Source organism: Streptomyces sp. NPDC020379 (genome assembly GCF_044387105.1).
In the GTDB taxonomy this organism is placed as follows: Bacteria; Actinomycetota; Actinomycetes; order Streptomycetales; family Streptomycetaceae; genus Streptomyces.
Genome location: NZ_JBIRVR010000021.1, coordinates 1 through 105,663, shown reverse-complemented (window position 1 = coordinate 105,663; position 105,663 = coordinate 1). Strand labels below are relative to the sequence as shown.

The following is a 105,663-nucleotide window of genomic DNA, read 5'->3' as shown; positions in this document are numbered from 1 at the left end:
CAACGAAATCAGCCCCCGCCGGACGGACCCGGATACGCCGCGGATGGTCGACCACCCCCAACACACCCAGCCCGTCCGGCGCTTGAGGACACACCCGGAGGGCGACCCGCCGCAAGGCACAGACAACGGGACCTAGGAAGCCAGGTCCAGCTGATCCGGGATGACCGACCCGTCCGCGAACAGCACAAGGGCCTCACAGCGCCAAGGACAACGAAATCAGCCCCCGCCGGACGGACCCGGATACGCCGCGGATGGTCGACCACCCCCAACACACCCAGCCCGTCCGGCGCTTGAGGACACACCCGAAGGGCACTCCACCGCAAGGCACAGACAACGGGACCTAGGAAGCCAGATCCAGCTGATCCGGGATGACCGACCCGTCCGCCCGCCGCACAGGCGCATGGCTGCCGTCCTCGTTCGTCGCGCCCACCGTGGCGCACGGGTACGTGCCCGACTTGCGCGGCATCGGGTCGATGAACATCGGGTTGGCGACCCAGCGGCCGTCCGCGTCGTCGAAGGCGCGGCACATCAGCTCGGCCTTGTTGCGGTTGATCGCGACGTGGGCGCCGGTGGCGTCGTTCACGAAGGTCACATCGGTGTCGGCGTCACCCGCGCCGAGGGCGATGCGGTGCGCCGGGTCCTGCTGCTTCCAGGCGGCCGCGCCCTTGATCTTGAAGATCTCCTGGTTGATCATGCAGCGCTTGCCGTCCATGTACGGCAGGGCCCCGCCGGGGCCGTCCGCGACGCCGCCGCAGCCCTTGATGCCGGTGGTGAGACGGCCGTGGCGGTCGAGGATGTTGCGGATGCCGATGGTGTGCTTGCGGTCGAGACCGACGCCGCCCGACCACGCCTCGGCGATCGGCTCGGAGGAGGCGGAGACGATGTAGACGTCGAAGCCCGCGGCCTTGAGCGTGCGGATCAGGTCCTTCTGCTGGTCGTAGTAGCGGATGTAGCCGGCGATGCTGTGCGTGCCCACGGTCTGCTTGCGGCCGATGGGCGCGGCGAGCTGCTCGGCGCGCGCCTGCTTGGCGTACGAGGTGAGGGTGGCGGGCGTCCGGCCGGCGAAGAGCTGGGGTATCCAGGCGTAGGCGGGCACGGTGCGGCGGTGGTTCCACTCGCCCGCGAAGGCGGCCTCGCCGGCCATGGTCTGCGACTTCTCGCGGATCTCGAAGATCTCGTCGGCGCAGGCGGTGTTCTTCGAGGTGGGCAGCGGGCGGCCGGCGGGCACGGCGGTGCCGCACGCCTTGGTCAGGGCGCGGTCGGCGGCCGGGGTCAGCCAGGCGGAGGTGTCGCGCCAGCTCTTGGGCCGCAGGATCTTGTCGTGGTTCAGGGCCCAGGCGAGCGTGGCGTCGGTGATGTCGTTCTTGACGACGGTGTTGTCCCAGTCGAAGGCGGCGACGGGGCGGGGGCCGCCCTTGCCGGAGCAGGTGCCCCGTTCGTCGATCATCTTCTGGAGCTTGGCGCGGTTGTCACCGAACCACGTGAGCTTCGTGGAGAGCTGGGGGCACTTCGCGGCGGGGCGGGCCGCGTGGGCGGGCGCTGCCTGGGCGGGCACCGAGGAGGCGAGGGCCGCGGCGGCCAGGAGGCCGACGACGATGGCGGGCTTCTTGCGCATGCGTTCTCTTACGTACGTGGGGGCAGGACATGCGACGGGACCGGCACGGCGGCCGGTCCCGTCGTTCGATCATGGACCTTACAGCGGCGTTACATAAGCCCCCGCGATGCCACCGTCCACGAGGAACTCGGCGGCGTTCACGAAGGAGGAGTCGTCGCTGGCGAGGAAGGCGACGGCGGCGGCGATCTCCTCGGGCTCGGCGAACCGGCCCACGGGCACGTGCACCAGCCGGCGCGCGGCGCGCTCCGGGTCCTTGGCGAAGAGCTCCTTCAGCAGCGGGGTGTTCACCGGCCCCGGGCAGAGGGCGTTGACGCGGATGCCCTCGCGGGCGAACTGCACGCCCAGCTCGCGGGACATGGACAGCACGCCGCCCTTGGAGGCGGTGTAGCTGATCTGCGAGGTGGCGGCGCCCATCACGGCGACGAAGGAGGCGGTGTTGATGATGGAGCCCTTGCCCTGCCGCTGCATATAGGGCAGCGCGGCCTTGCAGCAGAGGTAGACGGAGGTGAGGTTGACCTCCTGGACGCGCTTCCAGGCGTCGAGGCCGGTGGTGAGGATGGAGTCGTCGTCGGGCGGGGAGATCCCGGCGTTGTTGAAGGCGATGTCGACCGAGCCGTAGGTGTCGTACGCGGTCTTGAACAGCGCCTCCACCTGCTCCTGGTCGGTGACGTCGACCTGCGCGAAGAGCCCGCCGACCTCCTTGGCGGCGGCCTTGCCCGCGTCCTCGGAGATGTCCGCGCAGACGACGTAGGCGCCCTCGGAGGCGAGCCGCCGGGCGGTGGCGAGACCGATGCCGCTGCCGGCTCCGGTGATCACGGCCGTGCGTCCGACGAGGCGGCGGCAGACGGGGTTCTGGTCGGTCACTTGGTCTCCTCGGTGCTGATGAACACGTTCTTGGTCTCGGTGAACGCCGTGAGGGCGCCGGGGCCGAGCTCACGGCCCAGGCCGGACTGCTTGAAGCCCCCGAAGGGGGTCCAGTAGCGCACGCTGCTGTGGGAGTTGACGGAGAGGTTGCCCGCCGCGACGGCGCGGGAGACGCGGATCGCCCGGCCGACGTCGCGCGTCCAGATCGACCCGGAGAGGCCGTAGTCGGTGGCGTTGGCGATCCGTACGGCGTCGGCCTCGTCCTCGAAGGGGATGACGACGGCGACGGGCCCGAAGATCTCCTCCGCGGCGAGCCGGTCCTCCGGCGCGGACTCCAGCACGGTGGCCGGATACCAGAAGCCCTTGCCCGCGGGGGCCTCGCCGCGGATGGCGGCCGGGGCGTCCTCGCGGACGTAGGCCCGTACACGCTCCCGGTGCACGGCGGAGATCAGCGGGCCCATCCGCGTGGCCGGGTCCGTCGGGTCGCCCACGGTGAAGGCGCGCACCGCGGGCTCCAGCAGCTCCATGAAGCGGTCGTAGACGTTCCGCTGGACGAGGACGCGGCTGCGGGCGCAGCAGTCCTGGCCGGTGTTGTCGAGGAAGGAGCCGGGGGCGGCCGCGGCGGCCCGCTCGATGTCGGCGTCGGCGAAGACGATGTTGGGGCTCTTGCCGCCGAGTTCGAGGGTCACGCGCTTCACACCGGCGGCACACTTGGCCATGATCTGCTTGCCGACGGCGGTGGAGCCGGTGAAGACGACCTTGGCGACGCCGGGGTGCTCGACCAGGGCGTTGCCCGCGACGGGCCCGTCGCCGGGGAGCACCTGGAAGAGGCCCTCGGGCAGGCCCGATTCCAGGGCGAGTCCGGCCAGCCGCAGGGCGGTGAGCGGGGTGGTCTCGGCGGGCTTGAGGAGTACGGCGTTGCCCGCCGCGAGCGCGGGGGCGAGGCCCCAGGCGGCGATGGGCATCGGGAAGTTCCACGGGGCGATCACGGCGACGACGCCGAGCGGCTCGTGGAAGGTGACGTTCAGACCCCCGGCGACGGGGATCTGGCTGCCGTTGAGGCGCTCGACGCCGGAGGCGGCGTAGTCGAGCAGGTCGCGGGCGTTGCCCGCTTCCCAGCGGGCGTTGCCGATGGGGTGCCCGGCCTCGCGGACCTCCAGCTGCGCCAGCTCCTCCAGGTGGGAGTCGACCGCGGCGGCGAAGCGGCGCAGGTGGCGGGCGCGGTCGCCGGGGGCGAGGGCCGCCCAGCCGGCCTGCGCCCGCGCGGCCCGCTGGACGGCGGCGTCGACGTCCCGCGGTGTGGCGGCGGGGACGGTGGCGACGATCTCTTCGGTCGCGGGGTTGATGATCTCGTGCAACGCGATGTCCTTACATGCGCTCGAAGGAACGGAACCGCTCCCAGTCCGTGACGGCCGTGTCGTACGCCGTCTGCTCGACGCGTGCCATGTGGAGGTAGTGCTCGACGACCTCGTCGCCGAAGGCCGCCCGCGCTATGGGGCTCGCCTCCCACAGGTCCGCCGCTTCGCGCAGCGTCGTCGGCACGTGGGCGGCGTCCGCCGCGTAGGCGTTGCCCGTACAGGCGTCGGGCAGTTCCAGCTCCTGCTCGACGCCGTGGAGGCCGGCGGCGACCATGCCCGCGACGGCGAGGTAGGGGTTCACATCGCCGCCGGGCAGACGGTTCTCGAAGCGGTGCGAGGGGCCGTGGCCGACGACGCGCAGGGCGCAGGTGCGGTTGTCCGGTCCCCAGGCGACGGCGGTGGGGGCGAAGGAGCCGGGGCGGAAGCGCTTGTAGGAGTTGATGTTCGGCGCGTAGAGCAGGGTGAAGTCCCGCAGCGCGGCGAGCTGTCCGGCGAGGAAGTGCCGCATCGTCTTCGACATGCCGTACGGGCCGTCGGCATCGGCGAGCACGGGCCGTCCGGCCTCGTCGCGCAGCGAGAGGTGGATGTGGCAGGAATTGCCCTCGCGCTCGTCGTACTTGGCCATGAAGGTGAGCGCCATGCCCTCCTGGGCGGCGATCTCCTTGGCGCCCGTCTTGTAGACGGAGTGCTGGTCGCAGGTGGTGAGCGCCTCGTCGTAGACGAACACGATCTCGTGCTGGCCGAGATTGCACTCGCCCTTGGCGGACTCGACGGTGAGCCCGGCGCCGGCCATCTCGTTGCGGATGCGGCGCAGCAGCGGCTCGACGCGGCCGGTGCCGAGGACGGAGTAGTCGCCGTTGTACTGATTGGCGGGGGTCATCCCGCGGTAGGCGCGGCCCCACGCCTCCTCGTAGGTGTCCTTGAAGACCATGAACTCCAGCTCGGTGCCCGCGTACGCGCTCCAGCCGTGCTCGGCGAGCCGGTCGAGCTGGCCGCGCAGGATCTGCCGCGGGGAGGCGAGGACGGGCGAGCCGTCGTGCCAGGCGAGGTCGGCGGTGACCAGCGCGGTGCCGGGGTGCCAGGGGGCGCGGCGCAGGGTGGCGGTGTCGGCGTGCATGGCGAAGTCGCCGTAGCCGCGCTCCCACGACGACATGGCGTAGCCGGGCACGGTGTTGAGGTCGACGTCCACGGCGAGGAGGTAGTTGCAGCCCTCGGTGCCGTGGTCGAGGACCTGGTCGAGGAAGTACGGGGCGGCGAACCGCTTGCCCTGGAGCCTTCCCTGCATGTCGGTGAAGGCGAGGACGACGGTGTCGATCTCCCCGGCGTCCACGAGCCTGCGCAGCTCCTCGACGGCGAGCGGGGGCGTGCGGTCTGCCACGGTGTTGCCTCCTGTCGGTCCGACCGGGAGGTCTTAAGGTAGGCCCGTAGACCATTGATTGGGAAGGGGGCTCGATGGACGGGAGTTCGGCGGACCGGCTGGCGCCGGTGCTGCGACCGGTCCGCGCGGGCAACGGCTTCGAGGAGGCGCTGGAGCAGATACTCCAGATCGTCCGCCTGGGACTGGTGCCGGAGGGCGAACGCCTGCCCTCCGAGCGCGAACTGGCCGAACGGCTGCGGATCAGCCGGGTCACCCTGCGCGAGGTGCTGAAGGTGCTTCAGGAGCAGGGGCTGGTGGAGAGCCGGCGCGGCCGGTACGGAGGGACGTTCGTCCACGCCCGCACGGCAACCCTGCCCCAGGTGGAGGTCGATGTCGAGGACACGCTGCGCTTCCGCGAGGTGCTGGAGGTGGGCGCGGCGGGCCTGTGCGCGACGCACGGCCTGGACGAGACCCAGTCCACCCGCCTGCGAACGGCCCTGGCCGCCACGCACGACGCCCCGCTGACCGATTACCGCCGCCTGGACACGCTCTTCCACCTGACCCTGACGGAGCTGTCGGGATCCCCCACGCTGGCCGCGCAGTACGCGGCGGTGCGGGCGACGGTGAACGGCCTGCTCGACCGGATTCCCCTGCTGGTCCGCAACCTCGAACATTCGCAGCTTCAGCATGCGGCGCTGGTGGAGGCGGTACTCGCGGGTGAGGCGGATGCGGCTCGTGAGGTGATGCGGGAGCATTGCTGCGGGACGGCGGCGTTGTTGCGGGGGTTCTTGTCGTAGGAGGACGCGGCCCGGTTCGCGCCTGCGGCGGGCTTTTTCCCCAGCCCCGCCCCTTCCCGAAACTGGGGGCAAGCCCCCAGACCCCCAGCAACGCGGCTTCGCCGCGTTGTCCTCAAACGCCGGACGGGCTGAATGTGCTGGCTACGGTCCGCACAATCCAGCCCGTCCGGCGTTTGAGGACGCGCCCGCAGGGCGCTCCCGCCGCAGGCGGCAACGAAACCCGCAGCCGGGGGCCTGGGGCACGCGCCCCAGTTTCGGGAAGGGGCGGGGCTGGGGAAAAAGCCCGCCGCAGGCGCACCGCACCCCCACCCGTAACCCCCCTTTTACGCAAGAGGGTTGCCATCCGCCCCACGCGCCAGCAAAGGTATGGCCCAAAACCTTTACCCCCCAGGGCCAGGAGCGCGGCACATGCCAGACCGCACCGAGACACCCGCCCCACCCACCACCGCCCCCCACAGCACCTACCTGGAAAAGCGCACCCTGCGCAGAGGCACCGCAGGCCCCCTCCTCCTCACAGGACTAGGCGTCGCCTACGTCGTCTCCGGCGACTACTCCGGCTGGAACTTCGGCCTCGCCCACGGCGGCTTCGGCGGACTCGCCGTCGCCGCCGCCCTCATGGGGCTCATGTACACCTGCATGGTCTTCGCCCTGGCCGAGCTCGCCTCCGTCCTCCCCACCGCCGGCGGCGGCTACGGCTTCGCGCGCCGCGCGCTCGGTCCCTGGGGCGGCTTCCTCACGGGCACGGCGATCCTCATCGAATACGTCCTCGCACCGGCCGCGATCTCCGTCTTCATCGGCGACTACGTCGAATCGCTGCGCCTCTTCGGGCTCACCTCCTCCTGGCCCGTCTATCTGGCCTGCTTCGTCGTCTTCATCGGCATCCACCTCTACGGCGTGGGCGAGGCGCTGAAGTTCAGCTTCGTGGTGACGGGGATAGCGGTCGCCGCGCTGCTGATCTTCGCGGTGGGGGCGTTCACGGACTTCGACGCGGGGCGGCTGCACGACATCCCCGTGGACCACGGCGCGTTCGGGGCCTCGTCCTGGCTGCCGTTCGGGGTGCTGGGGATCTGGGCGTCGTTCCCGTTCGGCATGTGGTTCTTCCTCGGCGTCGAGGGTGTGCCGCTGGCGGCCGAGGAGACCAAGGACCCGGCGCGCTCGCTGCCGAAGGCGATGGCCACGTCCATGGGCATCCTGCTGGTCCTGGCCCTCGGCACGTTCCTCGCCGCGACCGGCGCGGGCGGCGCCGACGCCATGAAGGACGCGGGCAATCCGCTGGTCGCGGCCCTCCAGAGCGACGGGCACGCGACCGCGCTCGGCCGGATCGTCAACTACGCCGGGCTCGCGGGCCTGGTGGCCTCGTTCTTCTCCCTCATCTACGCGGGCTCGCGGCAGCTCTTCGCGCTCTCCCGGGCCGGCTACCTCCCCCGCCTCCTCTCCCTCACCAGCCGCCGCAAGGCCCCCTACCTCGGCCTCCTGGTCCCCGGCGCGCTCGGCTTCACGCTGGCGGCGGCGACCGGCGACGGGGCGCGCATGCTCAACGTCGCGGTGTTCGGCGCCACCATCTCCTACGCCCTGATGTCCCTCTCCCACGTCGTCCTGCGCCGCCGCGAGCCGGGGCTGGAGCGGCCGTACCGCACGCCGGGCGGCGTGGTGACCTCGGCGGTGGCCTTCGTGCTCGCCTGCGCGGCCCTGGTGGCGACGTTCCTCGTGGACACGGCGGCCGCGCTGATCGCGCTGGGTGTGTACGCGGTCGCCGCCGCGTACTTCGCCCTCTACAGCAGGCACCGCCTGGTCGCGGGCGCGCCGGAGGAGGAGTTCGCGGCGCTCGCCGCGGCGGAGGCGGAGCTCGCCCGAGATTGACCCCACGTCGAAAGGATCGTGAACACATGGACACGCAGCCGTTGATCGGCATCAGCACCTATCACGCACGCGCCCGTTGGGGTGCCGCCTGGGACACGCAGGCGGCCGTGCTGCCGACCACATACGTCGCATACTTCCAGCACGCCGGCGCCCTGGCCGTCCTGCTGCCGCCCGGCGACCCCGCGACCGCCGCCGCGGCGGTCCGGCGCCTGGACGGCCTGGTCCTCGCGGGCGGCGACGACCTCGACCCCGCGCTGTACGGACAGGAGCCGCACCCCCGCGCGGGCACGCCCGTACCGGAGCGCGACCGCTGGGAACTGGCCCTGCTCAACGCCGCGTTGCGGCAGCGCCTGCCGCTGCTCGGCATCTGCCGGGGCATGCAGCTGATGAACGTCCAGGCCGGGGGCACGCTCGATCAGCACACCCCGGACGTGGTCGGCCACGAGGGCCACAACCCCGTGGTGGGCGTCTTCAGCGACCACCTCGTCAAGCCCGTCCTGTCGAGCAGGCTCGGCAGCCTGATGCCCGATCCGTGCGACGTGGCGACCCACCATCACCAGAGCGTCGACCGGCTGGGCGAGGGCCTGACGCCGACGGCGTACGCGGAGGACGGCACGGTGGAGGCGCTGGAGTACGAGGGCGCGGCGTTCGCCCTGGGCGTCCAGTGGCACCCGGAGGTACGGCCGGACTTGCGGCTGGCGAGGGCGCTGGTGGAGGCGGCCCGCACCTGACGGCGGAGGAACCGTCCGCCGCCCGCGACGGGAGCTCCCCCGGATACCGCAGGGAAACGTTGAGGACGAGCGGCGAAGCCGCCCCGGGTGTCAGGGGCTTGCCCCACACGGCACAGCCGCACATCGGACGCGGGCGGGAAGCTGCGGGGTCGGGAACGAGCCCGGCACAGGCGGGAACGCGCGCCGAAGCTCAGTGAGTTCTTCGAGCGGGATGTGGATGCGGCAAGGCTGATAGGGGGTCACATCCGAGGCGACCGGAGGGCAGCCCACGTCATGGTTCAAACTTGTCCAGGACAAGTAAGGCAGGCCGCGGGCGTAACCCAGCGATTCCCCTGCTGCCAGAATGCGCCAGGCCCATCGAAGAGCAGGCCAGAAGAGCAGGCCATTGGAGGAGCGAACCTCGCATGAGCCACCAGGACGAACCCCGTCATCTCCTCGTGCGCGCCCGAGGAGACCGGTCTCCCCTGTATACATCGGATGCGGAATCCTGCACGAACCCCGACAATTTCACCAGCGGTGTTCCGGTCGACGATCCCGACCTGGGTCTTCCCGAGGGCCTGGCTCACGGCCTGGTCGCCTGGTCCACGGCCCGCCCGCCGGAAGGTTTTGCCTCCCGGCCTCCGCTGCGCAAGCACGTCAAGAAGGGGCTGGAACTCGCCCAGGCGCTGGCTAAGCACCTGGGACCCGGGTGGGTCGTGCGCTACTGGGACGAGCGGCACGGCTCGGCGAAGTTCGTGTGCTGGGGATGTCAACGCCTGCACTGGACCCTCGACGCACACGGCAATCCACCGCATCCCCTTCACGTGACCGTCGAGGGCGAGTACAAGTGGGGTCCGCTCAGAGCCGAGGGGTTCGGCGATTTCGGACCGGACGATCCGGCTGCCGCGCTCGGGCTCTCCGACGACCTGGTCGACGACTTGCACAAGTGGTCGGCGGACTTCGACGCGAACATGGAGCTGTATGTGCGGGAGCGTGACAAGGAAAAGGACGATGCCCGCCGCATGGAGCTGTACCGCCGCGGTGAGGAACTGACCGAACGCATCGCCCGCGAGCTGGCCCCGGGCAGGACCGTGAGGTACAGAGGGCTCGCTTAGTAACTCCTGCTGAACGACCCGTCTTTCGGGCCCTCTCCACTTCCCACCGGAGGAGAGGGCCCATGCCGTCGCTGGGGCCCACGCCGCGCGGACAGACGCCTTGCCTTGCCGGACATTTCAGCGCACCAACGCCCGCACCGCGTGAGCCTCGGTGTAGTGGACGACTCGCCTCTCGTTGACGGCCTTCAGCGCGTCGAGATCATCGCCGAGCAGGGCACGCCGCCCTTCGCCCTCCAGGCGGCGGCACTCCCCGCAGCGACGCTCCGGTGGGATATTGCGCGGCCCGCTCGAATGCGGCAGGGAGATGAGGGGGTTCAGCACGGCTGCCCCCCGTCCCGCAGCAGCTCCCGCTGATCGCGAAGTTCCTGCGCCGCCAGGGCCAGCCCCCGGGCGTGATCGAAGGCGGACCGCAGCCCGCTGCCGGGCCCGAGCGCGTTGACCCGGTGCAGCGCTTCCGCCGCGCTCCGCTCGGCGGGCTCTCGACGCGGGTCGCTCGCGGGCAGGGCTCCGGCGGCGGCCTGTACGGCTACGGCCGTCTCCTTGATGTACGCGCGGAGGATGACGGTGGAGGACGAGACGCTGCCGACGGGCGGGGAGATGTGACTGGGGGCGCCGAGGATCGTGCGGATCACTGACCGGATGAGGTCGTCGCCGTCGGGGTGGTGTGAGTCGGGGCGTCCTACGGGGGTGACGGCGGTGCCGGGGCAAACGGGCATGGCGGGGCGCTCCTCGGGAACGTACGTGTGCGGTGGCGCAGGGCGGGCATCACAACGCTGGAGATTCGAACACAGCGTCAAACACCGGGAGTTGGGCTCTCGGTTCCGGTTCCAAGTATCCGCCGGGCCGCCTATGCTCAGGCCGATTGAGGGCTTGCCTCTGCGGAGATTCAAATGGGGGTTGCACGTATGCCCGCGCCTACGCGGCTCGATCCGTCGCGGTCTCACATCGCGCAGCTCGGAGTGGTGATCCGCTCCCTGCGGGAGGCCAAGGGCTGGTCCCAGGCCGATCTCGGCCAGGCCATCAGGCTTTCCAACACCGCCATCTCAAAGTTCGAGAACGGCCACGTCCTTCCGGTCCGAGAGGTCGCAGAAGCACTGGACCGAGCCCTTGAAGCAGACGGCACCTTGTTTGAAGCATGGGATCAACTCAACGACGACCCCTCGGCCAGATGGGTCGAGAAATACTTCGCCCACGAGTCGAAGGCCATCGAAATCCACCACTTGGCCAATCATCTGCCTGCTCTGCTGCAAAACGATGAGTACACCAGGGCGATCCTCCAGGCAGGCATGGCCTACTACGGCGGAAACCTCGACGAGAAGGTCGCCTACCGGCAGCGCAGGCGCGCCCTTCTCGACCGCTCCGACCCGCCACTGTTCAGAGCGCTCATCGCCGAGTCTGCTCTGGACTGCCCCATCGGAGATGCCAAGCTCATGCGGGGCCAGCTTCTCTACATGCTCGACAGGATGACCCGAACCAACGTTGAACTGAGGCTGAGTCCGTTCACCGCCAGCGTGCTGACCCCCGATTTCGGCCTGACTCAGATCATGATCTTCAGGGGCGGCCGCAGGGTCGTCTATCGGACGGGTCTGACTCAGGGCATCTACATCACCAATGCGGCGGATGCTGCCCAATACTCAGCCTTGTACGACCACATTTGGCATGAAGCCCTGCCTCAGAATGAGTCAATCGCAGTGATTCGCAAAGCAATTGAGGAGAAGTATCCGTGTGCACCAGCCGACCCGACCTGCCCATAGCAGCGTGGCGCAAGAGCAGCTACAGCCTCAACGAAAACGCCTGCGTCGAGGTCGCTGTGTGGCGCAAGAGCACCTACAGCGGTCTCAATGACAGCGACTGCGTCGAAGTCGCCACCCACCAATTCCCCGACATCGTCCCCATACGCGACAGCAAGAACCCAGACGGCCCCGTCATAACCCCGCCCACCGCCGCCTGGTCCACCTTCATCACCGCCATCGCGAGCGCTACCGACCTCCAGAGCGTGGTGTAGGCAGGGCTGACGGCCCATGATCCCTGCGGTACGCCGAGCGCATGGGCGCGGCCGCCGTTGATCACCGTAGGTCTCCGCCTGGCTCGTCCATACCGGAGCGCACTCGGGCATGGAGCGCCGGGGCCGTGCTCTCGCGTCACGGCAACGCGCGTGTGAGCCAGACCACTTCACCGTTGTCCTCCATGGAAACGCGATCCCGCTCGAACCCGAGCTTCTCAAGGACACGGAGCGACGGTGTGTTCCACGCACCGACGGTCGACCAGAGCCGTTTCCGCCCTGTCGCGACAGCGGCATCAAGCACCGCGCCGGCCGCCTCGGTGGCGTAGCCATGCCCATGCGCGCGCTGGAACAGCTCATAGGCGATTTCAGGTTCCTCCAGGGTGGAACGGCCGATGATCAGCCCGCAGTAGCCGATGAAGTCGCCTTCGTCACGGCGCTGGATGGGCAACAGGGCGATCCCCGTGGCCGACGTCGCGGTGAGCAGCTCCGCGATGGACGTCCGGATGTGCTCAACCGTGGGGGTTCCCTTGCCGCGTTCGGCGAGGAGGGCGCAGAACTCGGCGGCGTCCGACTCGGCCCACGGCCGCAGTATCAGTCGCTCGGTCTCCAGGTGGAACGGCATCGTCTCGTACGTAGTCATGCCCCCACTTTGCCCCACGGATCACCGCGAACTACGGCTGGAGCGCTCACACGCCACTCGCCCGCGCTGGCGCACCCCTCCCCCTCGTCCGCCAGGTGAGCGAGATCCACCTGTGCGGGCGGGACGACCCCGCGCTGGTCGTCATGCGGTCACGGCACGGCTGCCGTGACGGGGCAGGGTCGGGGATGCGCACCCACCTCCCCTGTCGAGACAGAGCGGTACACGCCGTCACTGCCGCTCGACTTCGCCCTGGGCAAGTTCTTCGAGATCAGGGTTGAGGAGTTGTTTCATGCCAGTGAGGGCCCAGCAGACGACCGGTAGCGCGGCCAGGCGATCCGTCCCCGGCGTCTTCCTCGCCGTCGGAGCCGCGGGCCTCGTGGCCGCGACCGTCGGCGGTCATCTCGCTCTCGGCCTGGTGACGTTCGCGATCCTGGCGGCCCGGCCGCCTGCCCACCGGCCCGTCGCGCTGTCTTGCCCGGCCGCAGCCCCGGCCACGCCTGCGCCACCGGAGCCGACGAGCTTCTCCGGGCGCAAGTGGGCCCTCCCCGCGAAGCGTTCCCGGTGCCCGCACGCTCAGTGGCCCCACCTGTTGCTCTTCACCGGCCGACGGAACACGCCCCTGATGCGCCACCACAGCTTGCGGGCGTACGGGGTCTCGGTGGAGTAGCTGGTGCTGAACCTGATGTTGTCCGCAGTGCGCCCCAGGGGCGTTCCTGCGGGCGAATACCGCGCGGGAGGTTGCTCGGCCATGCGTCTCTCCTACGGATGCGGAGCCCGGGTGGAACCAGCGTGTTGGTCACTGTCGCGCCAGCGCTGCCCGCGCTCAACCCCGAAGGCTCTCTCACGGCTTCCTGACGGCTAAGCAGCCAGGAACCGGCGCCTCCGGCGTAGGCCCGGCGGCACCCTTGCCTCCAGAGACCGCGTGTCCCAGCGGGAACCGCTGCGGCCCTGGCCCCGCTCGACCCGGAGCAGGACGACGCATCCACGTAACGGCGGCATGTCGCCGAGGCTCGCGCGGGCGGGGCTGGACCGCACTGGGTCCCGACCACAGCCGCCCGGGGGCGCTGCGGTCGGGTCTCGGTCGGACGCGGTGGTCAGGCCGCTGTCTGCCGCCAAGTGCCCAGGACTGCCTGGACGGCCCTGGAGACCTGCCCCTGCTGTTCGGAGTCGGCCCACAGATGGGCGTCGTGCTCACTGAGCCGCACCGCATGCCCGGCGACAGTGACGGTGAAGTTGAACTGCCGGGTGCGGCGGCCCGAGCCGGACCGGTAGTCGAAGTGCCCCAGGTAGTTGCCGACCTCGGTCACGGTCAGGCCGGTCTCCTCGGCCACCTCGCGCCTCAGGGCCTCTACGAGCGTCTCGCCGTCCTCGACCCCACCGGAGGGAAGCTCCCACAGTCCTCCGAGGTAGTCGTCAGCTGGCCGGTGCAACAGCAGCACGTGACCGTCCGGGCCGGCGATGACGGCGCCGATGACCATCTTCTCGATGCTGTCGTGTGCGGCGGTGCGGGCGAGGTCGTCGAGAAGGTAAGGGGTGACGGTCGAGAGGATCACAGCAAGTCCTTCGCGTGGATGGCGACCTTGGCGATGGCGGTGGTGTAGGCGTCGGCCAGGTGGACGTCGTCCTCGTGGTGCCACACCGGCAGCTTCAGCGTCGTGGCGTGTATGTGGTCCGCCGCCGGGAAGCTGCCGACGGGCAGGCTCTGCCTGTCAGCGTAGCCAGGCAGCAGGTCCCCGGGGACCTGGAACAGCGGATGGGTGTGCAGCGGGCAGGTCGAGCCCGGCTGGTCGGCTTCCACGGCGCGCTCGGCGCGGAGGGCATCGAGGAAGCGTACAAGCGGCAGCCCGCCCAGTTCAGCCGACTCGTATCGCAGCGGCAGCGCGTACCACGACGGCCGCGCCGCGGCCGACACCTCGGGGACGCGGATGCCGGGCACACCGTCCAGCACCGCGCTCATCCGCGCCGCGACCTCCCGCCGCCCAGCCAGGCGGTCCTCCAGACGAGTGAGCTGAGTGCGGGTGAGCGCGGCGGCCAAGGGGTGGATGCGCAGCTTCAGTCCCATGCCCGTGACCGCGTAGCGCGCGAGCGGGTGGGCCGCGGGGATCTCGCGGCGGCACCGCTTGTTGTACTGGCCGTGCAGCAACACCCGGTAGTACAGCTCGGTGTCGTCGGTAGCGACGAAGCCGCCCTCGCCGGCGGACAACGGCTTGGGCCCGTTGAGGCTGAACGCCGAGGCGGTGCCGAAGGTGCCGACCATCTGACGGTTCCAGGTGGCGCCGTGGGCATGGGAGCCGTCTTCCAGCAGCATCAGCCCATGCTCATGGGCGAAGGACACAAGCGCGTCCATGTCCTCCGGCTGCCCCCAAAGGTGCACTGCCACCACTGCCTTCGTGCGGCTGGTCAGCCGCCGGGCGGCATCCTCCAAGTCCAGCTGGCCGCGGTCGTCGACATCGGCGAGCACGGGATGGGCACCAAGATGGAAGAGCGGGGTGGCGGTGGCGTGGAAGGTGAGCGCTGGGACGATGACCTCGTCGCCGGGCCCGATGCCTGCTGCGGCGTACATCGAATGCAGCGCAGCCGTTCCTGTGCAGGTGGTCACGACGTGCCGGACGCCGAGGTACGAAGCGAGCGCGTCTTCCAGGTCGGCGATGACACCGGAGCGGTCGGGGATCGACACGGCTGTCTCCAACTGGCGGGCCACAGCCTGACGGTCGGCCTCTGTGATCGGCGGCCACACGAAGTGCGGACCCGGGACGGGCACGGCCGGTGCGCCGCCGAGGAGGGCGAGCAGGGAGTCGCTCATGCCAGGAACTCCTTCGGGTTCGCAGGGCGGTTGGTGGCGTCGGAGACGTAGGCGGCGGCCAGGAGCGTGACGTGCGGCAGGTGCTCGGCCGGGCCCGACGGGTTGAGGGCGGTGCCGTCGAGCACGCGGCAGAAGCGGTCGATCAGCCCTGCGGGCGGGCACGGCCAGGCCGGCTCGCGCACCAGCGACTCGACGACTTGTCCGGTCGGATCCAGGAGGCGCACCATGCCGCGCTCGACGACGAGCGTGCCGTGGGGGCCGGTGATGGCCAGGCGTTCGGACTTCGGCCCGGCGGAGCGGGAGACCAGCAGCGAGCCGTACAGCCCGGAGTCGTAGGCGAGATGCACGAGCGCGGTGTCCTCCGCGTCGTACTCGGCCCCTGGCGCGGCGGCGGCAGAGGTATCGGCCAGTACGCGGTCGGGAAGACCCAAGTACCAGATCAACAGGTCGATGAGGTGGTAGCCCATGTCGGCCAGGCACCCGCCGCCTGCGAGCTGCGCGCGGCCGCGCCACCCGGCCGTCGGGTCGGGGCAATGGAAGGTGTACCGGCCTTCCACCAGGTAGGGGGCGCCGATCTGTTCCAGCAGGCCGAGCGCGGCCGGGTAGACGGGGTGAAAGCGGCGCTGGACGGTGACCATCAGCTCGATCCCCGACTTCACGCACAGCGCGGCCAGTTCGTCGGCCTCGTGCGGGTCGATGGCGAACGGCTTCTCCTTCATCACGTGCACCCCCGCCTCCGCGCACGAGGCGATGATCTGCCGCCCCGCGTGGTGCGGCACCGCTACGATGACGAAGTCCGGTCGCACTTCCTTGAGCAGCCGTTCGACTTCGGTGAAGCCCGGAATCCGATGCGCCTCCGATACAGCTGCGACCCGGTCGGCGTCCACGTCGCAGACACCGGCGAGCTCGGCGAGCCGACACTGGGCCAGGCCGGGCAAGTGGTCGCTGGTGGCCTGACCACCCAGACCAACCATGGCGACCCTCTTGCGTACGTTCATCTCACGTCCCCCTTCAGATGCGCCGAGCGCCCCGCTGTCCGAGCCGCTCTCGCTCCGAGAACACCGCGACCGCATCGGCAGCGGCAGCGGCGTTGTCACGGCCCGCAAGGCCGTTTGCATCCGGTGCAAAGTCCCTGTCCCGGCCGGGCGGGCACCGTTACGGTGTGGGGCGGCGCGCCTCTCGGCCACGAGCGGGGACGGTATGGATGCGGTCAGAGCACGGGCGGTGTCCGCGGCGAACATGGTCCCCGGCGAGCTGGTCCGCCGCACCCGCATGGAGCAGCGCCTGACCCTCGCCCAGCTCGGGAAGCTGACCGGGTACTCGGCGGCCCAGGTCTCCCGCTACGAGCGAGGTGTCTCCCCTCTGACGGACGTCACCGTGCTGCGGCGCTTCGCCGACGCGCTCGGCATCCCTCCCCAGGCAGTCGGCCTGACTCCTGCGCCAGACGTTCGACATGGGCACGCGATCGGCCCAACCACCGGCTACCCCCGCCTCCCCGGCCCTAGGCTGACGGGAACGGCTCATAAGGACGGTGAGGATCCCGTGCGGCGCAGGCGGTTGCTGGCGAACCTCGCGGTCACGGCCGCCGCGGCAGCCGGCGCCCCCGTCCTGCCGGGCCGCAGGACGACGGTGGACGAAGCCGCACTCGGCGACGTGCTCATCGGCCGCGTCCGCGACGCGATGCTCGGCCTGCACAGCGACGTCAGCGTCCCCTCGGCCGCAGCCCTGAACGGCGACCTCGCGCGCGCCTTCGCCGACTTCCACACGTGCCGCTACGGCAGCCTCGCCGTACGCCTGCCCCGCCTCATCCAGGCCGGCCACGCACGCGGCGACGACTTGGGGCTGCTGGCCCAGAGCTATCTGCTGGCCACCCGCATGCTGATCAAGCTCGACGAGCAACAGCTCGGCTGGATGGCCGCCGACCGCGCACGCCAGAGCGCCGAGGCTGCTGACGAACCGCTCCTGATCGCCGAGTCCGCCCGCCAACTCGCCGTCCTGGCCCGTAAAGCCGGCTGGCACGAACAAGCGATGTCCATCGCTCTGACGGCCGCCGACCACCCCGGTCTCCGTAACGGCGGTCCGTCCCTCGCGGCCGAGCGCGGCCTGCTGATCCAGTCCGCCGCCTACACCGCCGCCCGCGCCGGTGACACCGCCGGGATGCGGGAGCTGACCGACGAGGCCGCCGCCATCGCCGGGGAACTCGGCACCGCCGTGCTGCTGCGCGACCACGGCGGCGGCTTCAGCCCCACCACCGTCCAGCTCCACCGGATCTCCGCCGAGAACTCAGCCGGCGACCCCTCCACCGCACTCGCCGCAGCCCGGCACGTGGCACCGCAGAACCTGCCCAGCATCGAACGCCGCGCCCGCTACTACACCGACATCGCGGCGGCGTTCGGCCGGTGGGACCGCCGGGACGAGTGCATCCGCGCGCTGCTGGCCGCCGAACACCACGCACCCGAGGAGACCCATGCCCGGCCTGCGGTGAAGTCCCTCGTCTCCGGACTGCTGCTCTCCGGGCGGACCACCACCGAACTCCGCGGCCTCGCCGCGCGCGTCGGCGTCCTCACCTGAGCGCGACCTCATCGCGACTTCGAAGTCCTGAGGACGAGAACCGACCCGTGGACGGCCAGGGCTCACCCCCCGCAGACAGCCGCCAGCTCCGCCGCCTCCTCCACGATCGAGCGGGCCAGCAGGTCCAGGTCCGGCACGGCGACCGCGTCGGCGAGCAGGCCGTAGAAGACGTGGTTCTCGTACGGGGTGACACCCACGGCGAGGGACTGCCCGGGTGCGAGCGGGGCGAGCGGATATGCCTCGCGGACTCGGCTGTCGGCCAGGGTGAGGCCACGCGCACCGCGCATCGGGACGCTGGAGACGAGCAGGTCGTAGAACAGACGGCCCGAGCGGGCGATCACGCGGCCGCCGAAGCGGTGGCCGAGGGGCGGGATGAAGTCGGCGAGCAGTGCGACGGCGCCCGCGCCGCCGGCGGGCCCGGCCTGCTTGTTGCGTTCCATGGCCTCGCGTACCGCGCGCACGCGGGCAAAGGGGTCGGGCTCGTCGACGGGGAGCCGGGTCAGATACCCGGAGAGCCGGTTGCCCGAGGCGGTCGGGTCGCTCGGGTCGCGCAGCGACACGGGGACGAGGGCGCGGGGGCGTACGCCGGTGCTGCCGTCGCCGCGCTTGTCGAGCCAGCGCCGCATGCCGCCCGCGACCACGGCGAGGAGGACGTCGTTGGTGGTACCGCCGGTGGTCTCGCGGACGCGCTTCACATCGCGCAGGTCGACGATGGCACCTTCGGCGCGCCGGGCGCCGGTGGCGCGGGAGGCGAGGGCGGGCGAGGAGTTCACATCCAGGGCGGCGCCGACCATGGCGGAGGCGATGGAAAGGCCACGTCCGGCGTCGGTGACGGCGCCGCGCACCAGACCGGGCAGCTCGCGCAGTCCGGGCAGGCGCAGTCCGGAGCCGCTCTTCGGCGGCCGGGCGGCATGGGCGGGAACGGGTGCCCCGTCGAAGAGGGACATGACGTACGAGGCCGCGCGTATGCCGTCCGCGTGGGCGTGGTGGAAGGTGAACAGGACGGCGAAGGACGTACCGTCCGCGCCGGGCAGCACATGCGCGGCCCACGGCGGCCGCTCCCGGTCCAGGGGCTGCTGCATCAGGATCCCGGCGGCCGTGAGGAAGTCCCGTACGGGAGCGGTGAGATGTACGTGGTTCAACGGGTCGAAGCCGGGGTCCACATCACGGGCGGCTCCGCCGACGGGGAACAAGACCGAGCGTATGCGGGTGTTCAGGCCCGGCGTACGGGACGCCCGGGCGGCGATCAGCCCGGCGGCCCGCTGGGCGGCGTCCGGGCTGTCGGCGTCGAAGACGAAGAGCCCGCCCATGTGCAGGGGGTGGCCGGCGGACTCGATGTTCCAGAAGGAGAGGTCGAGCGGGGAGAGCGGTTCGGGTGTCACGCCAGAGGTCACGGGGGTCTCCGAGTTCACAGGGGCATGGGCACGCTCGCGCGTCGAGCCGGTCCGGGGGCGACGCCGCTGGACGCAAACGACCAGAAGTCAAACGCCGTCTGTCGACTACGGTAAAGTGCGCACATGCCACGCTGTGTTAACGACATGTGAAGACGGGTGGGTCTTCGGCCACTCCGGTGGACGGCCCGCAGCTCGCTCCCCACCGAGCGACGAGGCCGCCCCCAGCACCCCGGTATCCGAGTGGCGCCGGCGACACGGGATTCAGACACTCCGCAATCGGTCCGAAAATCCGGGCCCTCCCCGCGCGGCGTTCCCGCAGAGAAGGCCCAGTCGTGCCCGGTGCTCGCATGCTCAGTGGTACTACCTGCCGTTCTTCACCGGTCGGCGGAGCACGTCCCTGATGCGCCACCACAGCTTGTGGGCATGCGGGGTCTCAGTGGAGTAGCTGGTGCTGAACCTGATGCTGTCCGCGGTACGCCCCAGGGGCGTGCCCTCGGACGAGTACCGCGTGGGAGGTTGTTCGACCATGCGTCTCTCCTACGGGTTCGGAGCCCTGGTCCCGCATCCCTCGCGCAGATCGTTGTTGGAACGGGTCTTCGGGCCCCAGCCGATACCGCTGGCGTAGCCCTGCATCACAGGGTAGTAGGTGTAAGTGCCGCCACCGTCGTGACAATCCGTCGACCACCCGAAGTCGATGAACTGGTTCGACGTCAGACCTGTGCCGTGCCAGTTGTTGTATCCACGCGGCCCGCTCCACGAGCTGCGCCACATCTGCGTCTGCAGTTTCTGCGCGCCGAACGACCCGCTGCACGTCTGCGAGGTCTCCCACTGGAAGTACGAACTGGCTCCGGCGCCATGGAAGGAGACATCGGATATGTACAACGAGCAGCTCGCCGCCGCCGGAGCCGCGGGACCGGAGGGCTTGGTCTCGCCGGCCTTGTAGGTGAAGGAATACCGCTCCCCCTTCGTCGTCTTGCCCCACTCCCCGATGGTGGTCCCCGTCACCACACGGTGTCCGTCCACCATCACATGCCCGGCTGAAGAGGTCGAGTTGTCCGAGGCGGCCGGTGCCACCGCCGAGGCAGAGGTGCCGAGACCCAGAACAGTGGCCACCGCCAGGCCAACAGCTGCCACGGACAGGGGTCTTGCTGTGCGCATAGGTGTTCCCTTCCGTCACCATGCCGGTCGGTCGATCCAGCACGCGGGAACGTTAGTTCGATATCACTGCGAGGGGGACACTCACCACAGGCTTGGCCGAATCACGGTCACTCCACCTGCGTCGAACAGCGCACGATGGCGCAAAGCCCCCTTCAACCGATGACGCAAGCGCCGGAAGGGACCGGTCTCGCCGTCGACCCGGTCCATGCATGGGCGAGTGAGATCATGCGGGAGAGTCACCCGTACAGAAGAAAGAACCCCCGGCCCACCCCGCCGCTCTCCCCCAAGAGCGGCGGGCCGTCATCGAGGCGGGCAGGTCAGCGCAGCGTCGCGCGTACCTGCCGCGCCGCCGCGACCACGTTCTCCAGCGCCGGGCCCGATTCCTCCGGGGCGCGGGTCTTCAGGCCGCAGTCGGGGTTGACCCACAGCCGCTCCGCGGGGACCGCGCGCAGCGCGTGCCGCAGGAGTTCGGCGATCTCCTCGACCGGGGGGACGCGCGGTGAGTGGATGTCGTAGACACCGGGGCCCGCCTCGCGCGGATAGCCCGCGGCCGCCAGCTCGTCGGCGACGGCCATCCGTGAGCGCGCCGCTTCGAGGCTGATGACGTCCGCGTCCAGGGCCTCGATCCCGGCGAGGATCTCGCCGAACTCGGCGTAGCACATATGCGTGTGGATCTGGGTGTCGGCGCGGACGCCGCTGGTCGCGAGGCGGAACGCCTCGGTGGCCCAGTCCAGATAGCCGGGCCGGGCGGCGGCCCGCAGCGGCAGGAGTTCGCGCAGGGCCGGCTCGTCGACCTGGATCACGGCGGTGCCCGCGGCCTCCAGGTCGGCGACCTCGTCGCGGAGGGCGAGGGCCACCTGGCGGGCGGTCTCGGCGAGCGGCTGGTCGTCGCGGACGAAGGACCAGGACAGCATGGTGACAGGGCCGGTGAGCATGCCCTTCACGGGGCGCTGGGTCAACGACTGGGCGTAGCGGGTCCATTCGACGGTCATCGGGGCGGGCCGCGAGACGTCACCGGCGAGGATCGGCGGCCGGACGTAGCGCGTGCCGTAGGACTGCACCCAGCCGTGCCGGGTGGCGAGGTAGCCGTTCAGCCGCTCGGCGAAGTGCTGGACCATGTCGTTGCGTTCGGGCTCGCCGTGCACCAGCACATCGAGGCCGGCCTTCTCCTGGAAGGCGATCACCTCGCGGATCTCGGCGGCGATCCGCTCCCGGTACTCATCGGCCGTGATCTTCCCGGCACGCAGATCGGCCCGCGCGCGGCGCAGTTCGGCGGTCTGCGGGAAGGAGCCGATGGTGGTCGTGGGCAGCGGCGGGAGGTCCAGCCGGGCGCGCTGGGCGGCGGCCCGTTCCGGGTACGGCTGCGGGCGGCGGGTGTCCTCGGCGGTGACGGCCGCGCAGCGGTCCCGTACGGCCGCGTCGCGGGTCAGCGCGGAGCCCGCGCGGGAGGCGAGGGCGGCGCGGTTGGCGGCGAGCTGGGGCGCCACCGCCTCGCGGCCCTCGCTCAGGGCCCTTGCGAGGATGGCGACTTCGGCCGTCTTCTGGCGGGCGAAGGAGAGCCAGCGGGCGATCTGCGGGTCGAGGTCGCGTTCGGCGGCGGCGTCGAGCGGCACGTGCAGCAGGGAGCAGGACGGCGCGACATCGAGCCGGTCCACCAGGCCGAGCAGGGTGGCGAGGGTGGAGAGGGCCCGCTCCAGGTCGGCGGCCCAGATGTTGCGGCCGTCGACGACGCCCGCGATGAGCCGCTTGCCGGGGAGCCCGCCGAGCGCGGCCAGCTCTTCGAGATTGGCGGCCGCGGGACCGGTGAAGTCCATCGCGAGCCCCTCGACCGGGGCCTGGGCGAGCACCGGCAGGGCGTCGCCGAGCCGGTCGAAGTAGGACGCGACGAGCAGTTGGGGGCGGTCCGTGAGCGCGCCGAGCTCGCGGTAGGCGCGGGCGGTGGCGTTCAGCACGGACCGGGGCCGGTCCTGCACGAGCGCGGGCTCGTCCAGCTGCACCCACTCCGCTCCGGCCGCCCGCAGGTCGGCGAGCAGCGAGGCGTAGACGGGCAGCAGCCGGTCCAGGAGTGTCAGCGGCTCGAAGTCCGCGCCGGCGTCGGGCGCGGGCTTGGCCAGCAGCAAGAAGCTGAGGGGACCCAGCAGCACGGGCCGGGCGGTGAGGCCCGCGTCGCATGCCTCACGGAATTCGCCGACCTGCTTACGGGAATCGGGCGTGAATTCCGAATCGGGGCCCAATTCCGGTACGAGATAGTGGTAGTTGGTGTCGAACCACTTCGTCATCTCCAGCGGTGGCGTGTCCGCCGTGCCGCGGGCCATGGCGAAATAGACGTCGAGCTCGGTTGTGGCCGCCGCCCGGTGCCGCTCGGGCACGGCGCCGACCGCCCAGGCGGTGTCCAGCACATGGTCGTAGAACGAGAAGTCACCGGTGGGCACCTCGGTGATGCCCGCCTCGCGCAGCTCCTCGCGGGCCGCGGCACGCAATGCGGCGGCGGTTTCCAGGAGTTGCTCCGCCCCCAGGCGGCCGGCCCAATAGCTCTCGGTGGCCTTCTTCAGCTCACGGCCCGGGCCTTGCCGCGGATAGCCGTGCAGCGTGGGATTCACACGTGCGACATGCGTCTGCTTCACGGAACTCTCCTCCGGAGTTCGTGCGGTCCGTACCCCGTGCGGGCATACGGGCAGTGGCAGGTCTTCGGACTCGCGGGCGCGCCCCGGTCCCTCGTCGAGGGGCCGGTCACCTACCGGCGGTCGCTTCCCGGACGGCGTCCAGTGCGTATGACCGCTTTCGTTCCCACTCACCGCTGCGGGGCAGTTCCGGATTCGCACCGGATTCCCTCTTGCGACGCTCCCGACTGGCGGACGGGGCGAACCAGCTGCACCGGCCAGCATAGTCACAGGAGTTGCCGCCCGGGCGTACTCTGTGATCATGGCCATTCGTACTGCCGTACGGCGCGTGGTGTCCCTCGTCCCCTCGCTCACCGAGGCCGTGGCCGTCAGCGCGCCCGGGCTGCTCGTCGGTGCCACCGACTGGTGCGAGCACCCCGCCGGGCTCGGCGTCACGCGGATCGGCGGCACGAAGAACCCCGACGTGGCCCGTATCGCCGCCCTCGCGCCCGACCTCGTCCTCGCCAACGAGGAGGAGAACCGCGCCCCCGACCTCGCCGCTCTGCGCGCGGCGGGCCTGCGGGTGCTGGTCACCGAAGTGCGCACGCTGGAGCAGGCGTTCGCGGAGCTGGAGCGGGTGCTGGTGGCGGGGTGCGGGCTGGAGCGGCCGGCGTGGCTGGCGGAGGCCGAGGAGGCGTGGCGGGACGTACGGGCCACGGGCCGCGCCGTGCGGGCGGTGGTGCCGGTGTGGCGGCGGCCGTGGATGGTCCTGGGCCGGGACACCTTCGCCGGGGACGTCCTCGCCCGGCTCGGGGTGGCGCACGCGTACGCCGGGCACGCGGAGCGCTATCCCCGCGTGCCCCTGGAGGAGTTGACCTCGTGCGGCGCCGAGCTGGTCGTGCTGCCGGACGAGCCGTACCGCTTCAGTGCCGACGACGGCCCGGAGGCGTTCCCCGGGCTGCCGTACGCGCTGGTCAGCGGCCGTCACCTCACGTGGTACGGCCCCTCGCTCACCGAAGCACCGCGGGTGCTGGCCGCGGCGCTGCGAGCAGCCGGCCGTTGACCAGCCCGTGCAGGGTGCGGGCCGCGGCGACCGCCCAGGCGGCGACGAGCAGGGCGTAGAGCCCGACGGCCAGCCAGGTGAAGGCGTGCAGGTGGGTGTGGCGGGCGAGCGCCGCGGCGCCGGTGACGCAGGTGCCGATGGGAAAGGTGAAGCCCCACCACGTCATCCCGAAGCCCATCCCGCGCCGGAAGGCACCCACGACCATGGCTGTGGCCAGCGCCAGCCACAGCAGCGCGAAGCCCATCACCGGGACGCCGTAGAGCACGCCGAACGCGGACATCGCGTGCGCGTACGGGGCCGCGACGGCTCCCGGTGCCGCGTCGGCGAGGTTGTTCACGGCCGTCGTGGACTGGCCCAGCGGGCCCAGCACCAGGAAGAGGGTCGGGGTCATCGCGAGGGGCAGCGGGCCGTGGTGCACCAGCCGCGAGAGGAGCATCGGCAGGATGGCGAGCGTCATCAGCAGGCTCATGCCGAACAGCGCGTAGCAGCCCAGCAGCATCGCCGCCCGCCACTGCCCGGCCGGCAGGTGCGCGACCAGCGCCGGGCCGTTCGCGGCGGAGACCATGGGGGCGACCACCGGCAGCAGCCAGACGGGCGAGGCGGCGCCGGGCTCGACCCGGTGCCGGGTCACCATCAGATACGGGATGCCCGCCGCGGCGACCAGCCCGAGCACGGTGCCGCCCACCCACAGGACGGAGTCGACGGCCACGGCCGCGGACGTGCCGATGACGCCCGAGCCGACGGAGAGGGTGGTGCCGCCGACGGCGAGCAGGGCCATGGCCAGGCAGCCGTAGAACGGCGCGACGCCCGGGTCGGCGAGGTGCCGCCGGGCCTGGTCACCGTGGCGCGCCCAGTGCGCGGCGCGGGCGGCGAGCAGGGTGAGGAGGGCGAGGGCGGCCAGCGCCCAGACGGCCTCGTACGCCACCCGCAGCCCCGGCGAGTGGGCCGGGAGCGCGGCTCCGGCGCCCGCGACGATGGCGGTGCCCATCACGGCGGCGTACCAGTTCGGGCCGAGGTGGCGGACACCCGGCCGCGGTTCGTGACGCGTGAGAGGGGTGGGGCTGGGGTGGACGAGCGTGGTCATGCCTCCACGATTGCCCATGGCACTCCGTGCAACCAGAGGCCATCGGTCTATGAGGGCATAAGCTGGGTTTATGAGCGATCCGAGCAGCCCTCTCGCCCACCGGGTGCCCGATCTCGGGGCGCTGGAGCTCCTGCTCGCCGTGGCCCGGCTGGGCAGCCTGGGGCGGGCGGCGAAGGAGCTGGGCATCACCCAGCCGGCCGCCAGCAGCCGGATCCGCGGCATGGAGCGACAGCTCGGCGTGGCCCTGGTCGAACGCTCGCCGCGCGGCTCGCGGCTCACCGACGCGGGGGCGCTCGTCACCGACTGGGCCGGGCGGGTCGTCGAGGCCGCCGAGGCGTTCGACGCGGGGACGCGGGCGCTGCGCGGGCGCCGGGACTCGCGGCTGCGGGTCGCCGCGAGCATGACCATCGCCGAATACCTGTTGCCGGGCTGGCTGATCGCCCTGCACCGGCAGTTGCCCGGCACCGCCGTCTCGCTGCTCGCCGGGAACTCCGCCGCCGTCGCCGACCGGCTGCGCGCCGGTGAGGCCGACCTCGGCTTCGTCGAGGGCCTGGACGTGCCGGCCGGCCTCGACGGCGCGGTCGTCGGCCACGACCGGCTCGTCGTCGTGGTGGCCCCCTCCCACGCGTGGGCCCGCCGCCGCGCTCCGCTGCCCCCTTCGGAATTGGCGGCCACCCCCTTGATCCTGCGCGAACGCGGCTCGGGGACGCGGCAGGTGCTCGACGCCGCGCTCGCTTCTCACGGCGGTCTCGCCGTCCCGCTGCTCGAACTGTCGTCGACGACGGCCGTGAAGTCCGCCGTCGTGAGTGGCGCGGGGCCTTCTGTGCTGAGCGAGCTCGCGGTGGGTGAGGAGCTCGCTTCCCGGCGGCTCGTGGAGGTGCCGGTGGGGATTCGCCTGCGGCGTGATCTGCGGGCGGTGTGGCGGGTGGGGCATGTGCCGGTGGGGCCGGGGCGGGAGCTTTTGTCTTTGACGCGGGGGTGAAGGGGGCTCGCGTTTCCCGGAACCGGGGCTGCGCCCCAGACCCCCAGCAACACGCTTCGCGCGTTGCCCTCAAATTCCCCCAGCTACCGCTGGGAGGTGCCCCCAACGGGCTGGATGTGCGGACCGTGGCCAGAACATCCAGCACGTTGGGGCACCCCCGGACTCCGTCCGGGGGAGGTAGCTGGGGGAATTTGAGGACGCGCCCGCAGGGCGCTGGGGGTCCGGGGCTCCCCACGCGGCGGAGCCGCACATCAGACGCGGCCGGGAAGGGGCGGGGCAGGGGAAAAGCCCGCCGCAGGCGCGAGCCGGCCCGACCCCCAGCCCGCTACTTCGCCGGCACAGGCGCCAGCTTGTCCTCCATGCCCGGATGCGCCTCCAGCCAGCGGCGGGCCGAGTCCTTCTCGTGGCCCTTGCCGCCGTCCTTGACCGCGACCTCCAGCGACGCCAGTTCCTCGTCCGACATCTTGAAGTTCTTCAGCCACTCCGCGGCCTGCGGGAAGTCCTTGCCGAAGTCCTTCTTCGCGACGGTGTGGATCTGCTCGCCCTTGCCCCAGGCACCCTGCGGGTCCTTGAGCTTCTTGAGGTCGTACTTCCCGTAGGCCCAGTGCGGGGTCCACAGGGTCGTGACGATCGGCTCCTTCTTCTTGATCGCGCGGTCGAGCTCGGCGAGCATCGTGGCGGTCGAGGAGGAGACGACCTTGTACTCACCGTCGAGGCCGTACGCCTTGAGCACCTTGTCGTTGAGGGTGCCCATCATGCCGGCGCTGGACTCGATGCCGATGATCTTCCCGCCGAACTGCGCGCCCTTGCCCTTGAGGTCGGCGAGCGAGTCGATGCCCTTGACGTAGGACGGCACGGAGAGCTCCAGCGACGTCGGCCCGTACCAGGAGCCGAGGTCGGTGAGCTGGTTCGCGTAGCGGTCCCAGTACTGCTTGTGCGTCGTGGGCAGCCAGGAGTCGAACTGCACGTCCATCTGGCCCTGGGCGAGCGCGGTGTAGAGCGGGCCGGGGTCGAGCTGCTTGATGTCCGGCTTGAAGCCCCGGTCCTCCAGGATGTTCTGCCAGAGGTAGGTGGTGGCCACGGCCTCGTCCCAGGGGAAGTAGCCGAGCTTGATCTGCTTGCCGTCGCCGACGTTCTTGCCGGCGGCCACGTGCTGCTTGCCGTCGCCGCTCCCGGCGAGGTTCATGCCGCCCGCGACGAGCGCGAGGACGACGACGCCGACGGTGGCCACGGCCGTGCCGGGACGGTAGCTCAGGAACGAGGCGCCCCGCGCCGTCGCCGCCGCCTTGGCCAGGGCCCGGCGGCCGAGCGGGGAGACCCGCTGGTTGAGCGCGCCGGTCATGCGGTCCAGGTAGATGGCGAGGATGACGACCGCGAGGCCGCTCTCCACACCGCCGCCGATGTCGACCTGGGTGACCGCCGCGTAGACGGCCTCGCCGAGGCCGCCCGCGCCCGCCATGCCGGAGATGACGACCATGGACAGCGCCAGCATGATCACCTGGTTGATGCCCGCCATGATCGTGGGCAGGGCGAGGGGCAGCTGGACCCGCGTGAGGGTGTCGCGCGGCGTGGTGCCGAACGCCTTGGCGGCCTCGACCAGTTCACCGTCGACCTGGCGGATGCCGAGCTCGGTCATGCGTACGCCGGGCGGCATCGAGAACACCACGGTCGCGATCAGGCCGGGGATGGGCCCGATCGAGAAGAACATCACGCTGGGGATCAGATAGACGAAGCCCGGCATCGTCTGCATGACGTCCAGGACCGGGCGCAGCACATTGCTCACGGTGCGGCTGCGCGCGGCCCAGATGCCCAGCGGCACGGCGATCACGAGGGTGATCAGGCTCGCGACGAGGACGAGGGACAGCGTCGACATCGCCCGGTCCCACAGGCCGAAGGAGTCGACGAGCGCCAGGCCGGCGAAGGTGAGGACGGCGGGCAGGAGGCCGCGCAGCCACCAGGCGATCACGGCGAGGATGCCCGCCATGATCAGCGGGTGCGGGCCGCCGAGCACGGTGCCGACACCGTCGTACGCCCCGGTCAGCACGGTGTTGATGGCGTCGAAGAGCCAGCTGAGGTGGGTCTGGAGCCAGCTGACGGCGGACTCGACCCAGTTGCCGAAGTGGATCCTAGGCACGGGCGGTCACCTCCGCCTTCGGCTCGGGCGTCCCGGGGGCGGCGGCCTGCTGCGGGACGACCTTCGGCTCGTCGCCGAGGGCCGACAGCAGACGGTCGCGGGTGACCACACCGGCCAGCTCGCCGCGCTCGTCGGTGACGGCGACGGGGAGGTCGCTGTGCGAGAAGGGGGCGAACAGCTCGTGCACGGGGGTCTCGGCGGTGACCGTGGCGGGCGCGGCGTCGATGACCTCCCGGTCGCTGCCGGGGGCCGTGGAGTCGGCCATGATCGATCCGGCGGTGAGGACCCGGGAGCGGTCGACGTCCTGGATGAAGGAGGCGACGTAGTCGTTGGCGGGCCGGACGAGGATGTCCTCGGCCGTGCCGTTCTGCACGATCCGGCCGTCGCGCATGACGGCGATCCGGTCGCCCAGGCGCATGGCCTCGTTGAGGTCGTGGGTGATGAAGACGATGGTCTTCTTCAGCCGCGTCTGGAGGTCCAGCAGTTGGTCCTGCATATCACGGCGGATCAGCGGGTCGAGGGCGCTGAAGGACTCGTCCATCAGCAGCAGGTCGGCGTCGGTGGCCAGCGCGCGGGCGAGGCCCACGCGCTGCTGCATGCCGCCGGACAGCTCGTCGGGCCAGGAGGTCTCCCAGCCCTTGAGGCCCGCGAGCTCCAGGGCCTCCGCGGCCCGCTCCTCGCGCTCCTGGCGGGGCACCCCCTGCACCTCCAGGCCGTACGCGGCGTTCTCCAGCACACTGCGGTGCGGGAAGAGCGCGAAGTGCTGGAAGACCATGCTGATGCTGCGGGAACGGACCTCGCGCAGCTCGCGGGGAGCCAGCGCGGTCAGGTCCTGACCGTCGTAGAGGACACGTCCGGCGGTCGGTTCCAGCAGGCCGTTCAGCATGCGCAGCAGCGTGGACTTGCCGGATCCGGAGAGACCCATCACCACGAAGATCTGGCCGGCCTCCACCTCGAAGGAGGCGTCGATGACCGCCGCGGTGGTGCCGTCAGCGCGCAGCTCGTCACGGCTCGCGCCGCCTTCGAGCCGCTGGACGGCCGCTTCGGGTCGTTTGCCGAACACTTTGTACAGGTGCTCGGCGTGAAGCCTGGACACATACACCTCTCGGGTCGAACTCAGGAACGTCCCGGCCGCCCCCGTGCGGGCCCGGACGTGGAGCGGTGCGGTATCGGTCCGCGTGCCCGCCGCGCCTTGCGTAGCGGCGAGGTCCGCTCCGGTGCCGCGCCTGCCCCCGATCAATCCGGGCAAACGGAACAGTGATCCACTTCACATCCGCCGCCGGGGGTGACCGGGGAGTGTCAGTGGGATGCGGCATCATCGATCCGTGACGCGACGCCTGATGCTTCTGGACACAGCTTCCCTGTATTTCCGCGCCTATTTCGGTGTGCCGGATTCCGTTCGGGCCCCGGACGGCACCCCGGTGAACGCGGTGCGCGGCCTGCTCGACTTCATCGCCCGCCTGGTCCAGGACCACCAGCCCGACGACCTGGTGGCCTGCATGGACTTCGACTGGCGGCCGCAGTGGCGGGTCGACCTGATTCCGTCCTACAAGGCGCACCGCGTCGCGGAGGAGGTCGAGGGCGGGCAGGCCACCGAATATGTCGAGGAGACCCCGGACACCCTCTCCCCGCAGGTGCCGGTGATCGAGAGCGTGCTGGACGCGGTGGGCATCGCCCGGATCGGCGCCGTGGGATACGAGGCGGACGACGTGATCGGCACCCTCGCGGGCCGGGCGCCCGGCCCGGTGGACATCGTCACCGGCGACCGCGACCTCTATCAGCTGGTGGACGACCGGCGCGGGGTGCGGGTGCTGTATCCGCTCAAGGGCGTCGGCACCCTCCAGACCGTGGACGAGGCACTGCTGCGGGAGAAGTACGGGGTGGACGGCACCGGGTACGCGGATCTCGCGCTGCTGCGAGGTGACCCCAGCGACGGCCTGCCGGGGGTGCCGGGCATCGGCGAGAAGACGGCGGCGAAGCTGCTGGCCGCCCATGGCGACCTGGCCGGGATCATGGCCGCGGCCGACGACCCCGCCTCCAAGCTCACCCCGACGCAGCGCAAGCGGCTGCTGGAGGCCCGCCCGTATCTGGCGGTGGCGCCGAAGGTCGTACGGGTCGCGTCGGATGTGCCGCTGGCCCCCTTCGACGCCGCGCTGCCCGGCGAGCCGCGCGACCCGATGGCGCTGGAGGCACTGGCCGAGCAGTGGGGGCTGGGCGGTTCGCTCCAGCGGCTTCTGACGGTGCTCGCGGACCAGCCCTGCTAAGTTAGGTGTGCCTTACTTAGGAGGATGCCCGCGTGCGTCCTCGTCAGCGCGTACAGGGGAGACCGCCATGGCAGACCGTCCCGTCCGGAAGAAGCCGCAGCTCACTCGCGCGCACGTGGTGCGCACCGAGCGGCTGACGCCGCACATGGTGCGGGTGGTCCTGGGCGGCGAGGGCCTCGCGGACTTCGCCGCCGGTGAGCACTCCGACCATTATGTGAAGCTGCTCTTCCCGGTACCCGGTGTCACCTACCCGGAGCCGTTCGACATGGAGGCCGTCCGCCGCGACCTGCCGCGCGAGCAGTGGCCCAGCACGCGGACGTACACCGTGCGCGCCTTCGACCGCGAGCGGCGCGAGCTGGTGATCGACTTCGTGGTCCACGGTGACGAGGGCCTCGCCGGCCCCTGGGCGGCCTCCGTGCGGCCGGGTGCGGAGATCCGCTTCCTCGGCCCCGGCGGCGCCTACTCCCCCGACCCGGCCGCCGACTGGCACCTCCTGGCGGGTGACGAGAGCGCGCTGCCCGCGATCGCCGCCTCCCTGGAGCGGGTGCCCGCCGGGGTGCCGGTGCACGCTTTCGTCGAGGTCGCGGACGCGGCGGAGGAGCAGCGCCTGGACCTGCCCGCGGGCGTCGAGGTCACCTGGCTGCACCGCGACGGCGCCCCGGTGGGCGAGGCGCTGGTCAAGGCGGTGTGCTCGCTCGACTTCCCGCCTGGGAACGTCCACGCCTTCGTCCACGGCGAGGCGGGCTTCGTGAAGGAGCTCCGGCGCTTCCTGCGGGTCGAGCGCGAGGTGCCGCGCGAGCGTCTGTCGATATCGGGTTACTGGCGCCGCGGCCACGACGAGGACGGCTGGCAGGCGTCCAAGCGGGAGTGGAACCAGCAGGTGGAGGCGGAGCAGGAGGGGAAGGCCGCCTAGGCGGGAGCAACGGCCCGCACCCTGGCGGGGTTTACCGCCGTCGATATCCTCACCGCATGAAGACCCCCGCCCGCATGGCCCTCACGAGCGCGGCCACCGCCGCGCTCGTTCTCATATCCGCGCCCGGCGCCTTGGCCGACCCGTCCTGGGAGGTCACCGGCCAGCAGCCCACGCAGCGGGGGCGCGAGGCCACGTTCACCGTGACGGTGCAGGACGGGACCCTCGACGACAACAACGGCTATGTGACGCTGGAATCCCCCGCCTTCGCCAAGACGGTCAAGATCAAGGCGAAGCGGTTCCGGGAGGGCAAGGACGCCCAGCGCTACGCGATCGCCGCCGCCGTCGTCCTCTGCGACATCACGCCCGGCACCTACCCGGTCGCCCTCAAGGACCACGGCGAGGGCAAGGCCGTGCGGACCGTCGACCTGACCGTGGTGCCGGAGATGGACCCCGGCAACCGCGACTTCTGCGCCGGGCCCAGGAGTTACGACGACGCCGTGGACAAGACGAGCGAGGCCGCGCTCCAGGAGGACGAGGACTCCGGGTCCTCCGGCATGAGCACGGGGGCGCTGGTCGCTGTGAGCGCGGGGTCGGCGGTTGCGGCGGCGGCGCTTACGGCTCTGGGGACGTATGCGTTGGTACGGCGGCGGGCGCGTTTGGGCTCGGCGGAGCGGGATGAGTCCAACGGGGGGTGGTGACGCCGGGTGCGCGTGCGGCGCTTTGTTCCCCTACCCCGCCCCTTCCCGAAACCGGGGAGGCCCCGGACCCCGGCGGCCTTCGGTCGCGTCCTCAAACGCCGGACGGGCTGAATGCGCTGGCTACGGTCCGCGAAATCCAGCCCGTTGGGGGCACCTCCCAGCGGTAGCCGGGGGAGTTCGAGGACAACGCGGCGAAGCCGTGTTGCGGGGTCCGGGGCTCAGCCCCCCACGCGGCGCAGCCGCACATCAGACGCAGCCGGGAAGGGGCGGGGCCGGGGAGAAAGCCCGCCGCAAGCCACAGCGAACCTCACCCCACCGACGAGTAAGCCACAACCCCCCGCAGCAACCCGTCGACCGCCTTGCGTGCGTTCCGCGCGACCGGACTCCCCTGCGGAGCCGCCGCAGCGATCTGCCCGAGGACATCGATCAACTGCTTGCACCAGCGGACGAAATCCCCCGCCGGCATCTCGATGTCACGCAGCACCTCGTCCAGACCGTGCCCCTGCGCCCACCGGTACGCGGCCCAGGCGAAGCCCAGGTCCGGCTCGCGCTGGCCGACGCCCTCCGCCTGGTTGATCTTGTGCTCCTCCTCCAGCGCGTCGAGGCGGCCCCAGATCCGGATCATCTCGCCGAGCGCGGCCTGCGCCGGACCGGCGGGCAGCTTCGGCGGAGCGGCGTCGTCGGCCATGCGCGCCTCGTAGACGAGCGCCGAGGCGCACGCGGCGAGCTCCGCCGGCTGAAGACCGTCCCAGACGCCGTCGCGCAGGCACTCCGAGGCCAGCAGGTCCAGCTCGCCGTAGAGCCGGGCCAGCCGGCGGCCGTCCTCGGTGACCTCGTCGGCGCGCAGATAGCCGAGGTCGGTCAGGAGCCGGCAGATGCGGTCGAAGGTGCGGGCGATGGTGTTCGTCCGGCCCTCGATGCGGCGCTCCAGCTGGCGGGTGTCCCGCAGCAGCCGGTGGTAGCGCTCGGCCCAGCGGGCGTGGTCCTCGCGGTCGTTGCAGCCGTGGCACGGGTGCGCGCGGATGGCGGTGCGCAGCCGGGTGATCTCGGCGTCGTCGGCGGCCGCGGCCCGCTGCTTGCGGTGCCGGTCGGGCACGATGTGCCCGGCCTTGGTGCGCAGCGCGGAGGCGAGGTCGCGCCGGGACTGCGGGCTGCGGGCGTTGAAGGACTTGGGGACGCGCATCCGCTCCAGGGCCTCGACGGGCACCGGGAAGTCGATCGGCGCCAGCCGCTTGACCTGCCGCTCCGCGGTGAGCACCAGCGGGCGGGGCCCGTCGTGCGGGTCGAAGCCGCGGTGCCGGTCGGTGCGGCCCGCGGGCAGCCCGGGGTCGAGCACGAGGGCCAGGCCGGCGTACTTCCCGGCGGGCACGTGGATGACATCGCCCGGCTTGAGCTTCTCCAGCGCCGCGGCGGCGGCCGCCCTGCGCTGGCTGGCGCCGTGCTTGGCCAGCTCGGTCTCGCGGTCCTTGAGCTCGCGGCGCAGCCGCGCGTACTCCTCGAAGTCGCCGAGGTGGCAGGTGACGGCCTCGCGGTAACCCGCCAGGCCCTCCTCGTTCTTCTGCACCTGCCGGGAGATGCCGACGACCGACTTGTCCGCCTGGAACTGCGCGAAGGAGGTCTCCAGGAGCTCCCGCGAGCGGTGCCTGCCGAACTGCGAGACGAGGTTGACCGCCATGTTGTACGACGGCTTGAAGCTCGACCGCAGCGGATACGTACGCGTGCCGGCCAGGCCCGCGAGCGCGCCGGGGTCCATGGCGCGCTGCCACAGGACGACCGCGTGCCCCTCGACGTCGATGCCGCGCCGCCCGGCGCGGCCCGTCAGCTGGGTGTACTCGCCGGGGGTGATGTCGGCGTGCTGCTCGCCGTTCCACTTGACGAGCTTCTCCAGGACGACCGAGCGGGCCGGCATGTTGATGCCCAGCGCGAGGGTCTCGGTGGCGAAGACGGCCTTGACCAGGCCCTTGACGAAGAGCTCCTCGACCACCTCCTTGAAGGTGGGCAGCATCCCGGCGTGGTGCGCGGCGATGCCCCGCTCCAGCCCCTCCAGCCACTCGAAATAGCCCAGGACGTGGAGGTCCTCGTCGGGGATGGAGGCGGTGCGCTCCTCGACGATCTCGCGGACCCTGGCCCGCGCCTCGGTGTCGTTGAGCCGCAGCCCGGCGTACATGCACTGCTGGACGGCGGCCTCGCAGCCGGCCCGGCTGAAGATGAAGGTGATGGCGGGCAGCAGGCCCTCGGCCTCCAGCCGCTCGATGACCTCGACGCGGCTGGGGGTCCAGATCCGGCTGCGCTGGCGGCGCTCGCGCTCGCGGTCGGCCTCGCGGAGATTCTTGCCGCGGCGCCGGTCGCGACCGGCGAAGGGGCGGCTGTTCTCCATCCGGGCCAGCCGCACCAGGTCGGGGTTGACCTCGCGGCGCCCGGCGCCGGGGGTGCCCTCGGGGCTGTCCTTCTCCTCGAAGAGGTCGTACATCCGCCGGCCGGCGAGCACGTGCTGCCACAGCGGCACGGGCCGGTGCTCCGAGACGATCACCTCGGTGTCACCGCGGACGGTGTCCAGCCAGTCGCCGAACTCCTCGGCGTTGGAGACGGTGGCCGACAGGGACACCAGCGTCACCGAGTCCGGGAGGTGGATGATGACCTCCTCCCACACGGCGCCGCGGAAGCGGTCGGAGAGATAGTGCACCTCGTCCATGACCACGTAGCCCAGGCCGTCGAGCGCCTGCGAACCCGCGTAGAGCATGTTGCGCAGCACTTCGGTGGTCATGACGAGCACCGGGGCGTCGGCGTTGACGCTGTTGTCACCGGTCAGCAGGCCGACCTTGGCCGCGCCGTACCGCTTGACGAGATCGCTGTACTTCTGGTTCGACAGCGCCTTGATCGGCGTGGTGTAGAAGCACTTGCGGCCCTGTGTGAGGGCGAGGTGGACGGCGAACTCGCCCACGATGGTCTTGCCCGAGCCGGTGGGCGCCGCGACCAGCACGCCCTTGCCCGCTTCCAGGGCCTGACACGCCTCTATCTGGAAGGGGTCGAGCTCGAATTCGTACATCTCGCGGAAAGGGGCGAGCGCGGTGGCCTGCTCGGCGGCGCGGGCCCGGGACAGGGCGTAGCGCTCAGCAGGGGACATGTCGTCGGTCATCTTGTGTACGAGCCTACCGGGGACCCCTGACAGCGCACCCGATCTTTATCGAGCACCGGTGGCGCGGGCTCCGAGGAGGCGGACGGCGCCGGGGACCGCCGTGGCGGTGAGCGGCAGCGGGCCCAGCGGTTCGCCGTCCGCGTAGCCGGTGGTGCCGGGCGCCTCCAGGGTCACCTCGGCCGCCCGGTGGACGGTGACCGCGGGGTGCCCGAGGTGGGTGCCCTGGTAGACCTTGGGGAAGACCGTGAGGAGCGTGGAGCGGCTGCACGGGCCGACGACGGTGATGTCGAAGAGCCCGTCGTCCAGCCGCGCGCCGGCGCAGATGCGCATGCCGCCGCCGTACGAGCTGCCGTTGCCGACGGCGACGAGGGTGGCGTCGGCCTGCCGCGCGGGCCCGCCGTCGAGGGTGATGCGGTACGGCACGGGGCGCAGCGCGGCGAGCTCCGCGAGCAGCGCCACGTCGTAGCGCAGCCGTCCGGTGGGGAAGCGCAGCCGGTTGCCGCGGTCGTTGACGCGGGAGTCGAAGCCGGAGGCGAGGACGGTGCCGAACCAGGTGTCCCCGGCCCGCCCGAGGTCCACGGGCAGGCCGCCGTCCCCCTTGAGGGAGTCGGCGATGACGCGGGCGGCGGCCGCCGGGTCGCGTACGGGCAGACCGGCGGCGCGGGCGAAGTCGTTGCCGGTGCCGACGGCCACGACGCCGAGCGGGGTGGTGGTCCCGGCGACGGCCTGGAGCGCGAGGGAGCACATCCCGTCGCCGCCGACGGCTATCAGCGCCCCGGTGCCGCCCGCGACCGCGGCGCGGGCCCGGGTCAGGGCGTCGGCGGCGTCCTCGCCCAGCACCGTGCGGACGGAGAACCCGGCGTCGCGGAGCAGCCGGGCGGCGGGCTGGGTGGCCCGGGCGCCCCGCCCGCGGCCCGCCGTGGGGTTGACGAAGAGGGTGATGTCGCTGGTCACCCGCCGGACCTTAGCGGGTCCGGATACGCCCCAGGGGCGGCCGCTGCGACAGCGGCCGCCCCTGGGGCGTGGGCGGCTCCGGTGGCCGCCGCGGTACGTCAGGTGATGTCGTCGTAGCCGTTGCGGCGGGCCGGTCCGGCGCCGTGGTCGTCGGCCGAGCGTGCCGACAGCGAGGGCAGCGCCTCGGAATCGCCGACGGGCTGCGGGGTCAGGTCCAGCGGTGCCGCCTCGTCGTCGTCGAGGAGGTGGTCGGGGTTGGCCCGTTCCCGGCGCTTGTCGTTGAGGATCGAGAAGCCGACGGCTCCGAAGTACAGAATGCTGATCGGGACGGCGAGGACGCACATGCCGAAGGGGTCGGTGCTCGGCGTCGCGACGGCGCCGAAGACGAAGGTGCCCATGACGACACCACGCCACCACTTGAGCATGGTCCTGCCCGAGACCATGCCGACCATGTTCATCATGACCAGGATCAGCGGCAGCTCGAAGGAGAGGCCGAAGACGAGGATCATCCGGACGGTGAAGTCGAGGATGTCGTTCAGGCCCAGGGTGTTGGCCGCGGTCTCCGGGGTGACGCTGAGCAGCACCCGCATGCTGGCGGGCATGATCAGGTACGCCAGGTAGGCGCCCGCGACGAAGAGCGGGGCGGCGGTCGCCACGAAGGCGATCGTGTACTTCTTCTCGTTCTTGTGCAGCCCGGGCGCGAGGAACGCCCACAGCTGGTAGAGCCAGACCGGGGAGGAGACGGTGACACCCGCGAGCAGGCACACCTTCACCACGGTCGTGAACGGCGACGCCAGGGTGTTGAACGTGAGCACCGCGCAGTTGCCGCCATGGCTCTGCGACAGATCCCGGTTCGCGCACTTGGGCACCGGGCTGGACAGGAAGTCCATGATCTGCTTGTTGTAGAACGCGGCGATGATCGCGACCACGACGATGGCCAGCACGGCCTTCGCCAGGCGATTGCGCAGTTCACGCAGGTGGTCCGCGAGCGGCATCCGCCCCTCGGGGTCCTTCTCCTTCTTGCGGGCAGACTTGGGCAACCCACGTCCCTATCTCGTGCGGCAGACGGTCGCCACGGGCGGCCGTCCCATTCGTCCCTGGATCAGTGCTGCGGCGTGCGGTCGCTGGGCTCGTTCACCGGACGGGCGGCGACGTCGCCGGGCGCGGCCTTGATCGTACGGGGAGCCTGGGCGTCGGCGGGCGGGTCGGCCGGGGCGGAGGCGTTGTCCTGGCCCTCCGAGCGCATGGCCTTGGCCTCGCTCTTGAGGATCCGGGCGGACTTGCCGAGGGAGCGCGCCATGTCCGGGAGCTTCTTCGCACCGAACAGCAGGACAACGACGACGAGGATGAGGATGATCTCGGGGGCGCCGAGCCTTCCGAACATATGCGTTTACCTTCTCACCGAAGCGGCATGGGGGTGGGAACTGCCGACTGATCGGACATTTGTCCACCAGCTCTACGGCAGCGATCGTAACGCGCAGGGGTAAACGCTGGGCAATCCCCGCACGTACGCCCGGTTGCGACCCTCCGCCTCGTCAGCAGGGCCGCCCGAAACAGCGTACCGCCAGCTTCCGGGCCACAGGAGAGTGCTGCGGCCGCCCCCTGCCACTCCCGCCGCGGCTTCCGCTCAGTTCTGGCGGAAAGCCGACGCGGCCTGGCCGGCCAGCGGGGTCGCGGCCCGTTCGAGGTCCTCGGCCGCGCGGGTGATGCGCACCGAGCTCTCGGACACCTGCCGGGCCAGCCGCCGCACCTCCACGAGCACCCGGGCGGCGAGCACGCCGAGCACGGCGATGCCGCAGAAGGCGAGGGCGATGGCGAGCATGGGCCAGAACATGGGAGCGAGCCTATCGGGGTGTACGGGATGGCCGGAAAGGGCGGGCCGGACGGGCGCCGGCCCGGGTGTCACACCGACGAGTGCAGCCGGAGCGTCCGCACTCCGCCACCCGTGAGCAGCTCGATGATCCGCTCCCCCGCCGGCTTGCGGACGGCGGCGCCGCAGTCGGGGCAGGTGAAGGAGTAGAAGGTCGTCCGGTCGCTCGCGCCGATCGCCAGCCGCAGCGCCCCGGCGGCCAGCTCGAAGCGCCCCCGGCAGTCCGGGCAGGCCGCCTTGAAGACCGCGGCCACGGCCCGTCCGGCGTCCAGTACGTCCCCACCCATGCGTCCCGCCCCTCTCCCCGAAACCACCGTGGTCACTCCCCGTACGCCGCGAGGGCCTCACGGGCCGCGTCGCGCGCGCTGTCCGCCAGCTCCGGCGGGGTGACGATCCGCCCGTCGCGGCCGAGCCGCAGCGCCAGCCGGCGCAGCGACGCGGGGTCGGGGGTGCGCAGCGTGATCCGCAGCCCACCCTCGGGCAGTTCCTCGGCGCTGTCGTGCGGGTAGTACTCGGCGACCCAGCGGCCGCCGGGCCCGACCTCGATGACGACCTCCGGGTCCTCGGCCGCCGGCTGCACCAGGCCCTCGGAGAGGTCCCGCAGCTCCACGGGCGGCGGGTCGGAGTGCTCGTCCAGGATCCGGATCTCGGCCACCCGGTCGAGCCGGAAGGTGCGCCGTGCCTCCGAGAGCCTGCACCACGCCTCCATATAGGTGTGGCCCACGGCGAACAGCCGGATCGGGTCGACCTCGCGCTCGGTGAGCTCGTCCCGCGCGGGAGAGTAGTAGCGCAGCCAGACGCGGCGGCGCTCGGCGATGGCCCGGTCGACGTCGGCGAAGACGCCGCCCTCGGACTCGAAGGTGACCGAGAGGCGGGAGCTGGCACCGGCGGCCTCGCCCGCCGCGGCCTCGATCTTGGCGGTGGCGCGCACCAGGGCCTGCCGGTCGCCCTCGCGCAGGCCGGGCAGGGTCGCCACGGCGCGCGCGGCGACCAGCAGCGCGGTGGCCTCGTCGGCGGCGAGCCGCAGCGGCTCACCGGTACTCGTGCCGGACGCGTCCGGGTTGTGCCACCAGATGCGGTCGCCGTCGGTGTCGATGTCCAGCAGGTCACCGCCGCGGAAGCTGGTGCCGCACATCGGCAGCACGTCGAGGTCGCCGATCAGCTCGTCCTCGGTGATCCCGAAGGCGCGCGCGACATCGGCGACCCGGGCGCCGGGGCGCTCCCGCAGATAGGTGACCAGCGACAGCATCCGCCGGGTCTGGTCAATGGCGTTTCCGGCCATAAGAAGGGAGTCCGTCCTCTTTCCCGCTCTGATCCTGCTTCGCTTCAGCCCTTGGCCACGGCACGCAGCCGGTCCAGCACATCGGCCCGCAGCTCGGCGGGTTCCAGCACGATCACGTCCGGGCCGAACTCGACCAGCCAGGCGTCCAGCCCGTGGCCGTACGGAATCTCCAGCTCGTCCCAGCCGTCGCCCAGGGCGCGGGCGGCGAGGGCGCGGGCGCGCAGCGGATAGCCGTGGCCGGCCCGCACCTTGATCCGGGCGGTGCCGGTCGCGGTCTCCCCCGCCCAGCTCTCGACCGTCCCGCGGACGGTCACATGGTCGGGCACGGGGGCGGTGAAGGGGATGCCGCGCGAGCGCACCCGGCCGGTGATCCGGGAGAGCCGGAAGACCCGCTCGGCACCGCGGTCGCGGTCCCAGCCCGCCAGATACCAGTGGCCACGCCAGCACTCCAGCGTCCAGGGCTCGACGTGCCGCTGCTCGGGGCGCGCGGCGTTGGCCTTGCGGTAGTCGAAGGTGACGGGGCGGCGGTCGCGGGCGGCGAGCATCAGCGGTTCGAAGGCCGCCTCATGCACGGGGATGCGCGGTTCGAGCGCCATGTTGCCCTCGTACGGATCCTCCGCGAGCGGCATCCCGGCGGCGCGCAGCTTCTGGAGCGCGCCGCTGGCGGCACCGGCGAGACGCGCCTGCTGCCAGACCTTGGCGGCCAGGCCCAGGGCGGCGGCCTCCTCGACATCGAGAGTGACGGGCGGGAGGCGGTTGCTGTCGCGGCGGGCGAGGTAGCCGGTCTCGCCGTCGACGCTCTCCACGGTCTCGATGATCAGACCGAGCTCGCGGAGGTCGTCCTTGTCGCGCTCGAACATGCGGTTGAAGGCGTCATCGCCGCCGTTGCCCGTGCCCTCGCCGCCCGAGGCCGCGCTCCGCCCGGGCCCGGGCCCGGAGCCGGTTCCGTGTCCCGGCCCGAAGGCTTCGAGGTACGCCTCGATCGAGGCCCGCAGCTCCCGCTTGCTGAGCGGACGGCGCGTGCCCAGCAGGCACAGCGCCAGGTTCATCAGCCGCTCGGCCTTGGCAATCGCCATCGACGCCCTCTCTACTTGTGCTCTCAACCGCTGACCGTACCGCTCGGTGGTCGTACGACAAAAGCCGAGGGCCCATGCCCGCAGGCATGGGCCCTCGGCCCGTCACTCGCTCATGCCGGAGGGCGTCAGCGCTTGGCGACACCCATCAGGTCGCAGACGAAGATCAGGGTCTCGCCCGGGGCGATGGCATTGCCCGCGCCGCGGTCGCCGTAGGCCAGGTGGGCCGGGATGACCAGCTTGCGGCGGCCACCGACCTTCATGCCCTGGACACCCTTGTCCCAGCCCTCGATGACCTGGCCGACGCCGAGCTGGAACTCCAGCGCCTGGCCGCGGTTCCAGCTCGCGTCGAACTCCTCGCCGGTGGAGAAGGCCACGCCCACGTAGTGGACCTTGACGAAGTCCTTGGCCTCGGCGACGGCGCCGTCGCCCTCCCAGATGTCCTTGATCTCAAGGTCGGTGGGGGCCGGGCCCTCGGGGAAGTCGATCTCGGGCTTGTCGATGCTCACGAAAGCTCTCCTGTGAAAAATCCTGCGGACAACCGGGCAAGTCTGGCAGATGCCACGGGGAAGGCGGACCCGGAGGTCAGACCTTGCCCACGATGTCGACGACGAAGACGAGGGTGTTCTTGTCGAGACCGCTCTGCGACTGGCCCTCGTAGGCCAGCTTCGGCGGGATGACCAGCTCGACGCGGTCACCGACGTGCTTGCCGACCAGGCCCTTGTCCCAGCCCTGCACGACCGAGCCGGTGCCGATCTGGAAGGCGGTGGCGCCACCGTGGTCCCAGGAGGAGTCGAACTTCTTGCCGTCCTCCCACTTCACGCCGGTGTACTGCGCGATCAGACCGTCACCGGCCTTGACCTCCGCGCCGTCGCCCTTGATCAGCAGCTGCTGCTTGAGGTCGGTCGGCGCCTTCTCGTCCTTGGGGATGGTGATCTCCGCGGCCTTCTGCGGGGCGGCCTTCACCTCGGGCATGCCCGAGTCCGGCTTGGCCTGCTCACCCTTGGCCTCGCTCTTCGGGTCGACCTTCTGCGTCCCGACGATGTCGATGACCCACACCAGGCCGTCCTCGGGGCTGACCCCGGCCTGCGGGTTGAGCTCCTCGCCCACCAGCGCCTTGGCCGTGCCCTCGACCTCGATCCGGCTGCCGGCCTTCTTGCCGACGACCTCGTCCAGCACCTTCGTGGGCAGCTCGCGGCCGGGCTGGCCGGTCTGCGCCACGGCCTGGCGCCGCGGGCCCTTCTCGGCGCCGCCGGTCGGCGACATCCAGCTGCTGACGAGCGGCTTGTCCGCCTTCATCGCCTGACCGACATAGTCGAGCCGGACGAACGCGCCCTTCTCCACGGTGGCGCCCTTGCCCTCGACCAAGGTCTTCGTCGAGACCTTGTCACCGGCCTTGGCGTCCTTCGGCGCGGAGATGTCCGGCTTATCCCCGAACTTCCCCTCCACCTTCACCTTGGAGTCGGACGAGCCACTGTCGTCGGACCCGCACGCCGCGGCAGTGAACAGCAGGACAGGCACGGCCAACGCCGCGGCGAGGCGACGCGTGTTCTTCGTGAGGTTCATCAGTCCAACTCGGGCTAGGGGGGTCTGAGCAGTGCCCGCCACTCTACGGCCTGAGCCACGTGGATCAACCGCTGCCCGACACGGCAGCGCGCCGGGTGCGGCCCGGCGCGCCACGGTGACGGACGGCGGACGGAACTACATCCCGGCGATCAGCTTCTCCACCCGGTCGTCCACCGAACGGAACGGGTCCTTGCACAACACCGTGCGCTGCGCCTGGTCATTGAGCTTCAGGTGCACCCAGTCGACGGTGAAGTCCCGGCGCTGCTCCTGGGCCCGCCGGATGAAGTCACCGCGCAGCCGGGCCCGAGTGGTCTGCGGGGGCACGGACTTGCCCTCGAAGATCTTCAGGTCATTGCACACCCGGGCCGCCTGGCCGCGCTTCTCCAGGAGGTAGTAGAGCCCGCGGCGGCGGTGGATGTCGTGGTACGCGAGATCTATCTGCGCGATCCGCGGGTGCGACATGGTGATGTTGTTCTTCGCGCGGTAGCGCTCGATGAGGCGGTACTTCATCACCCAGTCGATCTCGGTGTCGATCCGGTCGAGGTCCTCGTCGCGGATCGCCTCCAGGGTGCGGCCCCACAGCTCCAGGACCCGCTCGACCGTGCCCGTGCGGATGCCGCGGCGCTCGCAGAAGTCGACGGCCTTCTCGTAATACTCCTGCTGGACCTCCAGGGCCGACGCCTCGCGACCGCTGGCGAGCCGCACCTTGCGGCGGCCGGTGATGTCGTGGCTGACCTCGCGGATCGCCCGGATCGGATTCTCCAGGGTCAGGTCGCGCATCACCGTCCCGGCCTCGATCATCCGCAGGACGAGGTCGGTGGCGCCCACCTTCAGCAGCATCGTCGTCTCGGACATGTTCGAGTCGCCGACGATCACATGCAGGCGGCGGTAGCGCTCGGCGTCCGCGTGCGGCTCGTCCCGGGTGTTGATGATCGGGCGCGATCTCGTCGTCGCGGAGCTGACGCCCTCCCAGATGTGCTCCGCGCGCTGGCTCACGCAGTAGACCGCGCCACGCGGGGTCTGGAGCACCTTGCCCGCGCCGCACAGCAGCTGCCGGGTGACGAGGAAGGGAATGAGGATGTCCGCCAGGCGGGAGAACTCACCGTGCCGGGCCACGAGATAGTTTTCATGGCAACCGTAGGAGTTTCCGGCCGAGTCGGTGTTGTTCTTGAACAGATAGACGTCGCCCGCGATCCCCTCCTCGTGCAGGCGCCGTTCGGCATCGACGAGGAGTCCTTCGAGAATGCGCTCGCCCGCTTTGTCGTGGGTGACCAGCTCGATCACACTGTCGCACTCCGGAGTCGCGTATTCGGGGTGCGAACCCACATCCAGATAGAGACGAGCACCGTTGCGCAGGAAGACATTGCTGCTGCGCCCCCAGGAAACGACACGGCGGAAGAGGTAGCGCGCCACTTCGTCAGGTGACAGTCGGCGCTGTCCCCTGAACGTGCACGTGACGCCGTACTCGTTCTCCAGCCCGAAAATGCGGCGGTCCATGCCTGAACATTACGCCTGAACCCCTGTGCTGAAACCGGGTTCGACCGTACCGTTCCGATCATTTTCCGACCGGGCCACGACCGTGGACGGGGCCTTCGGCGCCCGCAGGGCGCGCCGCGCCAGGACGAGCACCAGCAGCGCCGCGAATCCGCCGCACACCGCGACCGCGAACCCCGCCGTGACACCGCCGCCGTTCTCCACCGCCGGGCCCGCGAGGGCCGTGCCGATGGCCGCGCCCACGCCGAAGGACGTCACCAGCCAGGAGAACGCCTCGGTGACCGTGCCGCGCAGCGCGTGCCGGTCGACGACGACGAACGCGCAGGCCAGCGACGGCGCCAGGAAGACGCCCGCCACACCGGCCAGCACCGTCATCGCGACGACGCCGGGCACCAGCAGCAGCGGCACGTAGCAGACCGCGAGTCCGGCCACGAGCACCCGCAGCCGCTGCTCCGGGGTGCCCGGCCACTGGCGGGCGCCGTAGATCGTGCCGCCGATGAGAGCGCCCACGCCGAGGGCGGAGAGGAGGTAGCCGGCGACCGTGTCGCCGCCGTGGTCGCCGCCGTAGGCGACCGCCGCCAGGGCGATCGAGCCCAGCGCCGAACCGATGCAGAAGAACGCCCCGAGCAGCACCAGCAGTCCGCGCGAGCGCAGCGCGCCCAGCCAGTGCGCGTCGCGGGGCTCGCTGCGCCACTGCCGCGAGGGCGGCGAGGTGACGACCGCGAGCGCGCCGAGGACGCCGAGCAGGTTGATGACGTAGAGCGCGCCGGCCGGGGACCAGCAGGCGACGAAGCCGGTGATGATCAACGGCCCGACGACGTACATCACTTCCTGCGCGATGGCGTCGAGGGAGTACGCGGCGTGGATGCGCCCCTCGTCCTTGAGGACCGACGGCCACAGCGCGCGCAGCCCGCCCTCCAGCGGTGGCGTGAAGAAGCCGGCCACGACCATGGCGAGGTAGGGCAGCGGCAGCGGGCCGAGGCTCCCGACGGCGAAGAGGGTCATGCCGAGCGCGGACAGCACGGCCGCGGGGAACATCACCTTCGGCTGGCCGTAGAGGTCGACGGCCCGGCCGAGCAGCGGCTGGCCGACGGCGTTGGCCACGCCGTAGACGGCGGAGAGGGCGCTGGCGAGCGCGAGGCTGCCGCCCTCGGCGCGCACGAACAGCACGATCGCGAGCGCGGCGGTGGCGTTCGGCAACCGCCCCACGAGGGTGCCGGTCAGCAGACGCGCCGCGTACCGCGTCCTGAGCATGTCGCCGTAACCGGCCGCCATCGATGACTCCTGCTTCTCTTCCCGAGGGGTCGGGTTTTACGTATAACCGTTGACGTTATACGTACCATGATGAGGCTCCGCCGGTCCACCGGGCCGCCTGCGGCGAGCGAGCGAACGGGGAGGCTGCCAGTGTCGAGCGATTCTCGGCGGACGGACGACGCACGGGCCACGGACACGGCGGCCGGGGACGACGGCCGGGCGTCGGCCGAGGACGGCGCCGGGGGCACCCCGCACCCCGGCCGGACGCGGGCCGGCGGTGACGGGGCCGCGCCGGGCGAGCGGGGTGCCGGGCGGCCGGATCCGGTGCGGAGCGAGCCGCGCGGCGGGGACGAGGCCGGCCGGCCCGCCGGCCGGTGGCCCAGCATCCGGGGGCCCCGCACCGGGGCCCGGGCCACGAGCCGGGATGTGGCGCGGGTCGCGGGGGTGTCACAGGCGACCGTCTCGCTCGTCATGGGTGAGAAGTGGCGCGGGCGGGTCTCCGAGCGGACCGCCGAGGCCGTGCGGTCCGCGGCCCGCAGCCTGGGCTACCGCCCCAACCTCGCCGCCCGCGACCTCCGGCTCGGCCGGGCCAGGACCGCCCTGCTGGTCGTCCCGGCGCTCACCAACGAGTTCTTCGCCCGCGTCTACACCGGCGCGGCCCGCGTCGCCGCCGAGCACGGCGTCGGCGTGCTCCTCTACCCCTCACCGGAGGGCGTCGGCCCCGCCCGCGACCCCTTCGCCTCGGCGCGCGCGACGCTCGACGGCATCATCGCCTCCTCCATGGCGGCGGACGCCCTGGCCGCCATCCGCGAGGGCGGGCTGCCGCTGGTGATGCTCGACAGCGATCCGCGGCGCGCCGAGACGGCGGCGACCGTCAACTTCGACGTCGCGGACGGCATGCGGCAGGTGGCCGGGCACCTGCTCGCGCTCGGCCACCGGCGCTTCACGCACCTGGCGGCCGATGTCGACTCATGGACCTTCCACGTACGGGCCGGGGCGCTCGCCGACGCGCTGCGCGGGGTGCCCGGCGCGGAGCTGCACACCGAGCCCGCCGCGCTCGCCGTCGCCGACGGCCTGCGGGCCGCGGAGCGCGCCCTCACCCGGCCGGGCGCCCGTCCGACCGCACTGATCTGCGACGACGACATCCTGGCGGCGGGCGCGTGCAAGGCGGCCCGGCGGCTCGGGCTGCGGGTGCCCGACGACGTCTCGGTGACCGGCTTCGACGACCTCTCCCTGGCGACGGCCGTCGAACCCGAGCTGACCACCGTCCGGCTGCCCGCGGAGGCCGTCGGCGAGGCGGGCATGCGCACGCTGATGGCGGTGCTCGACGGCCGCGCCACCACGGCGCCCGCGCTGCCGGTCGAGCTGGTGGTGCGGGGCAGCACGGCAGAGGCCGGGCGGGCCGGAAGATCCGGCCCGCCCGGCCTCTGAGGGGTCAAGCGTCAGCTCTCGGCGGAGCCGGTTTCCGGCTCCGCCGCCGCGTCCTCCTCGCCGTCGGCCGGAACGGCCTCGCCGTCCAGCAGACGGGAGAGCTGGCGGCCCAGCACCCGCTTGAACTTGCGCTGCTGCGGCCGCGTCCGGTCCAGGACGGCGACCTCCAGCTGCTCGGCGGTGAGCGTGCGCTCCCCGCCGTTGTTGTCCCGGGTCAGGGACTCGACCGCGAGCTTGAGCGCCTCGGCCAGGGTCATCCCGTCCCGGTGGCGCTGGTCGAGATAGCTGCTGATCTGGTCGGCGTTGCCGCCGACCGCGACCGAGCCGTGCTCGTCGACGATGGAACCGTCGTGCGGCAGGCGGTAGATCTGGTCGTCCTCGGGGCCCGCCCCGACCTCGGCGACGATCAGCTCGACCTCGTACGGCTTCTCCCCGGCGCTGGAGAAGATGTTGCCCAGCGTCTGGGCGTAGACATTGGCAAGGCCGCGGGCGGTGACATCGTCGCGGTCGTAGGTATAGCCCCGCAGGTCGGCATAGCGGACGCCGCCGATGCGGAGGTTCTCGAACTCGTTGTACTTCCCCACCGCCGCGAAGGCGATCCGGTCGTAGATCTCACTGACCTTGTGCAGCGCGCGGGACGGGTTCTCGGCCACGAAGACGACGCCGTCGGCGTACTGGAGCACGACGACGCTGCGGCCGCGCGCGATGCCCTTGCGGGCGTACTCGGCGCGGTCGGCCATGGCCTGCTGGGGTGAGACATAGAACGGCGTCGACACCGGCTATCCGTCCCTTTCTGTCATAGACGAGTACATTCCGTGGAACCTCAGAGCAGTGCGGCGCGCGGCCCGTCCGGCTCCTCGAGCCGCCGGTCGTGGATCGCGCGGACGATCTCGGAGCACTGCGCCTCGGTCAGCTTCCGGAAGCCCTCGTCGGTGATGACGGTGACGATCGGATAGATGCGGCGCGCGAGGTCGGGCCCGCCCGTCGCGGAGTCGTCGTCGGCGGCGTCGTAGAGCGCCTGGACGACGAGCGTGGCGGTCTGACTCTCCGTCAGGTCCTCGCGGAAGAGCTTCTTCAACGAGCCGCGCGCGAAGACCGATCCGGAGCCGGTGGCCGCGAAGCCGCGCTCCTCGGAGCGGCCGCCGGTCACGTCGTAGGAGAAGATCCGGCCCTTCTGCCGGTCGACGTCCCAGCCGGCGAAGAGCGGCACCACGGCGAGGCCCTGCATGGCCATGCCGAGGTTGCTGCGGATCATCGTGGACAGCCGGTTGGCCTTGCCCTCCAGCGAGAGCTGGACGCCCTCGACCTTCTCGAAGTGCTCCAGTTCGAGCTGGAAGAGCTTGACCATCTCCACGGCCAGCCCCGCCGTGCCCGCGATCCCGACGGCCGAGTACTCGTCGGCCGGGAAGACCTTCTCGATGTCGCGCTGCGCGATGACATTGCCCATCGTCGCCCTGCGGTCACCGGCCAGCACCACGCCGCCGGGGAACGACGCCGCGACGATGGTCGTCCCGTGCGGGGCCTCCACGGCGCCCTTCACCGGAGGCATCGGGCGATTGCCCGGCAGCAGTTCCGGCGAGTGCGCGCCGAGGAAGTCCATGAACGAGGAGGACCCGGGCGTCAGGAAGGCCGCCGGCAGACGCCCGGTGCTACGAGTGTTGGCTTCCACACGTTTCCTTCCACATATGCGGCGGCCCGCCCCCATGACGTCCGCCCGATCGTGATGCCCCAACGCCGCTTGCAGCTGAAGCACAGTACGCCAGGGACCTTACCCGTCCCTTGATCGCGATCCACCCGCCCGGACGGAGCAGCGGGACAGATCACGTCGGCGACCTCTCCGCGACCCCGCCGGGGCGGACAACTCGGCCTGACCCAGGCCGTACTCGCGACAGGAGCGGCGGACTACTCGCCGCCCTTCTGCACGAAGCTCCGGACGAAGTCCTCCGCGTTCTCCTCGAGGACGTCGTCGATCTCGTCGAGCACGGAGTCGACGTCGTCGGAGAGCTTCTCCTGCCGCTCCTTGAGATCCTCCGAGACCTGCGCGTCCTGCGCCTGCTCCTCCACGTCCTCCGTGGATCGCGTGGCCTTCTGCTGCCCGCCGCCGGTGTCCTTGGTCGCCATATCCCTCACCCCGCTCGGTTCGACGTACAAGATCGGACGTTCTCGTTCAGACCCTACAAGCAGGGTCCGACATCGGCCCTGTACTTGCTACAACGTCCCGGAACCACCGTGATGATTCCCGGTTCCCCGCTTCTCAGACCCCTCAGCCGCCCGAAAGCACCCGCACCAGCTCCTCCGCGGTGCGGCAGCGGTCCAGGAGCTCCTTGACGTGGTTGCGCGTGCCGCGCAGCGGCTCCAGGGTGGGCACCCGCTGCAGGGAGTCCCGGCCCGGCAGATCGAAGATCACCGAGTCCCAGGACGCGGCCGCCACGTCGTCGGCGTACTGTTCGAGACAGCGGCCGCGGAAGTACGCCCGGGTGTCCTCCGGCGGTGCCGTGCGGGCGCGCTCGACCTCGGTCTCGTCCAGCAGGCGCTTCATCCTGCCGCGGGCCGCGAGGCGGTTGTAGAGGCCCTTGCCGGCCCGCACGTCGGCGTACTGCAGGTCCACCAGGTGCAGCCGGGCCGCGTCCCAGTCCAGGCCGTCCCGGCGCCGGTAGCCCTCCAGGATCTCGCGCTTGGCCACCCAGTCCAGCTCCCCGGCGAGGCTCATCGGGTCGTGCTCCAGCCGCCCCAGCACGTCCTCCCAGCGGCCGAGCACGTCCTTGGTCTGCTCGTCGGCGTCCGCCCCGAAGCGGTCCTCCACGTATTTGCGGGCCAGCTCGAAATACTCCATCTGGAGCTGGACGGCCGTGAGCGTGCGTCCGCTACGGAGCGTGACGAGGCGCTTGAGGGTCGGGTCGTGGCTGACCTGGTGGAGAGTGCGGACGGGCTGCTCGACGGCGAGGTCGGCGGTGATGAACCGGTCCTCGATCATCGACAGCACCAGGGCGGTGGTGCCGAGCTTGAGGTAGGTGGAGATCTCCGAGAGGTTGGCGTCGCCGATGATCACATGCAGCCGGCGGTACTTCTCCGCGTCGGCGTGCGGCTCGTCGCGGGTGTTGATGATGGGCCGCTTGAGCGTGGTCTCCAGGCCGACCTCGACCTCGAAGTAGTCCGCGCGCTGGCTGAGCTGGAAGCCGTGCTCCCGGCCGTCCTGTCCGATGCCCACCCGGCCCGCCCCGGTGACCACCTGCCGGGAGACGAAGAAGGGCGTCAGGTGGCGCACGATGTCCGAGAAGGGGGTCTCCCGCTTCATCAGGTAGTTCTCGTGGGTGCCGTAGGAGGCGCCCTTGTTGTCGGTGTTGTTCTTGTAGAGGTGGATCGGCTGGGCTCCGGGCAGCTGGGCGGCGCGCTCGGCGGCCTCGGCCATGATCCGCTCCCCCGCCTTGTCCCAGAGGACGGCGTCCCGCGGATTGGTGATCTCCGGGGAGCTGTACTCGGGGTGCGCGTGGTCGACGTACAGCCGGGCCCCGTTGGTGAGGATGACATTGGCCAGGCCGATGTCCTCGTCCGTGAGCTGGCTGGAGTCGGCGGCCTCGCGGGCGAGGTCGAAGCCGCGGGCGTCCCGCAGCGGATTCTCCTCCTCGAAGTCCCAGCGGGCTCGTCGCGCCCGGTGCATCGCCGCCGCGTACGCGTTGACGATCTGGGACGAGGTGAGCATGGCATTGGCGTTCGGGTGACCGGGGACGGAGATCCCGTACTCCGTCTCAATGCCCATTACTCGCCGTACGGTCATGCGGCCCTCCTTGCCCGGCGGCGCCCCGGAATGGGGTCGGCGCTCAAGTACCGCTGCGCTTCCGGTCCGTGTGCTCCCCCACGCGCTGAGCGGTGGTACCGAAGAGCCTAGAACGGCTTTGCGGCGGTGGGGAGATCATTACAGTCATTGCTCCGGTTCGTGCCGTACCCGGTCGATCGGCGCCGTCGTGGCGGAATCCTGCCGCACACCTGGCGGGAAATCTCGCGGGGACCCGGGGGCCCGCCGAAAAGGCGGCGGAAAACGCGTCCGGCCACGGACGCCCTGGGTGTCCCCCCGCCAAAGCGGGGGGTAGGACATCCGCAGCCGGACGACGGTTTTACAGATACTGACCGGTGTTGGCCACCGTGTCGATGGAGCGACCGGTGTCGGCACCCTGCTTTCCGGTGACGAGGGTGCGGATGAAGACGATCCGCTCGCCCTTCTTTCCGGAGATGCGGGCCCAGTCGTCCGGGTTGGTGGTGTTGGGCAGGTCCTCGTTCTCCTTGAACTCGTCCACGCAGGCGGCGAGCAGGTGGGAGACGCGCAGGCCCTTCTGGTTGTGGTCCAGGAATGCCTTGATCGCCATTTTCTTGGCCCGGTCCACAATGTTCTGGATCATCGCGCCGGAGTTGAAGTCCTTGAAGTAGAGGACTTCCTTGTCACCATTGGCGTAGGTGACCTCCAGGAAGCGGTTCTCCTCGGATTCCGCGTACATCTGCTCGACCACCGACTGGATCATCCCGGCCACGGCCGCCTTGGCGTCGCCGCCGTGCTCGGCGAGGTCGTCCGTGTGGATGGGCAGGGTGGCCGTGAGGTACTTCGAGAAGATGTCCTTGGCGGCCTCCGCGTCCGGACGCTCGATCTTGATCTTCACATCGAGCCGGCCGGGGCGCAGGATCGCGGGGTCGATCATGTCCTCGCGGTTGGAGGCGCCGATGACGATGACGTTCTCCAGGCCCTCCACGCCGTCGATCTCGGAGAGCAGCTGCGGGACGATGGTGTTCTCCACGTCCGAGCTGACGCCGGAGCCGCGGGTGCGGAAGAGGGAGTCCATCTCGTCGAAGAAGACGATGACGGGCGTGCCCTCGCTCGCCTTCTCCCTGGCCCGCTGGAAGATCAGCCGGATGTGCCGCTCGGTCTCGCCGACGTACTTGTTGAGCAGCTCGGGGCCCTTGATGTTCAGGAAGAAGCTCTTCCCCGCGGGCTGACCGGTGACCTCCGCGACCTTCTTGGCAAGGGAGTTGGCGACGGCCTTGGCGATGAGCGTCTTGCCGCAGCCGGGCGGGCCGTACAGCAGCACGCCCTTGGGCGGCCGCAGTTCGTGCTCCTTGAAGAGGTCGGGGTAGAGGTAGGGGAGCTCGACCGCGTCGCGGATCAGCTCGATCTGGTTGCCCAGTCCGCCGATCTTCGTGTAGTCGATGTCCGGGACCTCTTCGAGGACGAGCTCCTCGACCTCGCTCTTCGGGATGACCTCGTAGACGTAGCCGGATCGGGATTCGAGCAGCAGGGCGTCGCCGGGGCGGATGGTGGTGTCCAGCAGCGGCTCGGCGAGCCTCACCACCCGCTCCTCGTCGGTGTGCCCGATGACCAGTGCGCGCTCGCCGTCCTCAAGGATCTCCTTGAGGGTGACGATGTCACCGGCCCGCTCGAACTCCATGGCTTCGACCACGTTGAGCGCTTCGTTGAGCATGACCTCCTGGCCTCGCCGGAGGTCGTCGAGCTCGAGGGTGGGGCTGACATTGACCCGGAGCTTGCGGCCTCCGGTGAAGATGTCCGCCGTACCGTCCTCGTTCGCCTGCAGGAAGACCCCGAAGCCGGCCGGCGGCTGCGCGAGCCGGTCGACTTCCTCCTTGAGCGCGACGATCTGGTCGCGGGCCTCGCGGAGGGTATTGGCGAGCCGCTCGTTCTGAGCGGACACCCCGGCCAGGTTCGTCTGGAGCTCGACGATCCGCTCTTCGAGAATCCTCGTGTGACGCGGAGAGTCGGCGAGCTTGCGCCGCAGGACGGCGATCTCCTGCTCGAAATAGGCAACCTGGCTCGCGAGGTCGTCAGACCCTCGTCCCGGCCGGATGCCGCGGTTCATGTCGTCGTCGTGGGCTGCCACGGTCCTCACCTCCTCCAAGGGGAGCTGGACGCTTCCTGACCCTACCTGGGCGGGTGCAGGTTGAAACCCCTAGATCACAAACCCGGTCGGAGTGTGTCCGATCTTCACCCTTGCGCACGTCCCCACAGCAGGGGAATACCCACCCATCAACATCGGAAAGCGGGCGGTTGTATCGTCGAGTCGGTCAACACCCGTCAGGGCTGGCTCCAATTGATTCACGTACGCAGGAAACGGCAGGGCGAGATGACCGTGCAGAACGAAGACCACGCCGGGGCTCCCGGAAGCGCCGGGGCCGCCGAAGCCACCACGGCGGAGGCCGCCGGCGCGGAGCCACTGGAGGTCTGGATCGACCAGGATCTCTGCACGGGCGACGGCATCTGCGCGCAGTACGCCCCGGATGTCTTCGAGCTGGACATCGACGGCCTGGCGTATGTGAAGAGCGCCGACGACGAGCTGTTGCAGGACCCGGGCGCCACGACCCCGGTGCCGCTGCCGCTGCTGACCGACGTGCGGGACTCGGCGAAGGACTGCCCGGGCGACTGCATCCACGTCCGCCGCGTCTCCGACAAGGTCGAGGTCTACGGCCCCGACGCGGAGTGACGGATCACACACTCCCCGCGACCGGCAGGGCGGTGAGCGCGAACTTGCCGTCGCGCCACCGCCATTCGACATTCCGGCTCCTGTCGGGGCAGCAACGCGGCACTCTCGCGGAGGAGTAGCCGAGCAGAGTGGCCGAAACAGCCTCCCCTGTCACGCGGAAGCCCGTGACGCTCATCTTCTCCGCGGGGTCGACCAGGGTGGCCAGGACGCGCGGCGGCCGCCCCTGGGCGGACGGCGGCGCGAGGACGTAGACCCCGCTGGCCGGGGTGCCGCCGCCGGAGGCGCAGCGCACCACGGCGGTGGTCTCGGGCCGTCCGTCACCGTCGAGGTCGGCGGCGGCCTGGCGTACGACGTCGACCGGCCCGCCACCGCAGTCGAGCGGGAAGTGCGCGGCGCGGGCGTCCGGGGCGGGGCCGGACGGGGCCGTGGCGCCGGGCGTCGAAGCGGCGGCGGTCTCGTCGCGCGGTCCGACGAGCAGGGCGCAGACGACCACGGCGGCCAGCGCGGCCGCGGTGATCACCCAGTGCACGGGGCGCGCCCGGTGGTGCGGGAGTGGTTCGGAGGCCGTGGACGGGGTGTGCCCTGCCGGTGGCTGCACGCGCGCTGACTCCTGTGAGCTGGGCTGCGGGGGATGATCCGCATCGTGCCATATCGCCCGGCGCCGGGGAACAGGGGGTGCGGGCCCGTGGCGTGCTCGCGAGGGCCTCAACGAACGGACGCCGCCGCCGAGTTCCGCGTGACGCGGTTCCCGGCGGCGGCGCCGCGGTGTTCGAGGTGAGGTCAGCTCTCGGCGGAGCCGCTCCGGCTGTCAGGTGCGGCTTGTTCCCGCCCACCCGGCCCTGCGTAGTCCTCGCCGTAGGCGCCCTTGGCCGGACGGCGGCGGCGCAGCGGCGGCTCCACGCCGTCCGCGAGGCGGCGGGCGGTGAGCAGGAAGCCGGTGTGCCCGATCATGCGGTGGTCGGGGCGCACGGCCAGACCCTCCACATGCCAGGTGCGGACCATGGTCTCCCAGGCGGACGGCTCGGCGAAGCAGCCGATCTCGCGGATGGACTCGACGGTCCGCGCGAGCTGGGTGGTGGTGGCCACGTAGCAGCACAGGATGCCGCCGGGGACGAGCGCCTTGCGCACGGCCTCCAGGCACTCCCAGGGGGCGAGCATGTCGAGGATGACGCGGTCGACGTCCGTGTCGGACAGGTTGTCCTGGAGGTCGCCGACGGTCAGCTGCCACGCGGGGTGCGGGCCGCCGAAGTAGCGCTCGACGTTCTGCGTGGCGATCTCGGCGAAGTCGGCGCGGCGCTCGTAGGAGTGCAGCATGCCCTGGTCGCCGATGGCGCGCAGCAGGAAGCTGCTCAGGGAGCCGGAGCCGACGCCGGCTTCCACGACGCGGGCGCCGGGGAAGATGTCGGCCATGGCCAGGATCTGCCCCGCGTCCTTGGGGTAGACCACGGCGGCTCCGCGCGGCATGGACAGGACATAGTCGGGGAGCAGGGGGCGCAGCGCGAGGTAGGCGACGTTTCCCGTGGTACGGACAACACTGCCCTCGGGAGCACCGATCAGCTCGTCGTGCGGGAAGGCACCCTTGTGGGTGTGGAACTGCTTCCCGGCTTCGAGCGTGAAGGTGTAGTGGCGTCCCTTGGGGTCGGTGAGCTGGACCTGGTCCCCGACCTGGAAGGGGCCGCGACGGCGGGCGGCACCGGTCGGTTCGGACATGTGACCAGCCTACCCGTGATCGGGCGGCGGTACGGACACGGCGGCCCCGTACGCGAGGTCAGGAGGGCGTGCGGGACATCGCGGCGACGAAGGCGCGTTCGACGTCGGAGGTCGCGAGGACGCCATAGACCTCGCCGGTCTCCTCGACCACGAGGTATTCGGTGGCGGGGGTGGCGCGCAGGATGTCGAGGAGGTCCTCGCCGGCGAGCTCGGCGGAGACGCGCATGCCGGCCTTGAGGTCCTGGGCGAGGGTGCTGACGGCGACCCAGGGGCGGCGGTGCTCGGGGACGGAGACGATGGCCGTCTCGCGGACCAGCGCGGTGGGGGTGCCCTGGCCGTCGACGACGACGAGGGCGCGGGCGCCCGCCTCGCCCGCGCGGCGCAGGGCCTCGGAGAGCGGGGTGGCCGCCTCGACGGGGACGGCGCGGCGGGTGAGGGTGCGGGCCCGCAGGCCGGGGAGGCGCTCGCGCAGGCGGGCCATGCGCAGGCTGTTGCCCGCGCCGGTCCAGATGATGGCGGCGAGGATCGCGGCGAGCAGGGCGTCGGTGAGGGAGTCGACGCCGCCGAAGCTGGGCGCCCCGTCACCGAGGCCGGCCTGGGTGAGCAGCGGGAGGCCGACGAGGACGGCGACGGCGAGCGCGCGGCCGATCCAGGCGGCGGCGACGGTGCCGGTCATGGGCTTGCCGCTGATCTTCCAGACGACGGCGCGGAGCATGCGCCCGCCGTCGAGGGGCAGGCCGGGCAGCAGATTGAAGGCCGCCACCAGGAGATTGGAGATCATCAGGCCGGCCAGCAGCACGCCGGGCACGGTGCCCGGCTCGACGGCCAGCATGCCGAGATAGAACAGCCCGGCCAGGATCAGGGACAGCAGCGGCCCGACGAAGGCGAGGACGAATTCGCGGCCCGGGGTCTCGCTCTCCTTCTCGATCTCGGAGACGCCGCCGAAGAACTGGAGCTGGATCCGGCGCACGGGGAGCTTGAAGCGCAGGGCAGCGACCGTGTGCGCCAGCTCGTGCACCAGCACCGAGGCGTAGAAGGCGACGGCGAAGAAGAGCGAGACGAGATAGCGGAGGCGGCCGAGCTCGGGCAGCACGCGGTCGAGCTGTCCGCCGAAGACCCAGGTGATGAGGGCCGCGACGAGGAACCAGCTGGGGGCGACGTAGACGGGCACACCGAACGGGCGCCCCATGAGGATGCCGCCACCGCTCTCGCGAGGGCGCTTGGCAGCGCGGTCCCCGGGCTCGCTCTCGGTCCCGGCGCCCCCGCTGCCGGGCCGGTCCTGCCCGCTGTTGTCCACGGTGTCCCCTCGTCGGATGCGGCCCCCGCACCCGCGGTGCGTTCTCACGATCATGCAGTGCGAGAGCTCCTGAGTCGATGGTATGCGGCCGACTGTCGGTCACGGGCCGTAGGGTTCCTGTCATGGGTATCGCCACCGAGGAAATGGCCGGCAGCGGCGACGGGCAGGCCGGGCAGGCGACGGAGGGCGCCGCTGAGCGGCCGTCCGGCGCCGTGCGTCCGGCCGCGCTGTCGCCGTCGCGCGCCGGCGACTTCATGCAGTGTCCGCTGCTCTACCGCTTCCGCGTGATCGACAAACTGCCCGAGAAGCCGAGCGCCGCGGCGACCCGTGGCACGGTGGTGCACTCCGTGCTGGAGCGGCTCTTCGACGCGCCCGCCGCCGAGCGCACCGCGCCGCGGGCGAAGGGCCTGGTGCCGGGCGAGTGGGAGAAGCTGCTCGCGGCCCGCCCGGAGCTGGCGGAGCTGTTCCTGCGGGAGGACGGCTCGCACGACGGCGACCGCCTGGCGAAGTGGCTGGCGGACGCGGAGCGGCTGGTGGAGCGCTGGTTCACGCTGGAGGACCCCACACGGCTGGAGCCCGCGGACCGCGAGCTCTATGTGGAGACGGTGATCGAGGACGCGGGTCCCGCCGGCGCGGGGCTGACGCTGCGGGGCTTCATCGACCGGGTCGACGTGGCACCCACCGGCGACGTCCGGATCGTGGACTACAAGACCGGCAAGGCCCCGGCCCCGCAGTACCGCGACGGCGCGCTGTTCCAGATGACGTTCTACGCCCTGGTGCTGTGGCGGCTGCGCGGCCGGGTGCCGCGCCGGCTCCAGCTGGTCTATCTGGGCAGCGGTGACGTCCTGACGTACGACCCGGCCGAGGCCGAGCTGCTGGCCGTCGAGCGCAAGCTGCGCGCCCTGTGGGAGGCCATCCAGCTGGCGACGGACACCGGCGACTGGCGGCCCAGGCCCACCAAGCTGTGCGGCTGGTGCGATCACCAGGCCGTCTGTCCGGAGTTCGGCGGCACTCCCCCGCCGTATCCGCTGCCGGTCGTGGCGCAGCGCGCCGGGCTGGTGGCCCCTGCCACGGCCGCTCAGGGCAGAATGGACGCGGTCTAACGAAGGAGTTCACGTGGCGATCCGCGTCCTGCTGGTCGACGACCAGCCGCTGCTGCGCACCGGCTTCCGGATGATCCTCGAGGCGGAGGCGGACCTCGCGGTCGTCGGCGAGGCCGGGGACGGTCTTCAGGCGCTCGACCAGGTGCGGGCGCTGCAGCCCGACGTGGTGCTGATGGACATCCGGATGCCGCGGATGGACGGTGTCGAGGCGACCCGGCAGATCACCGGCCCGGAGCGGAACGGCCCGGCGAAGGTCCTGGTGCTGACGACCTTCGATCTGGACGAGTACGTGGTGGAGGCCCTGCGGGCGGGGGCCAGCGGGTTCCTGCTGAAGGACGCGCCCGCCAATGAGCTGGTGCAGGCGATCCGGGTGGTGGCGGGCGGCGAGGCGATGCTCGCGCCGAGCATCACCCGGCGGCTGCTCGACAAGTACGCCGGCCACCTCCCCTCCGGCGAGGAGCCGCTGCCCGACACCCTGCACACGCTGACCGACCGGGAGGTCGAGGTGCTGAAGCTGGTGGCGCGCGGGCTGTCGAACGCGGAGATCGCGGCGGATCTGTTCGTCAGCGAGACGACGGTCAAGACGCATGTGGGCCACGTGCTCACGAAGCTGGGGCTCCGGGACCGGGTGCAGGCCGCGGTCTACGCCTACGAGAGCGGATTGGTGCGTCCCGGCGCGCAGTGACGCCGCTGCGGGCCCGCTCGCGGGCCGGTGGGGCCCCTCGCGCCCACGCGGCGGAGCCGCACGATGTCACGGCCCCGCGCCCCTGCCCGGGGCGCGGGGAACCGGTCGTCCTATTCCTTCGCCGCCTTGGCGATCTCCCAGAAGCGGAAGACCGTGGAGGCGTCGAGGGTCCACTGGAGACCGGAGATCCGGTCGCTCGCCACCGCGTACTGCTTGCCCTGCCACAGCGGCAGGATCGGCAGGTCCTGGGCGACGGTGCTCTGGACCTTGGCGAAGTCGCCGACGGTCGCGGTGCGGGTGCCCTCGGCCGCGGTGGCCAGGATGCGGCTGTTGATGTCCTTCGAGTCGTAGTTGTTCGACAGGACGTTGTTCTCACCGAAGAACGGCGCGGTGAAGTTGTCGGGGTCCGGGTAGTCGGGGATCCAGCCCTTGACGTAGACGCCGTACTTGCCGGCCTCGATGCCCTGCTCGTACTCCTCCTGCGGGACGCTCTTGACGTCCACCTCGAAGAGGTTGCTCTTGTTGAGCTGCTTGGCGATCTCCTCGAGCTCGGGCACGGTGCCCGGGCCGTAGCGGATCGGCGTGGCCCAGAGGGTGAGCTTGACCTTGCCCTTGATGTCGCCCGCGCTGAGGGCGGCGGCGGCCTTGTCGGGCTGCGGCCGGTCGCCGTAGAGGTCGAAGAACGGCGTCCTGTGGCCCGCGATACCGGCCGGGACGATGGAGTACAGCGGCTCAGCCGTGCGCTTGTAGACGTCGCGCACGAGCGCGCTGCGGTCGACCAGATAGGCGATCGCCTTGCGGACGGCGGGCTTGCCGACCACCGGGTCCTTGGTGTTGAAGACCAGGTGCTGGACCTCGGCACTGGTGCCCTCGACGACATTGAGCTTCGTCTTGCCGCCGTCGGCGGCGTCCAGGTCGGCCAGGTCCTTCATGGCCAGACCTCGGTAGGCGATGTCGACGCTGCCCTTCTGGACCGCGGTCTTCAGCTCCCCCTGGTCGCCGTGGAAGAACTTCATCGTCACGCCGCGGTTCTGCACCGCGCCGGCCGAGCCCTTGTACGAGGAGTTGACCGAGAAGACGGCCTGCTTCTTGTCGAAGGAATCCAGCTTGTAGACGCCGGAGCCGACGGCCTTGCCATCGGTGCGCAGCCGGTCGGCGGGGTATTCCTGGTGGTCGACGATGGAGCCGGCGCCGGAGGCGATCTTCTGCGGGAAGGTGGCGTCGGACCGGTTCAGGTGGAAGACGACCGTGGACTTGTCCGGGGTCTTGATGTCCTGGATCGAGGACAGCAGCGCGTCCGCCGGACCCTTCTTGTCATGGATCTTCAGCGTGCGGCGGAAGGAGAAGGCGACGTCCTCGGAGGTGAGGTCGTGGCCGTTGCTGAACTTCAGACCGTCCTTCAGCTTGCACTGGAAGGTCTTGCTCGTGTCGTCCTGGAACTTGCAGCTGTCGGCGGCCTCCGGCTGGGGAGTGGTGCTCCCCTTGGGGAAGCTCAGCAGCGACTGGAAGACGTTGTTGAACAGCAGCCAGGTACCCGGGTCGTAGCCGGATGCGGGGTCGGTGGTCACGACTTCGTCGGACATCCCCATGACCACCGACTCACCGGTGCCGCCCGCCTTGCCGTCTTCCGAACCGCACCCGGTGAGCAGGGCGGCGGCCAGCCCCGCGCCGAGCGGGGCGGCAAGCCACTGGTCACGTTTCCTCACGTGCACGTTCCTCACAGTTTCCTTGATCGTCTGAAGAGATCTTCGGCAGAACCGGTCTGACGAGCCTGTTGCCTCACACGCCGCGGCCCAGCTCCCACGGCTGCAGCTCGGAGGCGGAGTTGAGCGCCCACTCGGCACCGGTGACGTTGTCCCGGGCCGCCACGTACTGCTTCCCCTGCCACAGCGGCAGCACCGGCACGTCGTCGGCGACGATGTCCTGGGCCTGCTGGAAGAACTTGGCCGCGGACTCGCGCTGTGGGGTCTCGCGGGAGTCCGGGATCAGCTGGTTGGTGATCTTGGTGTTCTGGTAGGGGGAGCGGAGGAAGTTGTCCTTGCCGAAGAACGGCGCGACGAAGTTGTCCGGGTCCGGGAAGTCGGGGAACCAGCCCATGCCGTAGACGGCGTACTTGCCCTTCGCGGCCTCCGGGCGGAAGTCCGCCCACTTCACGCCCTGGATCCTGGCGTTGAACAGCTGGCTGTCGTTGAGCTGCTTCTGGAGCGTCTTGAACGCCTTGCCGGTCGCCTCACCGTAGTGGTCGTCGGTGTAGGTGAGGGTCAGCGGCACCGGGGTGCTGATGTTCGCGGCCCGCAGGATCGAGCGGGCCTTGTCGACGCTCGGGTCCCCGTACTTGTTGGAGAAGGAGTTCTGGTGGCTGGTGATGCCGCTGGGGACGACCGAGTACAGCGGGTCGTTGGTCCGCGCGTAGTCGTCGCGGGACAGCGCCTGGCGGTCGACCAGCTGGGCCATCGCCTGGCGCACGGCCTTGTTCTTCACCGTGGGGTCGTCGGTGTTGAAGGCGAGGAAGCTGATCTCCTGACCCGGCGCCTCCAGCAGCTTGACGCCCTTGGCCGTGGCGCCGCCCAGCCGGCTGAGCTGCTCCGGCGACAGGGTGCGGTTCATCATGTCGATGTCGCCGCCCTTGAGCGCCTTCTCCATCGACTTCGAGTCGTCGTAGAACCGCATCTCGTACTTGTCGTTCTGCAGCTCCACCGAACCCTGGTAAGCGGAGTTCTTGGTGAAGACGGCCTTGACGACCCGGCCGTCCTTCTCGTCCGTCTTCAGGGTGTACGGGCCGGAGCCGACGACCTTGAAGCCGGAGTTGAGCTGGTCCTTGGAATAGACCTCGCTGTCGACGATGGCGGCGGCCGGGGTGGCGAGCTTCTGCGGGAAGGTCGCGTCGGGCGTCTTCAGCGAGAAGACGACCTCGCGCTCGCTGGGCGTCTCGACCTTGTCGATGTTGCTGAGCAGCGACACCGGGCCGTTCTCGAAGTTGATGGTGCGGGCGCGCTCGATGGAGAACTTGACGTCCTCGGAGGTGAGCGCGTGCCCGTTGGAGAACTTGAGCCCGCTGCGCAGCGTGCAGCGGAACTGCTCGTTCTTGCGGTCCCCGAAGGAGCACTTCTCGGCCGCGTCGCCGACCGGGTTGGAGCCGGAGCGGGGCAGGCGCAGCAGGGTCTGGAAGGTGCTGTGCAGGACGTTCCACGCGCTGATGTCGTACGCGGCGGCCGGGTCGAAGGGCGCCGGGTCGTCCGTCGTCTCCTCGAAACGGTCGGTCGTGCCGACGACGATGGCGCCGCTGCCCTTTCCGGCTCCGGAGCTCCCGCCACAGGCGACGAGCACGGGGGCCAGCAGGGCTGCCACGGTCGGCAGCGCCAACGTCTTGCGGTTCATTGTGCGGGGTTCTCCCTGTGGTGCGTTCGGTTCCCGGGACGATACCGACGGCGGTCGCGTCGGCCCATGGGCAGCCGTGAAGTTCTCGCGAAGAGATTAGTGCGCGGTGCCGCGGTAACCGGAACGCGGGGAACTTGATGCGATATCACGCCGGGATAACGACCGGCAGTTCACCGATTTCCGGACGCCGGCACGATTCGCGCACCTGATCATCAATCGGGACACAACGGTGCGCTTCAACCCCGCCCGGGGTACGGGAGAGTGATCGACACCCCACACAACGCCCCTTGACCCGGTGACGAAACTCACTCCGGTGAACTCTGCCGAACTCCGCGGCGCTCAGGGCAATTCGACCACCGCATTCGGCACGGAAAACAATCACCGGGGTGCGGCACGGGTCCGCCGGGCATTCCGGGACACGCTCAGTGCGCGCGTCAGTGCTTTCCGGTCATCAGCCCGCGGAGAAAGCGGAGATCGACTTCCTCCAGGGAACCCACGACCGTGCGCCCGGCGGCCGGCGGGATCGGGGCCACCGACGGCACCGCCACCACCCGGCAGCCGGCCGCCTCCGCGGCCGTCACGCCCGTCATGGTGTCCTCGACGACGGCGCACCGGGCGGGGTCCGCGCCGAGCCGGGCGGCGGCCAGCAGATAGGGGTCGGGGTGCGGCTTCGTCCGCTCCATCTCGTCGCCGGCGAGGGTCAGCGTGAAGTTCTCCGCGCCCAGCGTGTGCAGCACCCGGTCGATGATCTGCCGGTGCGAGGCGGAGACCAGCGCGGTCGGCACGGAGTGGGCGGCGAGCTCGGCGAGCAGCCTGCGGGCACCCGGCATCAGCGGCACCCCGCGCCCGATCATCTCGGAGAAGCGCGAGTTGAGCAGGGCGGTCAGCTCGGCCAGGGCGATCTTCGCGCCGGTGGCCTGGATGAGGAAGGACGCGCTGCGCGTCATGGGGCCGCCGACGACGACCGCGCGGTAGTCCTCCAGGAGCCGGTGCCCGAGCTCGGCGAAGACGGCGACCTCGACCTCCCACCAGAAGCCCTCGGTGTCGACCAGGGTGCCGTCCATGTCGAGCAGGACGGCCTGCAGGGCCGACCCGGCGGCGGGGCGGGTCTCGACTGCGGGGATGCTGCTGGTCATCCGGGCACACCTCCTGAGGGGACGAGAAGGCCGGTCCGGCCGCACCCCTCGGGGCACGGCCGGACCGGCCTTCACCGGACCGACAAGTGTACGACGGACAGCCTCCCGCGTCGCTTCGATATCCGGGAGCCGCCGTCGCACCGGCCGCGCCCCCGGCACCGGTGGCTCAGCCCTGGCCCTCGGGCCCTTCCGGGTCCTCCTCGGCCGGCTGGCCCCCGTCGCCCTCCTTGGCCGGGGGCCGCGGCGGGCGCGTACGGCCGCTGGAGGTGTCGCGGAGGAAGGAGCCGTCCGTGAGGCCGGGCTCGGCCGCGAGGCCGCCGGGCTGGCCGTCACGGCGGCGCAGATAGCGCTCGAACTCACGGGCGATGGCCTCGCCCGACGCCTCGGGGAGATCGGCCGTGTCCCGCGCCTCCTCCAGCGACTGGACGTACTCCGCGACCTCGCTGTCCTCGGCCGCCAGCTGGTCCACGCCCAGCTGCCAGGCGCGGGCGTCCTCCGCGAGCTCGCCCAGCGGGATCCGCAGGTCGATCAGGTCCTCCAGGCGGTTCAGCAGCGCCAGGGTGGCCTTGGGATTGGGCGGCTGGGAGACGTAGTGCGGCACGGCCGCCCACAGGCTCACCGCCGGGACGCCCGCGTGCGTGCAGGCTTCCTGGAGAATGCCGACGATGCCGGTCGGGCCCTCGTAGCGGGACTCCTCCAGATCCATGGTGCGGGCCAGGTCGGGGTCGGAGGTGACCCCGCTGACCGGCACCGGCCGGGTGTGCGGGGTGTCGCCGAGCAGCGAGCCCAGCACCACGACGAGCTCCACGCCCAGCTCATGGGCGAAGCCCAGGAGCTCGTTGCAGAACGAGCGCCAGCGCATGCTCGGCTCGATACCCCGCACCAGGACGAGGTCGCGCGTGGGCCCCTTGCCCTCGCCGCCCGTGCGCACCACGGACAGCCGGGTGGTCGGCCAGGTGACCTTGCGGACTCCCCCGTCCAGCCAGATCGTGGGCCGGTTGACCTGGAAGTCGTAGTAGTCCTCGGCGTCGAGGGCGCCGAAGACCTCCCCCTTCCACTCCCGGTCCAGGTGCGCGACCGCACTGGACGCGGCGTCACCGGCGTCGTTCCAGCCCTCGAAGGCACAGATCATGACCGGGTCGATCAGCTCGGGAACCCCCTCAAGCTCGATCACCCAGCGCCTCCTTCCGACCGGGGCGGACGGGTCCGTACCACCGGTTGCAGTTCCGTGCAGTGTTGTTCAGGGTTGTTCAGGGTCCTTCGGGATCGCGCGGCGTCGTGCGGGATCGCGCCGTGTCGTCCGGAGCGGCCCCCCGCAGCGTGTTCCCTGTCGTGCGACCCCTAAGACTACGACTTCCGCGCCCCCTGTTCGCAGCCCCTGTACGGGCACTTCCTCACCCCCTCGTACCCCGGTCACGCCGGTGTGCACGCACGTGAGGGGAGAGACGGCCGATGGCGTCTCTCCCCTCGGTGGGCGGTGGGGCCTCAGCCCTTGTCGCCCAGCATGTCCTTGACGCGCGCCCGGACGTCCTCGGTGTCGAGGCCGCGGATCGTCAGCGTGGTGCGGCGGCGCAGGACGTCGTCCACCGTCTCGGCCCACTCGTGGTCACGGGCGTAGACGACCTGGGCCCAGATCTCGGGGCCGTCGGGGTGGATGCGCTCGCCGAGCTCCGGGTTCTCGTTGACCAGGCGCGCGATGTCGAAGGACAGCGAGCCGTAGTGCGAGGCCAGGTGGCGGGCGGTCAGCGGGTCCATGCGGGCGCCGGGGTCGCGGTCCACCAGCAGTCGGTGGGCGACCGCGTTGGGGTTGGCGACACCGGGCAGCGGGGTCCGGCGGACGAGGTTGGAGACGGGCTCCATGTCCTCGGTCAGCGGGCTGCCGGGCAGCTTGGCGAGCTTGGCCATGACCGTACGGCCGATGTGGCGGTAGGTGGTCCACTTGCCGCCGGCGACGGAGAGCATGCCGCCCTTGCCCTCGCTGACGACGGTCTCGCGCTTGGCCTGGGCCACGTCACCGGGACCGCCGGGCAGCACGCGCAGGCCGGCGAAGGCGTACGTCATCAGGTCGCGGTCGAGGTCCGCGTCCTGGATGGAGAACGCCGCCTCGTCCAGGATCTGCTGGATGTCGGCCTCGGTGGCGCGCACGTCCGCCGGGTCGCCCTCGTACTGGGTGTCGGTGGTGCCCAGCAGGAGCTGGTCCTCCCACGGCAGGGCGAAGGTGATGCGGTACTTGTCGATCGGGGTGGCCATGGCGGCCTTCCAGGGCGACTTGCGCTTCATCACGATGTGCGCGCCCTTGGAGAGGCGGATCGACGGGTCCGCGCCCTTGTCCTCCATCTTGCGGAGGTGGTCGACCCAGGGGCCGGTGGCGTTGAGCACGACGCGCGCGTCGATGCCGAACTCGGCGCCGTCCGTGCGGTCCTTGAGCTCGGCGCCCGTGACCTTGCCGTGGGTGAAGCGCAGGCCGGTGACCTCGGCGTGGTTGAGGACCACGGCACCGGACTCGACGGCGGCGCGGACCGTCATGACGGCGACGCGCGAGTCGTTCATCTGGTGGTCGTAGTAGACCGCCACGGCCTTGAGGTTGTCCGTGCGCAGACCCGGGTTGTCGGCCTTGGCCTTGGCCGGGGAGATCACCTTGCCGACGCCGTCGCCGAAGGCGGACAGCGCGGAGTAGGCGAAGACACCGGCGCCGAGCTTGGCGGCGCCGACCGGGCCGCCCTTGTAGACCGGCAGGTAGAAGGTCAGCGGGTTGACCAGGTGCGGGGCCACGTCCTTGGCCAGCACCCGGCGCTCGTGGTGGTTCTCCGCGACCAGCTTGACCGCGCCGGTCTGCAGGTAGCGCAGACCGCCGTGGACGAGCTTGGAGGAAGCGGAGGAGGTGGCGCCGGCGAAGTCGCCGGCGTCCACCATGGCGACCCGCAGTCCGGCCTGCGCTGCGTGCCAGGCCACCGAGGTGCCCAGGATGCCGCCGCCGATCACCAGGAGGTCGTACGTCGCGTTGGACAGCCGTTCCCGGGTCTCGGCACGGCCCGGGTTGGCACCGGAGGCCGGGTGCGTTCCCAGGGTCGGAACGCTCTGCGGGGTTGTCATGATTACTCCTCGTCCTCGATCCAGCCCATGGTCCGCTCGACGGCCTTGAGCCAGTTCTTGTACTCGCGGTCACGCGTGTCCGCGTCCATGCGGGGGGTCCACTCGGCGGCCCGGCGCCAGTTGGCGCGCAGGGCGTCGGTGTCCGGCCAGAAGCCGACGGCCAGGCCGGCGGCGTAGGCGGCGCCGAGGCAGGTGGTCTCGGCGACCATCGGGCGCACCACAGGGGCGTCCAGGAAGTCCGAGAGCGTCTGCATCAGCAAGTTGTTGGAGGTCATACCGCCGTCGACCTTGAGCGCGGTGAGCTCGACGCCGGAGTCCTTCGTCATGGCGTCGGTGATCTCGCGGGTCTGCCAGGCGGTGGCCTCGAGCACGGCGCGGGCGATGTGCGCCTTGGTGACGTAGCGGGTCAGGCCCGCGATGACACCGCGCGCGTCGGAGCGCCAGTAGGGGGCGAACAGGCCGGAGAAGGCCGGCACGAAGTAGGCGCCGCCGTTGTCCTCGACGGAGCTGGCGAGCGTCTCGATCTCGGCCGCGCTCTTGATGAGGCCCATCTGGTCGCGCATCCACTGCACGAGGGAGCCGGTGACGGCGATGGAGCCCTCGAGGGCGTAGACCGGCTTCTCGTTCCCGATGCGGTAGCCGACGGTGGTCAGCAGGCCGTTGTAGGACTGGACGGGCTCGTCACCGGTGTTCATCAGCATGAAGGTGCCGGTGCCGTAGGTCGACTTGGCCTCGCCCTGCTCGAAGCAGGTCTGGCCGAAGAGCGCGGCCTGCTGGTCGCCCAGGGCGGAGGCGACGGGCACACCGTCGAGGGCGCCGCCCTTGGCCGAGCCGTAGACCTCGGCGGAGGAGCGGATCTCGGGCAGCACGGAGCCCGGGATCGCCATGGAGGCGAGGATGCGCTCGTCCCACTCCAGCTTGCGCAGGTTCATCAGCATGGTGCGCGAGGCGTTGGTGACGTCCGTGACGTGGACACCGCCGTCGACACCGCCGGTGAGGTTCCAGATGACCCAGGAGTCCATGGTGCCGAAGAGGATGTCGCCGGCCTCGGCGCGCTCGCGCAGGCCCTCGACGTTGTCCAGCAGCCAGCGGACCTTGGGGCCGGAGAAGTAGGAGGCCAGCGGGAGGCCCGTCTCGCGGCGGAAGCGGTCCTGGCCGACGTTGCGCCCGAGCTCCTTGCAGAGGCCGTCGGTGCGGGTGTCCTGCCAGACGATGGCGTTGTGGACGGGCTCACCGGTGTTCTTGTCCCACATCAGCGTGGTCTCACGCTGGTTGGTGATGCCGATCGCCTTGACGTCGGCGGCGGTGATGCCCGCCTTCTCGACGGCGCCGGCCACGACCTGCTGGACGTTGGTCCAGATCTCGGTGGCGTCGTGCTCGACCCAGCCCGGCTTCGGGAAGATCTGCTCGTGCTCCTTCTGGTCGACGGAGACGATGCGTCCGTCGCGGTCGAAGACGATGCAGCGGGAGGAGGTGGTGCCCTGGTCGATCGCCGCGATGAACGGGCCCTGGCCGTGGGTGCCGGTGGTGGTCATGTCTGGTGTGCTCCTGGAAGTCTGAAGGTCTCGGCGGGTGCTCAGTACGCGAGCTTGTGGATGCCTGCGGCCAGCGCGGCACCGACGAGCGGGCCGACCACCGGGATCCAGGCGTAGCTCCAGTCGGAGCCGCCCTTGTTCGGCAGCGGCAGCAACGCGTGCACGATACGCGGGCCGAGGTCACGGGCCGGGTTGATCGCGTAGCCCGTCGGGCCGCCGAGCGAGAGGCCGATGCCCACCACGACGAAGGCGGTCATCAGCACGCCGGTGCCGCTGACGGCCAGGCCCTTGGTGAGGCCCTGGGTGAGGATCGCGAGCACGAGCACCGCGGTGGCGATGATCTCCGTGGCGAGGTTCTGCACCACGTTGCGGACCTCGGGTCCGGTGGAGAAGATGCCGAGCACCGGGCCGGCCTTGGGGGCCGCGGTCTGGTCGACCATGCCCTCGTGGGGGTTGAGGCCGCCGACGATCTCCGGGTCGGTGAGGTGGGCCCGGAACTGGCCGTAGTACGTGACCCACACCAGGGTGGCGCCGATCATCGCGCCGAGCATCTGGGAGCCGATGTAGAGCGGTACGTCGCTCCACTTGGTGGCGCCGTCGATCGCGAGCCCTATCGTCACGGCGGGGTTGAGGTGCGCGCCGGACGGGTTGGCGATGTACGCCCCCGTCAGCACGGCGAAGCCCCAGCCGAACGTGATGGCGAGCCACCCCGCGTTGAGCGCCTTCGAGCGCTTCAGGGTGACGGCGGCGCACACGCCACCGCCCAGCAAGATGAGCACGGCGGTACCGATGGTCTCGCCGATGAAGATGTCGGAGCTGGACACCCGCGACTCCTTTGTCCTTCGTCCAGGGGAAGGCGAACCCCGGGTCCCTCCGGTGGTCCGCGCCCTCCGAGAGGGCGGTGATCGGTCCCGCGGCAGTGCCCACCATAGCGAATATTGTCGTTAGGTGTTCGACAATGCCGACCGATGAACGGCAGTTTTCTGCACGGTCAAGAGCCCGTCAAGGGTTTCGTGACCGAAAAGTCCGGGCCAAGGGGCCGAAAGCATTCGATCGATACCCGTCGGTAACCTAACCGCGACCTAAAGCCCCGATCCGGCCCGGATCCACCCCACCCCCGGGTCAGAAGCGCCCGGCGCCCAGGTCCCGGGAGACGGCCCGCGCGCAGTCCCGTACGGCCGCGACCAGCTGCGCCCTCAGCTCGCCCTCCTCGCAGACCCGCTCCACGGCACCGGTGATGCCCACCGCGCCCACCGGCATCCGGCGCCGGTCGTGGATGGGGGCGGCGACCGAGGCCACGCCCGCCCAGGTCTCCTCGACGTCCGAGGCCCAGCCACGGGCCCGGGTGAGGTCGAGCACATTCTCGAAATCGGCCGGCTCGGTCACGGTCCGCGGGGTGAACGCCTCACGGTCGGATTCCGTCACCTCACTGTGCGCCACCGGGTCGTAGGCCGAGAGCACCTTGCCGAGCGCGGTGCTGTGCAGCGGCTGCATCGCGCCGACCTCCAGCACCTGCCTGCTGTCGTCGGGCCGGAAGACGTGATGGATGATCAGCACGCCCTGCTGGTGGAGCACGCCCAGATAGACGCTCTCGCCGCTGGAGCGCGCCAGGTCGTCCGCCCAGACGAGCGCCCGGGCCCGCAGCTCGTGCACATCCAGATAGCTGTTCCCCAGCCGGAGCAGCTCCGCGCCGAGCTGATAGCGCCCCGAGGCAGGGTCCTGCTCGACGAAGCCCTCCTGCTGGAGGGTCCGCAGAATGCCGTGCGCGGTCCCCTTCGCGAGCCCCAGCGCGGAGGCCACATCCGACAGCCCCAGCCGTCGCTCGCCCCCCGCGAGCAGCCGTAGCATCGCCGCCGCCCGTTCGAGCGACTGGATGGTCCGTGCCATCGCGCAACCTCCTCCACATGCCGTTCGGCAATGCTGAACACTATCGGCCGATGCCGACCGAGAGATAGCTGGCGACGGCTCTTCGGATGATCTTCGCGGAGCCAGCGTGCCTGGTCAGGCCGTCAGGATCCCCGTATCAAGCCGTGGGACACCCCTCCCAACGGCGGAGGCGGCAGCTACGCTGACGACGTGCGCCTTCTGCCGGAAGGCGCAAAGCCGACAGCCGTCGCAACCCCGGGAGCACTTCCATGGCCTCGTTCACGCCATCGACCGCGAGCACCGCCCGAGCCTTCGAACTGCGGGAGGCCCTCGCCTCCCGGGTCGTGGTGGCCGACGGAGCCATGGGCACGATGCTCCAGGCGCAGGACCCCAGTCTGGACGACTTCGAGCAGCTCGAAGGCTGCAACGAGATCCTCAACGTCACCCGGCCGGACATCGTGCGCTCGGTGCACGAGGCGTATTTCTCCGTCGGCGTCGACTGCGTGGAGACCAACACCTTCGGCGCGAACCTCGCGGCCCTCGGCGAGTACGACGTCGCCGACCGCATCCTCGAACTCTCCGAGGCGGGCGCGCGCATCGCCCGCGAGGTCGCCGACGACTTCACCGGCCGCGACGGCCGCACCCGCTGGGTGCTCGGCTCGGTCGGGCCGGGCACCAAGCTGCCGACCCTGGGCCACGCCCCGTACGGCAAGCTCCGCGACGCCTACCAGCGCAACGTCGAGGGCCTCGTCGCCGGCGGCGCCGACGCGATCCTGGTCGAGACCACCCAGGACCTGCTCCAGACCAAGGCGTCCGTCGTCGGCGCCCGGCGCGCCCTGGAGGCCGCGGGCGCCGACCTGCCGCTGCTGGTCCAGGTCACCGTCGAGACCACCGGCACCATGCTCCTCGGCTCCGAGATCGGCGCCGCGCTCACCGCGCTGGAGCCGCTGGGCATCGACATGATCGGGCTGAACTGCGCCACCGGCCCGGCCGAGATGAGCGAGCACCTGCGCTATCTGTCCCGGCACGCCCGCACCCGGGTCTCCGCGATGCCCAACGCCGGCCTGCCGGTCCTGGGCAAGGACGGCGCGCACTATCCCCTGACCCCCGCCGAACTGGCCGACGCGCACGAGACGTTCGTCCGGGAGTACGGGCTGTCGCTCGTCGGCGGCTGCTGCGGCACCACGCCGGAGCACCTGCGGCAGGTCGTCGAGCGCGTCCGTGACATGCGGCCCACCGAGCGCGCGCCCCGACCCGAGCCCGGCGCCGCCTCGCTCTACCAGACCGTGCCCTTCCGGCAGGACACCTCCTACCTCGCGATCGGCGAGCGGACCAACGCCAACGGCTCGAAGAAGTTCCGCGAGGCGATGCTCGCCGCCCGCTGGGACGACTGCGTGGAGATGGCCCGCGACCAGATCCGCGAGGGCGCGCACATGCTCGACCTGTGCGTCGACTACGTCGGCCGCGACGGCGTCGCCGACATGGAGGAGCTCGCGGGCCGCTTCGCCACCGCCTCCACCCTCCCGATCGTGCTCGACTCCACGGAGGTCGACGTGCTGCGCGCCGGTCTGGAGAAGCTGGGCGGGCGCGCCGTCATCAACTCCGTCAACTACGAGGACGGCGACGGCCCCGAGTCCCGCTTCGCCAAGGTGACGGCCCTGGCCGCCGAGCACGGCGCGGCGCTCATCGCGCTGACCATCGACGAGGACGGCCAGGCCCGTACGGTCGAGAACAAGGTCGCCATCGCCGAGCGGATCATCGCGGACCTCACCGGCAACTGGGGCATCCGCGAGTGCGACATCCTCATCGACACCCTGACCTTCACCATCTGCACCGGTCAGGAGGAGTCCCGCAAGGACGGCATCGCCACCATCGAGGCCATCCGCGAGCTCAAACGCCGCCACCCGGAGGTGCAGACCACCCTGGGCCTGTCCAACATCTCCTTCGGCCTCAACCCGGCCGCCCGCGTCGTGCTGAACTCCGTCTTCCTCGACGAGTGCGTCAAGGCCGGGCTGGACTCGGCGATCGTGCACGCCAGCAAGATCCTGCCGATCGCGCGCCTGGAGGAGGAGCAGGTCAAGGTCGCTCTCGACCTCATCTACGACCGGCGCGCCGAGGGCTACGACCCCTTGCAGAAGCTCATGGAGCTCTTCGAGGGCGTCAACATGAAGTCCATGAAGGCGGGCAAGGCCGAGGAGCTCCTCGCGCTGCCGCTGGACGAGCGGCTCCAGCGCCGCATCATCGACGGCGAGAAGAACGGCCTGGAGGCCGACCTGGACGAGGCACTGCGCGACCGCCCGGCCCTCGACATCGTCAACGACACCCTGCTCGAAGGCATGAAGGTGGTCGGCGAGCTCTTCGGCTCCGGCCAGATGCAGCTGCCGTTCGTCCTCCAGTCGGCCGAGGTCATGAAGTCGGCCGTCGCCTATCTCGAGCCGCACATGGAGAAGTCCGACGCGGCGGGCAAGGGCACGATCGTGCTGGCCACCGTGCGTGGCGACGTCCACGACATCGGCAAGAACCTCGTCGACATCATCCTCTCCAACAACGGCTACAACGTCGTCAACCTCGGCATCAAGCAGCCCGTCTCCGCGATCCTGGAGGCCGCCGAGGAGCACCGGGCCGATGTGATCGGCATGTCCGGGCTCCTGGTGAAGTCCACCGTGATCATGAAGGAGAACCTGGAGGAGCTGAACCAGCGCAAGCTGGCGGCCGACTATCCGGTGATCCTCGGTGGCGCGGCCCTCACCCGCGCCTATGTCGAGCAGGACCTGCACGAGATCTACGAGGGCGAGGTCCGCTACGCCCGTGACGCCTTCGAGGGCCTGCGGCTGATGGACGCGCTGATCGCGGTCAAGCGAGGGGTGCCGGGGGCGACGCTGCCGGAGCTCAAGCAGCGGCGGGTGCCCAAGCGGGAGGCCGCGGCGGCCGTCGTCGAGGAGCCGGAGGGCGCCGTGCGGTCGGATGTGGCCGTGGACAACCGCGTGCCCGAGCCGCCCTTCTGGGGCACCCGCGTCATCAAGGGCATCGGCCTGAAGGACTACGCCTCCTGGCTCGACGAGGGCGCGCTCTTCAAGGGCCAGTGGGGGCTCAAGCAGGCCCGCGCGGGCGGCCCGACCTACGAGGAGCTCGTGGAGACCGAGGGCCGGCCGCGGCTGCGCGGCTGGCTGGAGAAGCTCCACACGGAGAATCTCCTCGAAGCGGCCGTCGTCTACGGCTACTTCCCCTGCGTCTCCAAGGGCGACGACCTGATCCTCCTGCACGAGGACGGCACCGAGCGCACGCGCTTCACCTTCCCGCGCCAGCGGCGCGGGCGCCGCCTGTGCCTGGCGGACTTCTTCCGCCCGGAGGAGTCCGGCGAGACCGACGTCGTGGGCCTCCAGGTCGTCACCGTGGGCTCCCGCATCGGCGAGGCCACGGCGGAGCTCTTCGCCGCCGACGCCTACCGCGACTACCTCGAACTGCACGGCCTGTCCGTCCAGTTGGCCGAGGCCCTCGCCGAGTACTGGCACGCCCGCGTCCGTTCCGAGCTCGGCTTCGCGGGCGAGGACCCGGCCGACGTCGAGGACATGTTCGCCCTCAAGTACCGCGGCGCCCGCTTCTCCCTGGGCTACGGCGCCTGCCCCGACCTGGAGGACCGCGGCAAGATCGCCACCCTCCTGGAGCCGGAGCGCATCGGCGTCCACCTCTCGGAGGAGTTCCAGCTGCACCCGGAGCAGTCGACGGACGCGATCGTGATCCACCACCCGGAGGCGAAGTACTTCAACGCGCGGTAGGCGGGGGTATCTGCGGCCGGGGGTCCGGGGGTTGCCCCCGGACCCCCGGCCTTCACCACGTCCGCGCTGTGAGCCTTCCACACGGTTCCGTTCACGCGCCGGGAAGCGAGGCTCCCGGTTCGCGCCGGAGAAAGTCCAGGCGCGCCCGCCGAGAATCCATGGACAGGCGCACGCCCGCATCACTAAGCACGCGTGCATGAGCTCACCGACACGACGCAGGAGAACACCGACCCGACTGAGAGCGGCCGTGGCCGTCGCCCTCCTCGGGCTCGCGGCGGCGCTCGCCGGGCCCGTCGGCAGCGCGCACGGCTCCCCGGCCGACGGCGTGGAGCGGACGACCGTCGGCGACGTCACCGGCTTCGCGGCCGCCGGGCCCGCCGCCTACCGGCTGACCGCCGGCAGCGCCCAGGCGCGCGTCACCTTCGCCTCCGCCGACACCTTCCGGATCGAACTCGCCCCCGACGGCGCCTTCACCGACCCCACCGGCAAGGACATCGTCCTGCCGCAGGGCGCGCCGCCGCGTACCCGCTGGAAGGACAAGGGCGACCGCTACGACCTGAGCACCTCCGCCGTCACCCTGCGCGCGTACAAATCCCCGCTGCGCTTCGAACTCCGCCGCGCGGACGGCACCCGCGTCTGGGCCGAGACCAAGGGGCTGAGCTGGGACAAGGACAGCACGACCCAGACCCTCGCCCGCGGCGCCCGCGAGCAGTTCTACGGCGGCGGGATGCAGAACGGCCGCGGCAACACCTCGCACCGGGGCAAGACGGTCGAGGTGGGCGTCGACTACAACTGGGACGACGGGGGCCACCCCAACTCCGTGCCGTACTACCTCTCCTCGGCCGGTTACGGCGTCTTCCGCAATACCTACGCCCCCGGCACGTACGCCTTCGGCGACCCCGTGACGACCACCGAGAAGGAGCGGCGCTTCGACGCGTACTACTTCGCCGGGCCCACGGCCAAGGACGTCATCGGGCAGTACACGAAGCTGACCGGCCGCCCCTTCCTGCCGCCGGTCTACGGCCTGGAGATCGGCGACTCCGACTGCTATCTGCACAACGCCAACCGCGGCGAACGGCACACCCTGGACGCCCTGAAGGTGGCCGACGGCTATACGGCCAACGACATGCCGAACGGCTGGATGCTCGTCAACGACGGCTACGGCTGCGGCTACGAGAACCTGCCCGAGGTGAACAAGGGCCTGGCCGACCACAAGACGAAGATGGGCCTGTGGACCCAGGACGGCCTGGCGAAGCTCGCCGACCAGGTCAAGGCCGGCCAGCGGGTGGCCAAGCTCGACGTCGCCTGGGTCGGCGACGGCTACAAGTTCGCCCTCGACGGCTGCAAGGACGCGTACAAGGGCATCGAGGACAACAGCGACGCCCGCGGCTTCACCTGGGCGCCGGAGAGCTGGTCGGGCGCGCAGCGCTGCGGGGTCCAGTGGTCGGGCGACCAGAAGGGCTCGTGGGAATACATCCGCTGGCAGATCCCGACGTACGCGGGCGCCACGATGTCCGGCCTCGCGTACACCACGGGCGACGTCGACGGCATCTTCGCCGGCAGCCCGAAAACGTATGTCCGCGACCTCCAGTGGAAGGCGTTCCTGCCGGCCGTGATGACCATGGACGGCTGGGCGCCCAGCGACAAGCAGCCCTACCGGTACGGCGATCCGTACACCTCGATCAACCGCAAGTACCTCAAGCTCAAGGAGTCGCTGCTGCCGTACATGTACTCCTACGCGGCGGAGGCGCACCGCACCGGCGTCGGCCCGGTGCGGCCGCTCGCGCTGGAGTACCCGGACGACCCCAAGGCGTCGTCCGACGCCGCCACGTACGAGTTCCTTTCGGGCCAGGACTTCCTCGTGGCACCGGTCTACGAGGACACCGAGGTCCGCAACGGCATCTATCTCCCCAAGGGCACCTGGACCGACTACTGGACGGGCCGCACCTACGAGGGCCCGCGGACGCTGGACGGATACCGCGCGCCGCTCGACACCCTGCCGCTGTTCGTGAAGGCGGGTGCGAGCATCCCGATGTGGCCCGGGATCCGGTCGTACGAGGACCGCACGCCGTCCTCACCGCTCGCCTGGGACGTCTATCCGCGGGGCCGGTCGTCGTTCACGCTCTATGAGGACGACGGCATCACCCGGGCCCACCGCGCGGGCGCTTACGCCCAGCAGAAGCTGACGGTCCACGCGCCGCGCGCGGGGCGGGGCACGGTGACCCTGGACGTCAGCGCCTCCAAGGGCGACTTCCGCGGCAAGCAGGCTGCCCGGCCGTACGAGTTCACGGTGCACGGCGGCACGGCCCCGGCGTCGGTGACGCTGGACGGCCGCACCCTGCCCCGGCTCTCCGGCGCGGGCGGCCAGGGCGCGGGCTGGTGGTACGACGGCTCCGACCGCGGCGGTGTGGTGCACGTGCGGACGGCGGCGCTGCCGACGGACCGCGCGTTCACGGTGGCGCTGCGGGGAGCGAGCGCGATCTGATCCACGGGACCGGGCTCCCGTCGGGACGGGCGGGGGCCCGGCCCCCTGGATCACCACAGATCCCGCCGCTCCGCGATCGGGTCGCCGTCGTAGGGATCGTGGGCCGTGAGGTTGTCCGCCGCCGGGTGCGTGCGCCCGGCCGGGCCCCTCGCGAAGGTGTGGAAGAGGTTGGCGGTGACCTGGGCCGTGAAGCGCGCGGTGGCCGGGGGGATGCCGTGGCCGCCGTCGCCGGTGAGGGACTCGACCCAGCGCATGGTGCCGGTGTTGAAGACGCCCGCGCCGCCGGGGGCCGTGTAGTAGGCGGAGTCGGCGAAGGTCCGTACGCCCCGGCACACCAGCCGGGAGTGGGCGACGATCTCGATCGGGCGCGGTGTGGCCTGCCCGGCGCCCACGCGGTCGTATTCGGTGCCCACCAGATTGCGGAAGGCCGTGCCGCGCGCGACGCCGGTGCCCTCGAAGAGCCAGTGGCCGGGTTCGGTGACCACGTAGTCGGCGGTCGTCGGGTTGGCTTCGTAGAGCGTCCCGGTCAGCGAGTTCTCCGGCACGGCGTGCGGAGGTTCGCGCCAGTCCGTGGTGACGGCGGTGTCGTCCTTGCCGCACATCGGGTCCCGCGCCCAGTCGCTCTTGTAGCAGACGACCAGGCGGCGGTCGCCCGTGGCGGTGTGCTCGAGGCGGACGCGCCGGAAGCAGGCGTTCGCGCCCAGGAAGGCGATGTTGGTGCCGGCGTCGCGCGCGGCCGTGACCCGGGCGCGCATCGCGGGCGTCCAGTATTCGTCGTGGCCCAGCGAGACGATGCCGTGCGCGCCGCTGAGCAGGTGCGGTTCGCGGTCGATGTCCATGGTCGTGACGTACGCCAGCGGCAGGCCGAGCCGCTCGGCGAGGGCGATGGCGGGCTGCTCGTACGTCGTGAACAGCGGCGCGCCGTCGCCGTCGTAGGGGCGGTCGCAACTGGCCGCGAGGGAACGGTTGGTGTCGTCGCCCTTGCCGCCGGGGCCGTGGTAGAGGCTGTGGCCGCCCCAGGTGTTGTACGCCTGCCACGTGCCGACCGCGTTGACGAGCACGAGCCTGCCGTCCGTGCGCGAGGAACGCACGGTCACCGGTACGTACCGCTGCTCCCCGGAGGCGGCGGTGAGCCGGATCAGGTACGCGCCCTCCGGCCAGCCGCGGGTGGGGATCTCCAGCGAGGGCGGCCAGGCGGCCGCGACGGTGCGGGTGGCGCCGGTGACCGGGGGAAGCGGCCGCACGGTGCCCGGTACGGCCTCCGAGGCCCATACCTTGCGCGCCTGGGCGCCTCCGTACCAGCCCATGCGGAACGCCTCGGCGCGGAACTCCCGCGCGGTGGTGGAGACATGCAGCCGCAGCGACTCCCCCGGCAGCACGCTCACCTGGTCGGCATACCCCTCGACGGCCCGGTCCGCGCCGCGTCGCAGCCCCCAGTCGCGGTCCCCCGGCCGTTCGTTCTCCGCCACGACCGACCGGGCGGTGCCCGGCTCCCGTTGCCGCGTGCCGTCCGGCCCGGAACACCCGGCGACGACCGCGCCGGCGCCCGCCCCGGCGACAGCGCCGAGGAAGTGCCGCCGGTCCCACGGGTGCTCGGACATGACCCTCCCATTGCGCGCGGGGGCCCGCGGCGGCGCAAGCGGGGGCCGAGGGCGACTGCTCCGTCCGGGCGGACGGCTATGTCTGCCGGGCGGGGCCGGCGGAGGGGGAGGCGCCACGGGCGGCGCTCACCGTTCGGGCCCGCCTGAGGCGTCGGCCGGGCTCCGTCCCCGGTCACGGTCCTGCTCACGGCTCCGGGCACGGTCCTGGGATGATCGGTGCCTGGCCGGCTGCCCGATCGGCCGGGCCGCGCGTGAGTAGGGAGAAGCTGTGCTGGGAGCCTTCGAGGCCCACCGTTCCGTGAAGAAGGCCGAGCGCGCCTGGAAGCAGGGAGTGGCGCTGCTGCGGAGGGACGATCTCGACGCCGCTGCCACGCTGTTCGAGGAGGCCGTGCTGCACGACCCCACCGCCGCCGACGCCTGGCTGGGCCTGCACGCCACGGCCCGCCGGGAGGAGGAGGCCCTCGCGGCCATGAACGAGCACGTGGCCACGTTCGGCGCCCTCCAGCAGAAGTACGGGATGCCGCTGACGTCGTGGTACTACGTCGGCGGGTACGTCCAGACGGAGCTCGTGATCGCCGACGACCTGTGGTTCGCGAACGTGGCCCAGCTGCTGGACGAGGAGGAGTACGAGCGGGCGGCACAGGCGCTGGCCCGGCCGCCGTACGAGAACGACGCGCTCCGGTTGCTGCGCGTGCGCCTCGCCCATGAGACCGGCGACTGGCCCGGGGTGCTGACGTGGGCCCGTGCCATCGAGGACGAGGGCATGGCCGCCGAGGAGGCGAACCTGTACGTCGGGGCGGCGCACCTGCACCGCGCGGAATACCACGAGGCCCTGCGGATCCTGGCACCGATGCCCCGGCACCTCGACTCCGGCGACACGTTCGAGGCCGCGGTGTCCTACTACCGCGGGGCGGCGTGCGAGGGGCTCGGCGATCCGGACGCGGCGCTGGGGCACTATCAGCACGCGCACCGCCTCGACCCCGGCCTGGCCGACGTGGCGGAGGTCATCCAGGAGCTGCTGGGCGAGGGCGGGGCCGGGGAGGGGGACATGGCCACGAAGGACACCCCTGCGGCCACGAGGCCCACCGCGGTGCCCGTGCCGGACGAGGCGCGCGCGGCGCTCCTCACGCAGGCCCAGGAGGCGCTGGACGCCATGATCGGCCTGGAGCCGGTCAAGCGCCAGGTCCGCACGCTCATCGCGCAGTTGCGCATGGTGGCCCTGCGCGAGGAGCAGGGGCTGCCGGCCGCGGCGCGCCCCCAACACTTCGTGTTCGCCGGCCCGCCCGGCACGGGCAAGACCACCGTCGCCCGGATCATCGGGAAGGTCTTCGCCGGACTGGGCCTGCTCCGGAGCGGGCACGTCGTCGAGGCGCAGCGCGTCGACCTCGTCGGCCAGTACCTCGGGGCGACCGCCATCAAGACGACCGAGGCGATCGATTCGGCCATGGACGGCGTGCTGTTCGTCGACGAGGCGTACGCCTTGGTCAACAGCGGCTACGACGGGGGCGACGCGTTCGGCTCGGAGGCCGTGCAGGTGCTGCTGAAGCGGGCGGAGGACGACCGGGACCGGCTCGTGGTGGTCCTCGCGGGCTACCGCAAGGAGATGGCCGAGCTCCTGAGCACCAACCCCGGTCTGGCCTCGCGCTTCACGACCCGGGTGGACTTCCCCTCGTACTCGGCGGAGGAACTGCTGCTCATAGCCGAGTCGTTGATCGGTCAGCAGGGCGACACGGTGGACCCGGCCGCCCGGGCCGTGCTCGCCGGGTGCTTCACCGAGGCGCTCGACCGGGAGCTCGGCGAGAAGCTCGGCAACGGCCGCTTCGCCCGCGAGCTCTGCCAGAAGGCCGCCGCCGTACGGGACCTGCGGGTCGCGGCCGTTCTGGAGGAGGGCCGCACGCCGACGCGTGAGGAGATCACGACGCTGCTCGCCGAGGACATCGCGAGCGCCTATCGGGAGCTGGCGGAGCCGCACCTGGGTGCGGCTGCGGAGTGATCCCGCGGGTGGCGCCGTGTGCGCCACCGGTGTTCCCGGTCCGCCGGACGGGCCACGGCAGCGGCTCGTCCGGCGGATCGGGGAGGCGTTCCTAGAGCGCTACGCCCAGCAGCGCGTCCGCCGCGCGGGAGACCAGGCCGGGCGCTCCCTCGTCCGTGCCGCCGTCGGTGGCCTGGGCCGCGGCCCAGGCGTCGATGGCGGCGAGGGCGCGCGGAGCGTCGAGGTCGTCCGCGAGGGCCTCGCGGATCTCCTCCACCAGGGCGTCGGCCGACGGCCCGTCGGGCCGCGAGACGGCCGCGCGCCAGCGGGCGAGCCGCTCCTGCGCCTCGGCCAGGACGGAGTCGGTCCACTCCCAGTCGGCGCGGTAGTGGTGGGACAGCAGGGCCAGCCGGATCGCGGCCGGGTCGACGCCCTCGCGGCGCAGCGCGGAAACGAAGACGAGGTTGCCCCGGGACTTGGACATCTTCTCGCCGTCGAGGGCGACCATCCCGGCGTGCACGTACGCCTGGGCGTAGGGGTGCTCGCCGGTCAGCGCCTGGGCGTGCGAGGCGCCCATCTCGTGGTGCGGGAAGACCAGGTCGGAGCCGCCGCCCTGGAGGTCGAAGCCCATGCCGAGGTGGTCGAGGGCGATGGCGACGCACTCGATGTGCCAGCCGGGGCGGCCGGGGCCGAGGGTGGCCCCGTCCCAGCTGGGCTCGCCCGGGCGGGCGGCCATCCACAGCATCGGGTCGAGGGGGTTCTTCTTGCCGGGGCGCTCCGGGTCGCCGCCGCGCTCGGCGGACAGCAGCCGCATCGCCTCGGCGTCGAGCCCGGAGACACTGCCGAAGGCGGGGTCGGCGGCGACGGAGAAGTAGATGTCGCCCTCGAGTTCATAGGCGGCACCGGCGTCCCGCAGCCGCTCCACCAGGGGGACGATCTTCGGTATCGACTCCACGGCGCCGACGTAGTGCCGGGGCGGGAGCATCCGCAGGGCGGTCATGTCCTCGCGGAAGAGTGCGGTCTCGCGCTCGGCGAGGGCGGTCCAGTCCTCGCCGTCACGCACGGCCCGCTCCAGCAGCGGGTCGTCGATGTCGGTGACGTTCTGGACGTAGTGAACCTGCCGCTTGGTGTCGAGCCACACGCGCTGCACGAGGTCGAACGCGTTGTAGGTCGCCGCGTGACCCATGTGGGTCGCGTCGTACGGCGTGATGCCGCACACATAGATACGGGCGACGGGGCCGGGGACGAGGGTCACCCGTCCACCGGTCGCGGTGTCGTGGATCCGGAGGTCGCGGCCACTGCCAGGCAGGGCGGGAACCTCAGAAGCGGGCCAGGCATACATGACATGAGCGTAACCGGACGCATGTTCCGGATACGAACCGGATCCGGCTGTTGGCCGAATCAGCTGTCTTGCGCGGGGCGCCGCGCTGTGCCTTCGGTGTGAGCCGGTCTTCGGGCGCGGGTCCGTCGCGGCCTGCGGCGGGGGCGCCCTTCGGGCACGTCCTCGGACGCCGGACGGGCTGATCGTGCGGACCGTGGCCCGTAGCTTTACGAGCCCACGGCCCGTGCGATCCAGCCCGTCCGGCGTTTGAGGACACCGCGCGCCGGCGCGGTCGGCGGGGGCTGCGGGCTCCCTCAGTCCGGGAAGGGGCGGGGCGGGAAAAGAAGCCCGCCGCGGGCGCGGACCGGCCCCCGGCCGGGGATCCGGGCCGGTTACACCGGCGGCCAGGGGATGGCCGGCCACTGCCCGCTCGGCTCGCGGTGCCGTCCCGTGCGCAGCAGGTCGGCGACCCGCTCGCGCAGCGCGGCGATCTCCGCGGGGGTGATCAGTTCGGCGAGGCGCACGGCCAAGGGGCTTCCGTCGGCCAGATCGGCCGAAAGTCGCCGTAGCGCCTCGATCGCCTCCTCGGGCAGCGGCTCGCCCGCCCAGCCCCACAGCAGCGTGCGCAGCTTGTCGTCGGCGTTGAAGGTCACGCCGTGGTCGATGGCGTAGAGCCGGCCGTCGGCGGCGGGCAGCAGGTGGCCGCCCTTGCGGTCACCGTTGTTGATCACCGCGTCGAGCACGGCGAGGCGGCGCAGCCGCTCGTCGTCGGCGTGCACGAGCAGCGCGGTGCGCTCCTCCCCCACGTCGGCGAAGCCCACGGCCTTCCAGCCCTGCCCGGGCTCCTCGCCGTCGACGAGAGCCAGGAGCCGGCCGTCGGCCTCGTCCTCGGACGCCTCGACCCACAGCTGGACCATGCCCTCGCCGTACGGGCCGTCGCGCAGCACGGTGGGCGGGACCAGCCCCCACCCCATGGCCTCGGAGAGCTCGTACGCCGCGACCTCGCGCTGGGCGAGCGTGCCGTCGGGGAAGTCCCACAGGGGGCGCTCCCCGGCGACCGGTTTGTAGACACAGGCGGCGCTCACGCCCTCGTACTCGACCGTGCAGTAGAGGACGGCGTTGGACGCCTCGCGGACCCGGCCGCGCACCGTGAGCTCGCCCAGGGTGAGCAGCTCGTGCGGGGTCACGCTCCGCGGCGGTATCCGTTCTGGCGCGGACATACGTGTCCCTCCGGGTCGAGCGGCAGGCTGCACAGGGGGCAGGGCGGGCGGCCGGCGTTGACGACCTCCAGGGCGCGCTTGGCGAACGCGCGGGCCATGGCGCCGGTGAGCCGTACGCGCAGCATGGGCGGGCCGTTCGCCTCGTCCTGGAGCAGCCGCTCCTCGGCCTCGGCCAGGTCCTCGTCGGTGTCCGCGTCCAGCTCGACGAGCGCCTGGGCCTCCACGATCATCCGCTGGCCCTCGCCGTCCCAGGCCAGGGCCATGGTGCCGACGCGGAACTCCTCCTCGACGGGGGACTCCAGCGGCGCGGTGTCGCTGATCTCGGTGGGTGCCACGGCGGGCACCGGGGCATTGCCGCCGGTGCGCCGGACGACCTCGTCCAGCAGCTCGTCGATGCGCTCGGCGAGCGCCTCCACCTGCGCCTTCTCCAGGGCGACGCTGGTGGTCCGGCCGGCCGCGGTGGCCTGGAGGAAGAAAGTGCGGCGGCCCGGCAGCCCGACCGTACCGGCGACGAAACGGTCCGGCGGGTCATAGAGGAACACCTGACGGGACAACGTCCTGCTCCCTTTGGTTCGGGGGGTCGGCTGGTGGTCTCAGGTGGCCGGCGGAAACGGCTGGGGGCCGGCCTTCCGTGCGCTGATCACGGGTGGAACGGCGGCCGGGGCCGCGCCACCACCCTACTGCGCACGGCGATCACGGTGCTCCCGCCCCGCCCCCTACGACGCCGTCGGCGCCGGGCACCGCGGGCGCCTCCTCGGCGGGGGCGAGGTTGCGCAGGTCGCCGGTGTCGCCGAGGCGCACCAGGAAGGGGCGCAGCCGGGTGTAGCGGATGGCCGTGACGGAGCAGGGGTCGACGGCGATCCGCTGGAAGAGGTCGAGGTGGGTGCCGAGGGCGTCGGCGACGAGGGACTTGATGATGTCGCCGTGCGAGCACATGAGGTAGACGGCCTCGGGGCCGTGCTCCTCCTCGATCCGGGCGTTCCACTCCCGCACGGCGTCGAGGGCGCGTGCCTGCATGGCGCGTACGGACTCGCCGCCGGGGAAGGCCGCGGCGGAGGGGTGCCGCTGGACGACCTCCCAGAGGGGTTCCTCGGTGAGTTCGGCGATCTTGCGGCCGGACCAGTCGCCGTAGTGGCACTCGCCGATCCGGTCGTCGGTGTGCACGGGCAGCGCGGGCCGGGCGGCGAGCAGCGGTGCGAGGGTCTCCCGGCAGCGCTGGAGCGGGCTGGAGACGGCGGCGGCGAGCGGGAGTTGCGCGAGCCGGGCGGGCAGGGCGGCGGCCTGGGCGGCGCCGCGCTCGTCCAGGGCGACGCCGGGGGTCCACCCTGCGAGGACTCCGCCGGTGTTGGCGGTGGACCGGCCGTGCCGGAGCAGGATCAGCGTGGGCATGCCGTTCACCTTAGGCGGTGGGCGGCGGGGGTCGCTGCCCGTCCTGTCGGGCCGTGGACTCCCTGTCCCCGGACGGGCTTGGTGTTCCGGGGGTGGACAACGGCACAATGCACGCGTGATCGTGGACTGCGCTATCTACCGTGACGGACGCCGCACCGAGGGGCCCGCCGACTTCTCCGACGCGCTCGACGAGGCGCGGGCGGAGGGCCACTCCTTCCTCTGGATCGGGCTGCACGAGCCCACGGAGAAGGAGTTCGAGCTGGTGACCAGCGAGTTCGGGCTGCACCCGCTGGCCGTCGAGGACGCCTTGAAGGCCCATCAGCGGCCGAAGCTGGAGGTCTACGAGGACTCCCTGTTCGTCGTGCTCAAGCCCGTCACCTACGACGACGACGCGGACACCGTCACCACCAGCGAGCTGATGCTCTTCCTCGGCGACTCCTTCGTGGTGACCGTGCGGCACGGCGAGGGCAGCCCGCTGGCCGAGGTGCGCCACCGGCTGGAGCAGGAGCCGGAGGTGCTCCGGCACGGGCCCGCGGCGGTGCTGTACGCGGTGAGCGACGCGATCGTGGACCAGTACATCGACGTGGCGACGGAGCTCCAGGCGGACCTGGAGGAGCTGGAGACGGAGGTCTTCGCCCCGGTGGGCAAGGACTCCAAGAACACGGCGTCGCGGATCTATGCGTTCAAGCGCCAGGTCATGGAGTTCCGGCGGGCGTCGGGGCCCCTGACGGAGCCGATGGCACGGCTGACGGGCGCGGGCGTGCCCTTTGTGCCGGAGCCTTCGCGTCCGTTCTTCCGCGACGTGAGCGACCACCTCACGCGGGCGAACGAGTACGTGGACGGCCTGGACCGGCTGCTCACCGACATACTGTCCGCGCACCTGGCACAGGTGGGCGTCCAGCAGAACGACGACATGCGCAAGATCTCCGCGTGGGCGGCGATGGCGGCGGTCCCGACGATGATCGCCGGCATCTACGGCATGAACTTCCACGACATGCCGGAACTGCGGCAGCCCTGGGGGTACCCGGCGGCGGTCGTGCTGATGGCGGGTCTGGTCTTCTGGCTGCACCGCTACTTCAAGCGGCGCGGGTGGCTCTGACCCAGGGCACGGCACGCACGCCGCCCGGCGTGTCGAAGGTGCGGCAAAGCTCGCCGCGAGGCGTAACCCCTCGGCCGTACGGGCGTTGTGTTCTGTACCGGCCGTGGCGGGGAAGACACCCCGAGCCCCCACCACGGCCGTAGACCCGATCCGAGGAACCCCCCGCTACGCCAGCCCGGCGCGCTCCAGGGCGGTCACGCCCGCGCGCAGGCTCGCGATCCGCTCGTCCAGGGTGAAGCCCGCGGGGGCCAGCGAGAGAGTGGTCACCCCGGCGTCGGCGTACGCCTGCATCCGGTCGGCCACGCGCTCCACGGGCCCGAGCAGGGTGGTGGAGTCGATCAGCTCGCGCGGGACGGCCGCGGCGGCGCCCTGCTTGTCCCCGGAGAGGTACTTCTCCTGGATCTCGGCGGCGGCCTTCTCGTAACCCATGCGCTGGGCCAGCTTGTTGTAGAAGTTCTGCTTGGCGCTGCCCATGCCGCCGACATAGAGGGCGGTGTAGGGGCGGAAGAGGTCGGCCAGGGCGTTGACGTCGTCGCCCACGGCCATCGGTACGGTCGGGGCCAGGTCGAAGCCGTCGAGGTCCTTGCCGATCCTGGCGCGGCCCGCGCGCAGGGCGCCCAGGGTGGTCTCCTCGGCGTGCTCGGGCGCGAAGAAGACGACGAGGGCGCCGTCGGCGATCTCACCGGTCTGTTCGAGGTTCTTGGGGCCGATGGCGGCGATGTAGAGCGGGATGCGCTCGCGCACGGGGTGGACGGTCAGCTTGATCGGCTTGCCGGGGCCGCCGGGGAGCGGGAGCGTCCAGTGCTCACCGTCGTGGGTGACGCGCTCGCGGGACATGGCCTTGCGGACGATGTCGACGTATTCGCGGGTCCGGGCGAGCGGCTTGTCGAACTTCACGCCGTACCAGCCCTCGGAGACCTGCGGGCCGGACACGCCGAGGCCGAGCCGGAAGCGGCCGCCGGAGAGCGAGTCGAGGGTGGCCGCGGTCATCGCGGTCATCGTGGGCGTACGGGCCGGGATCTGGAAGATCGCCGAACCGATGTCGATCCGCTCGGTCTGCGCCGCGACCCAGGACAGGACGGTGGGCGCGTCGGAGCCGTACGCCTCGGCGGCCCAGCAGACCGCGTAGCCGAGGCGGTCGGCCTCACGGGCGACCTCGAGGTTGTCGGCGTCCATCCCGGCTCCCCAGTAGCCGAGGTTGATCCCGAGCCTCATACGACTCATAACCGGTCCCCTTACCCATCAGTAACGTCGCTGTTCCGGCGAGCGTAGCGCGCCGACCAGGGGTACGTCATCGGCGAGTTGTCCACAGGCCGCCGCCGGGAGTTGTCCACAGGCGGACACGGGGCGCGCCGCGGCCAGTAACCTCAGCGCTCATGGAGCAAAGGCAGCTGGGCCGCACGGGCCTGCGGGTATCCCGGATCGGGCTGGGCACGCTCACCTGGGGGCGGGATACCGGCGAGCCGGATGCCGCCGATCAGCTCAAGACGTTCTGGGAGGCGGGCGGCACGCTCGTCGACACCGCGGACGTCTACGCGGACGGCGGCGCCGAGTATCTGCTCGGCCGGCTGCTGGAGGATCTGGTGCCGCGGCGCGACCTGGTCATCGCGACGAAGTCCGGCAGCGTCCTCGACACCGACCGGCGGTTCGACGGCTCGCGGGGCCATCTCCTCGCCGCGCTCGACGCCTCCCTGGAGCGGCTCGGCACGGATTACGTCGACCTGTGGCAGGTCCACGCCTTCGACCCGCACACCCCGCTCGAGGAGACCCTCCAGGCGCTCGACATGGCCGTCAGCAGCGGCCGCGCCCGTTACGCCGGAGTCTCCAACTTCTGCGGCTGGCAGCTCGCCAAGGCGGCCACCTGGCAGCTGGCCGCGCCCGGTGTGCGGACCCGGCTGGCCAGCACGCAGATGGAGTATTCGCTGCTCCAGCGGGGCATCGAGCGCGAGGTGCTGCCCGCCGCGCTCGACCTGGGCATCGGGATCCTGCCGTCCTCGCCGCTCGGCCGCGGCGTGCTCACGGGGAAGTACCGCCACGCGACCCCGGCCGACTCCCGGGGCGCGTCCGAGCACCTGGCCCCCTTCGTCGCCCCGTATCTCGACGAGCCCGCGGGCCGCGTCGTCGACGCCGTCGCCACGGCGGCTGACGGGCTCGCCACGACGTCCCTGAAGGTGGCCCTGGCCTGGGTGCGGGACCGGCCCGGAGTGGTCGCCCCGATCATCGGCGCGCGCAACGAGCAGCAGCTCAGAGCGGCATTGTCAGTGGAAGCCCTTACGCTTCCGGACGAGATCTGCCAGGCGCTCGACGATGTGTCGGCCCCTGTGCACCGCTACCCCGATCAGGACTGGAGCACCCTGTGAGCACCGACCGCCGCCCCGTCCCGCCGGCCCCCCAGGGGGACGACGAGCCCCAGGGGTTCCGTGGCGCACCGTCACCCGACGCGGTCCCGGCCGAGGCGGTCCCGGCGGAGGCTCCGGCGGGCGCGGGCGGCACGGAAGGCGCCGATGCCCAGGACCCCGCCGGGTCCGGGAAGCGGTCGGCCGTGGCCGAGGCACTGGCCGCCGCCGTGCGGGCCGTGGAGAGCGGCGAGCGGTCGGCCGCCTCGTATTTCAACGAGCGGAGCCGTCCGGCTCCCGCGGCCCGCAAGCCCTCCGCCCCGCGCGCGGACGCGCCCACGGCGGGCCCCGCCGTCGCCGCCCCGCGCCGCCCGCTGTCGGACGCGGCGCTCGCCGAGGGGCTCGGCGGCGTTCGGGAAGTGCTCGCCGCCGGGGGCGCCCCGGAGCAGCTCGCCGTGCGAGCGGTCGAGACGCTGGGCGAGCAGGCGGGCGCGCTCCTGCGCGACGACCCCTGGCAGCTGCTGGCCGTGCCGGGCGTGCGCCCCGAGCAGGCCGACGGCTTCGCGCGGGCACTGCTGGGCCCGGAGTGCGGCCCCGGCGACGAGCGCCGTGCCGCCGCTCTGACCGGCTGGCTGCTGGAGCGCGCCGCGCTCGAAGGGCACACGGTGCTGGAGGCGCCGGCCCTGCGCGAGGCCCTCGCCCGGCACGCGGTCCCCGACCCGGACGAGGCACTCCAGAGCGCCATCGCCGAGGGCGCGGTGCTGGTCTTCCAGGAAGCGCTGGAGTCCCCGGCCACCGGCGCCCGGGGCACACGGGCCACGGAGGACGGCGAGGAGCAGGAAACCCCGGTCCGCCTGCTCCTGGGCCTGGACCGCTACGCGATGGCGGAGGAAAGCCTGGCTGACGGCCTGGCGCGGCTGATCAGCACGTTCATGGCGCGGACCGGCGCGGAGGGGGCGGAGCCCGCCGACGACACGGCGGGTGATGGCGCGGAGCCCGAGACCGGCGGTACGGCGGATGGCCACCCGGCCGGTGGCGGTACAGCTGCGGCCGAGGCAGACGCCGGCACGGCCGGAGCGAGGGCCGAGGCCGGCACGGCAGTTGGCGGCACGGCGGGCACCGAAGCCGAGGGCGACGGCGACGGCGACGGCGACGGCGACGGCGACGGCGACGGCGACGGCGACGGCGACACGGCGAACGGCGGGACGGCCGGAGCGGAGACCGCCGCCGGCGCGACCGATGGCAACGCGGCCGGAGCCGACGGCGGCACGGCCGGAGCGGGAGCAGCCGACAGCACCTCCGGAGCAGAAGCCGGGGACGGCACGACCGGTGGCGGCGGAGCCGAAGCCGACGGCGGCACGGCCGGAGCAGTTGCCCACGCCGATCGCGCCACAACCGAGCCCGGCGCGACCGGCGCCGAGTCAGGCAGCGGCACAGCCGGAGCGGGCGCGGACGAGGCCATGACCGGCGCGGAAGGGGCGGAGCCCGCCGACGACACGGCGGGAGCAGAGACCGACGCCACTGGCAGCACGACCGGAGCCGAGCCCCTCAGCCGAGCCGCCGGAGCCGACGCCACCGCGGCGGATGACGGAACGGCCGATGGCCGGGCGACCGCCGAAGGCGACGCCCACGGCGGCAGCCGTGCAGGCGCGGCCGACCCCTGGGCGGCCCTCGCCGAGGCGGCCACGGACGCCTCGGCGCCCGCCTCGGCCAAGGAGTTGATCCAGGCCGTCGCCGGGGCCGGGCTGGTGACGCACAGCGGTGGGGAAGCCTCGCGTGCCGAGGTCGCCGCGCTGGTCGGCGCGGCGCGCGCCGTCGGGCTGCGCGCCTGGATCGCCGTGCACGCCGAGGGCGGCCGGCGGGCGGAGGCCCTCGACGGGACCGGAGCGGTGACCCTCACCGGCCTGCTGTCCGGCCTGGAGGGCCCCGGTCGCGACGCCGACGGCTCGCTCGCCCTCGATGTGCTCGCCGTCCTGGACGCCCCGCAGCTCGATGTCGAGACGGCGGCCGTGCTCGTGGAGTCCCTGGCGGACGGCACCCGGCTGGTGCTGAGCGGCGACCCGGGCGTGCTCCGGTCGGCCGGGCCGGGCAGGGTGTTCGCCGATGTGGTGGCCGCCCACGCCTGCCCCACCGTCGTCTCGCGTACCCCGGACCCGGGCCCGCTCGGGGAGCTGGTGTCGGGCATCGGCATCGGCGAGTTGACCAAGGTGGACGCCCCCGGCAAGGAGGTCGTGATCGTCCCGGTCCGGGATCCGGGCGAGGCCGTGCACCGCACGGTCCAGCTCGTCGCGGACTCCGTCCCCAGGGCGATCGGCGTGCCCGCCGAGCAGACCCAGGTCATCACCCCGGGCCACGGCGGCCCCGCGGGCACGCGCGCGCTCAACGCGGCGCTGAAGGAGCGGCTGAACCCCGGCCCCGGCCGGTTCGGCGGCTTCGACCCGGGCGACCGGGTGGCGTACGTCCCGGCACCCGGCCGCATGATCCCCGGCACCGTGCTCTCCGCGGACGCGGAAGGGCTGCGCCTGGACTGCGCGGGCACGCCCGTGGTCGTGCCGAAGGAGCTCGTCGGCGGGGCCGTGCGGCACGGCTGGGCCGTCACCGCCCACCAGGCGGCCGGCCTGCGCTGGCCCGCGGCCGTGGTCGTGCTGCCGGGCGACGCCGCGCGGACGCTGACGCGGTCGTGGGTCTATACGGCCTTCGGCAGGGCGGAGCGCCACCTGTCGGTCGTGCAGGGGGTCGACCAGGCGCTGCCGCGCGCCGTGGCCGAGGTCCCGGCGAAGGAGCGGACGACGCGGCTGAAGTCCCTGCTCCGGGCCCAGCACCAGTCCGGCTGACCCGGCACGCCGTACGGGGCTCGGCGCGCCGGCCCCGTACGGCACCCGTGGATCTCCGCGGATCAGCGCCCGGAGGCGCTCCCCCCGCCCCGTACGGCCCCGTCCTCGTCGTCGAAGGTGTCGTCGTCCAGGCCGTCCTCGTCCGGGTCCGCCTCCTCGTCGAAGACGGCGCTGACGTCGAAGCGGCAGATGACCCGCTGGGGGTCCGCCTGGTCGAAGGGGGCGGCCAGCCAGTCCCCCGGCTCGGCGGGGCTGTCGGCCGCGGCGACCCAGAGCGTGGAGTCACCTTCCTCCAAGCCGAACTCCTTGTGCCGCGAGGCGATCTCGTCCGGTTCGTACTCCCCGAACAGCACGCCGAGGGCGGCGTGCACACTGCTGCCGACGACGCCCGCCGTGCTGCCGGGGGCGCCCGTGTCCGGTTCGACGTCGGGGTCCAGGTCGGCGACCCGCTGGGCCTGAGCGAGCAGCCGCGGGGGCTCGACCACCGCGTAGTCCCGGCGGATCAGGACGCTCAGCGCGCTCGGCTCCTCCGGCCCGGCATAGGCCGGCAGGGTGTCGTCGCCCGGGATCTCGAAGGGCGTGACCTCGTCATAGACGTCGTAGAGCAGCTCGTCGTACGCCTCGGCTGTCGCGGCCAGCTCGTTGAACGCGGCGTAGACGGCCGGGTCGTCCTCCCCCGACCGGCGTTCGACGGCGTCGAGGTGACGGTCCAGCGCGGCTTTGACCGCCTCGGCGGCGGCGCGTACCTCGGCAGCGGATGGCTGCGCAGCATCAGACATAGTGCAGACGCTATCCGCACCGGGCCGGTTCCCGCACAATAGATGCGATGCCGGAATACGAATTCTGCGATGTGTATGTGCCGAGGGGTGTCTCCCGAGGGGCGGCCACACGCTTGCTGACCGACCACGCCGAGTACGGACACTGGGAGTTGGACCGACTGCGTCTCAATCCCGACGGCAGCCGCAAGGTGCGGCTGCGCCGTCGGATCATCCGCCAGCTGCGCGCGACCTGGTGACAGCACGAACGGAGCGGGCCCCGCGACCGCGGGGCCCGCTCCGTGCTGACGCAGTCAGCCCTGTGTGTCCGGATCAGTTCTGCGCGGCGCGGGCGCGGCGGTAGAGCACCGCACCACCGAGCAGCAGACCGGCGCTGGCGGCACCGGCCATGCCGAGCTGGCCCGCGCCGGTGTGCGCGAGCTGGGCGGCCTTGGTCACCGGGGCGGCGGCGACGTCGAGGACGCCGGCCTCCTGGCGCGCGGGCTTCACCGCGGCGGCCGGGTGGACGGCCGGGGCGAGGTGCGCCGGGTGCACGTCGGCCGGCTGGTGACCGGCCGGGTGCTGGGCCGGACCGTGGTCGCCCGGCTTGTGGTCACCGGGCTTGTGGTCGCCCGGCTTGTGGTCGCCGGGGTGGTGGTCGCCCGGCTTGTGGCCGTGGTCGTGGTCCTCGTCGCAGGGGGGCTGGTGCTCCCCCGGCTTGCCCGGCTTGTGCGGCGGCCTGTGCTCCCCGCCGTTGTCGCCCCCGTGGTGGTCGTGACCACCATTGTTGACGCAGTCGTTGCCGGTGGCGGAGTTGCCGACACCGACGACGTTGACGCTGTTGCCACAGGCGTTGACCGGCACCTCCACCGGCACCTGCGCGGTGTTCCCGGAGATCACGCCGGGCGAACCGACACTGGCGCCCTGCGCACCCGCGCCACCGTGGCCGCCGTGCTCACCCTTGCCGTGGTCGTGGTCACCGTGGCCGCCTCCGTGACCCTGGTGGACGTGGCCGCCACCGCTGTTGAAGCAGTGGTTGCCCACGGCGGGGTTGAGGGCCCCGATCACCGTCACGGTGTTGCCGCAGGCGTTGATCGGGACGTGCACGGGGACCTGGACGGTGTTGCCGGACGCGACGCCCGGGGAGTTCACCGCGGCACCGCGGGCGCCGGAGTCCGCGGTGGCGATGCCACCGGTCATGGCGATGACGCCGGTCGCGGCCGCCACCGTGATCAGGCTCTTTTTGGTCACGTGTCGCATGAGTTCTGTACTGCCTCTCTAGACCTTCTTGCGGGATGCGCACGGGATGGATACCCACGCGCGAAAGTCCAGCGGCTCCGGAGCAGCGCGAGGCGCACACTCCGGAGCCGCCTTCACACCCTTACGGGTTGAGGCACAACGTCACTCGTTGACGCACGTGTTGCCAAAGGTGGGGTTCAGCAGCCCGACGATGTTGATGGAGTTGCCACAGACGTTCACCGGAACCTCGATGGGCGCCTGGATCACGTTGCCGGCGACAACACCGGGCGAGTTCACCGCGGCGCCCTGGGCACCCGAGTCGGCGGCGGCGATGCCCGCGCCCGCGAGCACGAGACCACCGGTGGCAGCCGCAGCGGCGGCAACCTTCTTGAGCATTGGATCCTCCTTGTTGGCAATGCGGTCCCAGCCGCGGACCGCACACCTGTAACGACGAGGAGGTAATCGGGCTACGCAACCCTATGATCGTTCACACTTTTCGGTTAACTCAGCACAGATTTACGAGGTTTCAGCTCTCGTCGAGGAACCGGTCGAGCACCCGTGCCCCGAATTTCAGCCCTTCCACCGGCACCCGCTCGTCCACACCGTGGAACATCCCGGCGAAATCCAGCTCCGGCGGCAGCTGGAGCGGAGCGAAGCCGAATCCGCGGATACCGAGGTCGTCGAACGACTTGGCGTCGGTGCCGCCCGAGAGCATGTACGGCACCGCGCGCGCGATCGGGTCCTCGGCCCGCAGGGCCTTCTGCATGGCGTCGACCAGGTCGCCGTCGAAGGTCGTCTCCAGCGCCTTGTCCGCGTGCACGTCCTCGCGCTTGACCCGCGGCCCGAGGATCCGGTCGAGGTCGGCGAGGAACTCCTCCTCGTACCCCGGCAGGAAGCGCCCGTCGACGTGCGCGGTGGCCTGGCCCGGGATCACGTTGACCTTGTAGCCCGCGCCGAGCATCGTCGGGGCCGCGGTGTTCCGCAGGGTGGTGCCGATCATCTTGGCGATGCCGCCGAGCTTGACCAGCGTGGTCTCCATGTCATCCGGGTCGAGCGGGGTGCCGAGGGCGTCGGACAGCTCGTCGAGGAAGGACCGCACGGTCTTGGTCACCCGGACCGGGAACTCGTGCCGCCCCAGCCGCCCGACCGCCTCGCACAGCTCCGTGATCGCGTTGTCGGTGTTGGTCATCGAGCCGTGCCCCGCGGTCCCGTCCACGGTGAGCCGCATCCAGTGCATGCCCTTCTGGGCGGTCTCGACGAGATAGAGGCGCAGGTTCTCGTTGACCGTGAAGGAGAAGCCGCCGACCTCGCTGATCGCCTCGGTGACCCCTTCGAAGAGCCCCGGGTGCTTGTCCACCAGATAGCGGGCGCCGTACACCCCGCCCGCCTCCTCGTCGGCGAGGAAGGCGACCACGACGTCGCGCGGCGGCTTGCGCCCGGAGCGCATGCGGTCGCGGACGACCGCGAGCGTCATCGCGTCCATGTCCTTCATGTCGACCGCGCCGCGCCCCCACAGGCAGCCGTCCGCGATCTCGCCCGCGAAGGGGTGGTGGGTCCAGTCCTCGGCGTTCGCCGGCACGACGTCGGTGTGGCCATGGATGAGCAGGGCGGGCCGCGACGGGTCCTCGCCCTCGATCCGGGCCACGGTCGAGGCCCGCCCCTTGTGGGACTCGAAGATCTGCGGCTCCAGCCCGACCTCGGCCAGCTTCTCCGCGACGTACTCGGCGGCGGCGCGCTCGCCCGGCCCGGAGTGGTCGCCGTAATTGCTGGTGTCGATGCGGATCAGATCGCGGCAGAGGTCGACGACCTCGTCCTCGGCGCTCCTGCCCGGCCCGTTACCGACGGGCTTCGACTCGCTCACGCTGCCTCCTCTGGTTCGCTGCCGCGTCCCGCCCCTGCGGGGCGGCCCACGGCGTGGTCCTCCGCCATCCTCTCTCTCCCGTCTCCGCAGCCCAAGGCCGCAATGCTCCCGACATACGCCCGTCACGCCGGCCCGGCCGCCGCCACCGACCGCGTGATCGAGCACTCCAGATCTTTGGTATTGTTTTCCTCGTCGGAAGGGGAACAGCCCGGAAGACAAAACACCTGGTCCGGGTGGCGGAATGGCAGACGCGCTAGCTTGAGGTGCTAGTGCCCTTTATCGGGCGTGGGGGTTCAAGTCCCCCCTCGGACACCAGCAGAGACCCCAGTTCACCTGGGGTTTTTTGCTTTCCCGGGCAGTGGCGTGACCAACCACGTGACCAACGGCCCAGCAAACTTGCCCCTAGACCAGGGCAGACAGGCCGATCCGGCCCGCTCCGGAGGCGGCCAGGCGCCGCGCTCCGTCCTTCCGTGAGTGCCCGTACCGGGCCATGGTGTAGCCCGGCGAGTGGTGCCGGACGTTCGCCGAGACCTCCACGGGGTTCTCCCCGGCCTCCAGATCGTTCGTGACCTTGCTGTGCCGCCAGTCGTGAATGCGGAACTCATCCGGCAGCTTCAGCCGCGTCCGCAGGGTCCGCCAACGGGCGGAGACCTTCTCCGGGTCCTGGGGACCTCCGGCCTCGCCCCGGTAGAGCTTGAAGCCGTCCCGGGCGAACACCAGGTCGTGATCCACCCACGTATCCCCGAGCCGTTCCCGCTCGGCGTCCTGCCGCTGCTTCTGCCACTTCAGGACGTTCATCACGGACTGATCCACGTAGATGACGGCGTTGTCGTCGCCGTCCTTGGTCAGCTTCCGCAGCCGGTAGGAATTGCCCTCCTCGACCACGACCCAGCCCAGTTCGATGGCTCCCTCGTCCCAGCGGACGAGGGACCACTTCATCCCCAGGGCCTCACTGCGCCGGACACCGGTGGCGACGTACACGCTCCACAGGGGCGCGTCCCGCAGGCAGTGATGGGTCAGGCCGCCGTCGCAGGCCCGGTTCCCGCACGGCTCCCACACCGCCGACAGGAACCGGCTCGACTGGTCGTCATCCAGGGTCGGGTACCTCGACTCCTGGGCTCTGATCTGCCGCTGCGTGGGCGGGTGTGCCGTGGAGGCCGGGTTGGCCGGTATCAGCTTCGGCACGGCCGCCCCGAGAGCGCCGGAGAGGATGTTGTGCACGTGCCGGACGCTCTTGGCGCCGAGCGGCTTGCCCTTGTTGGTCGGGCAGGGCGCAATCTCCAGCAGGCGGTACAGGTCGTCCAGGGTGTCGTCCGTGACCTCGCACAGCTTCACGCCGCCTATGTGCGGCTTGATGTGCAGACGGATCTTCGTCTCGTACCCGGCTACGGTTGTCCCCTCCTTTCTGTGGTTCGCCAGCCACTTGTCCAGCCACTCGCCCAGCTTCATGTCCGACCGGGCCGCGACCTTCCCGGCCTCGTGGTCGGTGATCCACTTCCGGAGTGCCCTTTCCGCCTCGGTCTTGGTCTTGAGCTCCCGGCCTATCCAGTAGCGGACCTTCTTCCCCTGTGATTTGTCGAAATGGAGTGGGGTTCGTACGCCCCAAGTGTTCGGCCGCCCCGTCCGCTTGATCTCCACGGGGGTGCTGCCGAGCCCATTGCCACGCTTCGCCAACGTGCTACTTGCCCCTCTGGTCCTCGTGCCACTGGGCGAGAATCGCGGATGCCTTCTCCGTGAGACGGCGCCCGTCCCACAGGCCCAGTTCCTTAGATCGTTTGATGCGCTCCGACATGGTGGCCTTGCCGATGCCCAAACGGCCGGCCAGCTCCCCCTGGGGGGCGGTTGTGCCGGTGGCCCGCATGCGCGCCAGCTCGGCAACCAGCAGTGCGTAGTCCTCTTCACTGCGGCAGCGTTCCGGCACCGGGTACGGCTCGTTCATCGCCCGGTCCTCCTGCTCGGCCAGGGCGGCCCGCGCCTGGGCCTTGATCTCCGCAAGCGGGATCTGCCGCAGCAGAGAGGCGGGAATGCCGTCTGTCTCCTGCGCCTCGTCCATGAGGCGATGGATTTCGTTCTCCGGGTCGGAGCCGCTGATGCCCAGCTGGATCGTCAGCTCGGACGGTCCGTTGAAGGGGGCGTGGACAGGGCAGCTCGCTGTCACGAGCCAGGGTCCGTAGGAGCGGTGCCAGACCAGTTCATTGCCGTGGCGCGTCCACTCGGGAGGCGCCGCGTTGTCGTCAGGTGTGTTCACGACGACGACATTAGCAGTCTCCGAACCTGCTGCATGATGTTCGGAACTGTGTCGGTCAACACACTCCCGAACGTCGTGCAACAGGTTCGGAATGCTGCATGCTGGAGCTACGCCGGACGACAACGGGGCGGAGCCGCCGCCTACCGGACCGGCGCAGGGAAGGACGACGTGAGCGCCGAGCAGACCCGCTTTGACGTGATCGAGACGACGCACCCCGACGGACGGGCGGAAGGGAAGGGCTTCATCTTCCGGCGAAGTGCATGCCCCCGCTGCTTCGACGGCGGGCACCCCCAGTGCATAGACGGCCTGGAGTGCGGCGTTTGATCAACAAGCTGATGACCGTGGACGACGTCGCCGACTACCTGGGCAAGCCCTGCTCGTGGGTGTACGGCAACTGGCGGCGCGAAGCGCTGCCGTTCAAGAAGGTCGGGCAGGCGCTGCGGTGCCGTCCTGCCGATCTGGAGAAGTGGATTGACCAGCAGGCCGGTTGATTGGTTGTGCTGACGAAGCGGCCCCCGAGGCGACTCGGGGGCTTTTCCGTTCCTGGAGCAAGGGGAGAGCCATCACGGCAGCCGTGAAGCCCACTGGTCTGATCTGCGCAGGATGCGGGGAGCCATGGATATTCGAGCGCCCGCGAGGGAAGGGCGGGCGGAACCCGGCCACGAATCCGGCGCACCCGGAGTGCAAGCAGAAGCGTGACAACCAGAACCGCGCCGCATCCCGCGACCGGAAGCGCAAGGGGCTACCGCCGAGGAAGCGGCCCGACCCGGCTGACGCTCTCGATATCGCGTGGCGCGCCGGGGGTTACGTGGAGGATGTCCTTCAGTTCGCGGCACCACCGGGAGCCTATGAGCACCGGGAGGACGAAAAGCGCATCCATGCGGACGTGCGGTTTTCCACTGTGGAGGACCGGCGTGCTGTGGCCCGCTGGTTCCTGGACACCAGGGAGTCCAAGGGAGGGGCCGAGGCGGGCCGGACTGCCAAGCGCCGCGCCCTGGTCATCGGCTCTGCCCGGCCCTGGTGGGATTCCGAAGTCATGTGCACCCGGGGCCGCATCGAGTCCATGAAGCCCTTCACACTTGGTGTGTGAGAAGAGCGGGCGTGCCCCTGTCCAGGGGTGCGTCCGTTTTTCCTTATTACTGAGGGAAGGTTCAATCCCCCTTGGAGTCAAGGCCGCTGGGCGGCGGTCCTCTGACGCGGACGAGAGTCCGGGCCTGTTTGAAGTCCAGAGCATTTCGTGAAGGTGCTCGAATGCAGCTCTGCGGATACCTGCCTGTGAGACCACAGCGGATGACGGAGAGTCGGTCCTCTGCCCCTGATCGGTTTTTTGGGGGTAGGGGACCTGTCTTCTCTTACGTTGTCCTGTTGTGACACAGAGGCAGGGGCCGCCTTGAGCGCGGCCCGTTTCCCGATTCTGCTTCTTGTGTTGATTAGATCTTGAGGAGGTGTCGCCATGAGCGACCCCCGGACCGTTTCCCCCTCCCCGGAGCCCGAGCCGGCCGAGGCCACCGATGCCGCCCAGGCCGAGGACCGCCGCGGGCACGCGTACGAGACGGCGAGGGTCGAGATGTATGCCCAGGCCGTGAAGGGCGGTTTCACCGTCCCGGATGCGTACGCCGATTACCTCGACTTCTCGAAGCTCGTCTGCGAGGACGGCACGCCGTCAGCTGAGGCCATCGCGCAGGTTCTCCATCCGTTCCGGCCCAAGGAGCCAGTATTCGCCCAGAGGCTCGGCATGGGCCGCCAGGGCGACGGCCGCGCATTCCCCGCCCGCCACGTACCCCTCGACGTCCGCCACCGATAAGAGCCCAGGAGCTTCTACTTGACCTTCGCCTACCAGAATCCCGCCACTCACACGTTCGTCCCGGAAATCTGGGATGCCGACCTGCTGACTCAGTTTGACCCGCTGCTGGTGTGGGCGTCCCGGCTGGTCTCCAACAACAAGTACGAGGGCACCATCGCCAGGCAGGGTGATGTGGTCCATATCAACTCGCTTCTGCGGCCCTCGGTCGGGGATTACAAGCTGCCGGACGGCATGAGCGCCCAGCGGCCGGAGACCGTTGACCAGAAGCTTCCCGTCACCGAGGCGAAGTACCTTCAGGTACTGGTCGAGAACGCGGAGCGCGTGCAGCTCACGAGCGGCCTCGACTCGCCCGTCAACCAGCAGATGATCCGGGCCCTGGCACGGGAGGCGGACACGTTCATGGCGAACGTGATCACCTCGGCCGCAACCCCCCTGCCGAACGTCAAGGTCCCGGCGGGCAGCGCCCCTCAGGCGCTGTACGGGGCGATCCTGGACATGATGCTGGCCCTGGACGACAACGACGTCCCCGGCGGCCGTTACGTGGTCATCTCGCCCCGCGTGAAGCGGCACCTTGCTGAGCACCCGGCCATTGCGAATGCTGCCGCGTACGGCGAGAGCGGCGTTACCGCGAACGGTGTCGTGGCGCGTCTGGCGGGCTTCACGGTGCTGTGCACCACGGCCATGCCCAAGGGCGTGGATATCGTGGCCGGGCACTCGGAGTTCGCCACCTACGCATCGCAGTTCACGGGATTCCGTCAGGGCCAGTCTGAGAAGTACCGGGCCGACTACATCGACACCCTCCACCTGTACGGCGGAAAGGTAGTCCGCTTCCCCGAGCTGGACACCAAGAAGCCGGATAACACTTTTGATGAGTCCAAGCCTACGAAGGGAATCGTGAAGGCCACCGTGGAATGGGTGGCAGCTTCCTAATGTGTCGACGGTGAGTCCGGGGCGGTTCTCTTGGAGCCGCCCCCCTCGCCTCCCGCCGATCGGCCGCAATCGGAACCAGCGCGATGCGCGATAGTCGGTGTCCTTTTCTGGCTTTCGCGACACGGTGCCGTGACCATTTACCATTCCGAGCCTACGGAGGCTCTACTTCAAGGGTACGCGCAAGAATTTTTACCTGGCGTCTGGCGCGGGATAGAGGGTCAAGGGCGGAAGTCGCGGTTTTGGCTCGCTTCTCAAAAAATTTGATACCCGTACACGGTCGAAGGACAGGGCCCGCGGCGGGTCCTATTCTTTTTCTAATAGGCATTACCCCCATTTTGAGTAATGGTCTAGAAATCCGACTGTTACTGTTCCGTTATAGCGATGGGGCAAGATGTTGATCAGTACCGCAGCAGCGAATGCGGCAGCCGTCAGAGCAGCGCTCCGGCCACTCACTGAGACTTCACCTGCCAGTCCGAATCAAAGGATTCCCGCGCCATGCGTAAGACCGTTCTCGTTCCCGTGCACAAGAGCTACTGCGACGCCCATATAGCGCGCGACGGGAGCGAGGTAGAGGCGACGGCAACCCTGACCCTGGGAAGGCATACGTGGGACCTCTGCCTGGAACACGACGTCACGTTCGGCCGGTACCTGACGGACGCCCTGGGGGTACCCGCTGAAGCGGAGGGCGCAGAGCGGGATAGTGGGAGTCAGGCCCCCACTATCAGCGTTGCAACGGACGACGACGAGCCGCAGCACGACCAGGGCAGCCGAGCAACGGACGGCGTCGACACCGAGGTTGAGCGCGACGAGCCGAAGCGTCCGTCTGCGCTGGTCAGTGGTGAGGTGCCCGGGTACTCGATCGATGAGGCACGGGAAGCGGTGCGCAACTGCGGCTACGAGGTGGTGGGGCGCGCTGATGACTCCACCGTGCTGATCATCTGCGGTGAAGGTGCGGAGCGGAATACCACGAAGCTCGCTGACGCGAGGGAACACGATCTGCCGTGCATGGACGCGACCGTGCCGGGACGGTTCAAGACAGCTGTGCGGGCTGGTGAGTTCACCGGTGGCGACTCGCTTCCGGAGCCGGTGAAGGTCGGCCGGTCGGGGCTGAGTGAGCGGGAACGGAACAGGTTGGTTCGTTCGTGGGCCAGGGACAACGGCTTCACGGTGCCGGAGAAGGGGCGCATCCCGATGCACGTACGGCACGCCTACGAGCTCAACCGCAAGACCGCACCCGTGGAGGAAGCGGCAGCGGCCTGAGTACCGCGCCATGGTGGCGGGCGCCCCGTGCGCCCGCCCTCCCACATCACCCTGCACAACTCCCACTCCTGGACATCGAGGAAGCATGAGCACCCCCGTCTTCTACGGCCCCATCGGCCGGGCCATCCGCAAGATCACCCCGTTCCTTGAAGCTGATGCCCTGGGGGTCTATGTGGCGGCGTTGTCGATGTGGTCGGCCGCCATCGGTGGCACGGTCAAGGTGTCATCCCGAGGCAGTGCACGGCCCGTGCTGGTGTGGTCGGCCCTGGTAGCCGGGACGGGCAGGGGCAAGGGAACCGCACTGCGGGCCGCGCTTCACGTCCTGGACAAGCCCCTGGGTCGCTTCCTGGCCACCCACACCACATCCGGCATCACGTCCGGCGCGAGCATGGTGCACCACCTGTGGGAACAGCAGGAAGCGACCGCCGAAACCGAGCACGGTCGGGACGTGCGGACCCTGGTTGTCGAAGAGGAGTGGACGGAGGTCTTGAAGCGGGTCAAGCGCGACCCGTCGTTCACCACCAAACTCCGGGCCGCGTGGGACGGGGCAACGCTGCGCAACACCACCAAGGAAGAGGCCCAGGAAGTCCGCGACCCCGCCATGGTCCTCCACTCACACATCACACCGTCCGACTGGGCCAAGTACGTGGGCGAGACCGAGGCGGCCGGGGGCTCGTACAACCGCATCCTGCCCTACCTGCTCGGCTCAGTGCCGATGCTCGACGACGACCGCGTCAGCCTGCCGAAGCTGGACGGCTTGGAGCTGTCCCACGCCTACACGTGGGCCACCGCCCGCCCCCGCGTGATCACCCTCGCCGAGGAAGCCCGGCCCCTGTGGCGCATCGTCCGCCGGTACGCGCGCATCCTGGGCGAGACCCTGCCCGAAGCGCAGGCCGTGTTCATCGAGCGCACGGCCGAACAAACCCTTCGGGTCGCAGCCTGCCTCTCCGCCTCCGAATGCTCCGAAACCATCACGGACGACATGCTGTTCGCCGCCTTCACCCTCGTACGCCGCTCCGTCCAAGACGCCGTCCGCATCACCCGGGGCGCCACCACCCCGAAGACGAAGCGCCAGCCGCTCAGCCTCGCCGACAAGGTCCGGGCCCGCATCGAGATGCACGGCGGCCGGGCAACCTCCTCTCAGATCCTCCCGTACGTCGGAGCGACGGCCGCTGAGGTCAAGGCACTACCCGGAATCACCGTCACCGTGGACCGGTCGGGGAAGACCGGCCGACCGGCCACCGTTTTCACACTCCGCGGTGACAGTTCCGATCACTCCAGCCGCCAGCCGGCGAGCGCGGACCGTGATCGAAACCGGCCCCGTTCCTGCCACCCAGAGCCGCAGCCGGCCAGCGCGGAGCGTGAGGAGAACCGCGCCACGGTCCTTCACCTCGACGCCTACCGCCCGGCACCTATTCCGGCCCCGGAGCCGACGCGGGACTCGGTGAAGCGGTTGGAACCGCTCGTCAGCACCAACCCCTTCCGAGCACTTCTCTAACCAACCAACAGAGACGCCCCGGCCATGATGGCCGGGGCGTTCTTGGTTTGCTTTGGTTCAGCTCACCACAGCGCGAGCGATCAAAGTCCCGATGTGGTCAGGCTCGGGAGCGTCGAGGACCCGCACTTCCGCCTTCTCGAATCCGGCTCGCAGAAGGAGGCTTTCCCACTTCCGGGGCGTGTAGCTGTACCGGTACGTGTACATGGCCTTGCCCGCAAACCCTCCCTTGTACATGCCCTGTGGCCCGTACGCGCCAGGGATGGCCGGAGGCTGGGAGAAGGTGAGCACGCCACCCGGATTCAACCGCTTGGCGACGAGCGGGAGCAGCTTGGCCGGATCGGTGAACCAGGCTGCCCCGAAGATCGAGTAAACGGCGTCGTAGGTGTCCGTCGTGGTGCCCAGGTGGTCCAGCACTTCGGCACACACGAACCGAGCTCCCAACGGACCCCACCGTTCAATGGTGTTCGCGACCATGACGGGAGAGAGGTCCACGCCCGTTGCCTTCACGCCTTGCAGCGCGAGGCAGGCCAGCGCCCGCCCGGTACCGCATCCGATCTCCAGGACGGTTCCCGGATCACCCAGCAGTTCGGGGCCCGGCCCGTGCCCGGCGTACTGCGTCCAGCAGAAGACGGGATCAGCATCGAACACCTTGTCCTTGGTGCTCTCCGCGAAGGTGTCCCAGAGTTCGCGTTCGCTTTCGATGTTGTGTCGTGCGGGCAACGGCGTTTCCTCTGTGTCGGCGCAGGCAAGAGGGTGCCCCCGCCCCTCGTTCGGAGTCCGGGGGCGAGGGCACTCTAGTCCCGCGTCAGTGGCTGTCGGGGACCTTGTTGTCACACGGCGAGCATTCGGCAGCGTCCACCTGCCACAGCTCGTCATCGAGATCGAAGCCGTTCCGGTGGATGATCTCCGCCGTGCGCATCACCGTGCCATCCCGGCGACGTTCGATCAGCGGCGCGTGGTGCTTGTACTTCCCGGCGTTGTACTCGTCGCACAGGGCGAAGTACAGGGGCGTGTCGAGTATGAGCTGGTGGACTCCAATGTCCACCGTGTACCCGACGCCCATGTCCACGCCGGGGTTCTCCATCGCTGTGACCAGGTAGGCGATGCCCTGTCCGAGGATGCGTTCGGCGAGGCTTCGGACGGCCACGCTGTCACGCAGCAGAAGACGAACCTCACGCTCCCACAGGTCCTCGACTCCCACATCGCTGACCAGGTGCGGTACTCGCTCCTGCACGGCGTTGAGGATGATGCGCGGATCGCGGGTCCGCGTCTGGAGTGCTGTTGCCACCATGTTCCCTTTCTCTCGATGGAGCGGGGTGGTGCGCTGGACCCCGTCCAGCCGCCGACCGCCATGCAGGCGACCGGGCGGGAGTCTTCAATAAGGGCCGGTCTACGCGTCGTGGCCCTGGTCGCGCTGGCTTCGCTGCGCCGACTCGGCGTAGATCAGCGCGTTGATGAGCTTGCGGGCGGTGGGCAGAGGCACGGTCCCGAGGAACAACGACGGCTCACCGGAGAGGGAAGCACGGCCCAAGAGCTGGGGCCAGGAGTCCGGGTCTCCGACCTTGATGCCCATCTCCGCCAGCACCCGCCCGAACATGAACGCGGTGTCGTCGGCTTTCTTCTTGCCAGCCAGGAAGGCATCGGCTTGCTGTGCGGCTGCTTCGGTGTCCGTGGCCATGAGGAGACGCTAGGGACCGGGCGGTACCTGGTGCGAGAAAGTTGCAGGTAATTGCGGGCCAGTTAGCCGAGGGCAGCGATCGCTGTTGTGATCAAGCTGCGTGCGTGTGGCCCGTACACGGCACATCGTTGCAGCTCAGCGAACGTGTTCAGGTACTCGTGGACTTCGCTCGGGGTGGTCACGTTGACCGCTGCGGTCACAAGCTCCACTTGCACGCGGGCTTCGTCGTAGATCCGGAAGGACTCGACCGGCCACAGGGTCCGGCTGACGTTGAATGGGATCACACCCAAGCTCACACGGGGCAACGAGATCACGGAGAGGAGGTGACCGAGCTGACCGGCCATTGCCTCAGCGTCTCCGAGTTGGTATCTCAGCACCGACTCTTCGAGCAAGAACAGGAACCGGTGGGTTCCCCGCCGGATAACGTTAGCCCGTTCCATCTTGGCTTCGATGGCCTGTTCCAGGTCTTCCTCGGAGCGGCTTGCTCCGGCCGACCGGGACATGATTGCTCGCACGTAGGCGGGCGTCTGGAGAACCCCAGGGATCACGTCGGAGGTATAGAAGCGGAACAGGTCCGTCTGCTCGTACAGAGCGGCGTAGGAATCTTGGAGACTCCGGAGCCCGGCCGACTTCAACCGCTTCCACTCGACGTACATGGACTCAACGGCACGGGATATCGCGATCAGGTCGGCCACCTGATCCTCTGCGCCACAGGCAGCGCACCAAGCCCTGATGTCCGCCTCTGAGGGTGCAACCTTGGCGTCTTGGATACGGGAGGTCTTCGCCGGGTGCCACCCGCAACGTGCCGACAGCTCACGGCCGTTGAGCTGAGCATCCCGGCGGAGGTTTTGGAGACGATCAGCGAGCGCCTTACGGGCAGCTTGGGCGCTTGACGACGCAGAGGCTGGCGACATGAGCGGGTGGTCCGGTGGTCGGTTGTGGCGAGGACGGTCAGACAGAGAACTTCTCGTGGGGGACAGCCCGGTCCCACACCGCCTCAAAGGCGGAGGTGCACAGCCTCACCACATCAGGCTCAGTCCGCAGCTCCTTGGGCGGCTCAGCCCAATCCCCGCTCCCGGTGAAGTGGTTGAACACCACAGTCTTGCCGTCGAACACCCAAAAGTCGTTACCGGGCAGCGCGATGTCAGACGCCTGTCGACGCGGGAGCCATCGGACCAGCTCACCGGAGGCAATGTTGACGTTCGTGCCTCCATGCTCATACCGGATGTAGTCGGTCACCGGCTCCGAGACGATTCGGGCACGCCGGATGACCACGCCACGGTCTACGGTGGCCCGGATCATCTGTACCCAGTCATGCCAGTAATCCGAGTTCGGGTCGTTGTCCCGCTCCCCGGTGCGGAGCCAGTGAGCAAAGCCCGACGACTCACCCCCGACGCCGTAGGCATCACGCATCTCCAGGTGCACCGCTGAGTGAGCGCTGTTGGCCAGCAGCTCATCAAAGCTCGGAACTACCAGCTGCCCTACGCTCTGCGACATCACACGCCTTCCTGATGATCGGCACCATGCGTGCCGGAATCCGCATGACCCACTCGTGAGCGGGAATCCCCGCCGAGTGGTCAGGTGCCCAGCTCTGGCCATCCACCAGAGCAGCCAGTACCGCATCCGCTTTCTCGCCCTGGAAGATCAGGTCCGCTGTCTCTTCCTCGACCCACACCGTGGGCGAGCCGTCCTTCTCTGTGTCAGGGTCGATCCCGATGAACTCTAGAGTCACGGCTGTCTCTCCTGTCGAGTCAGTTGCGCGATCTTGCAAGATCGGTGCTGACCCATCGTCGCGCCTACCCGTACCGGGTGTCAGCGGTTTGGTCAACCTTGGACTCCATGGCTGTCCGGTGGTCACATGACCAACGCGTGACCAACAGAGGGCAGGAACGGTCCGAAACCCGCAGGAAAAGCCGGGTACCATAGGCTGGCAGCAAAGCCCCTAGAGTTGGTGTTTCCGCAGGTCAGACCCCTGATTTGCTGGTGCCCGAGAGGAGAGTTCAAGTCCCCCCTCGGACACCGGCTGAGACCCCAGTTCATCTGGGGTCTTTTGCGTTTCCGGGCGGTGGCGTGACCCACCACGTGACCCGCGGCCCGGCGATTACGCCCTTGGACCAGAGGCAGGCGCGGCACAGCCCCACGCAGACAGGCCCCCGGCATCAAGCGGATTCCAGGGGCCGTTGTCATGCAGTCGGAGCCCTACGCGGCCAGCAGGCCGCCGCGCTTCAGGAGCGGTATGACGTGGTCCCGCACGGCCGGAGCCAGTTGGACATCCGGTTTGTCGGCGTCGATCCACCGCATATCCGCCAGTTCGGCTGCCGGGCGGGGAAGACCACTGATTCCCGCCGTGAAGACCGTCATCCGCATGGGCACCTTCTCCAGCACGGCCAGGGCTTCGATGTCGGCCAGCAGCCGCGGGTCGACCGGGTGGACTCCGAGTTCCTCGTCGAGTTCCCGGGTCAGCGCTTCGGCCGGCGTCTCGCCCGGATCAGGCTTCCCGCCCGGGAGGTAGAACACCTCCGGCGCCGCCTTCTTGCTCACGACCAGCAGCCGCCCCTGCTCCACGACAGCCGCGGCCACGACCAGCAGCGGGGCGCCCCTGTCGGCACGGCTCGCGGGCGCGTACGTCTCCTCCTGTGGCGTCATGCCGATCAGTATTTCAGGCCGTGAAGACCGGCCTCTCGCGTGCTCCGGGACCGGCTGGTCAGCGCACCCGTACCGACAGGCACGTCACGCAGCCCTCCAGTTTCTCGAATTCTGTGATGTCCACCGGGACCGGGTGGAGGCCGTGGGTCGCGAGGAGGGCGGCGGTGCGGGGGGCGTTCGACGAGAGGAGGACGTGGGGGCCGCCCAGGAGGACCACGTGGGAGCCGGACTCCTCCGGGACGGGGAGGAAGCGGGGGAAGCGGGACAAGAGGGAGGAGTCGCCCACGAGGGGCGGGTGGCCGAGGACTGTGCCGTCGGGCAGGGCGGTGACCGCGGACTTCAGGTGGAGGACCTTCTCCACCGGTACGGGCACCACGCGCGCGCCCAGCGGTTCGAATGCGGCGCGGAGTTGGCGTATCCCCTCGGCGTCCGTGCGGCCGCTCCTGCCGGCATAGACCGTGTCGCCCACCTTGAGGACGTCTCCCCCGTCGAGCGTGCCGGGCGCGCGGACGTGGTGGACGGTGAGGCCGAGCGCCTTCGCGGCCTCCTCGGCACCGGCGGTCTCGGGGCGGCGGGAGGGCGCCGCGGAGCGGGCGATGAGGGCGGCGGTGCGGAAGACCACCATCGCGTCCTCGATGAAGACCGCGTCCGGGCAGTCGTCGGCGGGCGGCACCTCGACCGTCCGCCAGCCGTGGTCGCGCAGCGCCCCGCAGTAGTCGTCCCACTGCCGCAGGGCGAGTCCGGTGTCGACGGGGGTGCGTGCGATGTGGGTGACCAGGCCCTCGGCGAGGCGCGGGCCGGGGCGGCGGACCAGGGCGGTTCTGCCGGGCATGTGGGCTTCCTCTCCACGGGGGTTGAGCCGGTACGGGCGTGCGTATCATCTGCCTGGTGATCTCCAACCGTGCCCGTCGCGCCGCCCCGGAAACCGCTCCCTGCCGGATCACCGTGTGCCGTGGCTGCTGCTGCGGCGACCCGCGGAAGGTGCCCGGGGTGGACCACGCGGAGCAGCCGGCCCGGCTGCGGGCGGCCGTCGGGGACGCGGCGCAGGTGCGGGTGTCGGAGTGCCTCGACGTCTGCGATCAGGCGAATGTGATGGTCGTGCAGCCGTCGGCCGCGGGCCGGGCGGCGGGTGGCCGGCCGGTCTGGCTGGGCCTGGTCAACGACGACGACGCGCTGGCCGACATAGCGGCGTGGGTGCGGTCGGGGGGACCGGGGGTGGCCGACCCGCCGGGGGTGCTGGACCTCTACGAGTTCACCGCGTCGTGGCGGGCCGGCAAGGCGCTCGACGGCTAGGTAGTGTCTGATGGCTCTTTGACGAGGTCGCGGAGCCAGATGACGATGGCGGCGGTGGCCAGGGTGCCGTGGAAGATGTAGTCACGCTTGT

Annotated in this window: 96 protein-coding genes, 1 tRNA gene and 1 riboswitch; of the genes, 32 read left to right on the top strand and 65 right to left on the bottom strand. The window is 70.9% G+C overall.

Annotated elements, in window-relative coordinates; translation table 11 throughout:
• Positions 1 to 340: 340 nt before the first annotated feature.
• The 4 genes from ACH427_RS24980 to ACH427_RS24965 all read right to left on the bottom strand — a co-directional run bounded on the left by ACH427_RS24980 (position 341) and on the right by ACH427_RS24965 (position 5,215).
• On the bottom strand, positions 341 to 1,615 hold the full coding sequence (locus ACH427_RS24980; protein ID WP_398872687.1) for a haloacid dehalogenase-like hydrolase: 1,275 nt from the start codon (positions 1,613 to 1,615) through the stop codon (positions 341 to 343).
• Positions 1,616 to 1,693: 78 nt separating this feature from the next.
• The gene (locus tag ACH427_RS24975) at positions 1,694 to 2,479 is read right to left on the bottom strand and encodes a 3-oxoacyl-ACP reductase (RefSeq protein ID WP_398872685.1); all 786 of its coding nucleotides are present in this window, start codon (positions 2,477 to 2,479) and stop codon (positions 1,694 to 1,696) included.
• Positions 2,476 to 3,837 (bottom strand): aldehyde dehydrogenase family protein, encoded by a 1,362-nt coding sequence (locus ACH427_RS24970; protein ID WP_398872683.1) that lies wholly within the window; start codon positions 3,835 to 3,837, stop codon positions 2,476 to 2,478. The genes ACH427_RS24975 and ACH427_RS24970 overlap by 4 nt, the downstream gene beginning before the upstream one ends.
• A gap of 10 nt (positions 3,838 to 3,847) precedes the next feature.
• A complete protein-coding gene (locus ACH427_RS24965; RefSeq protein ID WP_398872682.1) occupies positions 3,848 to 5,215 on the bottom strand; it encodes a glutamine synthetase family protein in 1,368 nt (455 codons plus the stop codon).
• Between the two features lie 74 nt (positions 5,216 to 5,289).
• Between ACH427_RS24965 and ACH427_RS24960 the strand changes: the two genes are divergently transcribed.
• The 4 genes from ACH427_RS24960 to ACH427_RS24945 all read left to right on the top strand — a co-directional run bounded on the left by ACH427_RS24960 (position 5,290) and on the right by ACH427_RS24945 (position 9,676).
• On the top strand, positions 5,290 to 5,991 hold the full coding sequence (locus ACH427_RS24960) for a FadR/GntR family transcriptional regulator (protein WP_398872680.1): 702 nt from the start codon (positions 5,290 to 5,292) through the stop codon (positions 5,989 to 5,991).
• A 408-nt stretch (positions 5,992 to 6,399) separates the two neighbouring features.
• A complete protein-coding gene (gene eat / locus ACH427_RS24955; protein ID WP_398872678.1) occupies positions 6,400 to 7,851 on the top strand; it encodes an ethanolamine permease in 1,452 nt (483 codons plus the stop codon).
• Positions 7,852 to 7,877: 26 nt separating this feature from the next.
• A complete protein-coding gene (locus ACH427_RS24950; RefSeq protein ID WP_398872676.1) occupies positions 7,878 to 8,582 on the top strand; it encodes a gamma-glutamyl-gamma-aminobutyrate hydrolase family protein in 705 nt (234 codons plus the stop codon).
• A gap of 404 nt (positions 8,583 to 8,986) precedes the next feature.
• Positions 8,987 to 9,676 (top strand): hypothetical protein, encoded by a 690-nt coding sequence (locus ACH427_RS24945; protein WP_398872674.1) that lies wholly within the window; start codon positions 8,987 to 8,989, stop codon positions 9,674 to 9,676.
• A gap of 117 nt (positions 9,677 to 9,793) precedes the next feature.
• On the opposite strand, the gene ACH427_RS24940 is transcribed toward ACH427_RS24945, so the two are convergent.
• Complete coding sequence (locus ACH427_RS24940; RefSeq protein ID WP_398872672.1) at positions 9,794 to 9,997, bottom strand: hypothetical protein; 204 nt, start codon at positions 9,995 to 9,997, stop codon at positions 9,794 to 9,796.
• A complete protein-coding gene (locus ACH427_RS24935; RefSeq protein ID WP_398872670.1) occupies positions 9,991 to 10,392 on the bottom strand; it encodes a DUF6415 family natural product biosynthesis protein in 402 nt (133 codons plus the stop codon). The genes ACH427_RS24940 and ACH427_RS24935 overlap by 7 nt, the downstream gene beginning before the upstream one ends.
• A gap of 174 nt (positions 10,393 to 10,566) precedes the next feature.
• Here ACH427_RS24935 and ACH427_RS24930 point away from each other — a divergent pair, with 174 nt between their 5' ends.
• Positions 10,567 to 11,430, top strand: a complete 864-nt coding sequence (locus ACH427_RS24930) for a Scr1 family TA system antitoxin-like transcriptional regulator (RefSeq protein ID WP_398872668.1) — start codon at positions 10,567 to 10,569, stop codon at positions 11,428 to 11,430.
• A complete protein-coding gene (locus tag ACH427_RS24925; RefSeq protein ID WP_398872666.1) occupies positions 11,400 to 11,681 on the top strand; it encodes a DUF397 domain-containing protein in 282 nt (93 codons plus the stop codon). The genes ACH427_RS24930 and ACH427_RS24925 overlap by 31 nt, the downstream gene beginning before the upstream one ends.
• Positions 11,682 to 11,817: 136 nt before the next feature.
• Here ACH427_RS24925 and ACH427_RS24920 read toward each other — a convergent pair whose 3' ends face one another.
• Complete coding sequence (locus ACH427_RS24920) at positions 11,818 to 12,321, bottom strand: GNAT family N-acetyltransferase (protein ID WP_398872664.1); 504 nt, start codon at positions 12,319 to 12,321, stop codon at positions 11,818 to 11,820.
• A 289-nt stretch (positions 12,322 to 12,610) separates the two neighbouring features.
• On the opposite strand from ACH427_RS24920, the gene ACH427_RS24915 reads away from it, so the two are divergent.
• Complete coding sequence (locus tag ACH427_RS24915) at positions 12,611 to 12,988, top strand: hypothetical protein (RefSeq protein WP_398872662.1); 378 nt, start codon at positions 12,611 to 12,613, stop codon at positions 12,986 to 12,988.
• 427 nt (positions 12,989 to 13,415) lie between these two features.
• Here the strand turns inward: ACH427_RS24915 and ACH427_RS24910 are convergent, their stop codons facing one another.
• From ACH427_RS24910 to ACH427_RS24900, 3 genes are read right to left on the bottom strand one after another with little or no spacing between them, the layout of a single operon-like run.
• Positions 13,416 to 13,874, bottom strand: coding sequence for an NUDIX hydrolase (locus ACH427_RS24910; RefSeq protein ID WP_398872660.1), 459 nt, complete (start codon positions 13,872 to 13,874; stop codon positions 13,416 to 13,418).
• On the bottom strand, positions 13,871 to 15,124 hold the full coding sequence (locus ACH427_RS24905; RefSeq protein ID WP_398872658.1) for a DegT/DnrJ/EryC1/StrS family aminotransferase: 1,254 nt from the start codon (positions 15,122 to 15,124) through the stop codon (positions 13,871 to 13,873). The genes ACH427_RS24910 and ACH427_RS24905 overlap by 4 nt, the downstream gene beginning before the upstream one ends.
• Positions 15,121 to 16,122: a Gfo/Idh/MocA family protein gene (locus tag ACH427_RS24900; RefSeq protein ID WP_398872656.1), complete on the bottom strand. Its 1,002-nt coding sequence runs from the start codon at positions 16,120 to 16,122 to the stop codon at positions 15,121 to 15,123. The genes ACH427_RS24905 and ACH427_RS24900 overlap by 4 nt, the downstream gene beginning before the upstream one ends.
• A gap of 202 nt (positions 16,123 to 16,324) precedes the next feature.
• Here ACH427_RS24900 and ACH427_RS24895 point away from each other — a divergent pair, with 202 nt between their 5' ends.
• Positions 16,325 to 17,695: a helix-turn-helix domain-containing protein gene (locus tag ACH427_RS24895; RefSeq protein ID WP_398872654.1), complete on the top strand. Its 1,371-nt coding sequence runs from the start codon at positions 16,325 to 16,327 to the stop codon at positions 17,693 to 17,695.
• A gap of 62 nt (positions 17,696 to 17,757) precedes the next feature.
• On the opposite strand, the gene ACH427_RS24890 is transcribed toward ACH427_RS24895, so the two are convergent.
• The 4 genes from ACH427_RS24890 to metE all read right to left on the bottom strand — a co-directional run bounded on the left by ACH427_RS24890 (position 17,758) and on the right by metE (position 22,871).
• A complete protein-coding gene (locus ACH427_RS24890; protein ID WP_398872741.1) occupies positions 17,758 to 19,077 on the bottom strand; it encodes a wax ester/triacylglycerol synthase family O-acyltransferase in 1,320 nt (439 codons plus the stop codon).
• A gap of 372 nt (positions 19,078 to 19,449) precedes the next feature.
• Positions 19,450 to 19,617, bottom strand: coding sequence for a hypothetical protein (locus ACH427_RS24885; protein ID WP_398872652.1), 168 nt, complete (start codon positions 19,615 to 19,617; stop codon positions 19,450 to 19,452).
• A 9-nt stretch (positions 19,618 to 19,626) separates the two neighbouring features.
• The gene (locus ACH427_RS24880) at positions 19,627 to 20,223 is read right to left on the bottom strand and encodes a hypothetical protein (RefSeq protein WP_398872650.1); all 597 of its coding nucleotides are present in this window, start codon (positions 20,221 to 20,223) and stop codon (positions 19,627 to 19,629) included.
• Between the two features lie 341 nt (positions 20,224 to 20,564).
• Positions 20,565 to 22,871, bottom strand: coding sequence for a 5-methyltetrahydropteroyltriglutamate--homocysteine S-methyltransferase (metE, locus tag ACH427_RS24875; RefSeq protein ID WP_398872648.1), 2,307 nt, complete (start codon positions 22,869 to 22,871; stop codon positions 20,565 to 20,567).
• Positions 22,872 to 22,908: 37 nt separating this feature from the next.
• A riboswitch (cobalamin riboswitch) is annotated at positions 22,909 to 23,132 on the bottom strand.
• Between the two features lie 37 nt (positions 23,133 to 23,169).
• Here metE and ACH427_RS24870 point away from each other — a divergent pair.
• Positions 23,170 to 23,910, top strand: coding sequence for a helical backbone metal receptor (locus ACH427_RS24870; RefSeq protein WP_398872646.1), 741 nt, complete (start codon positions 23,170 to 23,172; stop codon positions 23,908 to 23,910).
• Here ACH427_RS24870 and ACH427_RS24865 read toward each other — a convergent pair.
• The gene (locus ACH427_RS24865) at positions 23,858 to 24,994 is read right to left on the bottom strand and encodes a TDT family transporter (RefSeq protein ID WP_398872644.1); all 1,137 of its coding nucleotides are present in this window, start codon (positions 24,992 to 24,994) and stop codon (positions 23,858 to 23,860) included. The genes ACH427_RS24870 and ACH427_RS24865 overlap by 53 nt on opposite strands.
• A 70-nt stretch (positions 24,995 to 25,064) precedes the next feature.
• Between ACH427_RS24865 and ACH427_RS24860 the strand changes: the two genes are divergently transcribed.
• The gene (locus ACH427_RS24860; RefSeq protein ID WP_398872642.1) at positions 25,065 to 25,976 is read left to right on the top strand and encodes a LysR family transcriptional regulator; all 912 of its coding nucleotides are present in this window, start codon (positions 25,065 to 25,067) and stop codon (positions 25,974 to 25,976) included.
• A 325-nt stretch (positions 25,977 to 26,301) separates the two neighbouring features.
• On the opposite strand, the gene ACH427_RS24855 is transcribed toward ACH427_RS24860, so the two are convergent.
• Both ACH427_RS24855 and ACH427_RS24850 read right to left on the bottom strand, forming a co-directional pair.
• Entirely contained in the window at positions 26,302 to 28,110 is a 1,809-nt protein-coding gene (locus tag ACH427_RS24855; protein WP_398872640.1) for an ABC transporter permease/substrate binding protein, read from the bottom strand.
• On the bottom strand, positions 28,103 to 29,206 hold the full coding sequence (locus ACH427_RS24850) for a glycine betaine/L-proline ABC transporter ATP-binding protein (RefSeq protein ID WP_398872638.1): 1,104 nt from the start codon (positions 29,204 to 29,206) through the stop codon (positions 28,103 to 28,105). Before ACH427_RS24850 ends, ACH427_RS24855 begins: the two co-directional genes overlap by 8 nt.
• 244 nt (positions 29,207 to 29,450) lie before the next feature.
• On the opposite strand from ACH427_RS24850, the gene ACH427_RS24845 reads away from it, so the two are divergent.
• The 3 genes from ACH427_RS24845 (at position 29,451) to ACH427_RS24835 (ending at position 31,985) form a co-directional block, all read left to right on the top strand.
• Positions 29,451 to 30,374 (top strand): 5'-3' exonuclease H3TH domain-containing protein, encoded by a 924-nt coding sequence (locus ACH427_RS24845; RefSeq protein WP_398872739.1) that lies wholly within the window; start codon positions 29,451 to 29,453, stop codon positions 30,372 to 30,374.
• A gap of 67 nt (positions 30,375 to 30,441) precedes the next feature.
• Positions 30,442 to 31,287, top strand: a complete 846-nt coding sequence (locus ACH427_RS24840) for a siderophore-interacting protein (protein WP_398872636.1) — start codon at positions 30,442 to 30,444, stop codon at positions 31,285 to 31,287.
• Positions 31,288 to 31,343: 56 nt separating this feature from the next.
• Positions 31,344 to 31,985: a hypothetical protein gene (locus ACH427_RS24835; RefSeq protein ID WP_398872634.1), complete on the top strand. Its 642-nt coding sequence runs from the start codon at positions 31,344 to 31,346 to the stop codon at positions 31,983 to 31,985.
• A gap of 307 nt (positions 31,986 to 32,292) precedes the next feature.
• Here the strand turns inward: ACH427_RS24835 and ACH427_RS24830 are convergent, their stop codons facing one another.
• From ACH427_RS24830 to ACH427_RS24775, 12 genes are all read right to left on the bottom strand, one after another.
• Positions 32,293 to 35,121, bottom strand: a complete 2,829-nt coding sequence (locus tag ACH427_RS24830) for a DEAD/DEAH box helicase (RefSeq protein ID WP_398872633.1) — start codon at positions 35,119 to 35,121, stop codon at positions 32,293 to 32,295.
• Positions 35,122 to 35,166: 45 nt separating this feature from the next.
• A complete protein-coding gene (locus ACH427_RS24825; protein ID WP_398872631.1) occupies positions 35,167 to 36,075 on the bottom strand; it encodes a diacylglycerol kinase in 909 nt (302 codons plus the stop codon).
• A gap of 98 nt (positions 36,076 to 36,173) precedes the next feature.
• A complete protein-coding gene (gene tatC, locus ACH427_RS24820) occupies positions 36,174 to 37,070 on the bottom strand; it encodes a twin-arginine translocase subunit TatC (RefSeq protein ID WP_398872737.1) in 897 nt (298 codons plus the stop codon).
• Between the two features lie 107 nt (positions 37,071 to 37,177).
• Positions 37,178 to 37,459: a Sec-independent protein translocase subunit TatA gene (gene tatA, locus ACH427_RS24815; RefSeq protein ID WP_398872629.1), complete on the bottom strand. Its 282-nt coding sequence runs from the start codon at positions 37,457 to 37,459 to the stop codon at positions 37,178 to 37,180.
• A gap of 243 nt (positions 37,460 to 37,702) precedes the next feature.
• Positions 37,703 to 37,909, bottom strand: coding sequence for a hypothetical protein (locus ACH427_RS24810; RefSeq protein WP_398872627.1), 207 nt, complete (start codon positions 37,907 to 37,909; stop codon positions 37,703 to 37,705).
• A gap of 68 nt (positions 37,910 to 37,977) precedes the next feature.
• Entirely contained in the window at positions 37,978 to 38,232 is a 255-nt protein-coding gene (locus ACH427_RS24805) for a hypothetical protein (protein WP_398872625.1), read from the bottom strand.
• 32 nt (positions 38,233 to 38,264) lie between these two features.
• A complete protein-coding gene (locus ACH427_RS24800; protein ID WP_398872623.1) occupies positions 38,265 to 39,227 on the bottom strand; it encodes a helix-turn-helix transcriptional regulator in 963 nt (320 codons plus the stop codon).
• Between the two features lie 44 nt (positions 39,228 to 39,271).
• Positions 39,272 to 40,303 carry a helix-turn-helix transcriptional regulator gene (locus ACH427_RS24795; protein WP_398872621.1) on the bottom strand — a complete coding sequence of 344 codons (1,032 nt, stop codon included), beginning with the start codon at positions 40,301 to 40,303 and terminating at the stop codon, positions 39,272 to 39,274.
• 125 nt (positions 40,304 to 40,428) lie between these two features.
• Entirely contained in the window at positions 40,429 to 40,809 is a 381-nt protein-coding gene (locus ACH427_RS24790; RefSeq protein ID WP_398872619.1) for an FKBP-type peptidyl-prolyl cis-trans isomerase, read from the bottom strand.
• A gap of 76 nt (positions 40,810 to 40,885) precedes the next feature.
• On the bottom strand, positions 40,886 to 41,866 hold the full coding sequence (locus ACH427_RS24785) for an FKBP-type peptidyl-prolyl cis-trans isomerase (RefSeq protein WP_398872617.1): 981 nt from the start codon (positions 41,864 to 41,866) through the stop codon (positions 40,886 to 40,888).
• A 135-nt stretch (positions 41,867 to 42,001) separates the two neighbouring features.
• A complete protein-coding gene (gene pafA / locus ACH427_RS24780) occupies positions 42,002 to 43,363 on the bottom strand; it encodes a Pup--protein ligase (RefSeq protein WP_116210878.1) in 1,362 nt (453 codons plus the stop codon).
• Between the two features lie 9 nt (positions 43,364 to 43,372).
• Positions 43,373 to 44,635 carry an MFS transporter gene (locus ACH427_RS24775; RefSeq protein ID WP_398872615.1) on the bottom strand — a complete coding sequence of 421 codons (1,263 nt, stop codon included), beginning with the start codon at positions 44,633 to 44,635 and terminating at the stop codon, positions 43,373 to 43,375.
• 405 nt (positions 44,636 to 45,040) lie between these two features.
• On the opposite strand from ACH427_RS24775, the gene ACH427_RS24770 reads away from it, so the two are divergent.
• Positions 45,041 to 46,045: a LacI family DNA-binding transcriptional regulator gene (locus tag ACH427_RS24770; protein ID WP_398872735.1), complete on the top strand. Its 1,005-nt coding sequence runs from the start codon at positions 45,041 to 45,043 to the stop codon at positions 46,043 to 46,045.
• Between the two features lie 11 nt (positions 46,046 to 46,056).
• Here the strand turns inward: ACH427_RS24770 and prcA are convergent, their stop codons facing one another.
• The 5 genes from prcA to arc form a co-directional block, all read right to left on the bottom strand.
• Positions 46,057 to 46,821 (bottom strand): proteasome subunit alpha, encoded by a 765-nt coding sequence (gene prcA, locus ACH427_RS24765; protein WP_398872613.1) that lies wholly within the window; start codon positions 46,819 to 46,821, stop codon positions 46,057 to 46,059.
• Between the two features lie 47 nt (positions 46,822 to 46,868).
• Positions 46,869 to 47,714 (bottom strand): proteasome subunit beta, encoded by an 846-nt coding sequence (gene prcB, locus ACH427_RS24760; protein WP_398872611.1) that lies wholly within the window; start codon positions 47,712 to 47,714, stop codon positions 46,869 to 46,871.
• Positions 47,715 to 47,947: 233 nt separating this feature from the next.
• Positions 47,948 to 48,166 (bottom strand): ubiquitin-like protein Pup, encoded by a 219-nt coding sequence (locus ACH427_RS24755; RefSeq protein ID WP_058045164.1) that lies wholly within the window; start codon positions 48,164 to 48,166, stop codon positions 47,948 to 47,950.
• A gap of 142 nt (positions 48,167 to 48,308) precedes the next feature.
• A complete protein-coding gene (dop, locus tag ACH427_RS24750; RefSeq protein WP_398872609.1) occupies positions 48,309 to 49,820 on the bottom strand; it encodes a depupylase/deamidase Dop in 1,512 nt (503 codons plus the stop codon).
• A gap of 337 nt (positions 49,821 to 50,157) precedes the next feature.
• Positions 50,158 to 51,924, bottom strand: a complete 1,767-nt coding sequence (gene arc / locus ACH427_RS24745; RefSeq protein WP_398872606.1) for a proteasome ATPase — start codon at positions 51,922 to 51,924, stop codon at positions 50,158 to 50,160.
• A 243-nt stretch (positions 51,925 to 52,167) separates the two neighbouring features.
• Between arc and ACH427_RS24740 the strand changes: the two genes are divergently transcribed.
• On the top strand, positions 52,168 to 52,524 hold the full coding sequence (locus ACH427_RS24740; RefSeq protein ID WP_398872604.1) for a ferredoxin: 357 nt from the start codon (positions 52,168 to 52,170) through the stop codon (positions 52,522 to 52,524).
• A 4-nt stretch (positions 52,525 to 52,528) separates the two neighbouring features.
• Here the strand turns inward: ACH427_RS24740 and ACH427_RS24735 are convergent, their stop codons facing one another.
• The 3 genes from ACH427_RS24735 to ACH427_RS24725 all read right to left on the bottom strand — a co-directional run bounded on the left by ACH427_RS24735 (position 52,529) and on the right by ACH427_RS24725 (position 55,531).
• The gene (locus tag ACH427_RS24735) at positions 52,529 to 53,122 is read right to left on the bottom strand and encodes a hypothetical protein (RefSeq protein WP_398872602.1); all 594 of its coding nucleotides are present in this window, start codon (positions 53,120 to 53,122) and stop codon (positions 52,529 to 52,531) included.
• A gap of 182 nt (positions 53,123 to 53,304) precedes the next feature.
• Positions 53,305 to 54,234 (bottom strand): tRNA (adenine-N1)-methyltransferase, encoded by a 930-nt coding sequence (locus tag ACH427_RS24730; RefSeq protein WP_398872600.1) that lies wholly within the window; start codon positions 54,232 to 54,234, stop codon positions 53,305 to 53,307.
• A gap of 58 nt (positions 54,235 to 54,292) precedes the next feature.
• Positions 54,293 to 55,531, bottom strand: a complete 1,239-nt coding sequence (locus tag ACH427_RS24725) for a site-2 protease family protein (protein WP_398872598.1) — start codon at positions 55,529 to 55,531, stop codon at positions 54,293 to 54,295.
• A gap of 122 nt (positions 55,532 to 55,653) precedes the next feature.
• Between ACH427_RS24725 and ACH427_RS24720 the strand changes: the two genes are divergently transcribed.
• Both ACH427_RS24720 and ACH427_RS24715 read left to right on the top strand, forming a co-directional pair.
• Positions 55,654 to 56,634, top strand: coding sequence for a RecB family exonuclease (locus tag ACH427_RS24720; protein ID WP_398872596.1), 981 nt, complete (start codon positions 55,654 to 55,656; stop codon positions 56,632 to 56,634).
• A gap of 13 nt (positions 56,635 to 56,647) precedes the next feature.
• Entirely contained in the window at positions 56,648 to 57,319 is a 672-nt protein-coding gene (locus ACH427_RS24715; RefSeq protein WP_301888638.1) for a response regulator transcription factor, read from the top strand.
• Positions 57,320 to 57,429: 110 nt separating this feature from the next.
• On the opposite strand, the gene ACH427_RS24710 is transcribed toward ACH427_RS24715, so the two are convergent.
• The 8 genes from ACH427_RS24710 to ACH427_RS24675 form a co-directional block, all read right to left on the bottom strand.
• Complete coding sequence (locus ACH427_RS24710) at positions 57,430 to 59,025, bottom strand: ABC transporter substrate-binding protein (protein WP_398872594.1); 1,596 nt, start codon at positions 59,023 to 59,025, stop codon at positions 57,430 to 57,432.
• A 73-nt stretch (positions 59,026 to 59,098) separates the two neighbouring features.
• Positions 59,099 to 60,697 (bottom strand): ABC transporter substrate-binding protein, encoded by a 1,599-nt coding sequence (locus ACH427_RS24705; RefSeq protein ID WP_398872592.1) that lies wholly within the window; start codon positions 60,695 to 60,697, stop codon positions 59,099 to 59,101.
• Between the two features lie 434 nt (positions 60,698 to 61,131).
• Positions 61,132 to 61,833, bottom strand: coding sequence for an HAD family hydrolase (locus ACH427_RS24700; RefSeq protein ID WP_398872590.1), 702 nt, complete (start codon positions 61,831 to 61,833; stop codon positions 61,132 to 61,134).
• A gap of 166 nt (positions 61,834 to 61,999) precedes the next feature.
• On the bottom strand, positions 62,000 to 63,007 hold the full coding sequence (locus ACH427_RS24695; protein WP_398872588.1) for a PAC2 family protein: 1,008 nt from the start codon (positions 63,005 to 63,007) through the stop codon (positions 62,000 to 62,002).
• 311 nt (positions 63,008 to 63,318) lie between these two features.
• Positions 63,319 to 64,926: an FAD-dependent oxidoreductase gene (locus ACH427_RS24690; protein WP_398872587.1), complete on the bottom strand. Its 1,608-nt coding sequence runs from the start codon at positions 64,924 to 64,926 to the stop codon at positions 63,319 to 63,321.
• 2 nt (positions 64,927 to 64,928) lie between these two features.
• The gene (gene glpK, locus ACH427_RS24685; protein ID WP_398872586.1) at positions 64,929 to 66,461 is read right to left on the bottom strand and encodes a glycerol kinase GlpK; all 1,533 of its coding nucleotides are present in this window, start codon (positions 66,459 to 66,461) and stop codon (positions 64,929 to 64,931) included.
• 41 nt (positions 66,462 to 66,502) lie between these two features.
• Entirely contained in the window at positions 66,503 to 67,285 is a 783-nt protein-coding gene (locus ACH427_RS24680; RefSeq protein ID WP_398872585.1) for an MIP/aquaporin family protein, read from the bottom strand.
• A 298-nt stretch (positions 67,286 to 67,583) separates the two neighbouring features.
• Positions 67,584 to 68,348 carry an IclR family transcriptional regulator gene (locus ACH427_RS24675; protein ID WP_398872584.1) on the bottom strand — a complete coding sequence of 255 codons (765 nt, stop codon included), beginning with the start codon at positions 68,346 to 68,348 and terminating at the stop codon, positions 67,584 to 67,586.
• Positions 68,349 to 68,596: 248 nt separating this feature from the next.
• Here ACH427_RS24675 and metH point away from each other — a divergent pair, with 248 nt between their 5' ends.
• Positions 68,597 to 72,103, top strand: coding sequence for a methionine synthase (gene metH / locus ACH427_RS24670; RefSeq protein WP_398872583.1), 3,507 nt, complete (start codon positions 68,597 to 68,599; stop codon positions 72,101 to 72,103).
• A gap of 196 nt (positions 72,104 to 72,299) precedes the next feature.
• Positions 72,300 to 74,588, top strand: coding sequence for a TIM-barrel domain-containing protein (locus ACH427_RS24665; RefSeq protein WP_398872582.1), 2,289 nt, complete (start codon positions 72,300 to 72,302; stop codon positions 74,586 to 74,588).
• Positions 74,589 to 74,638: 50 nt separating this feature from the next.
• Here the strand turns inward: ACH427_RS24665 and ACH427_RS24660 are convergent, their stop codons facing one another.
• Positions 74,639 to 76,189: a N,N-dimethylformamidase beta subunit family domain-containing protein gene (locus ACH427_RS24660; RefSeq protein WP_398872580.1), complete on the bottom strand. Its 1,551-nt coding sequence runs from the start codon at positions 76,187 to 76,189 to the stop codon at positions 74,639 to 74,641.
• Positions 76,190 to 76,457: 268 nt separating this feature from the next.
• Here ACH427_RS24660 and ACH427_RS24655 point away from each other — a divergent pair, with 268 nt between their 5' ends.
• Positions 76,458 to 78,182 (top strand): AAA family ATPase, encoded by a 1,725-nt coding sequence (locus ACH427_RS24655; RefSeq protein ID WP_398872578.1) that lies wholly within the window; start codon positions 76,458 to 76,460, stop codon positions 78,180 to 78,182.
• A 91-nt stretch (positions 78,183 to 78,273) separates the two neighbouring features.
• Here ACH427_RS24655 and mshC read toward each other — a convergent pair whose 3' ends face one another.
• The 4 genes from mshC to ACH427_RS24635 form a co-directional block, all read right to left on the bottom strand.
• A complete protein-coding gene (gene mshC, locus ACH427_RS24650) occupies positions 78,274 to 79,503 on the bottom strand; it encodes a cysteine--1-D-myo-inosityl 2-amino-2-deoxy-alpha-D-glucopyranoside ligase (RefSeq protein WP_398872576.1) in 1,230 nt (409 codons plus the stop codon).
• A 371-nt stretch (positions 79,504 to 79,874) separates the two neighbouring features.
• Entirely contained in the window at positions 79,875 to 80,702 is an 828-nt protein-coding gene (locus ACH427_RS24645) for an SCO1664 family protein (RefSeq protein ID WP_398872574.1), read from the bottom strand.
• Positions 80,666 to 81,256, bottom strand: coding sequence for a DUF3090 domain-containing protein (locus tag ACH427_RS24640; protein WP_398872572.1), 591 nt, complete (start codon positions 81,254 to 81,256; stop codon positions 80,666 to 80,668). Before ACH427_RS24640 ends, ACH427_RS24645 begins: the two co-directional genes overlap by 37 nt.
• 139 nt (positions 81,257 to 81,395) lie before the next feature.
• Positions 81,396 to 82,091 carry a histidine phosphatase family protein gene (locus ACH427_RS24635; protein WP_398872570.1) on the bottom strand — a complete coding sequence of 232 codons (696 nt, stop codon included), beginning with the start codon at positions 82,089 to 82,091 and terminating at the stop codon, positions 81,396 to 81,398.
• Between the two features lie 115 nt (positions 82,092 to 82,206).
• Here ACH427_RS24635 and corA point away from each other — a divergent pair, with 115 nt between their 5' ends.
• Positions 82,207 to 83,190, top strand: a complete 984-nt coding sequence (corA, locus tag ACH427_RS24630) for a magnesium/cobalt transporter CorA (RefSeq protein ID WP_398872568.1) — start codon at positions 82,207 to 82,209, stop codon at positions 83,188 to 83,190.
• Between the two features lie 165 nt (positions 83,191 to 83,355).
• On the opposite strand, the gene ACH427_RS24625 is transcribed toward corA, so the two are convergent.
• On the bottom strand, positions 83,356 to 84,405 hold the full coding sequence (locus ACH427_RS24625) for an LLM class F420-dependent oxidoreductase (protein ID WP_398872733.1): 1,050 nt from the start codon (positions 84,403 to 84,405) through the stop codon (positions 83,356 to 83,358).
• A gap of 161 nt (positions 84,406 to 84,566) precedes the next feature.
• Here ACH427_RS24625 and ACH427_RS24620 point away from each other — a divergent pair, with 161 nt between their 5' ends.
• Together ACH427_RS24620 and ACH427_RS24615 are read left to right on the top strand one after the other, a co-directional pair.
• Positions 84,567 to 85,550: an aldo/keto reductase gene (locus ACH427_RS24620; RefSeq protein ID WP_398872566.1), complete on the top strand. Its 984-nt coding sequence runs from the start codon at positions 84,567 to 84,569 to the stop codon at positions 85,548 to 85,550.
• A complete protein-coding gene (locus ACH427_RS24615; protein WP_398872564.1) occupies positions 85,547 to 88,360 on the top strand; it encodes a helix-hairpin-helix domain-containing protein in 2,814 nt (937 codons plus the stop codon). The genes ACH427_RS24620 and ACH427_RS24615 overlap by 4 nt, the downstream gene beginning before the upstream one ends.
• 62 nt (positions 88,361 to 88,422) lie before the next feature.
• On the opposite strand, the gene ACH427_RS24610 is transcribed toward ACH427_RS24615, so the two are convergent.
• Complete coding sequence (locus ACH427_RS24610; RefSeq protein ID WP_398872562.1) at positions 88,423 to 89,139, bottom strand: hypothetical protein; 717 nt, start codon at positions 89,137 to 89,139, stop codon at positions 88,423 to 88,425.
• Positions 89,140 to 89,186: 47 nt separating this feature from the next.
• Here ACH427_RS24610 and ACH427_RS24605 point away from each other — a divergent pair, with 47 nt between their 5' ends.
• Complete coding sequence (locus ACH427_RS24605) at positions 89,187 to 89,375, top strand: DUF5703 family protein (protein WP_398872561.1); 189 nt, start codon at positions 89,187 to 89,189, stop codon at positions 89,373 to 89,375.
• 73 nt (positions 89,376 to 89,448) lie between these two features.
• Here the strand turns inward: ACH427_RS24605 and ACH427_RS24600 are convergent, their stop codons facing one another.
• From ACH427_RS24600 to ACH427_RS24590, 3 genes are all read right to left on the bottom strand, one after another.
• Entirely contained in the window at positions 89,449 to 90,375 is a 927-nt protein-coding gene (locus tag ACH427_RS24600) for a chaplin (RefSeq protein ID WP_398872559.1), read from the bottom strand.
• Between the two features lie 141 nt (positions 90,376 to 90,516).
• Positions 90,517 to 90,750: a chaplin gene (locus ACH427_RS24595; protein ID WP_398872557.1), complete on the bottom strand. Its 234-nt coding sequence runs from the start codon at positions 90,748 to 90,750 to the stop codon at positions 90,517 to 90,519.
• A 130-nt stretch (positions 90,751 to 90,880) separates the two neighbouring features.
• A complete protein-coding gene (locus tag ACH427_RS24590; RefSeq protein WP_398872555.1) occupies positions 90,881 to 92,215 on the bottom strand; it encodes a M20/M25/M40 family metallo-hydrolase in 1,335 nt (444 codons plus the stop codon).
• Between the two features lie 227 nt (positions 92,216 to 92,442).
• Between ACH427_RS24590 and ACH427_RS24585 the strand changes: the two genes are divergently transcribed.
• Positions 92,443 to 92,530 (top strand) — tRNA-Leu (locus ACH427_RS24585).
• 87 nt (positions 92,531 to 92,617) lie between these two features.
• Here the strand turns inward: ACH427_RS24585 and ACH427_RS24580 are convergent.
• The gene (locus ACH427_RS24580; RefSeq protein ID WP_398872553.1) at positions 92,618 to 93,889 is read right to left on the bottom strand and encodes a tyrosine-type recombinase/integrase; all 1,272 of its coding nucleotides are present in this window, start codon (positions 93,887 to 93,889) and stop codon (positions 92,618 to 92,620) included.
• A gap of 4 nt (positions 93,890 to 93,893) precedes the next feature.
• Positions 93,894 to 94,463 (bottom strand): hypothetical protein, encoded by a 570-nt coding sequence (locus ACH427_RS24575; protein ID WP_398872551.1) that lies wholly within the window; start codon positions 94,461 to 94,463, stop codon positions 93,894 to 93,896.
• A gap of 320 nt (positions 94,464 to 94,783) precedes the next feature.
• Here ACH427_RS24575 and ACH427_RS24570 point away from each other — a divergent pair, with 320 nt between their 5' ends.
• The 6 genes from ACH427_RS24570 to ACH427_RS24545 all read left to right on the top strand — a co-directional run bounded on the left by ACH427_RS24570 (position 94,784) and on the right by ACH427_RS24545 (position 99,955).
• Complete coding sequence (locus ACH427_RS24570) at positions 94,784 to 94,954, top strand: helix-turn-helix domain-containing protein (protein WP_398872549.1); 171 nt, start codon at positions 94,784 to 94,786, stop codon at positions 94,952 to 94,954.
• Between the two features lie 395 nt (positions 94,955 to 95,349).
• The gene (locus ACH427_RS24565; protein WP_398872547.1) at positions 95,350 to 95,553 is read left to right on the top strand and encodes a hypothetical protein; all 204 of its coding nucleotides are present in this window, start codon (positions 95,350 to 95,352) and stop codon (positions 95,551 to 95,553) included.
• 363 nt (positions 95,554 to 95,916) lie between these two features.
• Positions 95,917 to 96,267, top strand: a complete 351-nt coding sequence (locus tag ACH427_RS24560; protein ID WP_398872545.1) for a hypothetical protein — start codon at positions 95,917 to 95,919, stop codon at positions 96,265 to 96,267.
• 18 nt (positions 96,268 to 96,285) lie between these two features.
• Positions 96,286 to 97,197 carry a hypothetical protein gene (locus ACH427_RS24555; protein WP_398872543.1) on the top strand — a complete coding sequence of 304 codons (912 nt, stop codon included), beginning with the start codon at positions 96,286 to 96,288 and terminating at the stop codon, positions 97,195 to 97,197.
• A 495-nt stretch (positions 97,198 to 97,692) separates the two neighbouring features.
• Positions 97,693 to 98,457, top strand: a complete 765-nt coding sequence (locus tag ACH427_RS24550) for a histone-like nucleoid-structuring protein Lsr2 (RefSeq protein ID WP_398872542.1) — start codon at positions 97,693 to 97,695, stop codon at positions 98,455 to 98,457.
• Positions 98,458 to 98,542: 85 nt separating this feature from the next.
• Positions 98,543 to 99,955, top strand: coding sequence for a DUF3987 domain-containing protein (locus tag ACH427_RS24545; RefSeq protein ID WP_398872540.1), 1,413 nt, complete (start codon positions 98,543 to 98,545; stop codon positions 99,953 to 99,955).
• Between the two features lie 57 nt (positions 99,956 to 100,012).
• Here the strand turns inward: ACH427_RS24545 and ACH427_RS24540 are convergent, their stop codons facing one another.
• From ACH427_RS24540 to ddaH, 8 genes are all read right to left on the bottom strand, one after another.
• Complete coding sequence (locus ACH427_RS24540; RefSeq protein ID WP_398872538.1) at positions 100,013 to 100,675, bottom strand: class I SAM-dependent methyltransferase; 663 nt, start codon at positions 100,673 to 100,675, stop codon at positions 100,013 to 100,015.
• Positions 100,676 to 100,760: 85 nt separating this feature from the next.
• Complete coding sequence (locus tag ACH427_RS24535; RefSeq protein ID WP_398872536.1) at positions 100,761 to 101,246, bottom strand: hypothetical protein; 486 nt, start codon at positions 101,244 to 101,246, stop codon at positions 100,761 to 100,763.
• A 99-nt stretch (positions 101,247 to 101,345) separates the two neighbouring features.
• On the bottom strand, positions 101,346 to 101,633 hold the full coding sequence (locus ACH427_RS24530; RefSeq protein ID WP_358240389.1) for a hypothetical protein: 288 nt from the start codon (positions 101,631 to 101,633) through the stop codon (positions 101,346 to 101,348).
• A 62-nt stretch (positions 101,634 to 101,695) separates the two neighbouring features.
• Positions 101,696 to 102,547 (bottom strand): helix-turn-helix domain-containing protein, encoded by an 852-nt coding sequence (locus ACH427_RS24525; RefSeq protein ID WP_398872534.1) that lies wholly within the window; start codon positions 102,545 to 102,547, stop codon positions 101,696 to 101,698.
• 37 nt (positions 102,548 to 102,584) lie between these two features.
• A complete protein-coding gene (locus ACH427_RS24520; RefSeq protein ID WP_398872532.1) occupies positions 102,585 to 103,130 on the bottom strand; it encodes a DUF6879 family protein in 546 nt (181 codons plus the stop codon).
• Positions 103,090 to 103,365, bottom strand: coding sequence for a hypothetical protein (locus tag ACH427_RS24515; protein WP_398872530.1), 276 nt, complete (start codon positions 103,363 to 103,365; stop codon positions 103,090 to 103,092). The genes ACH427_RS24520 and ACH427_RS24515 overlap by 41 nt, the downstream gene beginning before the upstream one ends.
• Positions 103,366 to 103,832: 467 nt before the next feature.
• Positions 103,833 to 104,279: an NUDIX domain-containing protein gene (locus ACH427_RS24510; protein WP_398872528.1), complete on the bottom strand. Its 447-nt coding sequence runs from the start codon at positions 104,277 to 104,279 to the stop codon at positions 103,833 to 103,835.
• A 58-nt stretch (positions 104,280 to 104,337) separates the two neighbouring features.
• A complete protein-coding gene (gene ddaH, locus ACH427_RS24505) occupies positions 104,338 to 105,111 on the bottom strand; it encodes a dimethylargininase (protein ID WP_398872527.1) in 774 nt (257 codons plus the stop codon).
• A gap of 59 nt (positions 105,112 to 105,170) precedes the next feature.
• On the opposite strand from ddaH, the gene ACH427_RS24500 reads away from it, so the two are divergent.
• Positions 105,171 to 105,572 carry a (2Fe-2S) ferredoxin domain-containing protein gene (locus ACH427_RS24500; protein ID WP_398872731.1) on the top strand — a complete coding sequence of 134 codons (402 nt, stop codon included), beginning with the start codon at positions 105,171 to 105,173 and terminating at the stop codon, positions 105,570 to 105,572.
• The last annotated feature ends 91 nt before the right edge of the window (positions 105,573 to 105,663 follow it).

What these genes read in the sequence shown, in the direction of transcription:
- ACH427_RS24980 (WP_398872687.1), bottom strand. Translation starts at nt 1,615, where the DNA reads ATGCGCAAGAAGCCCGCCATCGTCGTCGGCCTCCTGGCCGCCGCGGCC.
- ACH427_RS24960 (WP_398872680.1), top strand. Translation starts at nt 5,290, where the DNA reads ATGGACGGGAGTTCGGCGGACCGGCTGGCGCCGGTGCTGCGACCGGTC.
- eat (WP_398872678.1), top strand. Translation starts at nt 6,400, where the DNA reads ATGCCAGACCGCACCGAGACACCCGCCCCACCCACCACCGCCCCCCAC.
- ACH427_RS24950 (WP_398872676.1), top strand. Translation starts at nt 7,878, where the DNA reads ATGGACACGCAGCCGTTGATCGGCATCAGCACCTATCACGCACGCGCC.
- ACH427_RS24945 (WP_398872674.1), top strand. Translation starts at nt 8,987, where the DNA reads ATGAGCCACCAGGACGAACCCCGTCATCTCCTCGTGCGCGCCCGAGGA.
- ACH427_RS24935 (WP_398872670.1), bottom strand. Translation starts at nt 10,392, where the DNA reads ATGCCCGTTTGCCCCGGCACCGCCGTCACCCCCGTAGGACGCCCCGAC.
- ACH427_RS24930 (WP_398872668.1), top strand. Translation starts at nt 10,567, where the DNA reads ATGGGGGTTGCACGTATGCCCGCGCCTACGCGGCTCGATCCGTCGCGG.
- ACH427_RS24920 (WP_398872664.1), bottom strand. Translation starts at nt 12,321, where the DNA reads ATGACTACGTACGAGACGATGCCGTTCCACCTGGAGACCGAGCGACTG.
- ACH427_RS24915 (WP_398872662.1), top strand. Translation starts at nt 12,611, where the DNA reads ATGCCAGTGAGGGCCCAGCAGACGACCGGTAGCGCGGCCAGGCGATCC.
- ACH427_RS24905 (WP_398872658.1), bottom strand. Translation starts at nt 15,124, where the DNA reads ATGAGCGACTCCCTGCTCGCCCTCCTCGGCGGCGCACCGGCCGTGCCC.
- ACH427_RS24900 (WP_398872656.1), bottom strand. Translation starts at nt 16,122, where the DNA reads ATGAACGTACGCAAGAGGGTCGCCATGGTTGGTCTGGGTGGTCAGGCC.
- ACH427_RS24895 (WP_398872654.1), top strand. Translation starts at nt 16,325, where the DNA reads ATGGATGCGGTCAGAGCACGGGCGGTGTCCGCGGCGAACATGGTCCCC.
- ACH427_RS24885 (WP_398872652.1), bottom strand. Translation starts at nt 19,617, where the DNA reads ATGGTCGAACAACCTCCCACGCGGTACTCGTCCGAGGGCACGCCCCTG.
- ACH427_RS24870 (WP_398872646.1), top strand. Translation starts at nt 23,170, where the DNA reads ATGGCCATTCGTACTGCCGTACGGCGCGTGGTGTCCCTCGTCCCCTCG.
- ACH427_RS24865 (WP_398872644.1), bottom strand. Translation starts at nt 24,994, where the DNA reads ATGACCACGCTCGTCCACCCCAGCCCCACCCCTCTCACGCGTCACGAA.
- ACH427_RS24860 (WP_398872642.1), top strand. Translation starts at nt 25,065, where the DNA reads ATGAGCGATCCGAGCAGCCCTCTCGCCCACCGGGTGCCCGATCTCGGG.
- ACH427_RS24845 (WP_398872739.1), top strand. Translation starts at nt 29,451, where the DNA reads ATGCTTCTGGACACAGCTTCCCTGTATTTCCGCGCCTATTTCGGTGTG.
- ACH427_RS24840 (WP_398872636.1), top strand. Translation starts at nt 30,442, where the DNA reads ATGGCAGACCGTCCCGTCCGGAAGAAGCCGCAGCTCACTCGCGCGCAC.
- ACH427_RS24835 (WP_398872634.1), top strand. Translation starts at nt 31,344, where the DNA reads ATGAAGACCCCCGCCCGCATGGCCCTCACGAGCGCGGCCACCGCCGCG.
- ACH427_RS24830 (WP_398872633.1), bottom strand. Translation starts at nt 35,121, where the DNA reads ATGACCGACGACATGTCCCCTGCTGAGCGCTACGCCCTGTCCCGGGCC.
- tatC (WP_398872737.1), bottom strand. Translation starts at nt 37,070, where the DNA reads ATGCCGCTCGCGGACCACCTGCGTGAACTGCGCAATCGCCTGGCGAAG.
- tatA (WP_398872629.1), bottom strand. Translation starts at nt 37,459, where the DNA reads ATGTTCGGAAGGCTCGGCGCCCCCGAGATCATCCTCATCCTCGTCGTC.
- ACH427_RS24810 (WP_398872627.1), bottom strand. Translation starts at nt 37,909, where the DNA reads ATGTTCTGGCCCATGCTCGCCATCGCCCTCGCCTTCTGCGGCATCGCC.
- ACH427_RS24805 (WP_398872625.1), bottom strand. Translation starts at nt 38,232, where the DNA reads ATGGGTGGGGACGTACTGGACGCCGGACGGGCCGTGGCCGCGGTCTTC.
- ACH427_RS24800 (WP_398872623.1), bottom strand. Translation starts at nt 39,227, where the DNA reads ATGGCCGGAAACGCCATTGACCAGACCCGGCGGATGCTGTCGCTGGTC.
- ACH427_RS24795 (WP_398872621.1), bottom strand. Translation starts at nt 40,303, where the DNA reads ATGGCGATTGCCAAGGCCGAGCGGCTGATGAACCTGGCGCTGTGCCTG.
- ACH427_RS24785 (WP_398872617.1), bottom strand. Translation starts at nt 41,866, where the DNA reads ATGAACCTCACGAAGAACACGCGTCGCCTCGCCGCGGCGTTGGCCGTG.
- pafA (WP_116210878.1), bottom strand. Translation starts at nt 43,363, where the DNA reads ATGGACCGCCGCATTTTCGGGCTGGAGAACGAGTACGGCGTCACGTGC.
- ACH427_RS24775 (WP_398872615.1), bottom strand. Translation starts at nt 44,635, where the DNA reads ATGGCGGCCGGTTACGGCGACATGCTCAGGACGCGGTACGCGGCGCGT.
- ACH427_RS24755 (WP_058045164.1), bottom strand. Translation starts at nt 48,166, where the DNA reads ATGGCGACCAAGGACACCGGCGGCGGGCAGCAGAAGGCCACGCGATCC.
- dop (WP_398872609.1), bottom strand. Translation starts at nt 49,820, where the DNA reads ATGACCGTACGGCGAGTAATGGGCATTGAGACGGAGTACGGGATCTCC.
- ACH427_RS24740 (WP_398872604.1), top strand. Translation starts at nt 52,168, where the DNA reads ATGACCGTGCAGAACGAAGACCACGCCGGGGCTCCCGGAAGCGCCGGG.
- ACH427_RS24730 (WP_398872600.1), bottom strand. Translation starts at nt 54,234, where the DNA reads ATGTCCGAACCGACCGGTGCCGCCCGCCGTCGCGGCCCCTTCCAGGTC.
- ACH427_RS24720 (WP_398872596.1), top strand. Translation starts at nt 55,654, where the DNA reads ATGGGTATCGCCACCGAGGAAATGGCCGGCAGCGGCGACGGGCAGGCC.
- ACH427_RS24705 (WP_398872592.1), bottom strand. Translation starts at nt 60,697, where the DNA reads ATGAACCGCAAGACGTTGGCGCTGCCGACCGTGGCAGCCCTGCTGGCC.
- ACH427_RS24700 (WP_398872590.1), bottom strand. Translation starts at nt 61,833, where the DNA reads ATGACCAGCAGCATCCCCGCAGTCGAGACCCGCCCCGCCGCCGGGTCG.
- ACH427_RS24690 (WP_398872587.1), bottom strand. Translation starts at nt 64,926, where the DNA reads ATGACAACCCCGCAGAGCGTTCCGACCCTGGGAACGCACCCGGCCTCC.
- glpK (WP_398872586.1), bottom strand. Translation starts at nt 66,461, where the DNA reads ATGACCACCACCGGCACCCACGGCCAGGGCCCGTTCATCGCGGCGATC.
- ACH427_RS24675 (WP_398872584.1), bottom strand. Translation starts at nt 68,348, where the DNA reads ATGGCACGGACCATCCAGTCGCTCGAACGGGCGGCGGCGATGCTACGG.
- metH (WP_398872583.1), top strand. Translation starts at nt 68,597, where the DNA reads ATGGCCTCGTTCACGCCATCGACCGCGAGCACCGCCCGAGCCTTCGAA.
- ACH427_RS24665 (WP_398872582.1), top strand. Translation starts at nt 72,300, where the DNA reads ATGAGCTCACCGACACGACGCAGGAGAACACCGACCCGACTGAGAGCG.
- ACH427_RS24660 (WP_398872580.1), bottom strand. Translation starts at nt 76,189, where the DNA reads ATGTCCGAGCACCCGTGGGACCGGCGGCACTTCCTCGGCGCTGTCGCC.
- mshC (WP_398872576.1), bottom strand. Translation starts at nt 79,503, where the DNA reads ATGTATGCCTGGCCCGCTTCTGAGGTTCCCGCCCTGCCTGGCAGTGGC.
- ACH427_RS24645 (WP_398872574.1), bottom strand. Translation starts at nt 80,702, where the DNA reads ATGTCCGCGCCAGAACGGATACCGCCGCGGAGCGTGACCCCGCACGAG.
- ACH427_RS24635 (WP_398872570.1), bottom strand. Translation starts at nt 82,091, where the DNA reads ATGCCCACGCTGATCCTGCTCCGGCACGGCCGGTCCACCGCCAACACC.
- ACH427_RS24625 (WP_398872733.1), bottom strand. Translation starts at nt 84,405, where the DNA reads ATGAGGCTCGGGATCAACCTCGGCTACTGGGGAGCCGGGATGGACGCC.
- ACH427_RS24620 (WP_398872566.1), top strand. Translation starts at nt 84,567, where the DNA reads ATGGAGCAAAGGCAGCTGGGCCGCACGGGCCTGCGGGTATCCCGGATC.
- ACH427_RS24610 (WP_398872562.1), bottom strand. Translation starts at nt 89,139, where the DNA reads ATGTCTGATGCTGCGCAGCCATCCGCTGCCGAGGTACGCGCCGCCGCC.
- ACH427_RS24605 (WP_398872561.1), top strand. Translation starts at nt 89,187, where the DNA reads ATGCCGGAATACGAATTCTGCGATGTGTATGTGCCGAGGGGTGTCTCC.
- ACH427_RS24600 (WP_398872559.1), bottom strand. Translation starts at nt 90,375, where the DNA reads ATGCGACACGTGACCAAAAAGAGCCTGATCACGGTGGCGGCCGCGACC.
- ACH427_RS24595 (WP_398872557.1), bottom strand. Translation starts at nt 90,750, where the DNA reads ATGCTCAAGAAGGTTGCCGCCGCTGCGGCTGCCACCGGTGGTCTCGTG.
- ACH427_RS24560 (WP_398872545.1), top strand. Translation starts at nt 95,917, where the DNA reads ATGAGCGACCCCCGGACCGTTTCCCCCTCCCCGGAGCCCGAGCCGGCC.
- ACH427_RS24550 (WP_398872542.1), top strand. Translation starts at nt 97,693, where the DNA reads ATGCGTAAGACCGTTCTCGTTCCCGTGCACAAGAGCTACTGCGACGCC.
- ACH427_RS24545 (WP_398872540.1), top strand. Translation starts at nt 98,543, where the DNA reads ATGAGCACCCCCGTCTTCTACGGCCCCATCGGCCGGGCCATCCGCAAG.
- ACH427_RS24535 (WP_398872536.1), bottom strand. Translation starts at nt 101,246, where the DNA reads ATGGTGGCAACAGCACTCCAGACGCGGACCCGCGATCCGCGCATCATC.
- ACH427_RS24530 (WP_358240389.1), bottom strand. Translation starts at nt 101,633, where the DNA reads ATGGCCACGGACACCGAAGCAGCCGCACAGCAAGCCGATGCCTTCCTG.
- ACH427_RS24525 (WP_398872534.1), bottom strand. Translation starts at nt 102,547, where the DNA reads ATGTCGCCAGCCTCTGCGTCGTCAAGCGCCCAAGCTGCCCGTAAGGCG.
- ACH427_RS24520 (WP_398872532.1), bottom strand. Translation starts at nt 103,130, where the DNA reads ATGTCGCAGAGCGTAGGGCAGCTGGTAGTTCCGAGCTTTGATGAGCTG.
- ACH427_RS24510 (WP_398872528.1), bottom strand. Translation starts at nt 104,279, where the DNA reads ATGACGCCACAGGAGGAGACGTACGCGCCCGCGAGCCGTGCCGACAGG.
- ddaH (WP_398872527.1), bottom strand. Translation starts at nt 105,111, where the DNA reads ATGCCCGGCAGAACCGCCCTGGTCCGCCGCCCCGGCCCGCGCCTCGCC.